The sequence below is a fragment of the Amycolatopsis saalfeldensis genome (assembly GCF_900110575.1).
GTDB classification, from domain to species: Bacteria; Actinomycetota; Actinomycetes; order Mycobacteriales; family Pseudonocardiaceae; genus Amycolatopsis; species Amycolatopsis saalfeldensis.
Window position 1 is genome coordinate 629,420 of the sequence record NZ_FOEF01000002.1, and the last position, 113,640, is coordinate 743,059.

At 72.4% G+C, this 113,640-nt stretch carries 105 protein-coding genes (2 of these 105 only partly in view); 50 read left to right on the top strand and 55 right to left on the bottom strand.

All coding sequences use genetic code 11. The features are described 5' to 3' along the window. The 3 genes in view from BMY97_RS07040 to BMY97_RS07050 are tightly spaced (at most 18 nt apart) and all read right to left on the bottom strand, a layout consistent with a single transcriptional unit that may run on beyond the window. Positions 1-1,112: the 5' portion of an ABC transporter substrate-binding protein gene (locus tag BMY97_RS07040; RefSeq protein WP_091614173.1), read on the bottom strand. It extends 580 nt beyond the left edge of the window; the window shows 1,112 of its 1,692 coding nt (coding positions 1-1,112); its start codon is at positions 1,110-1,112; its stop codon lies beyond the left edge, outside the window. Positions 1,113-1,130: 18 nt separating this feature from the next. Continuing rightward, positions 1,131-2,129, bottom strand: a complete 999-nt coding sequence (locus BMY97_RS07045) for an ABC transporter permease (protein WP_245787189.1) — start codon at positions 2,127-2,129, stop codon at positions 1,131-1,133. Further along, positions 2,126-3,061 (bottom strand): ABC transporter permease, encoded by a 936-nt coding sequence (locus BMY97_RS07050; RefSeq protein ID WP_091614175.1) that lies wholly within the window; start codon positions 3,059-3,061, stop codon positions 2,126-2,128. Before BMY97_RS07050 ends, BMY97_RS07045 begins: the two co-directional genes overlap by 4 nt. Before the next feature lie 231 nt (positions 3,062-3,292). Between BMY97_RS07050 and BMY97_RS07055 the strand changes: the two genes are divergently transcribed. Next, positions 3,293-4,381 carry a mandelate racemase/muconate lactonizing enzyme family protein gene (locus tag BMY97_RS07055; protein WP_091614178.1) on the top strand — a complete coding sequence of 363 codons (1,089 nt, stop codon included), beginning with the start codon at positions 3,293-3,295 and terminating at the stop codon, positions 4,379-4,381. A gap of 405 nt (positions 4,382-4,786) precedes the next feature. Here the strand turns inward: BMY97_RS07055 and BMY97_RS45825 are convergent, their stop codons facing one another. Beyond that, positions 4,787-4,999, bottom strand: a complete 213-nt coding sequence (locus tag BMY97_RS45825; protein ID WP_143086139.1) for a DUF6372 family protein — start codon at positions 4,997-4,999, stop codon at positions 4,787-4,789. Positions 5,000-5,111: 112 nt separating this feature from the next. Then, positions 5,112-7,385, bottom strand: a complete 2,274-nt coding sequence (locus tag BMY97_RS07060) for an FUSC family protein (protein WP_245787190.1) — start codon at positions 7,383-7,385, stop codon at positions 5,112-5,114. Between the two features lie 88 nt (positions 7,386-7,473). Here BMY97_RS07060 and BMY97_RS07065 point away from each other — a divergent pair, with 88 nt between their 5' ends. Then, positions 7,474-7,971 (top strand): MarR family winged helix-turn-helix transcriptional regulator, encoded by a 498-nt coding sequence (locus BMY97_RS07065; protein WP_091614181.1) that lies wholly within the window; start codon positions 7,474-7,476, stop codon positions 7,969-7,971. 13 nt (positions 7,972-7,984) lie between these two features. Then, positions 7,985-8,689, top strand: a complete 705-nt coding sequence (locus BMY97_RS07070; protein WP_091614185.1) for a DinB family protein — start codon at positions 7,985-7,987, stop codon at positions 8,687-8,689. 4 nt (positions 8,690-8,693) lie between these two features. Here the strand turns inward: BMY97_RS07070 and BMY97_RS07075 are convergent, their stop codons facing one another. After that, positions 8,694-10,289 (bottom strand): acyl-CoA synthetase, encoded by a 1,596-nt coding sequence (locus tag BMY97_RS07075; RefSeq protein ID WP_091614674.1) that lies wholly within the window; start codon positions 10,287-10,289, stop codon positions 8,694-8,696. 94 nt (positions 10,290-10,383) lie between these two features. Here BMY97_RS07075 and BMY97_RS07080 point away from each other — a divergent pair, with 94 nt between their 5' ends. Then, a complete protein-coding gene (locus tag BMY97_RS07080; RefSeq protein ID WP_091614188.1) occupies positions 10,384-12,624 on the top strand; it encodes a serine/threonine-protein kinase in 2,241 nt (746 codons plus the stop codon). 5 nt (positions 12,625-12,629) lie between these two features. Here the strand turns inward: BMY97_RS07080 and BMY97_RS07085 are convergent, their stop codons facing one another. After that, the gene (locus tag BMY97_RS07085) at positions 12,630-13,103 is read right to left on the bottom strand and encodes a hypothetical protein (protein ID WP_143086140.1); all 474 of its coding nucleotides are present in this window, start codon (positions 13,101-13,103) and stop codon (positions 12,630-12,632) included. A 55-nt stretch (positions 13,104-13,158) separates the two neighbouring features. Between BMY97_RS07085 and BMY97_RS07090 the strand changes: the two genes are divergently transcribed. Further along, a complete protein-coding gene (locus tag BMY97_RS07090; RefSeq protein WP_091614192.1) occupies positions 13,159-13,935 on the top strand; it encodes a hypothetical protein in 777 nt (258 codons plus the stop codon). 533 nt (positions 13,936-14,468) lie between these two features. Here the strand turns inward: BMY97_RS07090 and BMY97_RS07095 are convergent. Next, positions 14,469-14,834, bottom strand: a complete 366-nt coding sequence (locus BMY97_RS07095) for a DUF2568 domain-containing protein (protein ID WP_091614195.1) — start codon at positions 14,832-14,834, stop codon at positions 14,469-14,471. Between the two features lie 533 nt (positions 14,835-15,367). Here BMY97_RS07095 and BMY97_RS07100 point away from each other — a divergent pair. The 6 genes from BMY97_RS07100 (at position 15,368) to BMY97_RS07125 (ending at position 22,550) form a co-directional block, all read left to right on the top strand. Beyond that, positions 15,368-16,144, top strand: coding sequence for an SH3 domain-containing protein (locus tag BMY97_RS07100; protein ID WP_091614197.1), 777 nt, complete (start codon positions 15,368-15,370; stop codon positions 16,142-16,144). A gap of 179 nt (positions 16,145-16,323) precedes the next feature. Further along, on the top strand, positions 16,324-17,667 hold the full coding sequence (gene gdhA, locus BMY97_RS07105; RefSeq protein ID WP_091614677.1) for an NADP-specific glutamate dehydrogenase: 1,344 nt from the start codon (positions 16,324-16,326) through the stop codon (positions 17,665-17,667). Positions 17,668-18,003: 336 nt separating this feature from the next. After that, entirely contained in the window at positions 18,004-19,296 is a 1,293-nt protein-coding gene (locus tag BMY97_RS07110) for a sugar ABC transporter substrate-binding protein (protein ID WP_091614200.1), read from the top strand. Next, positions 19,293-20,279, top strand: a complete 987-nt coding sequence (locus BMY97_RS07115; RefSeq protein ID WP_091614203.1) for a carbohydrate ABC transporter permease — start codon at positions 19,293-19,295, stop codon at positions 20,277-20,279. Before BMY97_RS07110 ends, BMY97_RS07115 begins: the two co-directional genes overlap by 4 nt. Beyond that, complete coding sequence (locus tag BMY97_RS07120) at positions 20,276-21,106, top strand: carbohydrate ABC transporter permease (protein WP_091614204.1); 831 nt, start codon at positions 20,276-20,278, stop codon at positions 21,104-21,106. The genes BMY97_RS07115 and BMY97_RS07120 overlap by 4 nt, the downstream gene beginning before the upstream one ends. A 4-nt stretch (positions 21,107-21,110) precedes the next feature. Next, a complete protein-coding gene (locus tag BMY97_RS07125) occupies positions 21,111-22,550 on the top strand; it encodes a glycoside hydrolase family 3 protein (RefSeq protein ID WP_091614207.1) in 1,440 nt (479 codons plus the stop codon). A gap of 49 nt (positions 22,551-22,599) precedes the next feature. On the opposite strand, the gene BMY97_RS07130 is transcribed toward BMY97_RS07125, so the two are convergent. From BMY97_RS07130 to glyA, 10 genes are all read right to left on the bottom strand, one after another. After that, positions 22,600-23,598, bottom strand: a complete 999-nt coding sequence (locus BMY97_RS07130; RefSeq protein WP_091614210.1) for a zinc-dependent alcohol dehydrogenase — start codon at positions 23,596-23,598, stop codon at positions 22,600-22,602. 70 nt (positions 23,599-23,668) lie between these two features. Beyond that, positions 23,669-24,502 carry an oxidoreductase gene (locus tag BMY97_RS07135; RefSeq protein ID WP_091614213.1) on the bottom strand — a complete coding sequence of 278 codons (834 nt, stop codon included), beginning with the start codon at positions 24,500-24,502 and terminating at the stop codon, positions 23,669-23,671. 83 nt (positions 24,503-24,585) lie between these two features. Further along, positions 24,586-25,200, bottom strand: coding sequence for a hypothetical protein (locus BMY97_RS07140; protein WP_091614215.1), 615 nt, complete (start codon positions 25,198-25,200; stop codon positions 24,586-24,588). A gap of 38 nt (positions 25,201-25,238) precedes the next feature. Then, positions 25,239-27,683 (bottom strand): GcvT family protein, encoded by a 2,445-nt coding sequence (locus tag BMY97_RS07145; RefSeq protein ID WP_091614218.1) that lies wholly within the window; start codon positions 27,681-27,683, stop codon positions 25,239-25,241. A 17-nt stretch (positions 27,684-27,700) separates the two neighbouring features. Beyond that, positions 27,701-28,546 (bottom strand): formyltetrahydrofolate deformylase, encoded by an 846-nt coding sequence (gene purU / locus BMY97_RS07150; RefSeq protein ID WP_091614221.1) that lies wholly within the window; start codon positions 28,544-28,546, stop codon positions 27,701-27,703. Continuing rightward, complete coding sequence (locus tag BMY97_RS07155) at positions 28,543-29,115, bottom strand: sarcosine oxidase subunit gamma (protein WP_091614224.1); 573 nt, start codon at positions 29,113-29,115, stop codon at positions 28,543-28,545. Before BMY97_RS07155 ends, purU begins: the two co-directional genes overlap by 4 nt. Beyond that, positions 29,105-31,954 carry an FAD-dependent oxidoreductase gene (locus BMY97_RS07160; RefSeq protein ID WP_218156705.1) on the bottom strand — a complete coding sequence of 950 codons (2,850 nt, stop codon included), beginning with the start codon at positions 31,952-31,954 and terminating at the stop codon, positions 29,105-29,107. Before BMY97_RS07160 ends, BMY97_RS07155 begins: the two co-directional genes overlap by 11 nt. Then, positions 31,951-32,229 carry a sarcosine oxidase subunit delta gene (locus tag BMY97_RS07165; RefSeq protein ID WP_091614226.1) on the bottom strand — a complete coding sequence of 93 codons (279 nt, stop codon included), beginning with the start codon at positions 32,227-32,229 and terminating at the stop codon, positions 31,951-31,953. Before BMY97_RS07165 ends, BMY97_RS07160 begins: the two co-directional genes overlap by 4 nt. An 8-nt stretch (positions 32,230-32,237) precedes the next feature. Next, positions 32,238-33,467 (bottom strand): sarcosine oxidase subunit beta family protein, encoded by a 1,230-nt coding sequence (locus tag BMY97_RS07170; protein WP_091614229.1) that lies wholly within the window; start codon positions 33,465-33,467, stop codon positions 32,238-32,240. Then, entirely contained in the window at positions 33,464-34,762 is a 1,299-nt protein-coding gene (gene glyA / locus BMY97_RS07175; protein ID WP_091614232.1) for a serine hydroxymethyltransferase, read from the bottom strand. Before glyA ends, BMY97_RS07170 begins: the two co-directional genes overlap by 4 nt. 107 nt (positions 34,763-34,869) lie before the next feature. Between glyA and BMY97_RS07180 the strand changes: the two genes are divergently transcribed. Then, positions 34,870-35,508: a GntR family transcriptional regulator gene (locus tag BMY97_RS07180; protein WP_091614683.1), complete on the top strand. Its 639-nt coding sequence runs from the start codon at positions 34,870-34,872 to the stop codon at positions 35,506-35,508. Here BMY97_RS07180 and BMY97_RS07185 read toward each other — a convergent pair. Continuing rightward, entirely contained in the window at positions 35,505-36,626 is a 1,122-nt protein-coding gene (locus BMY97_RS07185) for an aromatic ring-hydroxylating oxygenase subunit alpha (RefSeq protein WP_091614235.1), read from the bottom strand. The genes BMY97_RS07180 and BMY97_RS07185 overlap by 4 nt on opposite strands. A gap of 263 nt (positions 36,627-36,889) precedes the next feature. Continuing rightward, on the bottom strand, positions 36,890-37,468 hold the full coding sequence (locus BMY97_RS07190) for a TetR/AcrR family transcriptional regulator (RefSeq protein WP_091614237.1): 579 nt from the start codon (positions 37,466-37,468) through the stop codon (positions 36,890-36,892). A gap of 147 nt (positions 37,469-37,615) precedes the next feature. Here BMY97_RS07190 and BMY97_RS07195 point away from each other — a divergent pair, with 147 nt between their 5' ends. The 6 genes from BMY97_RS07195 (at position 37,616) to BMY97_RS07220 (ending at position 44,935) form a co-directional block, all read left to right on the top strand. After that, positions 37,616-39,076: an aldehyde dehydrogenase family protein gene (locus tag BMY97_RS07195; RefSeq protein WP_091614240.1), complete on the top strand. Its 1,461-nt coding sequence runs from the start codon at positions 37,616-37,618 to the stop codon at positions 39,074-39,076. Between the two features lie 37 nt (positions 39,077-39,113). Continuing rightward, positions 39,114-40,676 carry an amino acid permease gene (locus BMY97_RS07200; protein WP_091614242.1) on the top strand — a complete coding sequence of 521 codons (1,563 nt, stop codon included), beginning with the start codon at positions 39,114-39,116 and terminating at the stop codon, positions 40,674-40,676. Positions 40,677-40,688: 12 nt separating this feature from the next. Continuing rightward, positions 40,689-42,347 (top strand): choline dehydrogenase, encoded by a 1,659-nt coding sequence (gene betA / locus BMY97_RS07205; RefSeq protein ID WP_091614244.1) that lies wholly within the window; start codon positions 40,689-40,691, stop codon positions 42,345-42,347. A 219-nt stretch (positions 42,348-42,566) separates the two neighbouring features. Continuing rightward, entirely contained in the window at positions 42,567-42,884 is a 318-nt protein-coding gene (locus BMY97_RS07210; protein WP_091614247.1) for a bifunctional 3-phenylpropionate/cinnamic acid dioxygenase ferredoxin subunit, read from the top strand. Then, on the top strand, positions 42,881-44,050 hold the full coding sequence (locus BMY97_RS07215; RefSeq protein ID WP_091614249.1) for an NAD(P)/FAD-dependent oxidoreductase: 1,170 nt from the start codon (positions 42,881-42,883) through the stop codon (positions 44,048-44,050). Before BMY97_RS07210 ends, BMY97_RS07215 begins: the two co-directional genes overlap by 4 nt. A 15-nt stretch (positions 44,051-44,065) precedes the next feature. Then, positions 44,066-44,935 (top strand): LysR family transcriptional regulator, encoded by an 870-nt coding sequence (locus BMY97_RS07220; protein ID WP_091614252.1) that lies wholly within the window; start codon positions 44,066-44,068, stop codon positions 44,933-44,935. Between the two features lie 9 nt (positions 44,936-44,944). Here the strand turns inward: BMY97_RS07220 and BMY97_RS07225 are convergent, their stop codons facing one another. Together BMY97_RS07225 and BMY97_RS07230 are read right to left on the bottom strand one after the other, a co-directional pair. Continuing rightward, a complete protein-coding gene (locus tag BMY97_RS07225) occupies positions 44,945-45,295 on the bottom strand; it encodes a nitroreductase family deazaflavin-dependent oxidoreductase (protein ID WP_091614255.1) in 351 nt (116 codons plus the stop codon). Further along, positions 45,292-46,071, bottom strand: coding sequence for a glucose 1-dehydrogenase (locus BMY97_RS07230; RefSeq protein ID WP_091614258.1), 780 nt, complete (start codon positions 46,069-46,071; stop codon positions 45,292-45,294). Before BMY97_RS07230 ends, BMY97_RS07225 begins: the two co-directional genes overlap by 4 nt. 144 nt (positions 46,072-46,215) lie before the next feature. Between BMY97_RS07230 and BMY97_RS07235 the strand changes: the two genes are divergently transcribed. Then, positions 46,216-46,851: a TetR/AcrR family transcriptional regulator gene (locus tag BMY97_RS07235; protein ID WP_091614260.1), complete on the top strand. Its 636-nt coding sequence runs from the start codon at positions 46,216-46,218 to the stop codon at positions 46,849-46,851. Here the strand turns inward: BMY97_RS07235 and BMY97_RS07240 are convergent. Together BMY97_RS07240 and BMY97_RS07245 are read right to left on the bottom strand one after the other, a co-directional pair. After that, the gene (locus BMY97_RS07240; protein WP_091614263.1) at positions 46,833-47,432 is read right to left on the bottom strand and encodes a dihydrofolate reductase family protein; all 600 of its coding nucleotides are present in this window, start codon (positions 47,430-47,432) and stop codon (positions 46,833-46,835) included. The two genes, BMY97_RS07235 and BMY97_RS07240, sit on opposite strands and share 19 nt — an antisense overlap. Further along, entirely contained in the window at positions 47,429-48,265 is an 837-nt protein-coding gene (locus BMY97_RS07245) for a metalloregulator ArsR/SmtB family transcription factor (protein WP_091614266.1), read from the bottom strand. The genes BMY97_RS07240 and BMY97_RS07245 overlap by 4 nt, the downstream gene beginning before the upstream one ends. 227 nt (positions 48,266-48,492) lie before the next feature. Between BMY97_RS07245 and BMY97_RS07250 the strand changes: the two genes are divergently transcribed. Next, positions 48,493-50,841 carry an arylsulfatase gene (locus BMY97_RS07250; protein WP_091614268.1) on the top strand — a complete coding sequence of 783 codons (2,349 nt, stop codon included), beginning with the start codon at positions 48,493-48,495 and terminating at the stop codon, positions 50,839-50,841. 3 nt (positions 50,842-50,844) lie between these two features. Here the strand turns inward: BMY97_RS07250 and BMY97_RS07255 are convergent, their stop codons facing one another. From BMY97_RS07255 to BMY97_RS07275, 5 genes are read right to left on the bottom strand one after another with little or no spacing between them, the layout of a single operon-like run. Beyond that, the gene (locus BMY97_RS07255) at positions 50,845-51,384 is read right to left on the bottom strand and encodes an AAA family ATPase (RefSeq protein WP_091614271.1); all 540 of its coding nucleotides are present in this window, start codon (positions 51,382-51,384) and stop codon (positions 50,845-50,847) included. 39 nt (positions 51,385-51,423) lie between these two features. Continuing rightward, on the bottom strand, positions 51,424-51,924 hold the full coding sequence (gene tsaA, locus BMY97_RS07260) for a tRNA (N6-threonylcarbamoyladenosine(37)-N6)-methyltransferase TrmO (protein ID WP_091614274.1): 501 nt from the start codon (positions 51,922-51,924) through the stop codon (positions 51,424-51,426). Next, entirely contained in the window at positions 51,908-52,693 is a 786-nt protein-coding gene (locus BMY97_RS07265; RefSeq protein ID WP_091614278.1) for an alpha/beta hydrolase, read from the bottom strand. The genes tsaA and BMY97_RS07265 overlap by 17 nt, the downstream gene beginning before the upstream one ends. Before the next feature lie 23 nt (positions 52,694-52,716). Further along, positions 52,717-53,601, bottom strand: a complete 885-nt coding sequence (locus tag BMY97_RS07270; RefSeq protein WP_091614280.1) for a pyridoxamine 5'-phosphate oxidase family protein — start codon at positions 53,599-53,601, stop codon at positions 52,717-52,719. Beyond that, positions 53,601-54,062: a VOC family protein gene (locus BMY97_RS07275; protein ID WP_091614282.1), complete on the bottom strand. Its 462-nt coding sequence runs from the start codon at positions 54,060-54,062 to the stop codon at positions 53,601-53,603. The genes BMY97_RS07270 and BMY97_RS07275 overlap by 1 nt, the downstream gene beginning before the upstream one ends. A 92-nt stretch (positions 54,063-54,154) precedes the next feature. Here BMY97_RS07275 and BMY97_RS07280 point away from each other — a divergent pair, with 92 nt between their 5' ends. Continuing rightward, positions 54,155-54,682, top strand: coding sequence for a CGNR zinc finger domain-containing protein (locus tag BMY97_RS07280; protein ID WP_091614284.1), 528 nt, complete (start codon positions 54,155-54,157; stop codon positions 54,680-54,682). A gap of 8 nt (positions 54,683-54,690) precedes the next feature. Here the strand turns inward: BMY97_RS07280 and BMY97_RS07285 are convergent, their stop codons facing one another. Both BMY97_RS07285 and BMY97_RS07290 read right to left on the bottom strand, forming a co-directional pair. Then, positions 54,691-55,125: a L,D-transpeptidase gene (locus BMY97_RS07285; protein ID WP_091614285.1), complete on the bottom strand. Its 435-nt coding sequence runs from the start codon at positions 55,123-55,125 to the stop codon at positions 54,691-54,693. An 83-nt stretch (positions 55,126-55,208) separates the two neighbouring features. Next, positions 55,209-55,772, bottom strand: coding sequence for an HD domain-containing protein (locus tag BMY97_RS07290; RefSeq protein ID WP_091614288.1), 564 nt, complete (start codon positions 55,770-55,772; stop codon positions 55,209-55,211). A gap of 130 nt (positions 55,773-55,902) precedes the next feature. Between BMY97_RS07290 and BMY97_RS07295 the strand changes: the two genes are divergently transcribed. Together BMY97_RS07295 and BMY97_RS07300 are read left to right on the top strand one after the other, a co-directional pair. Continuing rightward, positions 55,903-56,682: a cyclase family protein gene (locus BMY97_RS07295; protein ID WP_091614290.1), complete on the top strand. Its 780-nt coding sequence runs from the start codon at positions 55,903-55,905 to the stop codon at positions 56,680-56,682. Next, positions 56,679-58,313, top strand: a complete 1,635-nt coding sequence (locus tag BMY97_RS07300; protein ID WP_091614291.1) for a thiamine pyrophosphate-binding protein — start codon at positions 56,679-56,681, stop codon at positions 58,311-58,313. The genes BMY97_RS07295 and BMY97_RS07300 overlap by 4 nt, the downstream gene beginning before the upstream one ends. Positions 58,314-58,333: 20 nt before the next feature. On the opposite strand, the gene BMY97_RS07305 is transcribed toward BMY97_RS07300, so the two are convergent. Next, a complete protein-coding gene (locus BMY97_RS07305) occupies positions 58,334-58,888 on the bottom strand; it encodes a TetR/AcrR family transcriptional regulator (RefSeq protein WP_091614293.1) in 555 nt (184 codons plus the stop codon). A gap of 77 nt (positions 58,889-58,965) precedes the next feature. On the opposite strand from BMY97_RS07305, the gene BMY97_RS07310 reads away from it, so the two are divergent. Next, positions 58,966-59,742, top strand: coding sequence for a crotonase/enoyl-CoA hydratase family protein (locus BMY97_RS07310; protein WP_091614295.1), 777 nt, complete (start codon positions 58,966-58,968; stop codon positions 59,740-59,742). A gap of 53 nt (positions 59,743-59,795) precedes the next feature. Next, complete coding sequence (lepB, locus tag BMY97_RS07315) at positions 59,796-60,719, top strand: signal peptidase I (RefSeq protein WP_091614298.1); 924 nt, start codon at positions 59,796-59,798, stop codon at positions 60,717-60,719. Between the two features lie 19 nt (positions 60,720-60,738). Here the strand turns inward: lepB and BMY97_RS07320 are convergent, their stop codons facing one another. The 4 genes from BMY97_RS07320 to BMY97_RS07335 all read right to left on the bottom strand — a co-directional run bounded on the left by BMY97_RS07320 (position 60,739) and on the right by BMY97_RS07335 (position 62,992). After that, positions 60,739-61,179 (bottom strand): nuclear transport factor 2 family protein, encoded by a 441-nt coding sequence (locus BMY97_RS07320; protein ID WP_091614300.1) that lies wholly within the window; start codon positions 61,177-61,179, stop codon positions 60,739-60,741. A gap of 250 nt (positions 61,180-61,429) precedes the next feature. Beyond that, complete coding sequence (locus BMY97_RS07325; protein ID WP_245787191.1) at positions 61,430-61,666, bottom strand: hypothetical protein; 237 nt, start codon at positions 61,664-61,666, stop codon at positions 61,430-61,432. Between the two features lie 118 nt (positions 61,667-61,784). Continuing rightward, positions 61,785-62,483, bottom strand: coding sequence for a hypothetical protein (locus BMY97_RS07330; RefSeq protein ID WP_143086141.1), 699 nt, complete (start codon positions 62,481-62,483; stop codon positions 61,785-61,787). Continuing rightward, complete coding sequence (locus tag BMY97_RS07335; RefSeq protein WP_091614307.1) at positions 62,480-62,992, bottom strand: SigE family RNA polymerase sigma factor; 513 nt, start codon at positions 62,990-62,992, stop codon at positions 62,480-62,482. Before BMY97_RS07335 ends, BMY97_RS07330 begins: the two co-directional genes overlap by 4 nt. An 874-nt stretch (positions 62,993-63,866) precedes the next feature. Here BMY97_RS07335 and BMY97_RS07340 point away from each other — a divergent pair. Continuing rightward, entirely contained in the window at positions 63,867-64,367 is a 501-nt protein-coding gene (locus BMY97_RS07340; protein ID WP_091614309.1) for a histidine kinase, read from the top strand. A 356-nt stretch (positions 64,368-64,723) separates the two neighbouring features. On the opposite strand, the gene BMY97_RS07350 is transcribed toward BMY97_RS07340, so the two are convergent. Further along, a complete protein-coding gene (locus BMY97_RS07350; RefSeq protein WP_091614315.1) occupies positions 64,724-65,350 on the bottom strand; it encodes a DsbA family oxidoreductase in 627 nt (208 codons plus the stop codon). Between the two features lie 44 nt (positions 65,351-65,394). Next, positions 65,395-66,018 (bottom strand): TetR/AcrR family transcriptional regulator, encoded by a 624-nt coding sequence (locus BMY97_RS07355; RefSeq protein ID WP_091614318.1) that lies wholly within the window; start codon positions 66,016-66,018, stop codon positions 65,395-65,397. 82 nt (positions 66,019-66,100) lie between these two features. Here BMY97_RS07355 and BMY97_RS07360 point away from each other — a divergent pair, with 82 nt between their 5' ends. Further along, positions 66,101-67,654 carry an FAD-dependent monooxygenase gene (locus tag BMY97_RS07360; protein WP_091614686.1) on the top strand — a complete coding sequence of 518 codons (1,554 nt, stop codon included), beginning with the start codon at positions 66,101-66,103 and terminating at the stop codon, positions 67,652-67,654. Here the strand turns inward: BMY97_RS07360 and BMY97_RS07365 are convergent. Further along, on the bottom strand, positions 67,622-68,500 hold the full coding sequence (locus BMY97_RS07365) for an EamA family transporter (protein ID WP_245787192.1): 879 nt from the start codon (positions 68,498-68,500) through the stop codon (positions 67,622-67,624). The genes BMY97_RS07360 and BMY97_RS07365 overlap by 33 nt on opposite strands. Positions 68,501-68,583: 83 nt before the next feature. Here BMY97_RS07365 and BMY97_RS07370 point away from each other — a divergent pair, with 83 nt between their 5' ends. After that, positions 68,584-69,453, top strand: coding sequence for a LysR family transcriptional regulator (locus BMY97_RS07370; protein ID WP_091614321.1), 870 nt, complete (start codon positions 68,584-68,586; stop codon positions 69,451-69,453). Positions 69,454-69,739: 286 nt separating this feature from the next. On the opposite strand, the gene BMY97_RS45830 is transcribed toward BMY97_RS07370, so the two are convergent. The 4 genes from BMY97_RS45830 to BMY97_RS07385 form a co-directional block, all read right to left on the bottom strand. Continuing rightward, positions 69,740-70,294 carry a hypothetical protein gene (locus BMY97_RS45830; protein WP_143086142.1) on the bottom strand — a complete coding sequence of 185 codons (555 nt, stop codon included), beginning with the start codon at positions 70,292-70,294 and terminating at the stop codon, positions 69,740-69,742. 121 nt (positions 70,295-70,415) lie between these two features. Then, positions 70,416-71,636 carry a hypothetical protein gene (locus tag BMY97_RS07375; protein WP_091614324.1) on the bottom strand — a complete coding sequence of 407 codons (1,221 nt, stop codon included), beginning with the start codon at positions 71,634-71,636 and terminating at the stop codon, positions 70,416-70,418. A 13-nt stretch (positions 71,637-71,649) separates the two neighbouring features. Then, the gene (locus BMY97_RS07380) at positions 71,650-71,952 is read right to left on the bottom strand and encodes a hypothetical protein (protein ID WP_091614327.1); all 303 of its coding nucleotides are present in this window, start codon (positions 71,950-71,952) and stop codon (positions 71,650-71,652) included. Between the two features lie 17 nt (positions 71,953-71,969). Next, entirely contained in the window at positions 71,970-72,593 is a 624-nt protein-coding gene (locus tag BMY97_RS07385) for an SAV_915 family protein (RefSeq protein ID WP_143086143.1), read from the bottom strand. A gap of 258 nt (positions 72,594-72,851) precedes the next feature. Here BMY97_RS07385 and BMY97_RS07390 point away from each other — a divergent pair, with 258 nt between their 5' ends. Next, positions 72,852-73,286 (top strand): HD domain-containing protein, encoded by a 435-nt coding sequence (locus BMY97_RS07390; protein ID WP_425425236.1) that lies wholly within the window; start codon positions 72,852-72,854, stop codon positions 73,284-73,286. 210 nt (positions 73,287-73,496) lie between these two features. Here BMY97_RS07390 and BMY97_RS07395 read toward each other — a convergent pair whose 3' ends face one another. Next, the gene (locus BMY97_RS07395; protein ID WP_091614332.1) at positions 73,497-73,937 is read right to left on the bottom strand and encodes a hypothetical protein; all 441 of its coding nucleotides are present in this window, start codon (positions 73,935-73,937) and stop codon (positions 73,497-73,499) included. Positions 73,938-74,232: 295 nt separating this feature from the next. Between BMY97_RS07395 and BMY97_RS07400 the strand changes: the two genes are divergently transcribed. The 4 genes from BMY97_RS07400 to BMY97_RS07415 are packed head-to-tail and all read left to right on the top strand — an operon-like array spanning position 74,233 to position 79,268. Then, positions 74,233-75,858: an ABC transporter substrate-binding protein gene (locus tag BMY97_RS07400; RefSeq protein WP_091614334.1), complete on the top strand. Its 1,626-nt coding sequence runs from the start codon at positions 74,233-74,235 to the stop codon at positions 75,856-75,858. Then, positions 75,855-76,817, top strand: a complete 963-nt coding sequence (locus BMY97_RS07405) for an ABC transporter permease (RefSeq protein ID WP_091614691.1) — start codon at positions 75,855-75,857, stop codon at positions 76,815-76,817. The genes BMY97_RS07400 and BMY97_RS07405 overlap by 4 nt, the downstream gene beginning before the upstream one ends. Next, positions 76,810-77,646, top strand: coding sequence for an ABC transporter permease (locus BMY97_RS07410; protein WP_091614337.1), 837 nt, complete (start codon positions 76,810-76,812; stop codon positions 77,644-77,646). Before BMY97_RS07405 ends, BMY97_RS07410 begins: the two co-directional genes overlap by 8 nt. Further along, complete coding sequence (locus BMY97_RS07415; protein ID WP_091614340.1) at positions 77,643-79,268, top strand: dipeptide ABC transporter ATP-binding protein; 1,626 nt, start codon at positions 77,643-77,645, stop codon at positions 79,266-79,268. Before BMY97_RS07410 ends, BMY97_RS07415 begins: the two co-directional genes overlap by 4 nt. A gap of 4 nt (positions 79,269-79,272) precedes the next feature. Here the strand turns inward: BMY97_RS07415 and BMY97_RS07420 are convergent, their stop codons facing one another. The 6 genes from BMY97_RS07420 to BMY97_RS07445 are packed head-to-tail and all read right to left on the bottom strand — an operon-like array spanning position 79,273 to position 84,498. Next, on the bottom strand, positions 79,273-80,283 hold the full coding sequence (locus tag BMY97_RS07420) for a pyridoxal phosphate-dependent aminotransferase (RefSeq protein ID WP_091614342.1): 1,011 nt from the start codon (positions 80,281-80,283) through the stop codon (positions 79,273-79,275). A 4-nt stretch (positions 80,284-80,287) separates the two neighbouring features. Further along, entirely contained in the window at positions 80,288-80,716 is a 429-nt protein-coding gene (locus BMY97_RS07425; protein ID WP_177231217.1) for an ester cyclase, read from the bottom strand. A gap of 43 nt (positions 80,717-80,759) precedes the next feature. After that, positions 80,760-81,998 carry an acyl-CoA dehydrogenase family protein gene (locus BMY97_RS07430; protein ID WP_177231218.1) on the bottom strand — a complete coding sequence of 413 codons (1,239 nt, stop codon included), beginning with the start codon at positions 81,996-81,998 and terminating at the stop codon, positions 80,760-80,762. Positions 81,999-82,014: 16 nt separating this feature from the next. Next, a complete protein-coding gene (locus BMY97_RS07435) occupies positions 82,015-82,851 on the bottom strand; it encodes an SAM-dependent methyltransferase (RefSeq protein WP_177231219.1) in 837 nt (278 codons plus the stop codon). After that, positions 82,848-83,411 (bottom strand): DUF2867 domain-containing protein, encoded by a 564-nt coding sequence (locus tag BMY97_RS07440; RefSeq protein ID WP_091614353.1) that lies wholly within the window; start codon positions 83,409-83,411, stop codon positions 82,848-82,850. The genes BMY97_RS07435 and BMY97_RS07440 overlap by 4 nt, the downstream gene beginning before the upstream one ends. A 43-nt stretch (positions 83,412-83,454) precedes the next feature. Beyond that, positions 83,455-84,498 carry an alpha/beta hydrolase gene (locus BMY97_RS07445; protein WP_177231220.1) on the bottom strand — a complete coding sequence of 348 codons (1,044 nt, stop codon included), beginning with the start codon at positions 84,496-84,498 and terminating at the stop codon, positions 83,455-83,457. A gap of 561 nt (positions 84,499-85,059) precedes the next feature. On the opposite strand from BMY97_RS07445, the gene BMY97_RS07450 reads away from it, so the two are divergent. The 17 genes from BMY97_RS07450 (at position 85,060) to BMY97_RS07530 (ending at position 107,924) form a co-directional block, all read left to right on the top strand. Continuing rightward, entirely contained in the window at positions 85,060-85,245 is a 186-nt protein-coding gene (locus BMY97_RS07450; RefSeq protein ID WP_091614358.1) for a thiocillin/thiostrepton family thiazolyl peptide, read from the top strand. 119 nt (positions 85,246-85,364) lie between these two features. Beyond that, entirely contained in the window at positions 85,365-86,156 is a 792-nt protein-coding gene (locus tag BMY97_RS07455) for an alpha/beta fold hydrolase (RefSeq protein ID WP_143086144.1), read from the top strand. Next, complete coding sequence (locus BMY97_RS07460; RefSeq protein ID WP_091614364.1) at positions 86,153-88,807, top strand: lantibiotic dehydratase; 2,655 nt, start codon at positions 86,153-86,155, stop codon at positions 88,805-88,807. Before BMY97_RS07455 ends, BMY97_RS07460 begins: the two co-directional genes overlap by 4 nt. Next, complete coding sequence (locus BMY97_RS07465; RefSeq protein WP_091614367.1) at positions 88,804-89,805, top strand: lantibiotic dehydratase C-terminal domain-containing protein; 1,002 nt, start codon at positions 88,804-88,806, stop codon at positions 89,803-89,805. Before BMY97_RS07460 ends, BMY97_RS07465 begins: the two co-directional genes overlap by 4 nt. A gap of 5 nt (positions 89,806-89,810) precedes the next feature. Then, positions 89,811-90,914, top strand: coding sequence for a lantibiotic dehydratase C-terminal domain-containing protein (locus BMY97_RS07470; protein ID WP_177231221.1), 1,104 nt, complete (start codon positions 89,811-89,813; stop codon positions 90,912-90,914). Next, positions 90,911-92,530 (top strand): nitroreductase family protein, encoded by a 1,620-nt coding sequence (locus tag BMY97_RS07475; RefSeq protein ID WP_091614372.1) that lies wholly within the window; start codon positions 90,911-90,913, stop codon positions 92,528-92,530. The genes BMY97_RS07470 and BMY97_RS07475 overlap by 4 nt, the downstream gene beginning before the upstream one ends. After that, the gene (locus tag BMY97_RS07480) at positions 92,527-94,173 is read left to right on the top strand and encodes a hypothetical protein (protein WP_091614375.1); all 1,647 of its coding nucleotides are present in this window, start codon (positions 92,527-92,529) and stop codon (positions 94,171-94,173) included. The genes BMY97_RS07475 and BMY97_RS07480 overlap by 4 nt, the downstream gene beginning before the upstream one ends. After that, the gene (locus BMY97_RS07485) at positions 94,170-96,098 is read left to right on the top strand and encodes a TOMM precursor leader peptide-binding protein (RefSeq protein WP_177231222.1); all 1,929 of its coding nucleotides are present in this window, start codon (positions 94,170-94,172) and stop codon (positions 96,096-96,098) included. Before BMY97_RS07480 ends, BMY97_RS07485 begins: the two co-directional genes overlap by 4 nt. Then, on the top strand, positions 96,076-97,404 hold the full coding sequence (locus BMY97_RS07490; RefSeq protein WP_143086145.1) for a cytochrome P450: 1,329 nt from the start codon (positions 96,076-96,078) through the stop codon (positions 97,402-97,404). Before BMY97_RS07485 ends, BMY97_RS07490 begins: the two co-directional genes overlap by 23 nt. Further along, entirely contained in the window at positions 97,380-98,675 is a 1,296-nt protein-coding gene (locus BMY97_RS07495) for an AMP-binding protein (RefSeq protein ID WP_091614382.1), read from the top strand. Before BMY97_RS07490 ends, BMY97_RS07495 begins: the two co-directional genes overlap by 25 nt. Continuing rightward, positions 98,672-99,853 (top strand): cytochrome P450 family protein, encoded by a 1,182-nt coding sequence (locus BMY97_RS07500; RefSeq protein ID WP_091614385.1) that lies wholly within the window; start codon positions 98,672-98,674, stop codon positions 99,851-99,853. The genes BMY97_RS07495 and BMY97_RS07500 overlap by 4 nt, the downstream gene beginning before the upstream one ends. Beyond that, positions 99,841-102,321 (top strand): lantibiotic dehydratase, encoded by a 2,481-nt coding sequence (locus BMY97_RS46895; RefSeq protein ID WP_091614387.1) that lies wholly within the window; start codon positions 99,841-99,843, stop codon positions 102,319-102,321. Before BMY97_RS07500 ends, BMY97_RS46895 begins: the two co-directional genes overlap by 13 nt. After that, complete coding sequence (locus BMY97_RS46900; RefSeq protein ID WP_177231223.1) at positions 102,318-102,845, top strand: pyridoxamine 5'-phosphate oxidase family protein; 528 nt, start codon at positions 102,318-102,320, stop codon at positions 102,843-102,845. The genes BMY97_RS46895 and BMY97_RS46900 overlap by 4 nt, the downstream gene beginning before the upstream one ends. Then, entirely contained in the window at positions 102,845-104,035 is a 1,191-nt protein-coding gene (locus BMY97_RS07515) for a YcaO-like family protein (RefSeq protein ID WP_091614389.1), read from the top strand. Before BMY97_RS46900 ends, BMY97_RS07515 begins: the two co-directional genes overlap by 1 nt. Positions 104,036-104,041: 6 nt before the next feature. After that, positions 104,042-105,406 (top strand): TfuA-like protein, encoded by a 1,365-nt coding sequence (locus BMY97_RS07520; protein WP_091614392.1) that lies wholly within the window; start codon positions 104,042-104,044, stop codon positions 105,404-105,406. Next, a complete protein-coding gene (tsrT, locus tag BMY97_RS07525) occupies positions 105,403-107,124 on the top strand; it encodes a tryptophan 2-C-methyltransferase (RefSeq protein WP_091614395.1) in 1,722 nt (573 codons plus the stop codon). Before BMY97_RS07520 ends, tsrT begins: the two co-directional genes overlap by 4 nt. Next, a complete protein-coding gene (locus BMY97_RS07530) occupies positions 107,121-107,924 on the top strand; it encodes an SDR family NAD(P)-dependent oxidoreductase (RefSeq protein ID WP_091614398.1) in 804 nt (267 codons plus the stop codon). Before tsrT ends, BMY97_RS07530 begins: the two co-directional genes overlap by 4 nt. Positions 107,925-108,145: 221 nt before the next feature. Here the strand turns inward: BMY97_RS07530 and BMY97_RS07535 are convergent, their stop codons facing one another. From BMY97_RS07535 to BMY97_RS07555, 5 genes are all read right to left on the bottom strand, one after another. Next, on the bottom strand, positions 108,146-109,144 hold the full coding sequence (locus BMY97_RS07535) for a glycoside hydrolase family 64 protein (protein ID WP_091614400.1): 999 nt from the start codon (positions 109,142-109,144) through the stop codon (positions 108,146-108,148). 293 nt (positions 109,145-109,437) lie between these two features. Then, a complete protein-coding gene (locus BMY97_RS07540) occupies positions 109,438-109,767 on the bottom strand; it encodes an MmyB family transcriptional regulator (RefSeq protein ID WP_143086147.1) in 330 nt (109 codons plus the stop codon). Between the two features lie 225 nt (positions 109,768-109,992). Then, a complete protein-coding gene (locus BMY97_RS07545; RefSeq protein ID WP_091614405.1) occupies positions 109,993-110,973 on the bottom strand; it encodes a quinone oxidoreductase family protein in 981 nt (326 codons plus the stop codon). A gap of 59 nt (positions 110,974-111,032) precedes the next feature. Then, positions 111,033-112,661 (bottom strand): APC family permease, encoded by a 1,629-nt coding sequence (locus BMY97_RS07550; protein WP_245787194.1) that lies wholly within the window; start codon positions 112,659-112,661, stop codon positions 111,033-111,035. A gap of 299 nt (positions 112,662-112,960) precedes the next feature. Further along, positions 112,961-113,640, bottom strand: the 3' portion of a protein-coding gene (locus tag BMY97_RS07555) for an LLM class flavin-dependent oxidoreductase (protein ID WP_091614408.1). The gene runs 346 nt beyond the window's last position; only the last 680 of its 1,026 coding nucleotides appear in the window; the start codon falls outside the window, past its right edge — the gene reads right to left on this strand; its stop codon occupies positions 112,961-112,963.

Genomic DNA, 113,640 nt, shown 5'->3' on the forward strand with positions numbered 1-113,640 from the left:
ACCTCGCGCCCGGCGATGCCCTCGGTGATCAGCGTGGTGGCGATCGGGCCGGCCAGATCGGCGCTGCCCGCGCTGGCGATCTGGTACGCGGTCTTGTCCACCGCGTACTGGAACGCCTGGCGCACCTTGGGGTTCGCCAGCGGCCCGCGCTTCGTGTTGAGCGCGAGGTAGGCCAGCGCGCCGGACTTCGAGGTGACCAGCTGGGTCTTCGCCGCCGGGTTGCTCCGGACCTGCGCGAGCTGCGCGGGGTTCACGAAAGACGAGCCGAACGCGGTGGCGTCGTTGCCGGAGCCGGCCAGCAGCCGCTGGGCGACCACGCCGGTTTCCTGGCCCAGCTGGATCACCACCGAGTCGGGCAGGCCGCTGCGCGCCGGGTCGGACTTGGCGTCCCAGTTCGGGTTGCGGGTGAGCCGGATGGACACGCCCTTGGTGTAGGCGGCCACCTGGTACGGGCCCGAGCAGACCGGGGTGGAGTCGTAACTCGCGTCCGTGCCCTTGCCCTTCGGCACCGGCGCGAACGCGGGCATGCTGACGATCCACGGCCAGTCGCCGTACGGCCGGGCCAGGTGGAACACGATCGTCTTCGGGTCCGGCGTCTCGATCGAGGCGAGGTCGCCGCCCTTGAACGGGCCGGTGTAGGAGGAACCGCCCTCCAGCAACGTCTTGTGGTAGCCGAGGCCGCCGGAGAACGCGGCGTCGAACGAGCGCTCGATGCCGTACTTGATCTCCGCGCTGGTGATCGGCGTGCCGTCGGCCAGCTTCTGGCCGTCCTTGAGGGTGAACGTCCAGGTCTTGCCGTCGGCGCTCGCGCGGCCGGTGTCGGTGGCGAGGTCCGGCACCACGGTGGCCGGGCCGTCGGCGGAGGTCTTCCACGCGGTCAGCTTCCGGTGGATCAGGCCGATGGTGGTGATCGCCAGGTTCTGGCTCTTCGCCGGGTCCAGGTGCTGCGAGGTCTGGTCGGTGAGGATGTACAGCGTGCCGCCGGCCGAGACGGCGACGGACTGCCCGCCGCTGCCGGGCTGCTCGTTCGCGTTGCACGCGACGAGGAACGCCGCGGCCCCCGACACGCCGGCCGTCAGGCCCACTGCCCTCAGGAAGTCTCTGCGGTCCATGGTGTTTCCCTTTCTTGCCTACGTGAGCCGGGCGCGGGGGTCGAGCACTCCGTAGAGCACGTCCACCACGAAGTTGGCGAGGATGACGAAAAAGGCGGCGAACAGCGTCACGCCCATCAGCACCGGCAGGTCCACCTGGTGCACGGCGTCGACCATCAGGCCGCCGAGGCCGGGCAGCGCGAACACGCGCTCGGTGATCACCGCGCCGCCGAGCAGTGCGCCGAGGTCCACCGCGAACACCGTGATCACCGGCAGCAGCACGTTGCGCAGCGCGTATTTGCCGATCACGGTCCGCTCGGGCAGCCCGACGGCGCGCGCGGTGCGGATGAAGTCCTCGCCGAGGATCTCCAGCATCTGCCCGCGGGAGAGCCGGCCATACACCGCGGCGTTGATGAACGCCAGCACCAGCCACGGCAGCACCAGGTGCCAGGCCCAGCCGACCGGGCTCTGCGCGAACGCGACGTACCCGCTGACCGGCACCACGTCGAGGGTGAAGCCGAACAGCAGGATCCCCAGCAGCCCCACCAGGTACGCCGGGGCCGAGACCCCGGCCAGCGTGACGGTCATCGCCACCCGGTCCGAGGCCTTTCCCCGCCGCAGCGCGGAAAACACCCCGGTGGCGACGCCGGCGACCAGCCAGATGAGCGAAGCGCCGATGGCGAGCGAGACCGTGACCGGCAGCCGGTCGCCGATCAGCGACAGCACCGGCTCGTTCTGCTGGAACGAGTAGCCGAAGCACGGCGCGCCGCAGACGATCGCCGTCGCGCCGGTGCCGAAGGTGCGGCCGCCGAAGATGCCGCCGAGGAAGCCCAGGTACTGCTGGATCCACGGCTTGTCGAAGCCCATGAACTGACGCGCGACCGCCAGGTTCTCCGGCGTGCACGGCTTGCCGCAGGACATCCGCGCCGGGTCCGTGGGCAGCAGGTAGAACACGGCGAACGTGGCGAAGCTGACCACCAGCAGCACCACGAGCATGCCGCCGAGCCGGCCGCCGAGGAAGCGGAGCGCGCGGTTCACCGCCGCACCGCCGTCTTCGGGTCGAGCGCGTCCCGCAGGCCGTCGCCGAGCATGTTGAACGCGAGCGTCGCGAGGAACAGCGCGGCGCCGGGGAAGATCAGGAACATCGGGTCGGACTGCACCCAGTTGATCGCGTCGCTGATGGACCGGCCCCAGCTCGGCGTGGGCGGCGGGATGCCGACGCCGAGGAACGACAGCGCGGCCTCGAACCCGATGTTCGCCGGGATCGTCACCGTGCCCAGCACGATGATCGGCGCCCACAGGTTCGGCAGCAGCTCGCGGCGGAACACGTGCGCCCCGCCCGCGCCGAGCGCCCGGGCCGCGCGGACGAAGTCGCGCCCGCGCAGGCTGAGCGTCTGCGCGCGGACCACCCGGGCCACCCGCGGCCAGCCGAACAGCCCGATCACGGTGATCAGCAGCAGCGGCCGCGGGATGGCGGCCGGGGCCACGGCGCCGAGCGAGATCATGAAGATCAGCTGCGGGAAGCCGAGCAGCACGTCGGTCACCCGGCTGACCACCGAATCCCACCAGCCGCCGACGTAACCGGCGCTCGCGCCGAGCAGCACCCCGAGGACGACCGAGACCGCGGTGGCGGCGACGCCGATCAGGAACGACGTGCGCGCGCCGTAGGTGACGATCGCGAACAGGTCGCGGCCGGTCAGCGGCTCGACGCCGAACCAGTGGCTGCCGCTGATCCCGCCGAGCGCGCCGGCCCCGGCGCCGTTCGAGGGATTCAGCAGTTCGGTGTGGTACGTGTACGGGTCCTGCCCCTCGATGAGCGCCAGCAGCGGCGCGGCGACGGCGGCCACCACGATCAGCACGATGATCACGGCACTGGCCTGCGCCCAGCGATCGCGGCGCAACGCGTGCCAGAGGGTGCGGGAAGCCGCGGCGGGCACGGGCGGACCACCCGGCGACAGGATGTCGGACACGGTTCCTCAGCGGCTCAATGGATCTTGACGACGGAACTCTAAAGAACACGAAGGGAATTCACCATGTTGGCCTAGTGCCTCCCACATGGTGGACAAAGTACTGCCGCCCGGCCCCGATCGCACCAGGACACTCAAAACCGGCAAAAGGCCACCGCGGTTGACAGCCGGTCACCTCGACCGCAAGAATCCTATAGGATTTTGCGCTTACTGTGGTTCAGCGAGGGAGGACCGGTGGCTGCCGTCACGAAGGCCGAGGCGTTTCTCGTCGACCTGAAAGTGGAGCAAACCCGCACCGACGCGGTGCAGGCGTTCCTCAAGCAGGAGACACTCTTCGTCGAGCTGACCACCGCCGACGGCGCGACCGGCCTCGGCTACTCCTATACGATCGGCACCGGCGGCACCGCCGTGCTCGCGCTGCTGCGGGACCACCTGCTCCCCCGGCTCGTCGGGCAGGACTCGCGACTGGTCGAGGGCATCTGGCGGGACCTGTTCGCCTCGACGCGGGCGACCACCGTCGGCGCGATCACCTCGCTCGCGCTGGCCGCCGTCGACACCGCGCTGTGGGACCTCAAATGCCGGCGCGCGGGCGAGCCGCTCTGGCGGGTCGCGGGCGGGTCCGGCCCCCGGGTTCCCTTGTACGACACCGAAGGCGGCTGGCTGCACCTGAGCACCGACGAGCTGGTGGCCGGGGCGGCGAAGTCCGCGGCCGCGGGCTGGGGCGGCGTCAAGGTCAAGGTCGGGAAGCCGACCGCCCGCGAGGACCTGGAGCGGCTCACCGCCGTGCGCGAGGCCGTCGGCCCCCGGTTCGACCTGATGGTGGACGCCAACCAGTCGATGACCGCCGCCGAGGCGATTCGCCGCGCGAAAGCGTTCGAGCCGGTGGACCTGTTCTGGCTGGAGGAGCCCCTGCCGGCCGACGACGTCTCCGGCCACGCACGGCTAGCCGCGGCCACCTCGATCCCGATCGCCGTCGGCGAATCGATGTACTCGCTCGCCCAGTTCCGCGACTACCTCCACCGCGGCGCGGCGTCGATCGTCCAGGTGGACGTCGCGCGCGTCGGCGGGATCACGCCGTGGCTGAAGGTGGCGCACCTGGCGGAGGCGTACCACGTGGAGGTCTGCCCGCACTTCCTGATGGAGCTGCACGTGAGCCTGACGGCGGCCATCCCGAACGGCCGGTACGTCGAGCACATCCCGCAACTACGCGCGATCACCACCGCGGAGATGACGATCGAGGACGGCCATGCGGTCGCGCCGGAGACCCCGGGGCTGGGCATCGCCTGGGACCACGACGCGATGGACAACCGCCGGGTCGCCTGAGCCGGGCCCGTTCCACCGTGTCCGCGCCCGAGCGGCCGACTCCCCCACAGCGGCAAGGCACCCGGCTCCACCAGGACAGCAACGTCGCGTTCTCCGGCCAGGCGCCCGATCCGCCACCGCCGCAGCAGCACCCAGGCGGCCGGCTCGGCCACGCCCGGCCAGGCAACTGGTCCCGGCAGCGTGCGCGACTCCACCACAACAGCCACACCCGACCAGCCAACCGGCCCCGGCAGCGTGCGCGACTGCCCCACAACAGCCACACCCGGGCCACACCCGGGCAGCCAACCGGCCCCGGCTGCGTGCGCGACTCCACCACAACAGCCACACCCGGCCAGCCAACCGGTGCGCCCCGGGCGGCCGATTCCGCCACCGTGCCCGCGCGGCCGTTCCCGAGCAGAGCGCGGACTACCCCCGCAGCCCCGTGATCCCCGCCCGGGCCGGGACTCGCGCGGCCGTATGGCAGCCGAGGCAGGCGGGCACCGCTCGCGCGCCCGGGGGCGCCGGCATGGCGACGACCGCGCCGGGGGCCGCGATCTCGTCGCAGACCTCGTGGTGGTGGCCGAGCACCGCGCACACGCATTGGCACAGCCGGACCTGGTTCCGTGTTCCCGCAGGCATCCTTGCCTCCTCACCGGTGAGCCCCAGCACCACCAGGAAACCGCGACCGGCCGTCGGCGGCCGCGGTTTCGGCGGGCGGGAGGGCGTTCCGGGCAAGAGGTGTGCGCGGAGGTCAGCCTTCCCCGGCCTGCGGCAACGCCGCCCTGGACTCGGGCAGGCCGGCCCGCACCTGGCGGTAGAGCCGCGGCACGGTCGTGGTGGGCAACGACGGGGCGGCGCGCAGGTCGACCGGGCCGGTGGCGGTGAGGTCGCGCAGCACGTGGTACATGTGGCTCAACGCCCGCAGCACCGGGTCCTTCGCCCGCTCGCCCGGGGCGGCCGGGGTGTAGGCGAACAGCGCGACGTCGGCCTGGGCCAGCGGGTGCGCCGCCGTCGGCTGGGGGCCGCCCGGGGGCGCGGCGGCCAGCTCCCCCACCGCCGCGGCCAGGGCCGTGCACGCCGCGACCGGGCCGTCCGGGTGCGCGGCGCAGGTGCTCGAAGGCCAGCGCACCGCGACGGCCAGCGCGCGGCCGTGGGTGGCCAGCGCGGCGTACAGCGAAATCCGGTGCCGCAGCCGCGGTGAGTTCGTGCCGCCGAGGATCGGGCGCTTCAGCGGCCGGGCGACGAGTGCGAGCTGGTAGAAACGGTGGTCGAGGGCGCGGGCGAGCGCGTCGAAGTCCGCGGCGGGCGCGCTCCGCTTGCGGTCCAGCCGTTCCGCGGCGGCGGTGAGCAGCTCCCCCAGCGCGGTCAGCAGGTTGTCCCGAGCGGTGCGCACAGTGTCGCGTGTGGACAGTGGCGTGACGAGCAGCGCGACCACCAGCCCGACCGCCGCGCCCGCCGCCGTCTCCTCCAGGCGGAGCACCAGCAGGCCCGCGGAGAACTCGTGCAGCACGGTGTAGAGCTGGCCGATCATGATCGTCATGAAGAAGATCATGTAGGCGTAGGAAAGGCGCAGCAGGTAGAAGCCGCAGAACATGGCGCCGCAGATGGTGATCAGCACCGCGGCGGTGTTGCCCGCGGTCAGCTCGGCGAAGCCGATCGACGCGAGCAGGCCGACCAGCGTGCCCAGCACCCGGTTGAAGCCCTTGATGAACGTCTCGGTCCGCGTCGCCGTGCCGGTGAACATGATGAACGCCGCGAGCACGGCCCAGTAGTACCGCGCCGAGGACAGCTCCTTGCCGACCAGGATCGCCAGCCCGCCCGCGATCGCGCCCTGAATCGCCTGGCGGCTGACGAAGTCCAGGCGCGCCAACGGGTTCCAGCCGCGGTGCCGGGCCGGCACGTCACCGGCCATGGCCGCCGAGCCGGGCAGGTTGCCGAAGGCGAGCCCGACCGCGGGCTCGAACTCGTCGGCCACGTCGGCTCCCCGGTCCTCCGGCCGGGGCGCGTCGTTCAGCACCGTGACGATCTCGAGCGCCGCCGCGGCGAAGTGCCGGGCCGGCCACCAGCCGCCCGCCGTGCCGCCCGCGCGCTCGGCCAGGCTCGCCAGCCGGTACGCGACCTCGCTCGCGCCCCGGTCGTCGCGGCGGGCCAGGCGGTCCGCGACCTCCGCCGCGAGCACGCTGAGGCCCGAACCGCTGCGTACCAGCGCGTCCGCGGCCGTGGCGAGCTGGTCCAGCAGGTGGTGGGCGTCGACCATCGACCGCCGCAGCGCCCCGGGCGAGCGGCCCGCGGGCAACGCGCCGGGCTGGGCCGACCAGCCCTCCACCATCAACGCCGCCTCGGCGAGCCGGGCCTGCCGCGCCTGGAGCCGCCGGCGCAGGCGCCGCTCCCGCTTCGGCTCGGTGTTCGCCAGCAGGTCGGCGCAGGTCCGGGCCAGCTCGCGGCCGCGGGCGTCGAAGGCGCGCAGCACCCGGCGCAGGGTCCGGGTCGAGTTCGTGCGCAGGACCGTGACCGAGAGCAGCAGCACCCACGCCGTGCCGAGCGCGATCGCGATCAGCAGCCCGGGCAGCATCGGGAGCGTCGCGTGCAGGAACGACGCGAAGAAGTACCCCATCCAGCCCATGAAGCCGTAGAAGAAGAACGCCGGGCCGAAGCGGCGCACGAACACCGCCACGAACATGACCACGACGAACACCCCGAGCATCAGGTCGGCATTCGTCCCGACCGCGACCCCGAGCAGCATGCCGAGGCCGAGCGCCACGGGGAAGAACACCGCCGTGCGGGCCTTCACCCACACGCTGCTGCCGTCGCCCAGCGCCATCGAACCCATCATCGCGACGATGGCCCCGAGCAGCATCGAGATGATCGTGCCCATCGAATCGGCGCCGCTGGCCTTGGCGAACGCGTACTCGACGCCGAGCGCGCTCCCCATCGCCACCGTCGCCGAACCAGCCGAGCGCAACCGGCTCAGCCCCGGGTCCGAAGCGATGACCCGATCCCAGATTTCGGTCCCTCTGGGCAGCACAAAACCCACCTTTCCCGGCGAAATGAGTGATCCTCGGTATGATACCGGTAATTATCGGTGTCATACAGGTGTTTCGGAGGACTCGTCCATGGAGCGGACCTTCCACGCCGGCGAGCTGGCCGATCGGCTGGCCGAGACCGGCGACGCGCTGGACGTGCTGGAGCTGGCCACGGCCGTGCTCGTGCGCAACTTCGAGCTGCTGCGGCGGCGCACCGGCGTCTACGCCGAGCTGGACCAGTCGGAGTACCTGCTGCTGCGCACGCTCGACGAGCTGGGCTCGGCGGACATCGGCACCCTGGCCGGCGCGCTGGGCCTGGACCCGTCCACCGCGGGACGGCAGGCCTCGGCGATGCTGGGCAAGGGGCTGGTCGAACGCGGGCCGGCCGCCTCGGACCGCCGCCGCACCATCATCACCCCGACCGGGGAGGGCCGCCGCCTGATGGACGCCACCCGCACCCGGCGCCGGGACACCACCGCCGCCCTGCTCGGCGACTGGACGCCCGACGACCTGCGCACCTTCGCGCACCTGCTGAACCGGCACAACAGCGCCGTGGCCCAGCGGTATCTCGTTTCGGCAGCGGACTGACTAGCCTGTCCACATGCGACGCTTCGACGACGAGGACCTCACCGGCGCGGAGTTCCGCGAGTGCGACCTGAGCCGGGCACGGCTGGTCGGCGTGGTCATGCAGGACGCCGAGATCGACGGCCTGATCAGCGGCCTGGTGGTCAACGGGGTCGAGGTCGGCCCGTACGTCGAGGCCGAACTCGACCGCAGGCACCCGGTGCGGCTGCTGATCCGCTCCGACGAGCCGGCCGATCTGCGGGAGGCCTGGCGGCAGCTGCGGGACGGCTGGGCCGCGACCGCCGAGCGGGTCCGGTCCATGCCCGAGGGCAGCGAGCACCGCGGGGTCGACGGCGAATGGTCGATGGTCGAGACCCTGCGTCACCTCGTGTTCGTGCACGACTCGTGGTTCCGGCGTTGCGTGCTCGGGCTGACCGAGCCGTTCACGGCCATGGGGCTGGGTCCGCCGTACGTCGCCGCCCCGGAGCTGGACCGATCGGCCCGCCCGGCCCTCGACGAGGTGCTCGCCGTGCGCGCCGAGCAGGCCGCAGGGATCGAGGAGTGGCTGGCGCAGGTCACGCCCGAGCAGCTCGCGAGGACCGCGCCGGTGCCCGAAGACGAGCGATGGCCCCCGTACGCGAAGGGCCGGCGGGTGCGGCAGTGCCTGGGCACCGTGCTCAACGAAGAGCGGGAGCACCACGGGTTCTGCGTGCGGGACCTCGACAAGCTGGCGGCCCGCTGACCCGTCAGCCCGCCGTCTCGGCCAGGCCCGCGTGCCGGGTGCGCAGCTCGCGCTTCACGATCTTGCCGCTCGGGTTCTTCGGCAGCGCATCGGTGAACACGACGTACTTCGGGCACTTGTACCCGGCGAGCCGCGTGCGCGCGTGGGCGATCACCGCCTCGGGCGTCAGCGTCACGCCCGGCAGCGGGACGACGGCCGCCGTCACCGCCTCGATCCAGTGCGGGTGGGCGACGCCGAAGACGGCCACCTCCGCGACTCCGTCAAGCTGGTAAAGGACTTCCTCCACCTCCCGGCTGGCCACGTTCTCGCCGCCGGTCTTGATCATGTCCTTCTTGCGGTCGACGACCGACAGGTAACCGTCCTCGTCCAGCACGCCGAGATCGCCGGAGTGGAACCAGCCGCCGTCGAACGCGGCCGCGGTCTTGGCCTCGTCCTCGTAGTAGCCGAGGGTCGTGTGCGGGCTGCGGTGCACGATCTCGCCGACCTCGCCCGGCGGCACCGGCCGGCCCTGGCTGTCGACGATCCGCGTCTCGACGTTCAGCGACGCGCGCCCGGCCGAACCCGCCTTCGGCAGCTGATCGTGCGGGCGCAGGATGGTGGCCAGCGGCGCCATCTCGGTCTGGCCGTAGAAGTTCCAGAACTCGACGTCCGGCAGCCGCCGGGCCAGCTCCCGCAGCACCTCGACCGGCATCGGCGACGCGCCGTAGTAGCCCTTGCGGAGGCTGGACAGGTCCGTGGTGCCGAACGCCTCGTGCCGCAGCAGGGAGATCCAGACGGTCGGCGGCGCGAACAGCTTCGTCGCGCGCTCGCGCTCCACCGCCGCCAGCAGCGCCGCCGGGTCCGGCCCCGGCAGGATCACGCTCGTCGCGCCGAGGTACACGTCGACGGAGAAGAAGCAGTCCAGCTGCGCGCAGTGGTACAGCGGCAGGGAATGGACCTCGACGTCGTCACCGCTCATCGATCCGTCGATCGCGCACGAGGTGTATTGCGCGATCAGCGAACGGCTCGACAGCATCACGCCCTTCGGCCGCGACTCCGTGCCGGAGGTGTACATCAGCCGCAGCGGGTCGTCGTCGGCGACGAGGACGTCCGGGGCGCTTTCGTCGCCGGGCCCGTCGATCCAGGCGTCGACGTCGTCCCAGTCTTCGGCCGTCCCGCCGATCCGGCCCCGCACCACGTCGCCGAGCCCGGCGCGGTCCAGCGCCTCACGCGCCACCGTGAGCAGCGCGTCCTCGGCGATGAGGCCGGACGCGCCGGCGTGGCCCAGGATGAACGCGATCTCGTCCGCGCCGAGCATGAAGTTCACCGGCACCAGCACCACGCCGAGCTTCGCCGTGGCGAACACCAGCACCGCGTACGGCCAGGAGTTGTGGCTCAGCAACGCCAGGCGGTCGCCCTTGGCCAGCCCGCGCGCGGCCAGCCGGTGGGCGCAGCGGTTCACCGCCGCGTCGAACTCCGCGTAACCCACCCGGCGCTCACCCGCCACCACGGCGAGCTTGTCCGGATGGCGCAACGCCGTCCGGCGGAGCAGGTCCCCCACGGAGTGCTGGCGGGCGCGCTGGATCGCTTCCCCGGTTTCGGCGCTGAACGGGCTCGGCATAGCGGGAGTCTCGGCCAAGCGACCGGCGCGCGCAAGCCATCGGTGCGGCCGTTCGGCCCAGTCGGTAAACTCCGGGCGCACCTCGGGGGAGATCGTGGACGACAGCAGCAGCACCGACGCGCCGGAGTCGCCGGACCGGCCGGACCTCACCGCCCGGCTGCCGCGGTTCCGCCTGGTCCGGCGGCTGTCCCGGACGAACATGAGCGAGGTCTTCCACGCGCTCGACCTGCGGCACGGGCGCCCGGTGGCGCTCAAGGTCGTCGGCCGCGAGTTCCTGGCCGCGCCCGGCGCGCGGGCCCGGTTCGAGCGGGAGACGCGGATCGCGCTGGGGCTCGACCACCCGAACATCGTGCCCGCCTACGACGCCGGCCATTCCGCGGACGGCGAGCTCGGCTACCTCGCGATGCGCTTCGTCGAGGGCACCGACCTGGGCAAGGTGCTCGACCAGCGCCGGCTGCCGTTCGCGCGGACGGTGGAGATCGGCCGCGCGGTCGCCGCCGCGCTCGACACCGCCCACGCCCAGGGCCTGGTGCACCGCGACGTCAAGCCGGGCAACATCCTGCTGGAAAACGGCACGGGCCGGGTCTACCTGTGCGACTTCGGCATCGCCCGCGCCCTCGACCCCGCGCTGACCCGGGTCACGGCCACCGGGGGCTTCCTCGGCACGCGGTACTACGCGGCCCCGGAGCAGGAGAACGGGCGCGAGGTCGGACCGGCCGCCGACGTCTACGCGCTGGCCTGCGTGCTCTACCACTGCCTGGCCGGGCACCCGCCCGGCGCGCACTCGGACTTCGCGCATCCCGGCCTGCCGGCCCTGCGGCGCGCGCTCGACCAGGACCCGGCCGCGCGGCCCGCGACCTGCCAGGCGCTGGTCGACGACCTCGTCCGCACCACCCAGGAGGCGGAGCGGGCCGCGCGGCGTAAACGACGCCTGCGCCTGATCGGCCTGCCCGCCGCCGCGCTGGTGGTGGTCGCGCTGCTGGTGGCCTGGTTCGCCACCCAAGGACCGCCCGCCGCGGACAGCCCGGCACTGGCCGGCGTCCCGGCGGCGCTGCGTGCCGACTGCGCGACGGCCGACCACCCGGTCGCCGGCGCCGCTTCCGCCGTCACCTGCCGGGATCCGTCCGGCCAATCCGCCACGACGAGCACTTTCACGGACTCGAAACAGGCCGAAAGCGCGTACGCCGCCGCGCTCGCCGACTCCGGCGTCGCCCCGCGCCAAGGCGACTGCACCACGGCGACGGGCGGCGAACACCGTTACCCCGCAACAGGTCCAGCGCGTGGCCGCGCGCTCTGCTACACGCGAGACGGAACGTCCACTGTGGTCTGGACCGACGAGGCAGCCCACTCGGTCAGCCGCGCGGAGGCACCCGACGACGCCGCCTTGCGGAAGGCATGGACCGGCTGGGTCGGCAACCCCGCCTTCCCGACGCGGGACGAGAGCGCGCTCGTCGACGTCGCCGCGGGCACCGGCTGCGCCCGCGCGGCCGCGGCGGACCTCGACGCCTACCCCGGCGCCGTCGCCGGCATCACCTGCACCCCGGCGGGCACCGGCGCCCGGTCGGTCTCCTACTACCGCTTCGCCGGGCTGCCCGCCCTGCGCACGGCCTTCACCGGGCTGGTCACCGCGGCGAAGGCGCCGAGCGGCAGCCCGTGCCCGGGCACGCCGTTCGTCGGCACCACCCGGTTCGACTGGCTCAGCGTCGACCTCGGCCAGGTCCTCTGCCGCCCCGGCCCGGACGGCACGGTCGCGATGGACTGGAGCCTCGAGGCGTTCTCGATGATCGGGCACGTCACGGCCGCCTCCCCGGACGCGGCCGGCGGCTGGTGGACGCAGTGGCACATCGCGCCGTTGAGCCGGATCGTCGACGCCGTCAACACCAGTGCCTCGCCCGCCTTCCCGGCCCCGGCCGAGCAGACGCTGCTCGGCCACGTGCCGGCGCAGTCACGGCTGAACTGCGTGCGCCCGTCACCGGACCAGAAGTGGCAGGACCTCGGCGCGGTCGCCCCCGTCGCGGCGGTCGCTTGTGGACGGACGAGCGGCGCCGGGCTGGTCGTCTACTACCAGCTGCCCGACGCCGCCACGATGGGCCAGGTGTTCAACAGCACCGGCGACTCCAAGGACCCCTGCACCAGCCTGCCCAAGGACTTCGCGGGCGACCAGCCCTACACCCGTGACGGCCGGACCGGCCGCCTCGCCTGCGGCACCTACGAAACCGGCGAGCGGTATCTCAAGTGGACGGACGACCGGACCCGCATCGAGGCGGTCGCCCACCGCGGCAGCGAGCCGTTTGTCCTGATCGACTGGTGGACCCACGACGCGGGGCCGGCGTGAGCGGCTCAGCCGTTGACCGCGCCGCCCACCGAAGCGCTGCCGCTGACGTGCGTGCCCGGTGTCCCGGCCGACCCGCCGTGGGTGCTGCCGAAGGGCTTGCCGTCGAACACCGCGAACATGTCGATCCCGCCCTGGCCGGTGCCGGAGTAGTCGATCTCGAGCGTCCACTGGTGCGGCTTGCCGTCGGCGGCCACGGTCAGCGACTCGCGCCACGGCAGCTTCACCGCGCCGGTCTGCTTCTCGACGCCGTCGAGGGAGTATTTGATCGTGGTGATGTCGCCGCTGCCGGTGGCGTTCAGGACCAGCGTGTGCGGCTCGCGGTCCGGCACCTTCGGCGAGGTCGGGGCCGCGGACGGCTTCGGTGGCGCTGGGCTGCTCGGGGCGGCGGGGGCCGGGGCGCTGCCGCAGGCGGCGAGCACCACCGGCAGCACGGCGAAGGCGGCTGAAACGGCGAGAACCCGCCTGGTACGAAGAAGCATGCGCGTACGGTATCGGCCCGGCACGGGACCGGTCCCCGATTCGAGAGGACCCGAGTTGACCATCTTCCGCGCGGAAGGCCCCACCCCGGCGAAGCCGCCGTGGACGAACCCCGGCGCCATCGTCGTCCGCGGGCTCACGGGCACGGCCGGCCTGCTGCCCGAGGAGTTCGCCCGGCTGCCGTTCGGCCGGAGCCCGGGCCCGGACGGCGTGGTCGCGGGCGAGGACGACCAGCGGGTCAGCCGTGAGCACGGCGCGCTGGTCCACCGGCAGGGCTGGTGGTGGCTGAGCAACAGCGGGCACACGCCGATCGAGTTCTCCCCCACCCGCCAGCTGCACGCCGACGACGACCCGGTGCCGCTGCCGCCGGGCTACACGACGTTGCTGGTGGTCGGCTCCGGCGGGCGCAAGCACCCGCTCGAGGTGCACGTGAACACCCCCGAGCACCACCGCCCGCTGCCGGTCGCGGGCCCGACCCTGACCGGGCACGTCTGGGACCTCGACGCGGACGAGCGGCTGGTCCTGGCCGTGCTGGGCCAGCAGTACCTGCGCCGGGAGCCGCACCCGCAGCCCATGGGGCGGGCCCACGTCACGGAACTGGTGGCCGAGCTGCGAAAGCTCGACGCCCTCGAACCATGGGACGTCAAGCAGGTCGACCGCGTGATCGCCCGCGTCCGGGACCGCCTGTCGGCCCGCGGCGTGCGTGGGCTCAAGCGCAGTGAGGTCCCCGAGCCGATCGGCAACTCGCTCAACCACAACCTGCTGACCGAACTGACCCGCACCACGAACACCCTGACCCGCGCCGATTTGGCACCACTCGACCGGCTGGATTGAGCCCCTTCGGGGTGGGCTGAGCCGATCCTGGCTGACCCGATCCGGCTGGACTGGGCCAGGCAAGCTGAGCCGAATGAGCCGAGCCGATCCGGCTGGACTCGACCAGGCAAGCTGAGCCGAATGAGCCGAGTCGATCCGGCTGGACTGGACTGTTCGAGCCGGAATGTTGGGGCTGGACTGTTCAGGGCTGGACTGTCGCGATCCAGCCGAACCAACCGGGCCGAGCCAATGCGACCGGACTATTCCCGCTGGGCGGTTCCTGCCCAGCCGAACCAACCCGGCCGAGCCAATGCGACCGGACTATTCCCGCTGGGCGGTTCCTGCCCAGCCGAACCAACTCGGCCGAGCCAAGGTAACTGGACTGTTCCGCAGGGCGGGTTCTGATCCCGGCTGGACTGTTCCGGCCGGACTGAGCCGCTCCGGCATACCGGCTCCCGGCAACCGGCCGAGCCGGGAGGTTCCAGCTCCATGCGACAGGCCGCGCGCTCGGGCAACCGAGGTGACTGCGCACCGCGTCCGGGCTAGCGCCCCGCTCAGCTGTCCTTGGCGAAGACGCGCACGGCGATCGCCGTCGCGACGCCGAAGGCCGCCAGCACGATGCCGACCAGGAGCAGACCGGCGGCGTTCAGCGCGAGGGCCGCCGTGGCGAAGAGTGCGAATTCGAGGATGAAGCGCGTCGGCTCGGGGGCGCGCCGTTTGGCCCGCGGCGCGACGACCAGTGCCCAGATCACCGCCGCCAGTGCGGGCCACAGCACCGCGCCCACGATGTCGAACAGCACGCCGCCGCCGAGGCGCGCACCCGCCACGGCGAGCCCCGCGAGCAGCGCCAGCTCCGTGAGGAACCGGACGACGAGCACGAAGCCCGCGAAGCCGCGCAGAACGGGAGTCGAGGTGGTCATGCCCCGCAGCGTAGCGGCCTGTCGGAGGCCGCGAGGCAAGACCGCCCGACCTCGCCGCCGGGGAGACGTCCCGGCGGAGCGGGCCGCCCGACCTCGCCGCCGGGCAGACGTACCGGCGGAGCGGGCCGCCCGACCTCGCCGCGGGTAAGACGTTCCTGCTGCCATGGCCGTGCCACGTCGCCGCTAAGCAGACATTCCCGCTGTCACGGGCCGCCCGACCTCGCCGCCGGGGAGACGTTCCTGCGGCGCGGGCCGCCCCGCCTCGCCGCTGGGGAGCGTTCTCGATTCGAGGTGCTGCTGGAGCGCGCGCGAGGTGGCTCGCACCGCGCTGACCGCCACCCTCTCCCCCGGCAACTTCACCGGCGTAAGGCTCAGCGCCCGAGGTGCTTACCGACGCCCTCCTGCCGGGCGGCGTCGAGCGGCGTGTCCGCTTTGTCCGGCATAACAGAGCGCCCGCGCCATTTTGTACGGCGCGTGTACCGGCTCCGGCCAGTCTGTCCCCACACCCACTGGGGACGATGGAGGAACCGAAGATGAGAATCGCGAAACGCTCGCTGGGCATCGCGGCCTTCGCCGCGGCGATCGCGCTGAGCGGGATGGCGCCGGCGATGGCGGCTGCCTCGAACGGCACCGTGCACACCGACTCCGGCGCGCCGCTGACCGTGCGCTCCGCCCCCGGCACCGGCGCGAGCTCGGTCGGCACCATCGCCGACGGCACCGCGATCGTGATCGACTGCCAGACCACCGGCGACAGCGTGACCGGCAAGTACGGCACCAGCACCATCTGGGACCACGTGCCGGCCAGCAACGGCTACATCACCGACACCTACGTCTACACCGGCTCCGACGGCCGCATCGCGCCGGACTGCACGAACGTGCCGAACCCGCCGGCGAACACCTGCTCCACCACCGGACTCGGCGACGGGAAGACCTGCGCACAGGCCGTCGCGTACGCCAAGACCCGCGTGCACACCAACAACATCGACTCCTACAACGGCTGGTGCGACCGCATCAACGCGCAGAACTACGGCTTCTCGGCGAGCGGCTCCACCACCGCGTACGTGCACTGGACGCAGATCCCGGCCGCGTACAAGCACGCGGGCGACCAGAACGTGCCGGCGGGCGGGCTGGCGTTCTTCTCCAACGGCGGCTCGGGCCACACGATGATCTCGATCGGCGGCGGCCAGTTCCTGTCGAACGACATCCACGGCGCGGGCAGCTACACCCAGACCACCATCTCCGAGATCAAGAGCAAGTGGGGCCAGACCTACCTCGGCTGGTCGCAGCCGTGGTTCAAGGTCAACCACTGACCTGAAACCGGCAGCCGAGGGCCTCGTCCGGGAAGAACCCGGCGGGGCCTTCGCTGTCCCCGGAGCCGGCCGTCCGCGCTGTCAACCCCTTCCGAACAGCCGTTTTCCGCGGTTTTCCCGGTCCGGGAAGGCGTGTCATGGTCAACGACACGACTTCACCGGCGAAGGGAAACCCCGCGATGACTCTGGACGCTGCCTCCTCGGCCCTGCTCGCGGACGTCATGCGCCGGAACCCGGCCGAGGACGAGTTCCACCAGGCCGTGTCCGAGGTGCTCGAAGCCATCCAGCCCGCGCTGCGCCGTGACCCCGGCCTGCGCGACGCCGCGCTGCTCGAGCGGCTGTGCGAGCCCGAGCGGCAGGTCCTGTTCCGGGTGGTCTGGACCGACGACGAGGGCCGGGCGCACGTCAACCGCGGCTTCCGCGTCGGCTTCAGCTCCGCGCTCGGCCCGTACAAGGGCGGCCTGCGGTTCCACCGCAGCGTCCGCCTCGGCACGGTCAAGTTCCTCGCCTTCGAGCAGGTCTTCAAGAACGCGCTCACCGGCCTCGGCATCGGCGCGGGCAAGGGCGGCTCGGACTTCGACCCGGCCGGGCGGTCCGACGCCGAGGTGATGCGGTTCTGCCAGGCGTTCATGACCGAGCTGCACCGCCACATCGGCCCGCGCACCGACGTGCCCGCGGGTGACATCGGCGTCGGCGGGCGCGAGATCGGCTACCTGTTCGGCCAGTACAAGCGGCTCACCAACCGGTTCGACGCGGGCGCCATCACCGGCAAGGACCCGCTCATCGGCGGCAGCCTCGCGCGGCCCGAGGCGACCGGCTACGGCACGGTCTACTTCCTCGACGCCGCCCTCACCACGCGCGGCGAGCGCCTCGACGGCCGGACCGCCGTGGTCTCCGGCTCCGGCAACGTCGCCTTCCACGCCATGGCGAAGCTGCGTGAACTCGGCGCGACCACCGTCGCCTGCTCCGACTCCGGCGGCTATCTGCACGACCCGGCCGGCCTCGACCTCGACGTGCTGCACGAGGTCAAAACCGTGCAGCGGCAACGGCTTTCGGCCTACCTCGAGCACGTGCCGTCGGCGCGCTTCTTCCCCGGCGAGACGCCGTGGGAGGTGCCCTGCGACGTCGCGGTGCCGTCGGCCACGCAGAACGAGCTGGACGAGCCGGCCGCGATCTCGCTGGTGAAGAACGGCGTGCTCGGCATGGCCGAGGGCGCCAACATGCCATGCACCCCCGCCGCGGTCCAGGTGTTCCGCGAGGCCGGTGTAGTGTTCGCGCCCGGCAAGGCGGCGAACGCGGGCGGCGTGGCCACCTCGGCGCTCGAGATGCAGCAGAACGCCTCGCGCGAGCGCTGGACGTTCGAGGAGACCGACCGGCGGCTCAAGGCGACCATGACCGCGATCCACGCCCAGTGCCTCGCCACCGCCGACGAGCACGGCGCCCCGGGCGACTACGTGACCGGCGCGAACATCGCCGGGTTCCGCACCGCGGCCGCCGCGATGTCCACTCTCGGCCTGATCTGATTTCCGGGCGGGGCACCCTACTGCGGACCACTCAGTACCACTGGACCGGGTCCGGCGCGGCGAAACCGGGCCGGACCCGGCGAAGCCGCGAACCCTTCACCGGATGCACCCCTGCTGCGCGAGCTGGTGGCCAGCAGGGGTTTTCCGCGTCCACGCGCAAGTCCGCGCGGCACGCCGGTAACCGGGCGTACACACAGAGTCAAACTGGCTGTCGTGTTTACAACGTCTTGGCAACCGGCTTGACACCGGCTGTGGTCCGGACCACGCTGCTCCACATTGGTCTACACCATTTGTCACCGACCGGCCTGGGGGCCGGGCACCGAAAGGACGAGACAAGTGAAGCGCTGGCTCAAGCTGGTGGCGGGCGCCGCCGCCATCACCCTCGCGACAGCCGGCTGTGCCGGCTCGGGCGGCGGTGACAACGCCTCCGGCTCGGGGGGCACAGGCACGGGGACGCTGACGGTCTGGCTGATGACCGGCTCCGCGCCGGACAGCCTGACGGGCGCGCTGAACAAGGAGTTCGAGGCCGCGCACGCCGGGGTCAAGGTCGATTACCAGATCCAGCAGTGGAACGGGATCCAGCAGAAGCTCACCACCGCGCTGGCCGGCGACAACCCGCCGGACGTGATCGAGGTCGGCAACACGCAGACCCCGGCGTTCGCCGCGCAGGGCGTGCTGGAGGACCTGACCTCCTCGGTCAACGACCTCAACGGCGCGCAGTGGCTCGCCGGGCTCAAGGCCTCGGGCGAGTACGACGGCAAGACCTACGGCGTGCCGTTCTACGCCGCCAACCGGGAGGTGCTCTACCGCAAGGACATGTTCCAGCAGGCCGGCATCACCGCGCCGCCGACCTCGAACGCGGAGTGGCTCGACGACATCACCAAGCTGAAGGCGAAGTTCGGCAGCGACCCGCAGTTCCAGCCGCTCTACCTGCCGGGCCAGTACTGGTACTCGCTGCTGTCGTTCATCTGGGACAACGGCGGTGACGTCGCGAAGGCCGACGGCAAGTCCTTCAAGTCCACGCTGGACAGCGCCGGCTCGAAGGCCGGCCTGGAGTTCTACAAGCAGCTCGTGGACGCGTCGGCCACCACCGCGCCGAAGGACAACGACGAGGCGAACCCGCAGCAGGCGGGCATTTACGGCGGCGGCAAGGTCGCGATGTTCATCGGCACCCCGGGCGAGGTGGCCACCGCCGCCAAGACCGACCCGAGCATCACGGACAAGACCGGCGCGTTCGCGATCCCGGGCAAGACCGCGGGCCGGCCGGCCCCGGTGTTCCTCGGCGGCTCGAACCTCGTCGTCCCGGTCAACAGCAAGAACAAGGACCTGGCGAAGGAGTACCTGAAGCTGCTCTCGGGCGACAAGTACATGACCCAGATGGCCGCGGCCGGCTACGTGCCGGGCACCTCGTCCGACGTCAGCGCGCTGGCCAAGGACCCGCTGGGCGCGGTCATGGCCGCCGCCTCGAAGAACGGCCGCGCGGTGCCCACCAGCCCGAAGTGGGGCGAGGTCGAGTCCGGCCAGAACCCGTTGAAGGACATGCTGACCGCGTACCTCACCGGTAAGAAGACCGTCGACCAGGCCACGGCCGACGCGAACGCCGCGCTCGACAAGATCATCGGCGGATGACGGCGACCAAGGAGATGCCGACGCCGGCGGGGGCCACCCCGCCGGCGTCGGCGCGCGTCAGTCCACCGAAACCGCGGCGCCAGGGCGGGTTCGGCGAGCGGCTGACGCCCTACCTGCTGATCCTGCCCGCCCTCGTCGCCGTGCTGGTGCTGCTCGGCTGGCCCACCATCCAGATGCTCCTGATCAGCCTGCGCCGGCTGGACCTGCGCGAGCTGGTGACCGGGAAACTGGTCTGGGTCGGGCTCTCGAACTACACGGACACCTTGTCGGACCCCGAGTTCTGGTCGGTGACGATCCGGACCGTCCTGTTCACCGCGGCGCTGGTCGCGGCGACGCTGCTGGTGGCGCTGCTCATCGCGGTGCTGATGCGCCACCTCAACCCGGTGATCCGCATCTGCGTGCAGGTCGCGCTGGTGCTCGCCTGGGCCGTGCCGGTGATCGCCACGACCACGGTGTTCCAGTGGATCTTCGACCAGCAGTACGGAATCCTGAACAAGACGCTCGACAAGCTGGGCTTCCACTCGTTCATCGGCTACTCCTGGTTCTCCACCGGGGGCAGCACGCTGGCCGTGATCGGGCTGCTGGTCCTCTGGCAGGCCGTGCCGTTCGTGGCGTTCACGCTGTACGCGGGCCTGATCGGCGTGCCGCGCGAGCAGTACGAGGCGGCGGGCATCGACGGCGCCGGGCCGTTCCAGACGTTCCGCGCGGTCAGCTGGCCGGCGATCCGGCCGATCCTGACCATGGTGACGTTCCTGTCGGTGCTGTGGGACTTCAACATGTTCGGCCAGGTCTGGGCGATCCGCCAGGGCGGGCCGGACGGGCAGAGCACCACGCTCGCCATCCTGCAGTACCTCAAGGGCATCGCCGGCAGCCACTTCGGCAGCGCCGCGGCGATCGCGACCATCATGCTGGTGCTCCTGCTCGCCGTCACCGCCCGCTACGTGCAGCTGCTGGTCCGGACCAAGGACGGTGAGATCGCGTGAAGAAGTCCCTGACCCAGCGGGTCACGCTCTCGGTCATCGGCATCCTCGTCGCGCTGGTGTTCTTCTTCCCGACGTACTGGATGTTCACCACGTCGCTGAAGACGCCCGGCGACGTGCTTTCGCCGAAGTACGACCTGATCCCGACCTCGGCGACGCTGTCGAACTTCGCGTCGGCGCTGACCAAGCCGGGATTCGTCACCTATCTGGGCAACAGCCTGATCGTCACGCTCGGCGCGGTGATCGCCGCGCTGGTGGTGGGCGTGCTCGCGGCGATCCCGCTGGCGCGGTTCCGGTTCCGCGGGCGCAAGGGCTTCCTGCTGCTGATCCTGATGGCGCAGCTGGCCCCGCTCTCGGCGCTGTTCATCCCGATGTACCTGCTGATGCGGGACCTCGGGCTGCTCAACACCCTGCCGTCGCTGCTGCTGGTGTACTTCGCCACGTCTCTGCCGTTCACGGTCTGGATGCTCTACGGCTTCGTCAACGGCATCCCGTACGACCTCGAAGAGGCCGCGATGATCGATGGCTGCAGCCGGACCGGCGCGTTCCGCCGGGTCACGCTGCCCTTGCTGGGCCCCGGCCTGGTGACGACGTCGGTGTTCAGCTTCATCACCGCGTGGAACGAGTTCCTGTTCGCCCTGGTGTTCATGAGGGACCAGTCCAAGCAGACGCTGCCGGTGTGGCTCTCGTCGTTCCGGACCGCGTTCTCGGTGGACTGGGGCGGGGTGATGGCGGCTTCGGTGGTCTACGCGATCCCGGCGCTGGTGTTCTTCCTGATCGTGCAGCGCAAGCTGGTGTCCGGCATGACGGCCGGCGCGGTGAAGGGGTAGGGCCTTGGCTGATTCTCGAAAGCTCGCGGAAGCCGTGCTGCTGCCCGGTTTCGCGGGCACGACCGCGCCGGACTGGCTGCGGCGGCGCCTGGGCGAGGGCCTGGGCGGCGTGGTCCTGTTCGGCCGCAACGTGGTCGACGACGAGCAGGTGGCGGCGCTGACCGCGGCCCTGCGCGCCGAGCGGGACGACGTCGTGGTCGGGATCGACGAAGAGGGCGGTGACGTCACGCGGCTCGACGTCGCCACCGGGTCGTTCGTGCCCGGGCCGCTCGCCCTCGGCGCGGCCGACGACCCGGAGCTGACCACGGCCGTCGCGGCGGCCCTCGGTGAGCGGCTGGCCGCGTGCGGCGTCACGGTGAACCTGGCGCCGTGCGCGGACCTGACCCTGGCGGCGGAGGATCCGATCATCGGGGTCCGGGCGTTCGGATCGGACCCGGCCAAGGCCTCGCCGCACGTCGCGGCTTATGTGACGGGGCTGCAGAAGTACGGCGTCGCCGCGTGTGCGAAGCACTTCCCCGGACACGGCGCGGCGACCGAGGACTCGCACGTGGCCCTGCCCGTGCTCCCCCGGACCCCGGCGGAGCTGCGGGAGATCGAGCTGGTCCCGTTCGCCGCCGCGATCGGGGCCGGGGTGCGCGCGATCATGTCCGGTCACCTCGTGGTGCGGGCGTGGGGCGACGAGCCGGCGACGCTCAACCGCGTGGCGCTGACCGACGTGCTGCGCGGCGAGCTGGGCTTCACCGGCGCGGTGATCACCGACGCGCTGGAGATGGGCGCGGTCTCCGGCTCGTACGGCCGTCACGACGGCCTGGGCACGGCGGCCGTGCGGTCGCTCGCCGCGGGCGCCGACGCGTTGTGCATCGGCGGCGCGGCCTTCGACGCCGAAACGCTCGACCGCATCACGGCGACGATCGTGGCCGCGGTCGAGGACGGCACGCTGGCGCTGGAACGGCTCGCCGACGCGGCGGCCCGGACCGCCTCGCTGGGCACGTCACCCTCGCCGGCGTCGATCCGCCCGGTGGACCGCACCCTGGGCCTGGAGGCGGCGCGCGCCGCGCTGCGGATCCAGGGCGAGCCGCGGCTGTCCGGGGTGCCGCTGGTGGTCGACGTCCGGACCGACCCGACCATCGCGGCCGGGCCGATGCCGTGGGGGCTCGGCCCGCACCTGGCCGAGCTGGTGCCGGGGACCCGGGTGCTGAACGTGGGCCCGGACGACGCCGGGCTGGTGCGCGCGGCTGCTCGTGAGGCCGGTTCCGTGGTCGTGGTGACCCGCGAGGCGCACCGTCATCCGGCGGTGCGGGCGTTCCTGGGTGAACTGTCCGATGTGGACCACATCCGCGTCGAGACCGGTGTGCCCGGGCCGGATTCCGGCAGCGGGGCCCGGATCGACACGTTCAGCGGCTCGTACGTCAGCCTGCGCGCGGCCGCGGAGTACCTCGCCTGACCCCCGGTCCGTGGGTGCGGACCCCGACCCGCGCCCACGGACCGGACCTTCAGCCCCGGTGCGGGTCGACCAGGATCTTGGGGCCCGCGAGCGCGCCGGGCGGCCGTTCGCCCGCGAGCACCGCGGCCACCCCGTCCAGCCCGACCGTCGCCGCCACCAGCGGGCGCGGGTCGACGTCGCCGCGGGCGTACGCTTCGACTGCGTCGGCCAAACCCGGTGACGCACTGAGGATCCCGACCGCGGTGACGTCCTTGAACACCAGCGACCGGGCGTCGAGCCGGCTCGGGGTCCCGGCCAGGCCGATGCAGACCAGCCGGCCGCCCGGCTCCACCAGCTCCAGCGCCCGCGCCGGAGAGGCCGGGTCGTTCGTGGCGTCCACCACCGCGTCGAACGGCGGCTCCGGCAGCCCCGCCGTCGCCGGGAAACCCAATGAGCGCGCGAATTCCAGCGAAGCCGGGGTGGTGCCGACCAGGTGCACCTCGGCGCCGGCCGCGCGGGTGAACAGTGCCGTCAGCAGCCCGATCGTGCCCGGCCCGAGGACCAGGACCCGCTCGCCGGCGGCGGCCCGCGCGGCCCGTACCGCGTTGCCGCCCGGCTCGACCAGCGCGCCGAGCGGTCCGTCGAGGCCGCTCGGCAGCTCGTGCAGCGAAGTCACCGGAACCGCGACGCGTTCGGCCAGCGCCCCGGCGCGGCCGCCGCGGATGCCGACCTCCTCGCGGTCCGCGCAGGTGTGCTGGCGCCCGCCGCGGCAACGACGGCACCGCCCGCAGCCGAGCATCGTGTCGCCGACCGCGCGACGCCCGACCCAGGCGGGGTGCACGCCCTCGCCGGCGCGCACGACCGTGCCGCACCACTCGTGGCCGAGCCGCATCGGGTACCGCGCGTGGCCCTCGGCGAGGTACTCCATCTCGCCGGTGAAGAACTCGACGTCGGTGCCGCACACCCCGGCCCGCTCGACCTCGACCACCACCTCGCCGACGCCGGGCTCCGGCTCGGCGACTTCGGCCACCCCGGCTTCCCCGGGCCCGTGCACGACAAACGCCTTCATGCCCCGATGCTAGTAGGACTCGTGAGTGGCTGTGCCGGTCAGAACCGACGGTTCTCACCGTCACGAACACTCACGAGTCCGGGAAGTCCGCCGCCCGGCTGACCTCGGCCCACTGCTGGGCCTCCGCGGCCCGCCCGGCCGAGGATTTCGCGGCCAGCTCGACGGCCGAAGCACCCAGCAGCAGCCGCAGCGGCGGCTCGGGATGGGCGACGACGTCGAGGATGATCTTCGCCGCGCGGGCCGGGTCACCGGGCCAGGTCGCCGAGCCCGCACGCGCCCGGTTCATGGCGCCGACGGTCTCCTCGTAGTCCGGGCCGACGGGCGCGATCGCCATCGACGAGCCCGCCCAGTCCGTCCGGAACGGCCCCGGCTCGACGATCAGCACCTTGACCCCGAACGGCTTCACCTCGTTGTTCAGCACCTCGGAGAAACCCTCGACGGCGAACTTCGCGGCCTGGTACGCGCCCATCCCGGGCGAGCCGCCGACGCGCCCGCCGATCGAGGAGAACTGCACGATGTGCCCTGAGCGCTGCTGCCGCAGCACGGGCAACGCCGCCTTGGTGACGTTGACGACGCCGTACAGGTTCGCGTCGATCTGCGCGCGGAAGTCCCCGTCGGACATCTCTTCGATGGGCGCGGAATCGGCGTAACCGGCGTTGTTGACCACCACGTCGAGCGAGCCGAACTCCGCCACCGCGGTCCGGACCGCGGCCCGCGCCGCCTCCGCGTCGGTGACGTCGAGGGCGACCGCGCGCACGCTTTCGCCGTACTTGCGGACGAGGTCGTCGAGCTGCTCGGGCCGCCGCGCGGTGGCGACCAGGCGGTCGCCGCTTTCGAGGACCGCCTGCGCCAGCTCGCGGCCGAAGCCGCGGGAACTGCCGGTGATGAGCCACGTCTTGGGCATGGGTGCCTTCCCTGATGGAGATTTCTCTTCGCTCCTCCATCAGACACCCGGCGCGCACTCGCGTCAACCAACTGGTTAGTTACTTAGCCCACTCGTGCCGCCTCGGGCGACCGCGCCGGAGCGTTCGCGGCCCGGACGGCAGCGGTGACCCACGCGGCCCGCTCGGCGAGCCCGTCGACACCCGCGACCGCGGCCCGTAGCGCGTCGGCGGCTTCGTCGGGCACCGCACCGAGCCGGCTCTCGATCGCGACCCGCGCGGTCATCGCCGACGCCCGCGCGATCTCCGCCACGGCCGCGACGTCCGGCGATAGCTCCCCGGACTGGACCGCAGTCGACGGCACCGCACTCGACGGTCCGGCTCCCGGCAGCAGCCGCTCGGCCAGCGCCACCACCTCGCCGGCCGCCGCGATCACGTCGGCCGCGGGCAGGCAGGCAGCGACCGCCTCCGGGCCACCAGAAGGCACACGACCACCGGCGGCGGCGAACCGGCCGACAGCGTGAGCATCCTTCTCCGCCAAGCGAAGAGCGTGCATCCACAGCAGTTCGGCTTCACCCCGCAGTTCGCGGTCGGCGCCGGCCGCTCGGGCGAGCAAAGCCGCCGCCTGGGCCACTCCCAACGCCGCCACGGCTCCGCCGCTCGGGGCCGGTCCCGGGGCCGCCAGGTTCTTCAGGAAGTCGCTCATGATCTGGTCACGCACGCCAAGTCACTCCTCTCACTGCCGGGCCGGAGCCGGGATCAGCGCCGGATCCGTTCCATGCCGGGGTCGACGAGGGGCTCGGCGGCCACCGTCGCCGGGACGCGGCGGCCGAAGTACTCGATCTCGACGCCGTCGCCTATGTCCACAGTGGCCGGGAGCCAGGCGTAGGCGATCGGCCGCCCGATCGTGTAGCCGTAGGCCGCGCTGGTCACGTATCCGGCTGGGGCGCCGTCGACGAAAACCGGTTCCTTGCCGAGCACCACGGTCCGGCCGTCGTCCACGGTCAGGCAGCGCAGCCGTCGCGACGCGGTCTCCTCGCTGCATCCGTCGATCGCTTCCCGGCCGGCAAAAGCGCCCTTCGCGGGCCGGACCGCGAAGCCGACCCCGGCCTCGTACGGGTCGTGCTCCGTGGTCATGTCCGTGCCCCACAGCCGGTAGCCCTTCTCCAGCCGCAGGCTGTTGAACGCCGCGCGCCCGGCCGCGATCACGCCCAGCTCGCGCCCGGCGGCCCACAGCGCGTCCCACAGCCGTTGCCCGTTGTCGGCCTCGGTGTAGACCTCCCAGCCGAGTTCGCCCACATAGGACAGCCGCATCGCGGTCACCGGGACGCCGGCGATCCGGGCCTTGCGCGCGCGGAAGTACTTCAACCCGGTGTGCGAGAAGTCCTCTCGCGACAGGGGCTGCACCAGGTCCCGCGCGAGCGGGCCCCAGACGCCGATGCAACAGGTCGCGCCCGTGATGTCGCGGACGCGGACGTCCCCGGGCGGCAGCGAGCGGAAGTAGGCGAGGTCGATGTTCCCGTTGATGCCCACCTGGAACACGTCCGGCTCCAGCCGGGCCACGGTGACGTCGCTGCGCACGCCGCCCGCGTCGTCGAGCATCAACGTGTACGTGACCGAGCCGACGGACTTGTCGAGCTGGTTCGTCGTGAGCCGCTGCAGGAACTCCAGCGCCCCCGGCCCGCTGACCTCCACCCGTTTGAGCGGGGTCATGTCGTACAGCGCGACGCCGTTACGCGTGTGCCAGGCCTCGGCCGCCACGATCGGCGAGTGGAACTGCGCGGCCCAGCTGTCCCGCGCGGGCGGCAGGTAGTCGTGCGGGAGCTGCTTCAGCAGGGGCGCGTTGGCCTCGAACCAGTGCGGCCGCTCCCAGCCGCCCGCCTCCAGGAACACCGCGCCCAGCTCGCGCTGCCGGGCGTGGAACGGGCTCACCCGCAGGTTCCGCGGGGAGAGCTTGGGCTGCAACGGGTGCAGCACGTCGTAGATCTCCACGAAGTTCTGCTGCGAAGTCTCGCTCACGTACTCCGGCGCGAGCTGCACGTCCTCGAACCGGTGCACGTTCAGCTCGTGCAGGTCGGTCTCGGACTGTCCGTGCACCAGATGCTCGGCGACGGCCTTGGCGATGCCCGCCGAGTGCGTCACCCAGATCGCCTCGGCGATCCAGAAGCCGCGGACCTCGGCGGACTCCCCCACCAGCGACTGGCCGTCCGGGGTGAAGGAGAAGATCCCGTTGAAGCCCTCCTCGACCTTCGTCTGGTGCAGCACCGGCAGCAGCAGCCGGCTCTCCTCCCACGACGGCGCGAAATCCTCCTCGGTGAACGGGAGCATCGACGGCATCGAAGACTCCGTCACCTCTTCCGAAGCCGCGAGCGGCGAGACCGGCATCGGCCGGTGCGCGTACGAGCCGATGCCGATCCGGTCCACGTGCTCGCGGAAGTACAGGTCCTGGTCCTGGTGCCGCAGGATCGGCAGGCTCGCCTCGCCCGCCTCGGTGTTGCGCCCGATCAGCTCCTCGACCTGCCCGGTCTTCGCGTACTGATGCGCGAGCGGCAGCAGCGGCACGTCCATGCCCACCATGGCGCCGATCTCCCGGCCCCAGAACCCGGCGCACGAGACGACGATGTCCGCGGCGAAGTCACCCTGGTCGGTCTCGACCCCGATGACGCGCCCGCCCGACTGCCGGACGCCGGTCACCCGCGTCGAGCCGACGAACCGCGCGCCCCGCGACTCCGCCCGCCGCGCCAGCGCGACCACCGCGCGGGACGCCTTGGCCAGCCCGTCGGTCGGCACGTACAGCGCGCCGAAAACCGCCGAGCCGTCGAGCAGGGGCCACCGTTCGACGCATTCGGCCGGGTCGATCAGCCGCGCCTCGACCCCCCACGACGTCGCCCAGCCCTGCTTGCGCTTGAGGTCCTGCCACCGCGCCGGGGTGGTCGCCACCTCCATCCCGCCGACCTGGTTGAAACACGGCAGCCCGCCGGCCTCGAGCCCGCGGAGCTTCTGGACGGTGTAGGCCGCGAACTCCGTCATCGATTTCGAAGCGTTGGTCTGGAAGACGAGGCCGGGCGCGTGCGAGGTCGAGCCGCCGGTGAGCGGCAGCGGGCCCTGGTCGAGCACGGTGACGTCGATCCAGCCGCGGGCGGTCAGCTCGTCGGCGAGGTTGGCGCCCACGATGCCGGCGCCGATGATCACGACACGGGTCATGAGAACTCCTTGGTGGGTCAGCGGAAGACGACGGTGCTGTTGCCGTTGAGCAGGACGCGGCGCTCGCAGTGCCAGCGCACAGCGCGCGAGAGCGCCAGCGCCTCCGCGTCGCGGCCGACGGTGACCAGGGCGCGGGGCGAGTGCGTGTGGTCCACGCGCTGCACCTCCTGCTCGATGATCGGGCCCTCGTCCAGCGCCGGGGTGACGTAGTGGGCGGTGGCCCCGACGTACTTGACGCCGCGGTCGTAGGCCTGGTGGTACGGCTTGGCGCCCTTGAAGCCGGGCAGGAACGAGTGGTGGATGTTGATCGCGCGGCCCTGCAGCTTGGCGCACAGCTCGTCGGAGAGGACCTGCATGTAGCGGGCCAGCACCACCAGGTCGATCGAGTACTCGCCGACCAGGTCCAGCAGCCGCTGCTCGGCCTCGGCCTTCGTCCCGGGCGTGACCGGCACGTGCACGAACGGCACCCCGGCGGCCTCGGCCATCGGGCGCAGGTCCTCGTGGTTGGACACCACCAGCGCGATCTCCGCGCCGAGGCTGCCCGCGCGCCAGCGGAACAGCAGGTCGTTCAGGCAGTGCCCGAACTTCGAGACCATCACCAGCAGCCGGTCCGGTTCGGCGCCGGAGAACTGGAACTCCATGCCGAATTCGCCCGCCACCGGGGCGAAGGCGCGATTCAGGTCGTCCACAGTGGACTTCTCGCAGCTGAACGCCGTGCGCAGGAACAGCGAGCCGCGCACGTCGTCGTCGAACTGCTGGTGCTCGACGATGTCACAGCCGCGGCCGACGAGGAACGTGGTGACGGCGTGCACGATGCCCGAGCGTTCCGGGCAGCGCAGGGTCAGGGTGAAGTGCTCGGTCATGCCTGCTCCCGGTATTCCAGCGCCGCGTCGGCCAGCCAGGCGGCGAAGTAGGACGCGAAGGACTGCCGCACCAGGACCGTGTACTCGTCGTAGTCGTCGTCCCCGCGGACCAGGAGGATGACGCCGGTCCGCGCGAGCAGGGTCTGCACGCAGGTGCCGGGCGGCGCCGCCCTCGGGTGCAGGTCGATCGAGCAGCCGTGGGCCAGCACATCTCGCACCGCCGGGCCGGAGAGGGCGACGGCAGTGCGCTGCGCCGAGGTGTCGGTCACCGCGCCGACCGCGATCGCCTCCCGGATAGCCGGTTCCAGCCCCGCCACACCGGGAGCGGCGAGCACCAAGTACTCATCCGGGCCCAGCCACAGCACGTCGACCGCGCCGAACCCCCCGGTCCCGGAGGCGAAAGTGCACGGCACCGACGGCAGCGGAACACCGAGCACGGCGCCCACCGCCTCGTGGCCCTCACGCACTCGCAGCGTGAGCTGGGTCAGGAACGGTCGCTCCTCGGCGCCGAGCACCGCGGGCAGCGCCCAGCGCCCGAGTGGCGCGCGGCGCAGGATTTCAGCCGTCACGGCGGGTTCCCTCCTGGTCGAAGAGCACGGATCCGGTCACGGTCACCGGCACCACCTGATCGCCGACGGGCACGTACAGCGTCTCGCCGACCCGCTCGTGCCCGGATCGCACCAGCGCCAGCGCGAAGGTCCGTTCCAGCGCGGCACTGCGGTAGCTGGACGTCACATGGCCCAGCATCCGCACCGGTGGCTCGGGCACGTGGCCGGTCTCGATCAGCTGCGCGCCCTCGGGCAGCCGCACCGCCGGGTCCACCGGCAGCAGGCCGACGAGCTGCTTGCGGTCGGGCCGGTTGTTCTCCGCCCGCGCGAACGAGCGCTTGCCCAGGAAGTCGGCCTTCTTCTTGGACACCGCCCAGGACATCCCGAGGTCCTGCGGGGTGACCGTGGCGTCGGTCTCCTGGCCGATGATCGGGTAGCCCTTCTCGGCGCGCAGCACGTGCATGGTCTCGGTGCCGTACGGCGTGATGCCGTACTCGGCGCCGGCGTCCAGCAGCGACTCCCACAGCGCGATCCCGTACCAGGACGGCACATTGACCTCGTAGGCCAGCTCGCCGGAGAAGCTGATCCGGCAGACCCGCGCCGGGATCCCGGCCACCTCGGCGTCGTGCCAGGTCATGAAGCCGAACGCCTCGTTGCTCACGTCGAGGCCCGGGGCGAGCGCGCCGAGCACGTCCCGCGAGCGCGGCCCGACCAGCGGGATCGTCGCCCAGTGCTCGGTCACCGAAGTCGCGAACACCCGCAGGTGCGGCCACTCGGTCTGGAGCCACTCCTCCATCCACTCCAGCACCATCGCCGCGTTGCCGGTGGTCGTGGTGACCAGGAACCGGTCCTCGCCGACGCGGATGACGGTGCCGTCGTCGATCACCATCCCGTCCACACCGCACATCACGCCGTAGCGGATCCGGCCGGCCTTCAGCGTGCTCATCATGTTGGTGTAGAGCAGGTCCAGGAACGCGGCGGCGTCCGGGCCCTGCACGTCGATCTTGCCGAGGGTGGAGCCGTCCATCATGGCCACGCCGGTGCGCGCCGCCCGGCACTCCCGCAGCACGGCGGCTTCCAGGTCTTCACCCGGGCGCGGGTAGTACCACGGGCGCTTCCACTGGCCGACGTTCTCGAACTCCGCCCCGTGCGCGACGTGCCACGCGTGCAGCGCGGTGACGCGGACGGGATCGTGCAGCTCACCGCGGTGCCGCCCGGCCAGCGCCGCGAACGCCACCGAGGTGTAAGGCGGGCGGTAGGTCGTCGGCCGCTGTTCGGCGAGGTCCAGGCCGAGCGCGTCCGCGGTGATGCCGGCGGCGAGCAGACCGGAGGTCTTGCCCTGGTCGTGCGCGGTGCCGATGGTGGTGTAGCGCTTGATGTGCTCCAGCGACCGCAGCCCGGCCCCGGTCGCCCGCAGCACGTCCGACACCGTGGCGTCGCGCTGCAGGTCGACGAAGCGGGTGTCCACTTCGGACTCCGGTCCGGGCACGAGCCACAGCACCGCGGGCGGCAGCTCCGGCGGCCGCGCGTCCGACGTCGGCGGCGGCAGTTCCCCGGGCGGCGAGAACCCGGCCGCCGTCAACGCGGCGGCCCCGGCCGCACGGCCTTCGCGGACGCAGCCCGCGAAGTCCGGCGCGCCGGTCGCCGAGCCCGCGACCCGGGCGGACGGCAGGTCACCGTCGGGCACGTACGCGCCCAGCTCGGCGGCGTAACGCAGCTTCCCGCGCACTTGGCTGAACAGGTGCACCGCGGGATTCCAGCCGCCGGAAACCAGCAGCACGTCACAAGCCACCACCTCCTTGGACGGCGCGGCCCCGGACGGTCCGACAACTGCCGCCGACACGCGATCCGTGCCCTCGGTTCCGGTGACCACACTGCCGGTGCGGATCTCGACGCCCCGCTCGGCACACGCGGCGGCCCAGCCCGCCGGGGCCTCGGGCCGCGCATCGACGATCAGCGCGATCTCGACCCCGGCGTCGGCCAGATCAACAGCGGCGGCGTACGCGCTGTCGTCGGTGGTGAACAGCACCGCACGACGGCCCGGCAGCACGCCGTAGCGGTGCAGGTACGTGCGGGCTGACGCGGCGAGCAGGATGCCGGGCCGGTCATTGTCCGCGAAGACCACCGGGCGCTCGTGCGCGCCGGTCGCGAACACCGTCTGCTTCGCCCGGATCCGCCAAACCCGTTGCCGCGCCACGTTTTCCGGCGCCGCCGTCCCGAGGTGGTCGGTGCGGCGCTGCAACGCGAGCACGAACCCGTCGTCGTACGCGCCGAAGGCGGTCGTGCGCTCCAGCACCAGCACGTCGGGCGTGTCGCGCAGCTCGCCGGCGACCGCGCGAGCCCATTCCACAGCGGGCTTCAGCCCGATGAACTCGCCGGAGCCCAGCAGCGAGCCGCCCGGCTCCGGCTGGTCGTCCACGAGCACCACCCGTGCCCCGGACCGCGCCGCCGTCTGCGCGGCGGTCAGCCCGGCCGGGCCGGCGCCGACCACGAGCACATCGCAGTGGACGTGCTTGGCGTCGTAGCGAGCCGGGTCGGCGTCGGCCGCGAGACGGCCCTGTCCCGGCAGCCCGCGCGCGACGAGGCCGTCGAACAGTTCCACTGTGGTCGCCGTCAGCATCGGCTCGGGGAACGGTTCTTCCAGCTGTACCACCGCATTCGCGTCCTCGACGCCCGCGGCCATGATGCCGCGCGGGCGGCCGTGGGTGATGCTCGTGGCGACCTGGTGGACGCCGTTCGCGAGCAGCGCCGAAGCGAGCGTGTCGCCGGGGTGGCCGGTGAGCGCCCGGCCGTCGAAGGTGAAGTGCAGGGTCGTGTCACGGTCGAGGTGACCGCCCGCGGGGAGTCGGAAATCGTTCACGGCGTCACCGGCCGGGGCTCGTCGAGGCGGTAGACCGCCAGCAGGTCGTGGGTACGGGTGTCGCGGACGGCGTTGAACCAGCGGCGGCAGCCCGCGCTGTGGCTCCACCGCTCGGCGAACGGACCGCTCGGGTTGGCGCGGAAGAACACGAACTTCGCCCATTCCTCGTCCGAAAGCGCCGAAGGCTCCGCGGGATAGGCGACGTGGGCCTGGCCGCCGTAGTGGAACTCGGCCTCTTCACGCGGCCCGCACCACGGGCAGGGGATGAGTTGCATCAAGACTCCTAATGCGCGACGGCGGCGGCGCCGTGCTCGTCGACGAGGGCGCCGGTGGTGAACCGGTCGAGGGTGAACGGCTCGGCGTACGGGTGCGGCTTGCCCTTCGCGACGGTGTGCGCGAAGCAGTCGCCGACACCGGGCGTGGCCTTGAAGCCGCCGGTGCCCCAGCCGCAGTTGAGGAACAGGTTCTCCACCGGCGTCAGCCCGACGATCGGCGACGCGTCCGGCGTGACGTCCACGATGCCGGCCCAGGTGCGCAGCAGGTGCGCCCGCGCGAACACGGGGAACAGCTCCAGCGCGGCGGCCATCTGCTCCTCGATGATGTGGAACGACCCGCGCTGGCCGTACCCGGAGTAGCTGTCGATGCCCGCGCCCATCACCAGTTCGCCCTTGTGCGCCTGGGAAACGTAGACGTGCACGGCGTTCGACATCACCACGGTCGGGTGCACGGGCTCCAGCAGCTCGGACACCAGCGCCTGCAACGGGTGCGACACCAGCGGCAGGTCGATCCCGGCCATTTTCGCCAGCACCGACGAGTGCCCGGCGGCGCACAGCGCGACCTTGCCCGCGGCGATCCGGCCGCGGCTGGTCTCGACTGCCGTCACCCGCCCGCCGCGCTGCTCGATCCCGGTGACCTCGCAGTTCTGGATCAGGTCGACGCCCATCGCGGCCGCCGCGCGGGCGAAGCCCCAGGCGACGTAGTCGTGCTTGGCGATGCCGGCCCGCGGCTGGAAGGTCGCACCGAGCACCGGGTACCGGACGTCGGGCGAGGTGTTCACGATCGGGCAGATCTCCTTGACCCGCGCGGCGTCCACCCACTCGGCGTCGATGCCGTTGAGCTTGTTGGCCTCGACGCGGCGCACGCTGTCACGCACGTCCTGCAGGCTGTGCGCGAGGTTGAGCACGCCGCGCTGGCTGAACAGGATCGGGTAGCCCAGGTCCTCTTCGAGGCCCTCCCACAGCTTGAGCGAGTGCTCGTAGATGCCGGAACTCTCGTCCCACAGGTAGTTGGAGCGGATGATCGTGGTGTTGCGGGCCATGTTGCCGCCCGCGAGCCAGCCCTTCTCCAGCACGGCCACGTTCGTGATGCCGTGCACCTTCGCCAGGTAGTACGCGGTGGCCAGGCCGTGCCCGCCGCCGCCGACCACCACCACGTCGTAGGCGCGCTTCGGGTCCGGGTTGTCCCAGAGGAAGTCCGGGTGCTCCGGCAGATCGGCGCCGGGGGTGCGGGTCATCGGGCGGCTCCCAGGTGCGGGTACAGCGGGAAACGGTCGGTCAGCGCGGCGACGCGGTCGCGCAGTTCTTGCGCTGTGGCTTCGGGCAGCAACGCGGTGGCGACGATGTCGGCGACCTCGCGGAACTCCTCGTCGCCGAAGCCGCGGGTGGCCAGCGCCGGGGTGCCGATCCGGATGCCGGACGTGACCATCGGCGGGCGCGGGTCGAACGGGACGGCGTTGCGGTTCACCGTGATACCGACCTCGTGCAGCCGGTCCTCGGCCTGCTTGCCGTCCAGCTCGGAGTCGCGCAGGTCGGCGAGCACGAGGTGGACGTCCGTGCCGCCGGTCAGCACCGAAACGCCCGCCGCCGCGGTGTCCTCGGCCAGCAGCCGCCCGGCCAGGATCTTCGCGCCGCGCAAGGTGCGCCGCTGGCGCTCGGCGAACTCGGGCTCGGCCGCCATCTTGAACGCCACCGCCTTGGCCGCGATCACGTGCTCCAGCGGGCCGCCCTGCTGGCCGGGGAACACCGCGGAGTTCACCTTCTTGGCCAGCGCCGGGTCGTTCGTCAGGATCACCCCGCCGCGCGGGCCGCCGAGGGTCTTGTGCGTGGTGGTGGTCGTGACGTGCGCGTGCGGCACCGGCGAGGGGTGCAGCCCGGCCGCGACCAGCCCGGCGAAGTGGGCCATGTCGACCAGCAGGTACGCGCCCACCTCGTCGGCGATCTCGCGGAACCGCGCGAAGTCGAGCTGACGCGGGTAGGCCGACCAGCCGGCGATGACCAGCTTCGGCCGGTGCTCCCGCGCCAGCCGGGCGACCTCGTCCATGTCCACCCGGAAGTCCTTTTCGGACACTTCGTAGGCGGCGACTTCGTAGAGCAGGCCGGAGAAGTTGATCCGCATGCCGTGGGTGAGGTGCCCGCCGTGGGCGAGCGAGAGGCCGAGGATCTTGTCGCCCGGCTTGATCAGCGCGGCCATGGCGGCGGCGTTGGCCTGCGCGCCCGAATGCGGCTGCACGTTGGCGAACTGCGCGCCGAACAGCGCCTTGGCCCGGCCGAGCGCCAGCGTCTCCAGCACGTCGACGTGCTCGCAGCCGCCGTAGTAACGACGGCCGGGATAACCCTCGGCGTACTTGTTGGTGAGCACCGAGCCCTGGGCCTGGAGGACCGCCGCGGGCGCGAAGTTCTCGCTGGCGATCATCTCCAGCGTCGAGCGCTGGCGGTCCAGCTCGGCGCCGATCGCGGCGGCCACGGCCGGGTCGAAGTCCTGCAGGGAACGCTCGAGCCCGGCGCCCGTTCCCTCGATCGTCGCGGTCATTCCTGCCTGCTTCCCTGACGGCTTCCTTGACTGACAGACTGGTCGACTACTGATATATCAATCTTCGCTGTAGGGTAGGCGGCGTGAGCACACAGGTCAACACACCGATGCCGGCCGCCGGGCCGTCCCTCGCGGAGCAGGCGTACCTGTTCGTCCGCGACCGCCTCGTCATGCTCGACATCAAGCCGGGTGAGCCGATCAACGAGGAGTGGCTGGGCGGTTCACTCGGCATGGGCCGCACGCCGATCCGCGAAGCGCTCAAACGCCTGGAGTCCGAGCGGCTGGTCGTCGCCTACCCGCGCCGGGGCACGTTCGCCACCGACGTCAACATCTCCGACCTCGCGCACATCTCCGAGGTCCGCCGCACGCTGGAGCCGGCCGCCACCGCGGCGGCGGCCGAGCGCGCGACCGACGAGGACCGCGAGCGCCTCACCGCGCTGCGAGAGCGGCTGGACACCGGGCAGCCCGCCGGGAACACCGAACTGCTGCGGGTCGACCTCGAGCTGCACCGGGCCGTGTACGCCTGCGTGCACAACCCGTTCCTCGAAGACACGCTGATCCACTACGACAACCTCGCCACCCGTATCTGGTGCGTGTTCCTGCCGCGCCTGCGCGGGATGGCCGGCCACGTGAACGAGCACGCCCCGCTGCTCACCGCCATCATCGACGGCGACGCGAAGAAGGCCGCGGAGCTGACGCTCGGGCACGTGACCGGCTTCGAACAGGCGATCCGCGCATTGATCTAGCCTTCCGTCCGCGCGCGGACCCAGTCGTGGAACGCGCCGATGTGGTGCTCGCTCGGCACCAGCACGCCGCCGCGGGCGTACGAGCGGGAGCCCATCGCGAGCTGACAGCGTTCGCACGCCTCGAAGTCCTGCTGGTTCACGCGGTGGAACAGCTCGACCGACCGCGTCAGGTCCACTCCGGACTCCACCACCCCGGGCAGGTACAGCCAGTCGCAGCGGACGATCGTGCGGTCCGGCGCCAGCGGGAACATCCGGTGCAGGATCACGTGGTCGGGCACCAGGTTCACGAACACCTGCGGCCGCACGGTGATCGCGTAGTACCGGCGGTCCTGGTGCTCCCCCACGCCGGGCAGCCGCTCGACGCCCTCGCTCCCGTCCACCGTGAACCCGGCGACCTCCTCGCCGAACTCGGCGCCGTGGCCCACGAAGTACTGCGCGGCGTAGCCGTCGGCGAACTCCGGCAGCACCTCCGTCAGCTCCGGGTGGATCGTCGCGCAGTGGTAGCACTCCATGAAGTTCTCGATGATCTGCTTCCAGTTCGCCTTCACGTCGTACTCGATGCGCTTGCCCAGCGCCAGGTCCTCGATCCCGTACGCGTCCAGCTCCTGCAGGCCCCCGAGCCGGTCGGCGACGTCGGCCATCACCGTGCCCTCGAAGGACGGCGGCTCCCCGGCCAGGCTGACCCAGGCGTAGCCGAGCCATTCCCGCAGGTGCACCCTGGTCAGGCCGTACTCGGTGCGGTCGACGTCGGGCATGCCGGTGAGGTTGGGCGCGGCGATCAGCTTGCCGTCGAGGCCGTAGGTCCAGGCGTGGTACATGCATTGGAACGCCCGCTTGACCTGGCCCCGGTCCTCGGTGCACAGCCGGGCGCCGCGGTGGCGGCAGACGTTGAGGAAGGCACCCAGCTTCCCGTCGCGCGCCCGCGCGACGATCACGCTCTCCCGTCCGATTTGGACGGTTTCGAAGGCGCCCGCCGCGGGCAGGTCCGCGCTGCGCACGGCGCAGAACCAGTCGGTCTCGAAGATCTTCTCCTGTTCCCGCGCGAAGACCGCCGGGTCCGTGTAGTACCGGCCGGACAACGTGGGCAGCAGGCTCTGCGGCAGGTCGGTGGTGGTCACCGGCGATGCTCCTCTCAGCGGCCTCGACAGGCTCAGCGGGATCAAGAGCGATGCAGTTGCGTATTACGCGCCGGGTTGCTCTCTACGGAACAGAGTGCGGGCGGGCCGGGGCAGGTGTCAAGAACGGATTTCCGCGTCACCCGATTACCAGCCGGTAGGGGAACCTGTTGCGCGATCACGGTTTCCGGGCCGTGAACGCGAGGTGGCCGCCCACGTCGCGGCGACGCGGGCGGACGGGCGGGCCGATCAGGAGGCAGGCCCGGTCAGGCGGCGGGCCCCTCGATGGCCCGGCGGAACAGCGCCTCGATCTCGGTGTCGTCCGGCTGCGGCTCGGCCAGTGCCGCCTGCATGAGCAGGCCGCAGAAGAGCCCGGCGAGCAGCCGTCCGGTCAGCGGGTCGGTGCGGGAGCGGAACAGCTCGATCAGCGCGTCGTCCCAGGCCGCGCTCGCCGGGCGCAGCCGCGGCCGGTGCATGGCCGCGACGTACAGGTCGTATTCGACGACGGTGTGCGGGTACTGCTCGTGGATGTAGCCCATCACCAGCTCGGCCAGCGCCGCGGCGAAATCGGCGTCCGGCGCGAGGCCCTGCTCCCACTCCCGCAGCTCGCGCACGTTGTTCTCGGCTGCCTCGTGCAACGCGACTTCGAGCAGGTCGTCGAGGGTCGCGAAGTGGTAGGTGGTCGACCCGAGCGGCACGTCGGCCGCGGCCGCGACGGCGCGGTGGGTCAAGCCCTCGATGCCCCGCTCCGCGACCACCTCGATGGCGGCCTTCGCGATCCGCGCGCGCCGCTCCGGGTCGTTCGGACCCCGCAGCCGGCGCCCCGCCGGCTCCCTCGTCGCCATCGCCCCGCAGCTCCTTCGCTCACCGCCGCCTCGAGTTACCAGCAGGAAAACCTCAGGAACCCGTTGTGGACATGTGTACATGCTTCGCGTACAAATGTACGCACTCGAAGTGCCCCGCGTCACCCTCCGCACGAACGGGAAGGCCTGATGAAGGACCTCCACATCGACGGGATCTGGACCGAAGCGTCCGACGGAGCGCGAGCCGAAGTGCTCAACCCAGCTGATGGCGAAGTGCTGCAGACCGTGGCCGTCGCCGGGCCGGCCGAGGTCGGCGCCGCCGTCACCGCCGCCCGCCGCGCGTTCGACAGCGGGCCCTGGCGCCGAACCACCACGAGCGAGCGGGCTGATCTGCTGACCCGCATCGCCGCCCTGCTGCAGCGCGACCGCGAAGACCTCGCCCGCACCGAAAGCCTCGACACCGGCAAAACGCTGGCCGAGGGCCGCATCGACGTGGACGACGTCACCGCCGTCTTCCGTTATTACGCGAGCCTCACCGACGCCGGGCGCGTCGTGGACACCGGGAACCCGAAGGCGATCAGCCGGATCGTGCACGAGCCGGTGGGCGTGTGCGCGCTGATCGCGCCGTGGAACTACCCGCTGCTGCAGATGTCCTGGAAGGTCGCGCCGGCGCTGGCCGCGGGCAACACCGTGGTGCTCAAGCCGAGTGAGGTCACCCCGCTGACCACCGTCGCGCTGGTGGCGCTGGCCGAGGAGGCCGGGGTGCCCGCGGGCGTGGTGAACCTGCTGCTCGGACCCGGCCCGGTGGGCGCCGCGCTGGTCGAGCACCCGGGGGTGGACCTGGTGTCGTTCACCGGCGGGCTGGCCACCGGCGAGAAGATCATGGCCGCCGCCGCGCGCGGGGTCCGCCGGGTGGCGCTGGAGCTGGGCGGCAAGAACCCCAACGTGATCTTCGACGACGCCGATTTCGGCACCGCGCTCGACTACGCCCTCGCCGCCGCGTTCGTCCACTCCGGACAGGTCTGCTCGGCCGGCGCGCGGCTGATCGTCCAGGACGGGGTGCACGACCGGTTCGTCGACGAGCTGGCCGCGCGGGCCGACCGGATCCGGCTCGGCCGCGGCCTCGACCCGGGCACCGAAGCGGGGCCGCTCGTGTCGGCCGCGCACCGCGCGAAAGTCGAGGGCTACATCGCCGGCGCGATCGAGGCCGGCGCGACGCTGCGAGCGGGTGGCGCACGGCCGGCCGAAGAACACCTGCGTCACGGATTCTTCTTGCGCCCCACGGTGTTTTCCGGCTGCACCCGGGAGATGGCAGTGGTGCGGGAGGAGGTGTTCGGGCCGGTCGTCACGGTCGAGCGGTTCGCCGGTGAAGCCGAGGCGATCGAGCTGGCCAACGACACGGACTACGGGCTCGCCGGCGCCGTCTGGACCTCGGACGCCGGCCGCGCCCAGCGTGTCGCCGGAGCCCTGCGCCACGGCACCGTGTGGATCAACGACTACCACCCGTACCTGCCCCAGGCCGAATGGGGAGGCTTCGGCAAATCCGGCATCGGGCGTGAGCTCGGCCCTTCGGGGCTGGACGAGTACCGCGAGGCCAAGCACGTCTACCACAACATCGACCCCGCGCCCCAGCGCTGGTTCAAGGGCTGAACCCTGCTCCCCCACCCCCACCCGCGAGGACAAAACGATGACCACACGATCCAAGCCGGCCGGTGAGGGATCCGCCGGGTCCGACAGCTCCGAACTCGCGAAGTTCGGCTACCGCCAGGAACTCGAACGCTCCCTCGGCTCCTTCTCCAGCTTCGCCGCCGGTTTCAGCTACATCTCGATCATGACCGGCGTGTTCCAGCTGTTCTTCTTCGGGTTCGGCTCCGGCGGCCCGGCCTTCATCTGGACCTGGCCGCTGGTGTTCGTCGGCCAGCTCGCCGTGGCGCTGTGCTTCGCCGAACTGGCCGGCCAGTTCCCGCTCGCGGGCTCGGTCTACCAGTGGGCCAAGCAGATCGCGAAGCCGGTGACCTCGTGGCTGGCCGGCTGGATCATGATCATCGGCGCGATCGTGACCGCCGCGGCCGTCGCGGTGGCCTACCAGATCATCCTGCCGCAGGTGTCCACGGCGTTCGAGATCGTCGGCAGCGACGCCGACGCCGGGCTGACCTCGACGCCCGGCGGCGCGCAGAACGCGATCATCCTCGCGCTCGTGCTGGTGGTGTTCGCGACCGTCGTGAACATCATCGGCGTCAAGCTGATGGCGAAGATCAACAACTTCGGCGTGGCGGTCGAGCTGATCGCGAGCGTGCTGCTGATCATCGCGCTGGCCGTGCACATCAAACGCGGGCCGGGGCTGGTGTTCGACACCCACGGCACCGGGGCCGGCCAGCCGCTCGGCTACCTCGGCGCGTTCCTGGTGGCGTCCCTGATGAGCGCGTACGTGTTCTACGGCTTCGACACCGCGGGCTCGCTCGCCGAGGAGACCACCCAGCCGCGCCGGCACGCGCCGCGCGCCATCCTCCGGGCGCTCACCGCGGCGTTCCTGGTCGGCGGGCTGATGATGCTCGTCGGCATGATGGCGGTCGGCGACCTCAACGCCAATGAGCTGAGCACGTCCGGCATGCCGTACCTGCTCAAGAGCACGCTGGGCACCGGGCTCGGCGACGCGTTCCTGATCTGCTCGGCGATCGCGATCACCGTGTGCTGCCTGGCCGTGCAGACCGCGGCCATCCGGATGACGTTCGCGATGGCCCGTGACGGACGGCTGCCGTTCAGCAAATCGCTCTCGAAGGTGTCCCCGCGGTCGAAGACGCCGGTGGTGCCGGCCCTGATCACCGGCGGGCTCACCGTGGTGGTGCTGCTGATCAACCTCGGCAACCAGCGCGCGTTCTTCGTGCTCACCTCGACGGCGATCGTCCTGTTCTACATCCCCTACCTGATGGTCACCGCCCCGATGCTGCTGCGCCGCCTGCGCGGGCAGTGGCCGCGGCCCGGGCACGGCCCGTACTTCAAGCTCGGCCGCTGGGGCACGCTGGTGAACCTGGTCGCCGTGCTCTACGGGGCCGGCATGACCGTCAACCTGCTCTGGCCGCGGCCCGAGGTCTACGGCAGCGACCACTGGTACTTCCAGTGGGGCGCGGTGCTGATCACCGCGCTGATCGCCGTGGCCGGCGGCGTCATGCTGCTGATCCGGCGCAAGCGCTGGGCAGCCGGGCATTCGGGCACTGGACCCTCGGAAGCCCCCGAAGCCGTGACCGGATAGCGAAGGAGAACCATGAGCGGCGAAAGCTACGACTTCGTCATCGTCGGCGGCGGCTCGGCGGGCTGCGCGCTCGCGAACCGGCTGTCGGCCGACCCGGCCACCAAGGTGCTGGTGCTCGAGGCCGGTCGCGCCGACGCCAAGTGGGACGTGTTCATCCACATGCCCGCGGCGCTGACCTTCCCGATCGGCAGCCGGTTCTACGACTGGGGCTACCGCAGCGAGCCCGAGCCGCACATGAACCGGCGGCGGATCTACCACGCCCGCGGCAAGGTGCTCGGCGGGTCCAGCAGCATCAACGGGATGATCTTCCAGCGCGGCAACCCGCTCGACTACGAGCGCTGGGCCGGCGACCCCGGAATGTCCACTTGGGACTACGCGCACTGCCTGCCCTACTTCCAGCGCATGGAGAACTGCCTCGCCGACGCGCCGGACGGGCAGTGGCGAGGACACAGCGGCCCGCTGGAGCTGGAGCGCGGGCCGGCGACCAACCCCCTGTTCCAGGCGTTCTTCGACGCCGCCGTCCAAGCCGGCTACCCGCGCACCGACGACGTCAACGGCTACCGGCAGGAGGGCTTCGCGGCCTTCGACCGCAACGTGCGCAAGGGCCGCCGCCTCTCGGCCGCCCGCGCGTACCTGCACCCGGTGCTGCACCGGCCGAACCTGACGGTCAAGACGCACGCCTTCGTCTCGCAGGTCCTCTTCGACGGCACGCGCGCGATCGGCGTCGAGTACTCGCAGGGCCGCGGCGCGCCGGGCGAGGTGTACGGCAAGGAGATCATCCTGTGCGGCGGCGCGGTCAACACGCCGCAGCTGCTGCAGCTGTCGGGCGTCGGCAACGCGGCCGAGCTGGAGCGCCTCGGCATCGACGTCGTGCGCGACCTGCCCGGCGTCGGCGAGAACCTGCAGGACCACCTCGAGGTGTACATCCAGTACGCCTGCAAGCAGCCGGTGTCCATGCAGCCTTCGCTGGCGAAGTGGAAGCGGCCCTACATCGGCGCACAGTGGCTGTTCCTGCGCTCCGGCCCGGCCGCGACCAACCACTTCGAGGGCGGCGGTTTCGTCCGCAGCAACGAAGAAGTCGCGTACCCGAACCTGATGTTCCACTTCCTGCCGGTGGCCATCCGCTACGACGGCTCGGTGCCGGCCGGCGGCCACGGCTACCAAGTGCACGTCGGCCCGATGTACGCCGACACCCGCGGCACGGTCAAGATCACCTCGACCGACCCGCGCCGGCACCCGGCGCTGAAGTTCAACTACCTGTCCACCGAGAACGACCGCCGTGAGTGGGTGGAGGCGGTGCGGGTGGCGCGCGGGATCCTCAACCAGTCCGCGCTCGACCCGTACAACGGCGGCGAGATCTCGCCCGGGCCCGAGGTGGAGACCGACGAGCAGATCCTCGACTGGGTCGCGAAAGACGCCGAGACCGCGCTGCACCCTTCCTGCACCGCCAAGATGGGCGTGGACGAGCAGTCCGTGGTGGACCCCGCCACCATGCGGGTCCACGGCACCGAGGGGCTGCGGGTGGTCGACGCGTCGGTGATGCCCTACATCCCCAACGGCAACATCTACGCCCCGGTGATGATGACCGCCGAGAAGTCCGCAGACCTGATCCTCGGCAACACCCCGCTCGCCCCGATCAAGCAGCCCTTCCACCGCCACCTCCCCGCGTAACCCACCTCGCCTCACGGACACCCGGGCCCGCACCCGCGCCCGGGTGTCCGTCATGCCCGGGTCAGGGGCGCCGGGAGCCGTTGCGGGCCCGGAAAATCCCGCCGGATCTACCGGTTCGTAACCCTTGACGGAGCCCGGTAGCCGATTCAGACTTGTTGCGTATCGCGTCTCGCGTTCCTTAATACGCAACTCCCTTACGGCTCTTCTCGGAGGCTCTCGATGCAACGCGCGTGCACAGTGGACGAACTGCCGCCCGGCGAATCCGTCCGGATCGCGGGCCCCGAGCCGATCGCGGTGTTCAACGCCGACGGCGAGCTCTACGCGATCGACGACACCTGCAGCCACCAGGACGCGTCGCTGTCCGAGGGCTGGCTGGAGGGCTGCTTCGTCGAGTGCCCGCTGCACGCGGCGCTGTTCGACCTGCGGACCGGGATGCCCTCGTGCCTGCCCGCGAAGAAGCCCGTGCGCACGTACCCGGTACTGGTGGACGAAGGCGTCGTCTACGTGCAGTCCGACGCCCGGGAGCACGCGGCGTGAAGAGCGTCGCGATCATCGGCGCCTCGCTGGCCGGGGCCCGCGCCGCGCAGGAGCTGCGGGCGCAGGGGTTCGACGGGCGGGTCGTGCTGGTCGGCGAAGAGCCGCACCCGCCCTACGACCGGCCGCCCCTGTCGAAGGCCTTCCTCGCCGGCACGGCGTCGCGCGAGTCGCTGGACCTGCTCGACGCCGACGACACGGCGTCGCTCGAACTGCGGCTGGGCACCCGCGCGGAGCGGCTCGACCCGGCCGCCGGAAGGGTGGTGCTCTCCGACGGTGAGCTGGCCGTCGACGGAGTCGTGCTCGCCACCGGCGGGCGTGCCCGGACGCTGCCGGGGACCGAGGGCATCGCGGGCGTCCACGTGCTGCGCACGCTCGAGGATTCCTTGGCACTGCGGGAAGAACTCGTGCCCGGGGCGCGGGTGGTGATCGTCGGCGCGGGGTTCGTCGGCGCCGAGGTCGCGTCCACCGCGCGGACGCTGGGCCTCGACGTCACGGTGCTGGAAGCGCTGGAAACGCCGCTCGCCCGGGTGCTCGGCCCGCGGCTCGCGCAAGCCTGCGCGGGCCTGCACGCCCGGCACGGCACGACGTTGCGCTGCGGCGCCGCCGTCGAAACCCTGCTGACCACCGGCGGTCGGGTCACCGGGGTCCGGCTGGACGGCGGCGAGGAGCTGCCCGCGGACGTGGTGGTCGTCGGCATCGGCATGGTCCCGGCCACGGAGTGGCTCACCGGCTCCGGCCTCGAGGTCGGCAACGGCGTGCACACCTCCAGCGGCCTGGTCACGAAGCTGCCGAACGTCGTCGCGGTCGGCGACGTCGCGGCGTACGCCCACGCGGAAACCGGCGTCCGGCACCGGCACGAGCACTGGACGAACGCGAGCGAACAGGCGCCGGTGGCCGTCGCGAACCTGCTGGCCGGGCACGTGACGAGGCAGTACGCCCCGAGCGGGTACGTCTGGTCCGACCAGTACTCCGGTATGCTCCAGCTCGCCGGGCACCCCGAGCCCGGCGACGAGGTGGTGTTCGTGGAGGGTACGGCCGAGGACGGCGCGTTTGTCGCGACGTATCAGCGAGACGGCGCCACCGTCGGGGTGTTCGCGCTCAACAGCGCCAAGCAGTTCACGCGCTTGCGCCGCCAGGCCCTGCGGCGGCCGGCCTCCGTGGCCTGACCCCGGCCGCCGGGGATGGAGCGCCGCCAGCTGGAGTACTTCCTCGCCGTGGTCGACCACGGCGGGTTCACCAACGCGGCGCGGCGGCTGCACGTCGCCCAGCCCTCGTTGTCCCACGCGGTGCGCACGCTGGAGAAACAGCTGGGCGGCCTCCTGTTCCACCGCCTGCCGCACGGCGCCGAGCTGACCGCGGCGGGCACCGCGCTGGTCGCCCCGGCCCGTCAGATCCTGCGTGACCTCAGCACCGCGGACGCGGCCGTGCGCGAGGTGCTCGGGCTCGGCGGCGGGACGCTGGACATCGCTTCGCAGACCACCCTGGCCGTCGACCCGCTGGCCGCGATGCTGGGCCGGTTCCGCGCCGCGCATCCCAAGGTGCGGGTGCGCGTCCGGGCGCCGGAGACCGGGTCCGACGTGCTCAACCGCGTCCGCGACGGGCAGAGCGAGGTCGGGCTCGTCGAGTCCGGTTCGGACCCGGCCGGGCTGGCCGGGGTGGACCTGGCCGAGCAGGAGGTGTTCGCGGTGCTGCCCGCGGCCTCCCCGCGCACCGCGGCCCTGCCGCAGGCCGACCTGGCCGAACTGGACCTGGTCACCACCCCGCCGGGCACCGCCACCCGCTGGCTCGTCGAGGACGCGCTGCGCGGCTCCGGCCGTGAACCGCGCATCGTCGTCGAGACCGAGCACCGGGCGATGATGGTCCCGCTGGTCCTCGCCGGCGCCGGCGCGGCACTGCTCCCCCGCGCCATGGCCGAGGACGCCCGCCGCCAGGGCGCGGTGATCGTGCCGCTGCTCCCCCGCCTCGTGCGGCGCGGCCGGCTGGTCTGGCGCGCGGGCCCGCTTTCCCCGGCCGCGGAGGAATTCGTCGCGCTGGTCCCGAAAGACTCGTGAGGCCCGCGGTCACGGCCGATGGGGGGAGCTGATGCGCATCAGCCGGCTGTCGGCCCAGTCTTCGAGCCGGGTCGGCCGGATGGTGCCGGGGTCGTGGGGCTGATCGAGATCCGCGACGATCTCCGCCAGCACGGCCGCGCGTTCGGCCGAGTCGGTGACCGGCGTGGCCCGCGCGGGCAGATCCGCGCGGATCCCGTTCTCGAGGTGGAAGGTGAAGGTGGGATCGGCGAGCAGGTTCGCGGCGCCGCCCGTGCGGCCCAGCGTCGTGATGTCGATGGCCCGCCGGATCGGATCGGGCAGGCGCGACGAAGACGCGTCCCGCGCGGGGTCGCTCCATCCGGTCGGGTCCGGAGTGCTCATGCGGTCTCGGCTTGGAGGGCGGGGCCGAGGAGGAGTCCCCCGTCGATGACGTACTCCGAGCCCGTGATGAACGAGGCGTCCGAGGACGTGAGGAACAGGAGAAGCCGGGTGACGTCGGCCGGTTCGCCGAGCCGGGGGACGGCGAACGGCCGGGGTGAGTAGAACTCGGCGATGGCCGCGGTGGCGCCGGCCGCCGGTTCGTGGATGAAGGCGGTCGAGATCACGCCGGGGTGGATGGTGTTCACCCGGATGTCGTCGCGGCCGAGTTCGAGCGCTGCCGTTTGAGTGAGTCCTCGTAGGGCCCACTTGCTGGCGACGTACGGCGCGTAGTGCGCAGTGCCGCCCAGGCCCATCGTCGAGGCGATGTTGACGATGGCTCCCCCGGCGGCACGGCGCAGAGCGGGGGCTGCGGCCTTGATGCCGAGGAAGGTCCCGGTGAGGTTGACGTCGAGGATGCGCGACCAGGTGGCCTGGTCGGTGTTTTCGATTGTCGCCGGCGGGTTCTGCACGCCCGCGTTGTTGACGAGCACGTTCAGGGCGCCGAACGCGCTCTCGGCGGCCAGCACGGCGGCGGACCACGAGCTCTCGTCGGTGACGTCCAGGCGGGCGAAGCGGGCGCGGGGCCCGAGCTCGTCGGCGAGAGCGGCGCCGCGTTCGGCGTCGATGCCGCCGATCACCACGTTCGCTCCCTCCGCGTGAAAGGCGCGCACGTGGCTCGAGCCCTGGCCGCCGGTTCCACCGGTCACGAGCACGGTCTGGTTGTCGAAGCGGGGCAACAGCTGTTCCTTCGGTATGGGGGCAACCGGCCGGGACCATCGGTGATGAACGGCGGCCGATAGTGAGCCGGTCGACTCACCACTGCCCCGACGCTAGGCCGCCGGCAGTGGTGAGTCAAGCCACTCACCTCGTATGCTCGGCCCATGAGCAAGGTTGTGACGACGTATCACCAGCGTGTCGCCCAGGAGAAGCGCGCGCTGATCGTGACGGCCGCGACCGCGCTGTTTCTCGAGCTGGGCTACGACCGGACGTCACTGGCGCGGATCGCCGAGCGCTCGGGCGTTTCGCGGGCCACCTTGTTCAAGCAGTTCCCGACCAAAGCCGCCCTGTTCGACGCCATCGTGACCGAGTCATGGTCGACCGCCGACGAGGAGGATCCCCCGCCGGCCGGCAACGTCGTCGACGGGCTCGGCTTCCTCGGCCGCCGTTACGCCGGGCTGCTGGGCCGCGCCCGGATGGCCGACCTGTTCCGGATCGTCATCGCCGAGCTGCCCCGGTTCCCCGAGCTGGCCCATGCGCAGTTCTCCCAGGGGAAGATGCCCTACTTCGAGTCCGTGCGCGGCTACCTCCTGGCCGAGCATGAGGCGGGAACGGTGCGGGTCGAGGACGTGGACCTCGCCGCCACCCAGTTCCTGGGCATGATCTCCAACTACGTCTTCTGGCCCGCGCTCCTGGTGCCGGGCTGGGAGGTGAGCGCGGACCGCGTCGCCGAGGTAGTCGACGAAGCTGTCCGCACCACCGCCGCCCGCTACGCCGTTGATCAGCGAACGCGGTCGTAGACCACGGCCGTCTCGCCCAGTTCGCCGACCTCGTGGTGGGTGAGCTTCCAGCGCGAAGCCGGCAGGCCGTCGTCGAACAGCCGCGGGCCGCCGCCGGCGATCTCGGGGCAGATCATCAGGTACAGCCGGTCGATCATGTCGGCGGCGAGCAGCGGCTTGATCACGCTCGCGCTGCTGTTGACCAGGATGTCGCCCTCGCCGGCGGCCTTGAGCTCGGTGACGACGTCCACCGCCGGGGCGTTCGCCACCCGGGTGCGCGCCCACGGCGCAGTGTCCAAAGTGCTCGACAGGACCACCTTTTCGGCGTCGACGAGCCACTTCGCGTAACCGCGGTCGCGCGGGTCGGCGTCCTCGTTGTCCACGATCGTCGGCCAGAAGCCCAGGAAGCCCTCGGCGTTGAGGCGGCCGAGCAGGGCCGTCGTCGCGGTCTCGTGGATGCGGTCGAGGTGGTTACGGGCGGCTTCGGTGGCCGCGTACGAGACGATCGCGCCCATGTCGCCGGGCCCGGCCGGTCCGTGGTAGCGCCCGTCGAGGGTGAGGTTCAGGTTGGCGGTGACTCTGCGTCCGGTGGTGCTGGTCATGACTGGTGGCCCTTTCGCTTGGTGTGCTTGGTGTGCATGGAATTGCCGAGGATCTCGGCGAGATTGTCGAGCACCTGGCCCCAGCCGGTTTCGATCCCGGCGATGAAGGGGACGGCCTCGACGGTCGTTTCGGTGATGCCCAGGTCGAGCCGGAGCCGGGTGCCGCCGGGCACGCTGGTGAGCGCCAGGTCGTAGTGCCCGGTGAACGAGACGGCGCCCGCCGCGTCCAGCACCGACAGGTCGAACACGAGGTGCTGCGCCCGTTTCGCGGCGCGGACCCGCCCCTGCGAGCGGTACCGATGTCCTTCCCCGTCGCGGTATTCGAGGACGACGCGGCCCCCGGGCTCCGGCTCGAGGACGCAGTCCGTCGCGACCATCGGGGCCGGGGCCCACCAGGAAGCGAGCAGCTCCGGGTCGGTCCAGTGCCGCCAGACCGCTTCCCGCGGCGCGGCCAGCACCCGGTCGAACGAGAAGGTGCGCCCGTCCGCCCACTGGTCCCGGTCCGCGACCGCCGTGTCCGCCTCGATGGCGGCGCGGTAGCGGGCGATCACGTCCCGCTCGCCCTCGTGCTCCCGCGCGGCCTCGGCCAGCTCCTCCAGCCGCTTCGCGAGTCCCGTCAGCGGACCGGTTTCGACCGCGTAGACCCGCCGCTGTCCCAGCGGGTAGACGGTGACCAGGCCGGCGCGGGCCAGGGTCTGCAGGTGCTTGGTCGTCTGCGGCTGACGGGAGCCGGTCAGCTCGGCCAGCTCCCCGACCGAACGCGGCCCCTGCGCCAGCAGCTCCACGATGCGCCACCTCGTGGCGTCCCCCAGTGCTGAAACGATCGCGTCCATGCCCTGAAGTATTCACCTACCAGAATATTCATGTCAAGGAATATCTTGGGCGAGTTTCCGACCAGCCCCGATAGTGATCGTCTACCGGCCGCATCCACTTCCGGTCTCGGTCCGCCCGCCACCGGTGTTGCCCGGCGGAGCCACGCCGTGTGAAGCTGCGCCCATCGAGGAAACCCCCGGCCGGTCAAGGGGTTCCGTCCGTCCACTTCGGAAGGATCTCCATCGCCATGCCCGCCTTTCCCGCCGGTCGCCACGTGCTGCCCCGCCCGGACGCCGCCGAATCCGCGGCGGCCGCGCTCGACGCGCGCGAGCAGCGGGAGGCGTTCACCCCGGCCGGTCCGGTGCCGCCGCCGCGAGGCGCGCCGAACGTGGTGATCGTGCTGGTGGACGACCTCGGGTTCGGCACGTCCAGCGCGTTCGGCGGCCCGTGTGCGATGCCCGCGGCCGACCGGCTCGCCGCCGACGGCCTGCGGTACACCCGCTTCCACGTCACCGCGCTCTGCTCGCCGACCCGCCAGGCCCTGATGACCGGGCGCAACCACCACTCGGTCGGCATGGGCGGCACCACCGAGATGGCCACCGCCGCACCCGGGTACAACGGCTTCCGGCCGCGAAGCGCGGCCACGCTCGCGCAGATCTTGCAGGGGAACGGTTACAGCACCGCCGCGTTCGGCAAGTGGCACCAGACGCCGCCGCGGGAGATCAGCGCCGTCGGCCCGTTCGACCGCTGGCCCACCGGCGAGGGCTTCGACACCTTCTACGGCTTCATGGGCGCCGAAATGAACCACTGGTACCCGCTGCTGTACGAGGGCACCACGCCGGTCGAGCCCACGCGACGGCCGGAGGAGGGCTACCACCTCACCGAGGACCTGGTGGACCACGCCGTCGACTGGGTGCGCACGCAGCACACGCTGACCCCGGACCGCCCGTTCTTCACCTACCTGGCGCTCGGGGCCGCGCACGCGCCGCTGCACGTCGGGCCCGAGTGGCGCGACCGGTACCGCGGCCGCTTCGACGACGGCTGGGACCAGCAGCGCGAGCGGACTTTGGCGCGGCAGAAGGAACTCGGCGTCGTCCCGCCGGACACCGAGCTGGCCCCGTGGGCCGAGGGCGTGCCGCACTGGGACGAGCTGACCGACACCCAGCGCAAGCTCGGCGCCCGCTTCATGGAGACCTTCGCCGGCTTCACCGAGCACGCCGACACCCAGGTCGGCCGGTTCGCCGACGCGCTCGACGAGCTGGGCGTGCTCGACGACACGCTGTTCCTGTACCTGCTGGGCGACAACGGCGCGTCCGGCGAGGGCGGCATCGAGGGCAGCACCGTCGAGCACCGGCTGGGCCACGGAATCGTCGACGATCCCGAGGAGATGATCACCCACCTCGACGAGATCGGCGGCCCGTCGACCTACCCGATCGCGCCCGCCGGCTGGGCGCTGGCGCTCAACACCCCGTACCAGTGGACGAAACAGGTCGCCTCGCACCTCGGCGGCACCCGCGACGGGCTGATCGTGCGCTGGCCGGCCGGCGGCGCGAGCGGCGGCGGGCTGCGCCACCAGTACGGGCACGTGATCGACGTGCTGCCGACCGTGCTGGACTGCGCCGGCATCCCCGCGCCGTTCAGCGTCGACGGCGTCACCCAGCAGCCGATCGAGGGCACCAGCCTGCGCGCCACCCTCACCGGCGCCGCCGCCCCGGAAACCCATCACACGCAGTACTTCGAGATGTGCGGCAACCGCGGGATCTACCACGAGGGCTGGACGGCGGTGACCCGCCACGGCGTCCCGTGGGAGATGGTGCCCACCGGGCGGCGGCCGTTCACCGCCGACGTCTGGGAGCTCTACGACCTGACCACCGACTGGAGCCAGGCGCACGACCTCGCCGCGCGGTACCCGGAACGGCTGCGCGCACTCCAGGACCTGTTCCTCGTCGAAGCCGCGAAACACCGGGTCTTCCCGCTCGACGACCGGGTGACCGAACGCGAGAACCCGCGGCTGGCCGGGCGGATCGACCTGCTCGGCGACCGCACTTCGGTGACCTACCGCGGCGGGATGCGGCGGTTCACCGAGGAGACGACGCCGAACGTCAAGAACCGCTCGCACGCCGTCACGGCCGACCTCGAAGTGCCCGACGAACCCGCGAGCGGCGTTGTAATCGCACAGGGCGGCCGGTTCGGCGGCTGGGCGCTCTACTTCACGGACGGCTGCCCGGCGTACGTCTACAACTACTTCGGGCTGGAGCTGTTCACCGTCGCCGCCACCGCGGTGCTTCCCCCCGGACGGCACCAGGTACGGCTGGACTTCGACTACGACGGCGGCGGGCTCGGCCGCGGCGGCACCGCCGTGCTCACCGTCGACGGCGAGAAGCAGGCGACCGGCCGGGTCGAGCGGACCATCCCGTACTACTTCTCCTTCGACGAGACCCTGGACGTCGGCGTCGACCTCGGCACCCCGGTGACCGACGACTACCCGGCGCTGGACAACGCGTTCACCGGCGTGATCCGCACCGTCCGCGTCGACCTGGCCGCGGCGGCCGAGCTGGACGGCGGGCTGCACCAGCGGGTGCTGCGCTCGCAATGACGCTCAACCGAACACCAGCACGGCCCGGCGCGCGGCCGGTCGCCCGAGGACGTGGACGCTGTGCCAGCCCGGCGGCTGCGCACCGGCGGCCAGCGCGTCACGCATCCGCGCCGCGCGGGCCGCGTGCCGGGCGAACGACCGGGCGCGCACCAGCCGGCCCCGGCTGTGCTGGCCGGCCAGCGCCTCCTCGGCGGTGACGTCCAGCCACAGCAGCCGCGCCGGGCGCCCGGTGACCGCCGCGACGGCCACGAGCCAGCGGCGGGTCGAAGCGCGCGTGGCCGGTTCGTGCACCACCAGCGGCCCGCGGCGACCCGCCGCCCGCGCCACGATCCGGGTGCGGTGGCACAGGTGCACCAGCGGCCGGTACCAGCGGTACGGCACGGCGGCGGGGAGCAGGTCCGCCAGCCGCACGCGGACCTGGTCCGAGTCCAGGACCGGCAGCGCGCCGGCCGCGCGGCGGAGCATCGTCGTCTTGCCCGCCCCGGGCATCCCGGCCACCACCAGCAGGTCGCGGCGGCCCAGCTCGATCACCGTCGGCTCCATGGGAGGCCAACGAACCGGCGAAAGTAATGGTTCCTTTACTCAGGCCAGGTCCTCCGGGGTGACCCCCTCGGGCACCACGACACCGTCGAACCAGCCGCACCGCGGCTCCCCCGGCGGCCGGTCGAACTTCGTCACGTACGGCTTGAGGTCGAGCACCGGCGTGCCGTCCAGCAGGTCCACGCCCGCGAAGCGCACCGTGCGGCCCGAGACCTCCAGCAGCCGGACCAGGCTCAGCCCGATCGGGTTCACCCGGCGCGGCCCGCGCGTGGCGAAGATGCCCATCCGGCGCCGTTCGCGGCGCAGCAGGTACGGCACCTGTGTCAGCTCGGCGCCCGGCCGGTCCGGGCGGTCGAGCCAGCTGAGCAGCCAGGCGTAGTCGAACCCGGCCAGCCCGGCGAGGCCCTCGGCGTACTCCGGCTCGATCTCCAGCACGCCCTCCTCGCCGCGGTTGGCCGACGCCTGGACGGGCGTGCGCTCCAGCTCCGTCCGCGCGGTGCGGACGAAGCCGATCGCGGGCAGCCGCTCAGACGAGCCGGACACGCCGCTCCTGCGCCAGCCGCCCCACCGCGTCTACAATGGACGTCCACGCGAGACCGCCGGGCGCGGTGATGTCGAAGTGCCCGGCGCCCGGCACGGTCACCAGCTCGGCGCCGCTCGCTTCGGCGTACATCCGCGAGAGCACCGGCGGCACGGCCGTGTCGCGGTCGCCGTGGACCACCACCACCGGCACCCCGGGCGGGCCGAGCGTCAGGGGATCCACTGCGGCATAACGTTCCGGCACGTCTTCGGGACCGCCGCCGAGCACCCCGGTGACGGCGGCGAACCCACCCGCGTAACGCAAGGCCTCGGTGAGCGCGGCGACCGGCGCCGCCGCCACGACGCCGGCGATCGGCACCGGTCCGGGCCGCCGTCCCGGAGCGCCGTCGGGAAGCCGGTCGCGCACCGCCGCCCAGAGCGCGAGCTGACCGCCCGCGGAGTGACCGAAGAGCACGACCCGCGAGGCGTCGACGAGACCCGGCCGCTGCTGCTCGATCAGCGCGGGCAGGGTGTCGACCGCGAGCGCGACGTCGGTGAACGTCGTGGGCCAGCCACCGCCCGCGCCGACGCGCCGGTACTCCACATTCGCCACCACGTAACCGTTCGAGGCCAGCGCCCGGGCCTCCGGCTCGAGGTAACCCCGGTCGTTCTCCACCCGCCAGGACCCGCCGTGCAGCACCAGGACCAGCGGTGCGGGCGAGCCGGCGGCCGGCGGGAGGACGACGTCGGCGACCTGGTCGGCCTCCGGTCCGTAGCGCACGGCGAAATCCATGCCGCCAGCCTAGCGGGCGGCGATCAGGTGACGGCCGGGTTGAAGCGCGACAGCTCCGGCTCACCCCAGCGCAACGGGCTCGCCCCGGCTGTCCGGCGCACCTGTTCGACGGTGAAGCGGGTCTCGCGCGACGCTCCGCTCCAGTCGACGGCCGCGGTGCCGGTGAGCTGCAGCGTGATCCCGCTCGACCAGCCGACGAACAGCAGCCCCGCGCGCCGGTTCTGCTCCAGATTGCCCAGCGTCATCATCATCGTGTTGCCCGGGTAGTCCGGCCAGCTCAGCGTGCGCTCGTCGTGGACGCGGACGAAGCCCGGGTCACCGCCCCGATGGGAGGTGTCGCAGTCACCGTCCGCCGACGACGTGGCGAGGAAAAACGTGTCGGCGCTGCCCACCAGAACCGCGCCCGCGGTGTCCAATGTGGACGTCACCGTGGTTTCGGCCCGTTCCGACTCGCGCACCGCGAGCAGGTCACGGCGCTGGATGTACTTGGGGCAGTTGGAATACACCTGGTCCGCGACGATGCGCAGGCCGCGCGGCCCCGGCCCGGCGACGCCGTTGATCCGCATCCGCCGCCGGGTGCCCGGGTCGACCGTGATGGCGCCGGCCTTGCCGCCCCGGCGCAGGGTCGCCGAAAGCGGATCGCCCGCGACCGGCTCGGCGGCGACGTCGATCACGTCCCCGCCGCCCTCGGCGCGCAGGAACCCGGGCGGCCCAGTGAGCAGCGAGGCCCACATCCGACCTTCCTCATCCGCCGCGCCGACGACCAGCATCGGCCGCTCGGCCAGGAACGCGGCCGCCGCGGCCGGCACGGTGGCGCGGACGATGGCACCGACCCGCGCCGCCTCCGCGCTCACCCCGGCTTTGGCCTGCGCGGCCAGCTCACCCGCGTGGTAGACGCCCGCGGTCATCAGAAGAAGCCGCAGGCCGGGGCCTCGCCGGCGGCCGCGGTCCCGGCCAGCCCGCTCGGCGCGTACACCTCGAGGCGGATGCCGTCGGGGTCGGTGAAGAACACGCCGCCCGAGTCGGCGCCCTCGGCGTGCGGGACCACGTCGCCGTAATGCAGCTCGGCTCCGAGCGCGAGCAGTCCTTCCCGCACCGCGCGGACCTCGTCGAGCGAGCCGACCTGGAACGAGAGGTGGTGCAGGCCCGGCAACGCGGTGGCGAAGCGGCCCTCGGACTGGCGCCACAACGTGATCATCAGCTGCCCGTCCCGGCCGAGGAACGCCCACTCCCGGTCGCCGTCGCGGCCGTCCTGCAGGACTTGCAGGCCGAGGACCCGTTCGTAGAAGGCCGTCGAGCGGGCCAGGTCGGTGACGTTCAAGCCGATGTGCCCGGTTTTCACCGCAGTGGGGGCGACAGACGTGGTCACGAGGTCTCCTTCGCTCTACCTAACCAGTAGAACTACTATGACCAGTTATAGACAAACCTGTCAATGCTCCGTCATGGGTTAGGATGCACGGTATGGAACGGCCCCTTCTCGGCGAGCCCCTCGGCCTCGACCTGCTCAACACCACGTGGATCGACCGCAGCGGGCCCGCCGACCTGCTCAGCGACATCGGCGGGATGCGGATCTGGCTGGAGCAGAACGACCTGGACCTGCCCGTCACCGCCGCCGCCCGCGCCGCCCTGGTCACCGCCCGCAAGGCGATCCGCGCGCACACCATGGCGTCCGAGGCGGAATCCGGCCCGGCGCGCGACGGGCTGAACACCGTGCTCGCCTGGGGACGGCACCGCCCGGTGCTCGGCCCGTCCGGCCCGGAGACGGTCGCCGACGTGGCCGAGCCGGACCGGCGCGCGGGCTGGCTCGCCGCGGTGGACTACCTGGAGCTGCTGGCCGCCGACCCCTCGCGCGTCCGCCACTGCGCACACCCCGAGTGCGTCCTGTACTTCTACGACACCAGCCCGAAACGCAGCCGCCGCTGGTGCTCCATGGCCACCTGCGGCAACCGCGCCAAGGCCGCGCGGCACTACGCGCGCAGCCGGGATTGAGCCACCGGCTACTTGACGACCTGGACGACGTCGCCGGGGTGCAGTGCGTTGTAGAACACCACGGCGTCGGCGTGCGAAAGGTGCACGCACCCGTGGGACTGCACCTTCAGGCTGCCCTGGTGGAACGCGACGCCGGTGGTGGTGAAGAAGACCGAGTAGGGCATCGGCCCGTGGAACTGCTTGCTGTAGTGGTCGATGTCCTTGTACTGCACGCGGAACGTGCCCGAGGGCGTCGGGAACGCGGCCTTGCCGACGGTGACCGGCACCCCGCCCCGCACCACGCTGCCGTGGTCCATCAGCCACGCCGTGTTGGTGTGCAGCTGCACGCAGGCCTTCGCCTGGGCGCCGCACGGCGGGCCCGCCGCTTCCGCGCTCCCCGTGAACCCGATGGTCGCCGCCACCGCGGCCGCACTGGCCAGTACCGCTGTGATTCCCCGCTTCATCGTGCTGCGCCTCCCCTGTAGTCCGGCTGTACTCGAGAATTCCCCGGGGCGTGGGTTTCCAACCGGTTCAAGATCCGAACGGGTTAACGGCCGGTGCGCCAGGACAGCGGCGTGAGTCCCAGCGCGGCGGCCGCGAGGGCACGGGCGGTGCGGGTGAACAGGTCCTGCTGCGCCGAGGCCAGCCATTCGTCCACGGAGGACGCTCCGAGGTCCCGGTACTCCAGTGCCTGCAGGAGCATCTCCAGCTTGTCCGCGTCCTTCGCGCAGCGCGACTCCGGGGATTCCCGGTCCTCGTACTCGCCGACCGCGTCCCGCACGGCGGCCTGGGCGGCGCCGGGCAGCGCGGCGGTCTGGTCCTCGGTGATGGCGCGCGGGTCCGGCTTGGCCAGGTACGGCGCGGCGGTGTGCGGCAGGTCGCCGGTGCGGGTCTCCTGGGTGTCGTGCCAGAGGGCGAGGAACGCCGCGCGCTCCGGCGACGCGCCCTCCTCCGCGGCGATCAGCGCGGCCAGCTGCGCGGCACGCATCGTGTGCTCGGCCACCGACTCCGGATCGCGGACGCCGACCTGCCACCAGCCCGTGCGGCGCACGCGTTTGAGCACGCCCAGCTCGAACCCGAAGGCGGCGAGCGCGGCGGAGGCTTCGAGCATGGTGACTCCCGGTGAGACGTGGTGGCGGACGTCCAGCCTAGGGCCACGCGCTCCGCGGGCCCGTAGCCCCGGCGGCCCGCTGCGCCTAGGGTCTCCCCAGGCACTCCCGCCCGACACTGGAGGACATCGCATGTCGTTGCTGGCCCAGCTGAGCGCGGCGATCACCGGCGGCGGGATCGAGGTCGTGGACCTCACCGCGCCGCTCACGCCGGACACCCCGATCCTGCAGCTGCCCGAGCCGTTCGCGAACACCGTCCCGTTCCGGCTGGAGGAGATCAGCCGGTACGACGAGCGCGGGCCGCGCTGGTACTGGAACGACATCCACACCGGCGAGCACACCGGCACCCACCTCGACGCCCCCGTGCACTGGGTGTCCGGAAAGGACGGTGCCGATGTTTCGCAGGTGCCGCTGAAGACGCTCGTCGCGCCCGCCGTGGTCCTCGACGCGTCCGGCAAGGCGGCGGGCAACCCGGACTTCCTGCTGTCGATCGAGGACATCCGCGAATGGGAGGCCGAACACGGCGCCCTGCCCGACGGCGGGTGGCTGCTCTACCGCACCGGCTGGGACGTGCACGCGAGCGACCAGGAGCGCTTCCTCAACGCCGACGCGTCCGGCTCGCACACCCCCGGCGTCGCGCCCGAGTGCGCGCGGTGGCTGGCCGAGGAGACGGCCATCGCGGGGCTCGGGGTGGAGACCGTCGGCACCGACGCGGGCCAGGCGCCCGGCCTCGACCCGGCCTTCCCGTGCCACGAACTGCTGCTGGGCGCCGGGAAGTTCGGCCTGACGCAGCTGCGGAACCTCGCCGCGCTGCCGGCCACCGGGACGTTGCTGGTGGTCGGCCCGCTGCCGATCGTCGGTGGGTCCGGCAGCCCGGCCCGGGTGCTCGCGCTGGTGGAACGGTCCGCATGAAGGTCGCCGAGCTGGTCGGCCGGACTCTCGTCGAGCTGGGCGCCGGGCTCGTCTTCGGCGTGGTCGGCAGCGGCAACTTCGAGGTGACCAACGCGCTGCGGGCGGCGGGCGTCCGGTTCGTCGCCGCCCGCCACGAGGGCGGCGCCGCGAGCATGGCCGACGCGTACGCCCGGCTCAGCGGCGAGGTCTCCGTGCTCAGCGTGCACCAGGGCTGCGGCCTGACCAACGCCGTCACCGGCATCGCCGAGGCGGCCAAGAGCCGCACGCCGATGATCGTGCTCGCCGCGGACACCGCCGGGGCCGCCGTGCTGTCGAACTTCGCCGTCGACCAGGACGCCCTCGCCGTCGCGGTCGGCGCGCGGTCCGAACGCGTCCACTCCGCCGCGAGCGCGCGGGCCGACACGATCCGCGCGTACCGGACCGCCTGGCAGCAAAGCCGGACGGTGCTGCTCAACCTGCCGCTGGACGTCCAGGCGCAAGAAGCTCCCGAACCCGCGCCGCTGCCGGAAGTCCCCGGCCCGGCCGCGATCCGCCCGGAGACCGGCGCGGCCGACGCGCTGGCCGCGCTGATCGAAGAAGCCGAGCGCCCGGTCTTCATCGCCGGCCGCGGCGCGCGCGGACAGGCCACGGTGCTGCGTGCGCTGGCGGACGTTTCGGGCGCGCTGCTGGCGACGTCCGCCGTCGCGCACGGGCTCTTCCACGACGACCCGTGGGCGCTCGGGATCAGCGGCGGGTTCGCGTCCCCGCTCGCCGCCGAGCTGATCACCGGCGCGGACCTGGTGATCGGCTGGGGCTGCGCGCTGAACCAGTGGACCACCCGCCACGGCAAGCTGCTGGGCCCGCGGGCGCGGCTGGCTCAGGTCGACCGCGAGCAGCCCGCGCTCGGCGCGCACCGGCCGATCGACCTCGGCGTGGCCGGTGACGTCGCGGCCACCGCCGTGGATGTGTTGGAGCTACTGGAATCCCGGGGCCACCACGCGTCCGGCTACCGCTCCCCCGAGGTCGCGGCGCGGCTCGCCGGGGGCGTGCGGTGGAACGACGTCGCGCACGAGGACCGCTCCGGCGGCGGCCGCATCGACCCGCGTACGCTCAGCGCGCGGCTCGACGAGCTGCTGCCCGCCCACCGCGTCGTCTCGATCGACTCGGGCAACTTCATGGGCTACCCGAGCGCGTACCTCTCGGTGCCGGACGAGAACGGGTTCTGCTTCACCCAGGCGTACCAGAGCATCGGGCTCGGGCTGGGCACCGCGATCGGCGCCGCGCTCGCGCGCCCGGACCGGCTGCCGGTGCTCGGCGTCGGCGACGGCGGCTTCCACATGGCGATCTCCGAGCTGGAGACCGCCGTACGGCTCGGGCTTCCGCTGGTGGTGATCGTCTACCACGACGCGGCGTACGGCGCGGAGGTCCACCACTTCACCGGCGACGACCTGGAAACGGTGCAGTTCCCGGACACCGACGCCGCCGCGATCGCCCGCGGCTTCGGCTGCGCCGGGATCACCGTGCGCGAGCCCTCGGACCTCGCGGGCGTGACCGCCTGGCTCGACGGGCCGCGCGGTGCCCCGCTGGTGATCGACGCGAAAGTCGCCGATGACGGCGGTTCTTGGTGGCTCGCGGAGGCATTCGGGCACTGAGCCCGTTCAGCTGTGCCCGGTCAGCTGTGCCCGGCCAGCCACTGCGCCACGATCGCGTCCGCGCCGGCGTCGTCCTCGCGCAGCACGCCGGTGAGCGCGAGGCCGCGCAACAACATCAGCAGGGAGTCGAGGGCGATCCGACCCTCCTTTTCGGACAGTGGCGACACCTTGCCGAACGCGGCCCGCAGCTCGCGGCCCAGCTCGCGCTCGGCCGGCACCAGCGACGCGTGCAGCGCCGGATCGGTGCGCGCGCCCATCCACAGCTCCAGCCCGGCGAGGTACAGCGGCCCGGACATCGACGCGCGCAGGGCGGTGACCAGCCCGCGTAACGAATCCGCCGGCCCTTCCTCGCGAAGGCGGGCCAGCCGTCCCTCGGCGACGTGGTGGATCGCGGCGACGAACAGCTCCTGCTTCGAGCCGAAATGGTGCAGCAGCGCCCCGCGTGACACCCCGGCCCGCTCCTGGACCCGCTGCGTGGTGGTACCGGCGTAGCCGAATTCGACGAGGCAGCCCACGGTCGCGTCCAGCAGGTTCTGGTGCGTCCGCGCGTGCTGCTCCTGGCGGGTGGAGGTCACCGGCCGACCCTACCGGCCGTCCTTGACAGTCCGGACGGACTGTGAAAATCTCGCCCGACGCTGGGGAAAGGTGCCTTATGACCGTGCTCGTCGATCACCGCGGGCCGGTGACCACCATCGGCATCAACCGCCCCGAACGCCGCAACGCCGTCGACCGGGCCACGGCCGAGGCACTCGCGGACGCGTTCCGCGCCTTCGACGACGACCCGGCCAGCTCCGTCGCGGTGCTGTACGGGGCCGGCGGCACCTTCTGCGCGGGCGCGGACCTGAAGGCGATCAGCGCGGGTGCGGGCAACCGTGCCGAGCCCGGCGGCGACGGGCCGATGGGGCCCACCCGGCTGAAGCTGGCGAAGCCGGTCATCGCCGCGATCAGCGGCCACGCCGTGGCGGGCGGGCTCGAACTGGCGATCTGGGCGGACCTGCGAGTGGCCGAGGAGACCGCGGTCTTCGGCGTGTTCTGCCGCCGCTGGGGCGTCCCGCTGATCGACGGCGGCACGGTCCGGCTGCCCCGGCTGATCGGCCGCAGCCACGCGCTGGACCTGATCCTCACCGGCCGCCCGGTCGACGCGGCCGAGGCGCTGCGCATCGGGCTGGCCAACCGCGTCGTCCCGGACGGCGGCGCGCTGGAGGCCGCGGTCGAGCTGGGCCACGAACTGGCCGCGTTCCCGCAGACCTGCCTGCGCGAGGACCGCGCCTCCGTGCTGGAGCAGGACGGACTGGACGAAGAAACCGCGCTGGCCAACGAGTTCCGGCACGGACAGGTGTCGCTCGCGAGCGACACCCTCGCCGGCGCGACCCGCTTCGCCACGCGGCACGACCCGTCCGGAACTGAGCCGCGCCCGCGACACCCCTGATCGTGATCGGCGCGCTGCGGCGGGCATCCGGCCCGCACCGGTAGCCTGGCTCGGTGGCCGACCCCATTCCCCGTGAATACGCCGGAAGTGACCCCGAACGTCCGGATCCGGACGACCCGGGCGAGTCCTCCGGTTCCGCCGGCCGCGGCCGCAAGCCGCGCAAGAAACGCCCGTTCTGGCAGGAACTCCCGATCCTGATCGTGATCGCGCTGGTGCTCACGATCCTGATCCAGCAGTTCGTGGGCAAGGTCTTCATGATCCCGTCCCAGTCGATGGAGGCCACGCTGCACGGCTGCACCGGCTGCTTCGGCGACCGGGTGCTGGTCGACCGCGTCACCTACGACTTCACCGATCCCGGCCCCGGCGACGTCATCGTGTTCAGCGGCCCGCAGTCGTGGTCCGAGAACGAGATCGCGCCGCAGGAGCCGAGCAACTTCTTCGCCAAGGCGGTGCGCGAAGTGGGCTCGCTGGTCGGCTTCGCGCCGCCGGACGAGCGCGACTTCGTCAAGCGCGTGATCGCCGTCGGCGGCCAGACCGTGCAGTGCTGCGACCCGCAGGGCCGGGTGCTGGTGGACGGCAAGCCGCTCACCGAGCCCTACATCCACTGGGAGGACCCGAACAACCCGGTGCAGCAGCCGTTCACCCCGGTCAAGGTCCCCGAGGGCACCCTCTGGGTGATGGGCGACAACCGCAACGACTCCTGCGACTCCCGCTGCCAGGGCGGCGGCGGGGCCAAGGCGGCGGTGCCGGTGGGCAACGTGATCGGCAAGGCGCGCCTGATCGTGCTGCCGCCGTCGCGCTGGGGCGGGGTCAGCGACTACAACGCCCAGACGAACGCGAACGCGGTCGCCCTCGGCGCGCCCGGGTGGCAGCAGGGCCTCCCGCTCGGCGCCGGCGCGGCCCTGTCCGTGCCGGCCCTGTTCCTCGGCCGCCGGATGCGGGAAAGCCTGGGACAGCGGAAAAAGCGGCGCCGCTAGGCCGGTCGGCGCTGTCCGATCAGGACAGTTCGCGCGGTTTCAGGTGGTAGGCCAGGTTTCCCGCCAGGTCGACCGACGGGCGCCGCTCGGTGAAACGCCACTGCCCGGTACGGCGGGCGAAGCGGTCGTCGTAGTGGCCGGAGGCGATCGGCTGCAGCGGGAGGTCCGCCACGGCCTGCAACGCGGTCCAGTAGCTGTGCGCGGTCGCGGTGCCGGCGGCCTCGTCCACGTCGATGCGCAGGTTCGTGGTCAGGTGCCGGGTCCGGGGCGTGCCGTCGGCGTAGACGATCAGCGTGTCACGGAAATACCGCTCCACCGCCTCGCGACCGGTCGCGGCGGTGCCGCCGCCGGCGAACACACCCTCGGCGAACAATTCGCCGACACCGGCGAAGTCGCCTGCGTCGACACACGCCGCGTACGTCAGGATCAGGTTCTCGATCGCCCGGGCGGACTCCGGCATCAAGCACTCCAGCGCTCAGGGGCAGGACGGCTCCGCCCGGCTGTGCCGAGGCTACCCCCGGCGGCCGGGCCGGGGCGAACCCGTTGCCCCGCAGAGCTTTTACCCTGGTTCCGGGACCGCCGGCCCCGGACCGGGTCTCAGTCCTCGGCCGCTGCCCCGGCCGTCGGCTCCGGCTGCGGGGCCGTCTCCGCCCGGCGGCCGATCTCCGAGACCACGGTGTCGAAGATCGGGGTGGCGGTGTCGCCGGCCGTCACGCGCCGGCCCGCACTTCGATGATGTTCTCGGCGCGCACCCATTCCGGCTCGGTGTCCAGGGCCCGCCCGTCCACCCGGACCGGGACCCAGGTGATGTCGGTGTACTCGTCGAAGACCGCTCCCCCGGCGACCACGCCCTGCCGGCACCGCAGCCGGGCGCCGGCCCGGCACGCGCCCGGCCGGTAGGTCACCTGACGGCCCGTCGCGATCGGCCCGGAAAACTCGTCGTGCACCCTCGGCTCCCCTCCGTGTAGGGCCACCATGCCCCGGGACGCGCGGACACTGAAGCCCCGTCCCACGGGCGGGCGACCCCCGCCAGGGGTACCCCGGCGATCCCGGCCGCGCCGGGCCTCACGGAATCAGGCGCCCGCCCTGGCCGTCGTAGGCGTTCATCGGCAGGGCCGGCAGGGCGGCCAGCGGCTTGGTGTCCTTGCGGGGGAACCAGAAAACGGTCACGCCCGCCTGGTCGACCACCGCCGTCTCCGCGGTGTAGATCAGCCCGCCGGCCTCGGCGGTGACGCGCCGCGCGGGGCCGGCGTAATAACCGTAGAACGGGACGTCGCGGCCGGGGCGGCCCGCGGTCAGCGCGCGAAAGCCCGGCACGCCCGCGGGCGAACCGGCCACCACCTCCGCCGTGACGCCCTTAGGCGTCCGATGCCCGAGCACGAGCTCGTACGGCCGCACCTCGGGGGCGGGCAGGTACCGGTCCGGCTCGAACGCGCGCAGGTACAGCACCACCTCGCCGTCGGCGTCCACGGCGCCGGTGCCGATCACGGCGCCGATCTGCCGGCTGTCGGACGTCGTAGGCGGCGTCGGCAGGACGGCGGGCGGCGCCCCGATCGCCGGCGGCGCGGGCGCGCGCCACTGCTGGACGCCGGCGAGCAGACCGGCCACCGCCGCCACGGCGGCCAGTGCCGCCGCCCCGCTGGCCAACCGGCGGTAGCGGCGTCGGCGGCGGCCCAACCGCATCACCCGCGCCACGTCGACGGCGGCAAACGCCTCGGCAGGCGGTTCGGCGAGAGCGGCGCGCAGGCCGTCGAGATCCGTCACGAAGCCCTCCCCGCCGCGCATTCGAGCAGCCCCGGCCCGGCCGCGACGCGCATCTTCGCCAGCGCCCGGGAGTTCGTGCTCTTCACCGTCCCCAGCGAAACCTTCAGCTCGGCCGCGACGTCCGCCTCGGACAGGTCGCAGAAGTGCCGCAGCACCACGACCGCCCGTTCCCGCGCGCTGAGCTCGGCCAGCTCGCGCATCAGCCACTCCTGCGTGACGACCCCGTCGGTGAAGTCCCGCACGACGGTCCGCTCGGGCAGCTCCTCGGTGGCGTCCTCGCGGAACGGGCGGCGCCACCGGTCGATCACGTGGTTCGCGAGCACCCGGCGCGTATAGGCGAACGGATCCTGCCGCCGAATCCGCCCCCACGAGGCGAACGTCTTGACCAGCGCGGTCTGGACGTCGTCCTCGGCCTGGTGACGATCGCCGGTCAGCAGGTACGCGGCCCGCAACAGCCGCGCCGAGCTCACCCGGACGAACTCCGCGAACTCGACGTCACCCCGCGCCATGGCGGTCCCCGTGCACACCCACACCGCTTTCTACGGGCGGCGGCGGCAAAAGGTTGAGCCCTTGCCCGGCTGGCATCGCCTGCCGCCGGTCCCCCGGCCCCGGCTTCCCCTGCCGCCAGTCCCGCGGCCCCGGCTTCCCTGCCGCCGGTCCCCCGGCCCCGGCTTCCCTTCGGCCGCCGGCCTCCCCCGCGGCCCCGGCTTCTCCCGGCCCCGGCTTCTCCCGGCCCCGGTTCCACTCCAGACCCGGCTCGCCGCAGCCCCGGCTCCCCCTGCCGCCGGCTTCCCCGGGGATGGCCCCCGTTTCCCCCCGCCCCGGCGTCACCCCCAGACCCGGCTCGCCGCCGCCGGTTCCCCTCGGCCGCCGGTTTCCCCAGACCCGGCCTCGGTTCCCCGGCCCCGGCCTCACCCCAAGCCCCGCTCGCCCCAAGCCCCGCTCGCCCCAGCCCCGGCTCCCCCGCCGCCGGCTTCCCCGGCCCCGGCCTCACCCCAAGCCCCGCTCGCCCCAGCCCCGACTGCCCCGCCGCCGGCTTCCCCGGACCCGGCCCCGGCTTCCCCCGGCCCCGGCCTCACCCCGGCCCCGGCCTCACCCAGGCCCCGCTCGCCCCAGCCCCGGCTCCCCCGCCGCCGGTTTCCCCGGGGCGGCCGGGAGTCTTTTGGCCCTACTTCGGCGTCCGCACGGGCACCGGCCGGTCCGCGAGGTGGTCCAGACCTGCACCACGAGGCTCTGACCTGCGACGTTTCCGAAGGGGTTTCCCCAGCCCCAGGCCCAGGACACGCCCACCGCGGTCCGCTCGAACACCGGCGTGGCGGCGATGGCATGATGCCCGCACGGTCCCGCTCGGCCGGGCCCGGGAGCCGATGAGGAAGGTGAGGCTTGAGCGCGCGCATCACCCAGGTGGACGATCTCCGACTGGTGGCGCAGCCCAGTGCAGTTCCGTGCACCGAGCTGTTCGTCCGCCTGCTCCTGAGCGACTGGTCCCTGCTGCCCATGGTGGAACAGGTCACCGCCACGACCGGCCGCCTCGTCGGCGACGTCGTGGACCAGAGCCGTCCTTCGGCCCCCGCGTTCGTGACCGTGCGGCTGCAGCTGCGCGGTGACGTGCTGGTCGTCGAGGTCGAGGACGACCTGCCCGACCCCAGACCGCCGAGGCCGGCACCCGGCGAGCGGATGGGCGTCGAGCCCCGCGGAGCCGCGGGCCGCACCACCTGGTGCGAGCTGCCGCTGCCCGGCGGTCTCTCCGCGGGCCAGGTCCGGCTCCCCCGCCGCCAGGAGCGGCGCACCCTGGTGGACGAACCGGTCTCCGGCGCCCCCGTGGCCGCCGACCCCGAGGTGCTGGAACGCCTGCTCAACCGGCTCAGCGGCTGGTCCGGCTAAACCAGTCCACTGTGGACACCCAGGCGAGCGGTCTCCGCCACGGAACCACCCGCAGGCCGCCAGCTCCGGAGCGACCGCCGAACCGAGCGCACACGCCCGACGGAGTCGTGCGCCGTGGACGCCGCCTGTCTGACGTACGCCCGCAGCGCCTCGTCCGACAGTGTCTGGAGGCCGGGCACGATCTCCCTGTCCCGCAACGCTTCCGGCAGCACCGATCGCCCGCGCCGAATGGCTCCCGCCGGCCAACCGGCCCGGATCCGCTCCCAGCAAAGCCGGAGGTCAGCCGTCACCCCGGCCGCGGCTAAACCCGGCGAACGCGAGCAGCAGGTCCGGCGCCAGGACGGTCCGGCATCGGCTCAGGCGGCGCGCTGCCCCCAGGCCTGCTCGAGCGCCCGCGCGAAAACCTCCACCGACTGCCCGCCGGCGACGCCGAGCCGGCGGTCCAGCACGAAAAACGGCACGCCCGTGGCACCGAGGCGCGCGGCTTCCTGCTCCTCTTCGCGAACGGCGTCGGCGTAGGCCGCGGGATCGGCCAGCACGCGCTCCGCCGCCGCTCGGTCGAGGCCCGCCCCGGCCGCGACTTCGAGCAGGGTGCCACCGGTGAACAACGGCCGCGCCTCGGCGAAGTTGGCCGTGAACAGGGCGTTCACCAGTTCGTTCTCCACGCCCTGCTCGCGCGCGAGGTGCAGCAGGCGGTGCGCGTCGAAGGTGTTGCCGACCTCGCGGTCGACTCGGTAGCCGAGCCCTTCGGCGGCCGCGAGCCCGGTCATCCGCTCCTCCATCTGCACGGCGTCGGGCCCGTATCGAGCGGCCAGCATCCGCTGCAGCGGCTCCACGCCTTCGCGCGACGGGTCCAGCTCGAACGACCGGAACGTCACCGTCACCTCGTCCCGGTGCTCGAACGAGCCCAGTGCCGCCTCGAACCGCGCCTTGCCGAGGTAGCACCACGGGCAGATGATGTCGCTCCAGATTTCCACGTGCATGGGCGCCAGCCTAAGGAAAGCGGACGCGATCTTGAAGTACGCACTTACGGGTAAGGGCGGTGATAGGCGCGGAGGAAGGCGTCGACGCCGTCCACGAGCAAGGCGTCGATCTCGGCGTCTTCGGCCGGAGCGGCGCTGCTGACGTCGAGGGCCAGCATGAAGGTCAGCGCGACGAAGTGCTGCGCGGCCCGCACGGTGTTCGTCGCGCTGAGCACGCCCTGGCCGGCCAGCTCCTCGAACCGCTCGGCCAGCAGCGCCTCGGGCTGGTCCTCGAACCCGCCCAGGCTCCGGCGCGCCCGCCGGTCGGCCCGCATCAGCTGCCGCAGCTGGCGGTGCTCGGACGAGGAGATCGTCGCGCTGGCGATCCGGCGGGCGAACGCCAGCAACGCCTCACGCAGGTCACGGCCGTTCGTCAGTTCTTCCTCGACCGCCGCGCGCACCGCGTCGACGACCTCGGCGGCCGCGTCCGTGATCACCGCGTCGAACAGCCCGTCCTTGTCGCCGAAGTAGTCGTACACCGTGCGCTTGGAGATCCCGGCCCGGGCGGCGACGGCGTCGACGCTGGTCCGCTCGTAGCCCTCGCCGAGGAAGAGCGCGCGGCCGGCGGTGAGGACCGCGGCCCGTTTGCGCAGGCTGCTCGGCCGGGCGGCGGGTGCGTCATCAGGCATCGGCACAGTCTACTGGCAGATTCCACACTGCACAGTGTAGTGTGGAATCTAGAGCGACCGGCACCTCCAGGAGGCAGTGATCATGAGCAGCACCACCGAAAACGCCCTGTTCGACACCGATCTGTTCGACACCGACGTGCTCATCGTGGGCGCCGGCCCGACCGGGCTGACGCTCGCCTGCGAACTCGCCCGCCGCGGCGTGCGGCACCGGATCGTCGAACGGCTCGAGACACCGAGCCGCACGTCACGGGGCAAGGGCTTGCAGGCCCGGAGCCTCGAAGTGTTCGACGACCTCGGCATCGCGGCCGAGATCCTCACCACCGGCGAGGTGAAGCTCCCGGTCCGCCTCTACGACGTCGACGGCGGCTGGACCGACCGCGAACCGCTCACGACGCCGTCCGCCATCGCCACGCCGTACCCGGAAATGCTCTGGATCGCCGAGTTCGACGTCGAGCGGGTGCTGCGCGAGCGGCATGCCCAGTACGGCGGCGAAGTCCGGTTCGGCACGGCCGTCACCGGGCTCACGGAGGTCGAGAGCGGGGTGGAGGCCGGGCTTCGCGGCCCCGATGGGCCCGGCGTCCTGCGCGCCCGCTGGGTCGTCGGCGCCGACGGCGGCGGCAGCATCGTGCGCAAGACACTCGGCATCCCGTTCGAAGGCGTCACCCGGCCGACTTCCTACTACCTGGGCGACGTGCGCACTCTCGACCTGGACCGCGGGCGGATGCACATGTGGGCGTCCGAAACCGGGATGCTCGCGCTGACCCCGTTGCCCGGCACCGATCTCTGGCAGTTCCAGTGCGCCGTGCCCACCTCGGCCGGCGGCTACGAGGAGCCGTCGCTCGAGCTGTACCAGCGGATCATCGACGACCGCGCGGGCGCCGGGCGCGTCCGCTTCACCGACGTGTCCTGGCTTTCGCTCTACGGCGCGAACGTGCGCCTCGCCGAGCACTACCGCGAAGGCCGCGTGCTGATCGCCGGCGACGCCGCCCACAACCACACCCCGGCCGGGGGCCAGGGCATGAACATGGGCATCCAGGACGCCTACAACCTCGGCTGGAAGCTCGCGGCCGTGCTCCGCGGCGCCGACCCGGCGCTGCTGGACACCTACGAGCCCGAGCGGCGGCCGGTCGCCGAGATCGTGCTCGCCGCCAGCACCGCCAAATCGGACCGGGTCCAGGACAACGCCCACAACGACGCCACACACCTGTCCACCGCGCTGGTCGGCCTCACCGACGACTTCACCCCCGGGCTCACGATCGCCTACCCGCGGAGCGCGCTGACCCACGACGGCGCGGGCCGCCGGGTCCCGTACGTCACCGGCCTGCGCGGCCCGGGTTTCGCCGGGACCACGGCCGACCTCGTGCGCGGTCCACATTGGGCTGCGCTCGCCTTCGCCGACGACACGGACTTCGAACTCGGCGCCCTGCGCCACGACGAGATCCGCCTGCACCGCATCGGCAAGGGGGCGATCACCGACCCGCACGATGCCCTGCGGTCGGCGTTCGGCGTCGAGGACAACACACTGGTCCTGATCCGGCCCGACGGCCACATCGCCCTCACCACGCCACTGCACCCTGCCCCGGTGCTGCCCGAAGCCCTCGCGTCATTCCTGCCGAACGGCGCCCACTCCGGCTGAGACGACCGGCTCGCGCGCCCCGGTCCGCTCCGCGCCGATGCCCGCCACCACCACGAACGCCACGCCGGCGAGGGCTCCCGCGTCCGGGATCTGGTGCAGTACAAGCAATCCGATGATCAGGGCCAGCGCGGGCTCCACGCTCATCAGCGTGCCGAACGCGGACGTCGTCAGCCGGCGCAGGGCGAGCATCTCGAGGCTGAACGGGATCACCGGGACCAGCAGCGCCAGGCCGAGCCCGGCGAGTACGAGCGGCCAGGTCAGGTGCCCGAACGCCGCGGGGCCGGCGACGGCCGTGCCGACCAGGCCCGCCACCGGCATCGACACCGCCAGGCCGCGGACGCCCGCCACCTCGTCGCCGACCCGCTGGGTCAGCAGGATGTAGCCCGCCCAGCAGACCGCCGACGCCAGCGCGTAGCCGACGCCCACCAGGTCCACGCCGCCGCGCCAGGGTTCGGTCAGCAGCAGCACGCCGACGGCCGCGAGCACCGGCCACAGCCGTTTCCCGCCGCTCCCCCGCGCCACCGCGACGGTCAGCGGGCCGAGGAACTCCAGCGCGCTCGCCGTGCCCATCGGCAGCCGGGCGACGGCGGCCATGAACATCATCGTCATGCCCGCGGTGACCACGCCGAGCGCGGCGCAGGCGAACAGCGTCGAGCGGCTGAACGCCGAAAGCCGCGGCCGGACCAGCACGAGCAGCAACACCCCGGCCCAGGCCAGGCGGAGGAACGCCGCGCCGCCTGGGCCGATCTCGTCGAACAGCCCCACGGACACCGCGAGGCCGAGCTGGACGCAGAGCATGGAGGCGATGGCGAGCGAGGCACCGGTGCGGGCGGAGGAAGGGAGCACGCGTCCAGGTAAGCCCAGATCGACCGTTCGCGTCCACGTGCCGATCGTGGACGTACCGTTCAGCGATCGTGGACAATGGCGGGATGGAGACCCGTCGCCTGCAGTTCCTGCTCGAACTCTCCCGGCTCGGCTCGATGCACGCGGTCGCCGATGTGCTCGGAACCACCACGTCGACGGTTTCGCAGCAGATCGCCGCGCTGGCCCGGGAAACCGGCACCCCGCTGCTGGAGCCGGACGGCCGCCGGGTGCGGCTGACCCCGGCCGGCCGGCGCCTGGCCGAGCACGCCGTGTCGATCCTGGCCGCCGTCGAAGCCGCGCGCGCCGACCTCGACCCGGCCACGGAGCCGGCCGGCACCGTGCGCGTCGCCGGGTTCGCCACGGCCATCCGGCGCTCCCTGCTGCCGGTCGCCGACCGGCTGGCCGGGCGGTTCCCGCGGGTGCGGCTGGTGATCAGCGAGTACGAGCCGGCCGAGGCGCTGGCGCAGCTGATGACCGACGACGTCGACCTCGCCCTGACCTACGACTACGACCTGGCGCCGGGCACGGTCGACCGCGCGGTCGAGGTCGTTCCACTGTGGACGGCCCCGTGGGGCCTCGGCGTGCCCGCGCCGGCCGCCGACGGCGGCGACACGCTCACGGTGTTCCGCACCTTCCGCGACCACGACTGGATCGGCAACTCCCGCAACCGCGCCGACGAGGACGTGCTGCGCACGCTCGCGTCGATGGCCGGGTTCAGCCCGCGCGTGACCCACCGGGCCGACAGCCTGGACCTGGTCGAAGACCTGATCGTCGCGGGCCCCGGCGTCGGGCTGCTGCCGCTGGACCGGCCGACCCGGCCGGAAGTCGCGCTACTGCCACTGACCGGCCCGGACGTGCGGCTGCGGTCGTTCGCCTGCACCCGCCGCGGGCGCGCGGCCTGGCCGCCGCTGGCTCTGGTCCTCGGGCTGCTCTGAGGCGTCAAGGACTCCTTGGCCAAGTTCCAACTTCGGGGACCAGCTGGCCAAGCTGAATCCGTGCAGGCCAGGAGCTACATTCGATTGAAGGCCGCCGTCTCGGGTGGCCTGTTCTCCCCCCGTCGGGTCGTCGAGACCGTAGCCGAGTAAGCCCCGATCCTGACCACTTCGACCTCCGGCTCGGCCTCGATCTCCGGGGAGGGCGGGATGCGGGGCAATGCGTCGATGCCGACTTCCGCTTCCTCGAGCTGGAAGAGCTCCCGCCACCCAGTGGTCGAGCGACGGTCTAGCCATCTCTCGGCAGCTTGAGCGTGCCGCGAGCAAGTTGATTCGTTTCCGCACCGTTCTTGACAGCCGAGTGCAGGATTCCGTTGTAGGTCAGGTCCCAAATTTGACGATCACTTTGGAGGAGGGTGACGCTGACCTGCAACTTTCGTCCGCCGGCATCGATAAGATGCAGGTTCAGGTCATTGCTGTAAGTATATGCCTTGATTGATTTAAGCTCGTAGACCCGAACCCATGACTTTCCTTCCATTACCCACTCGACCCCTGCCGCGCAGTTGGCCGCTTTGGCACTGAAGTACATCAGCACGGCAAAGAAAACCAAGGCCACCCAAACCTGCCAATAAGGCAGCCAGTTGACTTGAAAACCTCGTGAAATAAACAGGAAGGCGACGACGAAAACAAACAGTCCTATCGCAAAGATGACCGCCTTGCGCTTACTGGCTCGATACCAGACAAGAGTCGGCCCCTGCCCTGCGGGCGGGCGTGGCTTCCGAGACTTCGCAGTGTCCCGCCCTCGGTCGTGCTCCGGTGTTCCCTTGTCTGCGTCTGCACGCATGTACCCCGGTGCGTGAGGCGGGAAGGGCTGGCCGGTCTCAGGGTCAGGCTTAGCCGGCAGCCAATGGTCTCCAAGAGGTTCACCCTGGCGCGGCTCAAGCGGACGAGGGGAGCTGGGATCTTCAGCCATTATCGTAGCTCGATTCCACAATTTTATCGGCGGCCATGCCGCCAATGATGCCCCCGACAACTGCGCCAACTACTGTGCCAGCTACGGGTACTTCGGAGCCCATCGCGGCGCCCACCAGAGCGCCTCCAGCCCACCCTCCGGCAATCTGCCCACCGGTGGACGCAATGGTCGACACGGCCACCTTTCCCAGATCTTCGCCCATCGCTACATCGGCAACGGCACCTGTGACGGTAACGGCAGTACCCACAAGTGGAAGTCCCTTCAGGACGACCTTGCCGCCCTTAGCGAAAACATTGGCAGACTCGCCAAGCAGTGATCCCGGATTTGTGACAATAAACTGTCGAGTTCCTTCGGGGATTTTGTTCATCCATTTGCCAATGCCATCGGCACGGGCAGCCATTGTGCCTGATTTGGCGTTGGAGTCGGCTTCCCAAGCGCTGAGCACCGTTTTATCGCTGTCGGTGAGGTATTTACCGTTGGCAATCTTGTTGAAAACCTCTGCCGAGTCGCTGAGCTCCACCGAGAGTCGGGTGAGGTCGTTAACCGCTTCTTGGGAGCCTTTGATGGCGTCAAGGCCGCCGCCGAGCACCAAGAGGCTGATCTTCTTGAGGTCCTTCACCCAGCCGTCGATGCCGGTGGAGAGCTTGTCGAGATCCTCGTGGGCAGTGCGTTCGAGTTCGCGCGCGTCGGCCACGAGGTCTCGACATTCGCTGTACACGGGAGCTTGTTTGTTCTCCCGGTCGAGGTCGGCCTTGTACTGGGTCATTGCCGCGTTGTGCTCGATCGCCATCTGCTGCGCGTCGGCAGGAGACTGGGGTGAGCGTCCGCTGTCCATCGGCGGGCCTGGAGGTGCGGGTGCGGGTGGGTAGATCTCGCCCGGGGTGACCTTGAGGCCGACGGCGGTGGCCTTGCCGCGAGCGTCATTCAGTTTGCCGCGCACGGTGTCGAGGCGGTCGGCGAACGTGAGCAATCCTCGCCGGTACTCCTCGCTCCGGTCGAGCAGCGTGTCACCACCTTGCGTGGTTTCGGAGAGATCGTGGCGCATGATGTCCCCGGCCGGCCCTTCCCAGACGGCGAGAGAATGAGCCCGGACGTTGTTGCAAGCGGTGACGGCCTCGTGTTCGGCACCAATGAGGCGGCCGAGCCAGTCCGCAGTCGCCCGCACTGTCGCCGAGTCGCCCTTGAGTTGCGTGTCGAGGATCAAACTCCCCATGTTCCCCTCCTCACTACTGGGGGCCGTGCATGCCCTTGTCGAGCCTGTTCGCGGCTACATTCTCGACGGTGCCGTAACTGCCGTTGGAGCGGTGGATCTTGTCCGCGGTCTGCACCAGGACTCCACCGAGCCCAGCGCTCGACCCGACTAGCTTCGCCAACGCCTTGCCGACCAGTTCGGTGCTCGCCCCGCAGTCCGGCGTCACCGGTGCCTGGTTGGCCAGGCCGTTGAACGCGTCCGCGCCGCTGTGCAATTCACGCACCAAGCCATCGAGCCCGCCCGGGTCGACGCGATAGCCGCCGCGAGGTCCGGTCATGGCACATCCCCTCCTTGCTACGGTTTGTGGTCGAAGACCACGATGTCAGCGCCCAACTGGTAGCACGTCTCCTCCACCGTATCGGGAGGGATCGAAACCCATGGCTGCTTCGCACCACGGCACGCGCGCAACTGCTGAGGCGACGAGTACGCCAGCAGGGCGATCTCACCCGTTTCGAGTTCAAACAGCTTGATGTCGGCCTGGCTCGCACCCAGGCTGTGTGGTCGGGACGGCAGATACACCAAGCCCGAGGTCAATGAGTCGTCGGCGACGACCTCCGGCAACGGTCCATCCTGCGCGTGCTCTGGCAGCCCCTGGTCCAGCACGACACAGCTGAAACCCACCACGTGGCGGAGCCGCTTCAAGTCCGCGGCCGGGATCGTGACGAACAGCTGGCCCGAACCGCACCCGGCCACCAGCGCTTCGGCCGAGGAGAAGGCCACCAACGCCAGGCCATTGGACGCGGTCTCGCGCAGCTCCAAGGCGACTTCCGTAGCGCCCTCAGCCGGTGGCCGGATCGGCACCCACACCTCCGGCGGCAGGTAATCCACCTCATCGGCATCCAAAACCGCCGGCACGCGCCGTTTCCGCGCGCTCCTGTCCACCCGGTACCCCCTCCCAAAGCGGCCGGTGTCAGCCACGCACGTTACCGTGAGCGTCCGGCTGCCGAGTGTAACCTCCAGGCGGCTCACCAGGCAGTATTCCGGACAGTGATACGACTGTCACCCAAAAGGAGTACTCGAAACTGCCGCCGACTGTCCGGCTGCGCCGTCGCGAGGTGCCGATCCACCCTCAATGCGCTACGGCCCAGCCTTACTCGTCACCCCAGGCACTCGCCGCGTTCGGCTACGAACTCGGATTGCTCAAGCGCATCCGCCGGGCGGGGTGGTGGCACGCTGGTGTCCGGGGACCCGGAATCGGTCGATGAACACAGCTTGCGCGCTGCTCAGGTCGCGGCCTTCTCGCTGCGGAGGAAGGTGCCATCGCAGGAGACCCGCACCGGCGACATCCCGCACACCGCGGCGAAGCACATGAGCAAGCCCGAGCCCCGCGAGATCACCAACGATCAGACGGCCGCCCTGCCGGAGGCATCCCGGGGTCTGGTCCGGGCAGCGGTGGACGAGTACGAGACCCGGCAGACCCCCGAGTCTCGGTGCGCGAAGGACGCGGACAAGCTCGAAATGCTGCTCCGAGCCGTCGAATACCGAGACATCGGAGTCGAGCGCGTTGCCGGGTGGATCGACTCTGCTCGCAAGGGGCTCACGACCGAGATTGCCCGACGTATCGCCGAAGTCGCCGTCACCGTGTCCCCACCGGCCTGGCGGGACCGCTGAGCACGCACCGTGGCGGCGGCGCGGCATTGAAATCGCGGCTCAGTCCGGCCTGCACTTCGCACGCGCCCGAAGATTTAGGCCAGCGCCGCCGCAAGCGTGATGTACCTGCCGCCGCCGAACATGATCCCGACCCTGGCGCCGCTGGTCATCAGCTACCCTGAGTTGAAAGGCAGCTAAGGAGTCCTTGACGGCACGCGAGTGCGAGCCGGCTCAGCGGCGCCCGGCAGTCAGCACCACGAGGAACTGCCCGCCGCCCGGTTCGATCCCGGCGGTCACCGGCAGTCCCGGCACCAGCCGGGAGAAGCGGTCCACCAGCCAGTCCGCCGCTTCCTGGGCGTCGTCGCGGGTTGGGCACCGGGCCACTGTCTCGCGGCCGCCCTTGCGCTCCAGCCGGCCGGCGACGGCGATCAGTGGCGCGGGGTCGACCACGTACAGCCGCTCTGGCCAGGCGATGACCACCTTGACCGCGCCCTTGCGGGTGTTGCACCCGCGGTGCGCCAGCCGCTCGGCGACCTTGGCCTTCCGATCCGCGGTCCGGCTGTCGACGCTGGGGCCCCGCGGATCGTTCACCGACATTCCGGGGTCGACCGGCTCGTCGCACACCCAGCAGCGCCAGCCGTCACGCTCGGCCACATCATCGAGGAGACTCACCCGGGCAAACTAGCCTGCCCGCCCGCCGCGGCCGTCACCGCACCCGGGCAGGCCGCACCGGCCGCCGGGCGGGTGTTCCCGCGGAGTGGACGGGCTGGACGTACAAAACCCGTTCCTGCTCACGGTTCCCGTCCCGGCACCGCACGATTTCCCTTGCCTGTCAACGAGATGTTCGCCGGCGGCCGCGATCTGGGAATCCTGCCCACATCCTGGAAAGGGGTTCAGCTCGCCCCCGGGGCGGTGTGAGCTGGCGGCGGCGCGAAGCCTGCGCCGTCCCCACCACAGGAGGATCTCCGTGCCCGGCCACTCCCCGTACCGTCTCCTGCGCGCCGCCGCGACGGCACTTCCGCTCCTGCTGCTCGCCGCCTGCGCGTCCGCGGGCGGGGCCGGCGCGGGCGACGCCGGGCCGCCGCGCCCGGGCGGCACCCTCCGTCTCGGCCTTTCGTCCAATCCGGACTGCCTCGACCCGCAGCAGGTGAGCACCAACGCCGCGCTCAACGTCGGGCGCCAGCTCGTGGACTCGCTCACCGACCAGGACCCGAAGACCGGCGCGATCACCCCGTGGCTCGCCGACAAGTGGACGGTGAACGCCGATTCCACCAGCTTCACCTTCCACCTCAAGCCCGGCGCGACGTTCTCCGACGGCACCCCGGTCGACGCGAGCGCCGTGAAGACCAGCTTCGACGGCATCAAGGCGCTCGGCGCGAAGGCCCTGCTCGGCGCGAGCTACCTGGCCACCTACCGAAGCTCCACGGTGGTCGACCCGGCCACCGTGCGGATCGACTTCACCGCGCCCAGCGCGCAGTTCCTCCAGGCCACCTCCACGATGTCGCTCGGCGTGCTGGCTCCCGCGGCGTACCGGAAGACCGCGGAACAGCGTTGCCAGGGCGAAGGGCTGCTCGGCTCCGGCCCGTTCGTCTTCACCAGCTTCAAGCCCAACCAGGAAGTCGTGCTCGCCAAGCGCACCGGTTACCACTGGGGGTCCCCGCTCTGGGCGCACCAGGGCGAGGCGTACCTGGACAAGGTCGACTACAAGATCGTGCCCGAACCCGGGGTGCGGACCGGCAGCCTCGCCTCCGGCCAGCTCGACGCGATCACCGACGTCCAGCCCGTCGACGAGCCCCAGTTCGCCGCGGGCGGCGGCTTCACCGAGCCGGTGCGGCCGAACCCGGGCATCGTGTTCGACCTGCACGCCAACGTCACGCGCGGGGTGCTCGCCGACGTGAAGGTCCGCCAGGCGGTGTCGAAGGGCATCGACCGGCCCGAGGTGACCAACACCGTGCTGACGAAGAACTACAAGCCGGCCACCAGCATCCTCGGCTCGGCCACCCCGCTCTACACCGATCTGTCCAAGGAGCTCGCCTACGACCCGGCCGGCGCCGAGGCGCTGCTGCAGGCCGACGGCTGGATCCCGGGCGCCGACGGCATCCGCGTGAAGAACGGGCAGCGCCTGAGCGCGTCGGTGATCTTCTCCGCGGTCTTCAACCAGAACCAGAGCGTGCTGGAGCTGATCCAGCAGCAGCTGCGCAAGATCGGCTTCGACCTGCAGATCCAGCTGCACACCAACGCCGAGACCACGCAGCTGCAGCAGTCCGGGAACTACGACTTCCTCTGGTACAACGTCACCCGCGCCGACCCGGACATCCTGCGCCAGCAGTTCTCCACCAAGACCGGCAACCGCAGCAAGCTGGCCCCGGGCAACCCGCTCGACGCCGTGCTCGACCGGCAGTCCTCGACCGTCGACCCGGCCGCCCGCAAGCCCGCCGCCGAACAGGCGCAGCGGCTGATCGTCGAGCAGGCGTACGCGATCCCGGTGTTCGAGCTGACGCAGGTGCTCGCGCTCGGGCCGAACGCGCACGGCGTCGGATTCGAGGCCTCGTCGCGGCTTCAGCTGTTCGACGCGTGGGTGTCGGCCGCATGAGGGTGCACCCGGTCGTCCGCCGGCTGCTGCAGGCGGTGATCGTGCTGTGGGCGGCGTTCACGCTCTCGTTCGTGATCCTTTACCTGCTGCCCGGCGACGCCGTGCTCACCAAGCTCGGCGGCGCCGACGGCGGGGTCACCGCTTCGCCGCAGCAGATCGCGGAGGCCCGCGCGCAGTACGGCCTCGACGAACCGGTCCTGGTGCAGTACGGGAAACGCCTGGCCGACGCGCTGCACGGCGACTTCGGCACGTCGGTGTCGACCGGCGACGACGCCACGCACATGGTGCTCACCGCCCTGCCGCCGACGCTCGCCGTCACCGGCCTCGCGCTGGTGCTCGCCGTGGTGCTCGGCGGCGGGACCGCGATTCTCGGGACGTACACCCGGGTCCGCGCGGTGCGCCGGTTCCTGCTGTCGCTGCCGCCGCTGGGCACCTCGCTGCCGACGTTCTGGGTGGGGCTGCTGCTGATCCAGCTGTTCTCCTTTCGGCTGCGGCTGTTCCCCGCGCTGGGGGCGAACGGGTTCGCCTCGCTGGTGCTGCCCGCGATCACGCTCGCCCTGCCGACCGGCGCGATCATCGCCCAGGTGCTCGCGAAGAGCCTCCGCACGCAGCTCGCCGAGCCGTACATCGAGATCACCCGCGCGAAGGGCGCCAGCCGCCGTCGTGTCCACTTCGGACACGCGCTGCGCAACGCCGGGCTGCCCGCGCTGACCCTGGTCGGCGTCGTCGCGGGCAACCTGCTCGCCGGGTCCGTGGTGACCGAGACGGTGTTCTCCCGCGACGGCCTCGGCCGGGTCACCGCTTCGGCCGTCACGGCGCAGGACATCCCGGTGGTGCAGGCGGTGATCGTGCTGTCCGCGCTGTTCTTCGTGCTGCTCAACCTGGTCGTCGACCTGCTGTACCCGCTGCTCGACCCCCGGGTGGCCGTCGTCCGCGAGAAGGTGAGCGCTGATGGCTGACCTCGCCCTCCGCCAGAACGGCCGGCTCCTGGTGCGCCGCCCGGGGCTGGTGCTCTCGGTGCTGGTCCTCGCCGCGGTACTGCTGGCCGCCTTCGCCCCGGCGCTGTTCACCTCCTACGACCCGATCGCGGGCGTCCCGGCCGAACGGCTCCAAGGCCCGTCGGCCGCGCACCTCTTCGGCACCGACGAGACCGGCCGTGACGTCTTCGCGCGCGTGGTGCACGGCGCGTCGCTTTCCTTGCGCGCCACCGTGCTCGCGGTCCTGGTGGCGTTGATCGCGGGCGCCGCGCTGGGCCTGCTGGCCGGCTTCCGCGGCGGCTGGGCCGACGCGCTGGTGATGCGGGTGGTCGACGTGCTGCAGGCCGTGCCCGCGATCCTGCTTTCGCTCGCGCTGGTGACCGGGCTCGGGTTCGGCACCACGAACGTGGCGATCGCCGTGGGCGTGGCCAACCTGGCCGCGTTCGCCCGGCTGATGCGGGCCGAGGTGCTGCGGGTCCGCACCGGGGTGTTCGTGGAGGCCGCCCGCGCCGGCGGAGTGCGCTGGACCGGGGTGCTGACCCGGCACGTGCTGCCCCACGCGCTCGGCCCGGTGCTGGTGCTCGCCACGATCACGTTCGGCACCGCGGTGCTGGAGGTCTCGGCGCTGAGCTTCCTCGGTTTCGGCGCGACCCCGCCCACCCCGGAGTGGGGCGCGCTCGTGGCGGGCGGGCGCAACTTCCTGGCCACCGCGTGGTGGATGACCACCTTCCCCGGGCTGACCGTCGCCGCGGTGGTGCTGGCCGCCAACCGGCTTTCCCGGGCCTTCGACGGCGAACGGAGCGGACGATGAGCCTGCTGGAGATCACGGACCTGGGGGTGGCCTACCACACCCGGTCCGGTGTGGTGCCCGCCGTGCACGGCGTCAGCCTGAGTGTCGACGCCGGCGAGATCGTCGCTGTGGTCGGCGAATCCGGCTCCGGCAAGAGCACCACCGCGCACGCGGTGATCGGCCTGCTCCCGGCCGGCGGCCGGGTCACCGCCGGCGGGATCACCTTCGCCGGGCGCGACCTGACCCGATTGTCCGAAAAGGACTGGCAGGCGGTCCGGGGCACGGAGATCGCGCTGGTGCCGCAGGATCCGACGGTGTCGCTCGACCCGGTCCGCCGGATCGGCGACCAGGTCGCCGAGGTGCTGCTGATCCACCGGCTCGCCCCGCGCCGGGCCGCCGGGGCCCGGGCCGTCGAGCTGTTGCGCCGCGCCGGGATCGACCGGGCCGAGGTGCGCGCGAGACAGTACCCGCACGAGCTGTCCGGCGGGCTGCGGCAACGGGTGCTGATCGCGATCGCGCTGGCCGGGGACCCGAAGCTGATCATCGCGGACGAGCCCACCAGCGCGCTGGACGTGACCGTGCAGCGGGAGATCCTCGATCACCTCGAGGCGCTCGCCGCCGAGTCCGGCACCGCCGTGCTGCTGATCACCCACGACCTCGGCGTGGCGGCCGACCGGGCCGCGCGGATCGCGGTGATGTCGCAGGGCGGCCTCGTCGAGCAGGGCCCGGCGCGGGAGATCCTGGCCTCGCCCGCCGAGCCGTACACCCGGCGGCTGCTGGCCGCGGCGCCCAGCCTGACGCGCGAGCCGCTGCGCCCGCGCCGTGACGAAGGCCCGGACGTGCTGCTGTCCGTCGACGGCCTGGTGAAGACTTTCGCCTTGCCCCGCAACGGTTCCGCGCCGCGTTCGGTGCGCGCTGTCGACGGGGTGTCCTTTCGGCTCACGCGCGGCCGCACGCTCGCGTTGGTCGGCGAATCGGGCTCCGGCAAGACCACCACCGCTCGGATGGCGGTGGGACTGGAGACGCCGAGCGCCGGCACCGTCACCTTCGACGGCCAGGACGTGACCCGGCTGCCCGCCGCGGAGCTGAGACGGCTGCGACGGCGGTTCCAGCTCGTCTACCAGAACCCGTACGCGTCACTGAACCCGCGCTTCGACCTCGAGGAGGTGGTCGGGGAACCGTTGCGCGCCTTCGGCATCGGCTCCCGCGCCGAGCGGCGGGCCCGGGTCGCGCAGCTGCTGGACCAGGTCGCGCTGCCCGCCTCCGCACTGCGCCGCCGTCCCGCCGAGCTCTCCGGCGGCCAGCGCCAGCGCGCGGCGATCGCCCGGGCCCTGGCGCTCAACCCGGACCTGGTGGTGCTGGACGAACCGGTGTCGGCACTCGACGTGTCGGTGCAGGCGCAGATCCTCCGGCTGCTGGTGGACCTGCAGGACGAACTGGGCCTGACGTACCTGTTCATCACCCACGACCTCGCGGTGGTCCGCGAGATGGCCGATCACGTCGGCGTCCTGCGGGCCGGCCGCCTGCTCGAACTCGGCCCCGCCGACGAGGTGCTGGGCACCCCCCGGGAGGACTACACCCGCGACCTGCTGGCCGCCATCCCGGGCGGCGCCCACCAGGATTCCGCGGCGCGCCTGGCGTAAGGAGTCAGCCGGTGCGGGCCGGATGGCTCGGACGGCGGTATTCCCGGGCCGCCTCCAGCACCCTGACGCTGTCGGCTCGGGTGCCCACGGTGATCCGCGTGCCGACCGCGGAAGTGCTCACCGTGACACCACCTTCGCGCAGGTGCTCCGCGAAGCCGGGCTCACCGGGGATCAGCACGAAGTTCGCGGCACTGTCCACCACAGCCAGGCCGCGGGACCGCAGCCCGGCGGTCAGCCAGGCCCGTTCGGCCCGCAGCTCGGTCATCCGCGCCTCGTGCTGCCCGGTGTCGCGCAATGTCTCGATCGCCGCCGCGCAGGCCAGGTCGGACACGGTGAACGGCATCGAGCAGGCGTTGAGCTCGGCGACCAGCCGCGGCCCGGCGATCGCGTAGCCGATCCGCAGCCCGGCCAGGCCGTGGGCCTTGGAGAACGTCCGGGTGACCACCACGTTCGGCCGCGACGTCGCCAATTCGGCCGACGATCGGGGCTCGGCGTTCTCGTCGAACTCCTGGTACGCCTCGTCGATCACGACGACGACCTCTTCCGGCACCCGGGCGACGAACTCCGCGAGCTCGTCCGGTCCGACCGGGCGCCCGCTGGGGCTGTGCGGGTTGATCACCGCGAGCAGGGCCGGCCGCTCGGCGACGGCGATCTCGGCCAGCCGGGCCAAGTCCGTGCCCAGTTCGGCGGTCAGCGGAACCTCGACCGGCACCCCGCGCTGCTGGCGGGTGTAGATCGGGTACATCTCGAATCCTGGCACGGCGTACGCGACCTTCGCACCCGGCGCCACCGCCGCGCGCCAGATCAGGTCCAGCACGCGGGAGCTGCCCGCGCCGAGGACGACGTCGACGGGCCGGCAGCCGTTGCGCTCGGCGACCAGCTCGGTGAGCCGGGCCTGCCAAGCCCCGGAGGGGTACCGGTTCACCTGCCGGAGGAGCTCTTCCCACGGCCCGAGAAGCACCGCGTCGGGCGGGAACGGGAGTTCGTTGCGGTCGAGGCGGGGCGAGGGTGTCACCGCGTCAGCTCCCGGCCGGCGCCGCGACGGGCTCGGGCAGCGCCCCCAGCTGGCGGTGCAGACCGAGCAGGTCCATCTCGTCCCAGTGCTGCGCGAGCAGGCCGTCCTCCACCAGGAAGATGTCGATCAGGCCGACCGAGAACGCGCGGCCGGTGGGCGCGATGCCGAGCATCTCCCCCACCTGCCGGCCGCTGAAGGTCATCCGCGCCACGATCTTGTCGCCCTCGACGACCAGGTCCCGCACCGCGAGCTCGAGGTCTGCCACGGCCGAGCACCACCGGCCGACCACCGCCTTGAACGCGGTCCGGTCCGGCACCGCGGGATTGGGGTGCCGGTAGCCCGCGGCGAGGCAGCGGTCGAGCAGCTCCGGATTCCCGGTGTTGTAGGCACTCACGAAGTCGCCGACCAGACGCTCGGCGGTCGCTCGGTCCATGGTCTCCCTGCTTCCTGGTTCGAAACCCATGTTTTCGCCGGGCTCAGCGCGCCGCGCCGGCCACGGTGCCCGCCCGGGTGGCCAGCTCGGCCGAGCGCGGCGGGTTGACCGGCGCGACCGGCAGACCGAGCTCGGTCGAGGCGATCAGCTCGCAGGCGTCGGCATTGCTGTACGGGTGCACGGTGCCCGCCCGGACGTCGCGCAGCGCGCGGTCGTAGACCGAACCGGGCTTCAGCGCCGGGGAACCGGCCAGCTGCACCACCCGGTCGACGACGGCCACCGCGTTGTTCGTGCCGGCCAGCTTGGCCATCAGCACGCGGGACATGCCCTCCTGGACGCCCAGCTCCGTCCACAGGCTGTTGCCCATGACCTCCTCGGCGGTCCGCGAGATCAGCGCGCGGGCGCTCTCGACGAGCAGCTCGCACTCCGCGATCGTGGTCTGGGCGAACGCGCGGTGCTCCCAGCCGCGTTTGCGCAGGTCGCGGACGCACTGCTCGAGCGCGCCGACCGCGATGCCGAGGTAGACCGCGCCGAACGACGGCATCGCCCAGCCCCACAGCGTCTGCAGCAGGGTGCCGTCCAGGTGACCTTCCGGGAAGCTCAGCGCGACCGCGGAATCGGGCACCTCCACGTCGTGCAGCTCGACGTTGTCGCTACACGTCGCGCGCATCCCGGAGCTGCGCCAGGTACCGGTCTTGACCTTCAGGCCGGGTGCGTCGGCGGGAACCCGGAAGACGAGGACCGTCGGCCCGGCCGGATCGTCCTCGCACACCGCCATGGAGGTCAGGTGGGTGGCGGCCGCGGTGCCCGTGCCGAAAGTCTTGGAGCCGGTCACCAGGTAACCGCCGTCGACGCGCACCGCCTTGGCACCGGTGGAGCGCACCAGCGCGTGGCCCGGCTCCGCGGTCGCCCCGGCGAGGAAGACGGTTCCGCGGGCGGCGCCGCGCAGCATCTCGGCCGCCGGCTCGCTGCCGGTGCCGCGCCAGGCCCGGGCCAGCTGCCCGGTCATCGACAGGTGCATGTTGACCACGAGCGCGGTGGAGCCGCAGCCGGCCGCGAGCCGGTCCTGCGCGACGACCATGTCCGTCAGGTCGCCGCCGAGGCCGCCCAGCTCTTCGGGCACCGTCAGCCCGAGGTAGCCGCTCTCCCGCAGCTCGTCGATGTTGCGGTGCGGGAACTCGCCGCTCTCGTCGAAGCCCGCCGCCCGCTCGCGGAACCGGTCCGCCAGCTCCTCGGCGAGCGCCGCGAACCGGCCGCTCCGCACCCCGGTGTTGATCTTCATCCGCGCTGCCTCGCTTTCACTGCTGTGCACCGAGTTCGGCGGTGACCAGCCACGTGCGGGCCACTCCCGGCACGCTCCGGGCCGGGGTGCGGGGCACGCGCCTGCCGACCGAGCTGTCCACATCGGACGGTTCCACGACGGCGGCCCGCCAGCCGTGCCCGGCCAGCCACTGCTCCGGCTCGGCGACGCCGGACTGCCACGGCCGCCCCTCGGCGCGCATCGTCGCCAGCCAGTCCCGCATCCACGGCGCCCGGTAGGTGTCCGTGTTCACCTGCTCGAGCCCGAGCCGGCTGCCCGGCGCGGACAGCCCGCTCAGCTCCCGCACCACTGCGTCGGCCTCGGCCTCGGTCAGGTAGTACAGCAAGCCCTCGACGAGCCAGACCGTCGGCGTGCCGGGATCGAAACCGGCTTCGCGCAACGCGGCGGCCCAGTCGTCCCGCAGATCCGCCGGGACCACCCGGCGCACGCAGGACGGCTCTCCGAAGCCCTCGTCCCGCAGGAGCTCTTCCTTTGCCTCCAGCAATTCCGGCAGGTCCAGCTCGAACACCCGCGTGCCGGGGGGCCAGTCCAGCCGGAACGCCCGGCTGTCCAGCCCGGCGGCCAGCAGGACCACCTGCCGCGACCCGCCCGGCCCGGTCGCGGTGGCCAGGTAGTCGTCGAAGAACCTCGTGCGCACCGCGAGCACGTCGAACCGCGGGGTCGGCGCGGAGCGGAACAGTTCGAGCAGCGGCGCGTTGCTGCGCTCGGTGAAGGCGACCGCGAGCCGGTCGGTGAACAGCCCGCCCGCGCGGACCGTTTCGGCGGCCCGCGCGTGCGCGATCCACTCGGCGGTGGCGCCGACCCCGGCGGTCACCGCGCCTCGTCGGCGATGGGTGCCTCCGGCGCCTCGGCCGCCACGGTCTGCAGGCCGCGCTCCAGGGCGTCGCGCAGCATCCGCTGCTGCATCCGGCGCATCATCCGGTAGTAGATCTCGCCCGGCTTGTTGCGCGCGCGCAGCACGACGCCGAGGCGCGCGATGGACCCGGTCACCAGGAACGAAACCCGGTAGTCCCACAGCGGGTCGGTGTCGCCCATCACGACTTCGCCGTCCTCGACGCTGTAGACCTGCCACGGGCCGAAGCGGTTGCCGGTGGCCAGCTCGGGCATGGCGCGCTTGCGGTGGCTGGTGTTCGGCTCCAGGCCGAACGGCTTGAACAGCACGCCCTGCACGCGGGTCAGCGCGTCGGCGACCGGCTGGAGCCGCTCCGGCACCAGGTTGGGCCGGGCCAGCGCGGCCCGCGCCAGGTCCGGCGCGGTCACGGCCACGCCCGCGGGCAGGTCGACCTCGACGGCCGAGGAGTTCAGGTAAGGGGACCCGTCCCGGAAAGTCGCGAGCCCGGTCCCCTCGGGCACGGCGCAGTCTCGGAATCGCATGCGATCACTCCCTACGAGGGCGATTTGGGGTGTTGTCCGTCGGCTATGCCGGGAAATGCCGGTTCAGCCACCCGTTCGCCGCAGTGAACCACTGCGTCGAGTTGTCGTGCAGATTGAGCACGTGCCCAGCGCCGGGCAATACATATCCCTCAAGCTGGGCGGCGGGTGAATAAAAGGATTGTTCATTCCGGATAATGGCGCCGGAATCGGTGCACGGGAACGAGAGCGGACCGCCGCAGAAAAGCTGGTCGTTTTCCCCGACCGCGGCCAGAACCGGCACCGAAACCGCTTTCGAAACCGCCGGGTCCGCGGCCGCGGGTATAGTGCTCTCCTCACCCGTGGTCACCGTGGACTTCGTCGCCTCGTCCACGCCGATCACGAGCGGTGACGAATCGGCGGCGTCGTAGAAATACCCCGCCCGCACTCCGGGCACCGTGGTCAGGTAGCCGGGCGGTTCGGTCGCACCGGCGAACCGCGGATCGTCGGCGGCCGGGTGCATGTCGCCGAACAGCGTGCCCAGCCTGGGGCCGTAAGAATGCAGGAAACCGCTGGCCACGACGCCGTCGACGTCGTGGTGGGCCGCCGCCTCGACCAGCGCGACACTGGTGCCCACGGAGTGCCCGACCAGCACTATCCGGCCGAACCGCCCACCGGGAACCGCACCCGACCGCAACTGGCCGACGACCTGGTGCACCGCGTCCGCCTCACTCGTCATGGTCAGCAGGTCCGCCGCGGGCCGGCCGCTCGCGCCGGTGCCCGGGCGGTCGACCGCCAGCACCGGCTGCCCGTGCGCGAGCATCCAGCCGACGTAGGAAGGCTTGCCGGGCGCGGAAGGCAGCAGCCAGTACCGGCTGTCGTAGGTGGCGCCGGACAGCAGCACCTGCAACGGCCGGCCCCGATCGCCCGCGGGCCGGCAGAGCAGGCCGCTGACCTGCGCCGATGCGTCGCCGACCAGCGTCACCGGAAACCGGGCCCGGCTGCAGGCAGCGCCCGGGACGGCCGGGGAGCCACCGGCCGGGGAGCCGGCCGAGACCACGGCCAGGCAGCCGGACAGCACCGCCAGCACTGTGACGGCTCGCGCCGCCACCACCGAAAACCGGCGAAAAAGACCAGGAAAAAGCACGGGATCTCGTCCCCCAAGACTGCGTAGTCCTCGGACAGCAGCGTGCACGCACACGTCGGACCGGCCGGCGCCGAAGGACGCCGGCACCGTGGCGGTACCGCTGAAAGCTCGATTCCCAGAGCGTCCCCATTACGCTCTGCTATCAGAAAACATGGCTAGCACGAAACATGGTGGTCAAGAAAGAAAACGGGTCCCCAGTTCAGCCTGCTCCGGACGATCGCCGCGGTGAAGCGGCGTCCCTGCCAGTACGTCCGACCCAGTGGCCTCATTCAACCCCGACCCCTACGGGGTGTCAAGGGTCAACCGACTACAGCCACTGTTGGTCGTACCGATTCGAATTCCCATGGCGCCACCGGATCGGCAGTAGACAGATCTGTATCGGTATGGTTCCGTGAATCAGCCCCCGCTTGGCGGGCGAGTACGTACGCGGATCATTATCGAGTGCGCGGCCGAGATGCTGGGGGCATCCACATAATGCAGCGGCGGTCTGCCGTCTGCTTATCCTGGTAATGGAAGGGTGATTACATGAGCGCACCGACCTCAATTCAGGCGAACGTGGGCGTTGCGGGCCTCACCGGCCTCGACACCGACACGCTGGAGATCAGCGACTACCTGGACGAGACGCTGCTCGACTCGCACGACCTGACCGAGACGATGGCCAGCTCGTCGTCGTGCACGACCTGCATCTGCACCTGCAGCTGCAGCTCCTGAGCTAGGTAGCGCACACCACCGAGGACCGCTCCCGTCGCCGGCACGGGGCGGGAGCGGCCCTCGGCCGCCCGGGGTTCCCGGGCGAACCGGTGTGAGCGGCACAGAAAGGACTCCGGCAGGTGCGACCAGTGATTCTCGTGCACGGCCTGATGGGCACCGCGGCCGCGCACTACGGACCGTGCGAAAGCCTGTGGACCCACCCGGTCGTCACCGTCGGCCTGCCCGGCCACGGGACGGACCGGGAGCTGCCGGAGCATCCGGCGCCGGTCGCCATCGACCGGGTCCGCGCGGCGATCCGGGAGCAGCCCGAGCCACCGCTGGTGGTGGGGCTGTCCTACCTCGGCGCGGCCGTGGCGCTGCACGCGGCCGCGGCCGAAGGCGCCGAAGCGGTGCACGGTGTCGTGTTGTCGGGTTATTCGCTGATCGTGCGGCCGAGCACGCTCGGCCGCTGGCTCGCCGCGTTCATCGGCATGGCCGCCGACCAGCAGCGGACGCGCGACCACTTCGCCGAGACCCACGGCCCCGCCTGGGAACACCTGCTCACCACGACCACCGCCGAACTGGACGACGGCTGCCTGCGGCTGCCCCAGGCCGCCGACATCACCAGCCTCGGCCTGCCGGTACTGCTGATCAACGGCGCCCTGCTGGAAAACGAACGCCTCGCGGTCCAGGCCGCCGCCGAAGCCGGCGCGGACGTCGCCGTGGTCGCCGGGGCGGGACACCTGGTTCCGCCGGACAGCCCGCGCACCTTCGTCGCCTCGGTCGAGGAGTTCGGGGACCGGATCACCAAGCAGCGCACCACATTCCACGAACGCCGCCGGGTCGCCGCGCGGACCGCCGCGGCGCGCGAGGCGTCCCGGCCGGCCGAACGCGACGAACCCGTTCCCGCGACGCACGGAGGTGCCGCGTGAACCCCCGGCCGGAACCGCAAGTCCGCCTCAGCCCGCACGGTGTGGTCCGTGTCTGCGGCATCCCGGCGTCGGTGCTGGGCGAGCTCAGCTCGGCGAAGGTCGCCGGGCTCGCGGACGAGCTGAGCCGGGCCGACCAGGACTGGGCCGCGTGCGCGCCCGCCGTCGCCGAGGCGCTGACCGCCGTGGTGCCGCTGGTGGCCGACCGCGCGCGCCGCAGCAAAGTGCTGGCCCTGCGGCGGATCCTGCACCAGGCGGGCGAGCTGACCGAGGCTCAGCTGCGGCCGGTCACCACGCTGCCCGAGGCGGCGCAGGTGCCCGGGCTCGCCGGGCTCGGCACGCTCGCCGCCACCCGGACCGACCTCGCCGAGCGCCTCGTGGCCGAGTACGACCAGGCCTGGACCACCGAGCAGCGGGTGCTGTCCGAGGTCGCCCGCCGCGGGGAGCTGCGCACCACCGCCCAGCTCACCTCCGACGGCATGCTGCACAACCTCGACCGGTTCGCCGCGGACGTCGACCGGGGCGAGGCGCGCGGCAAACGCGCCCGCACCACCGAAGCGACGCTGGTGAACCTGGTCAGCCGCGGGGCGTTGAAGCCGTCACCGTTCGGGCAGCTGGTCTACACGAGGCCGCTGTCGATCAGCGGCGAACCCGGCACCAGAAGCACCGAACCCGATGCCCGGCAATCGGTTTGCCGCCTGCCGCGGCAGCTCGTGAACTGGGTGGAGCGCACGCTGGCCGACCACCTGGCCGGGCAGCCCGGGTTCGACGGCACCGTCGTCCTGCGTCGCGCGCCGTACGCGGCGGCCTCGGCGAAGGGCGTCGTGTTCATCGTCCGGGGGCGGGACGGCACGCACACCGCCGCGGGGGCCGAGCGGATCGTGCGGATCCAGCCGTCGCCGGTGCTCGGCATTGTCCTCGAGCTTCCCGCCGATGAGCCGATCACGGTGCAGGAACTACGAAAGCGCTGCGCCGAGCTGTCCGAAGCGGACAGTGCACTCGCGGATCTGATCGACCAGGGCGTGCTGGCCAGGGACCTCGATCTCGGCGAGCAGGAACCCGACCCCCTCACCCGGATCACCGAAATCCTGCGCGACGCCGACGCCGACCAGCGGCTGCGAGCCTGCGTCGACGTCCTGGGCGAAGTGGAAGCCACCTTCGGCGCCGCGGACACCGATCGGCGTACCGAACTGCTCGACCGCGCCCGCACCGCCGTCGCCGAACTGGCCGGATTCTGCGCGGTCCCGCCCCCGCCACTGGACACCGCGCGGACTCTCGTCTACGAGGACTCCGTCATCACCACCGCGCAGCAGGAATCGGCCGCCCACTGGCAGCGGCACCTGCGCGCACTGTCCACAATGCACCGCCTGATCCCGCTCTTCGACGACGACGCCCACGTGCGGGCGATCGTCGCGCAGGTCGTGGTCGAGACCTTCGGGCCGGGGCCGCACCGGCTGCTCACCCTGTACTCGGCCATGTCGACCCCCAAGCTGCGGGCCCTGCTCACCGCACGCCTGGTGGACGTCACCGCGCCGGTCCCGAGCGAGCTGCGACGGCTCCAGGACGAGATCCTGCACCAGCCCGAGAGTGACCCAGGACAGCCGGAAGCCCGGCTCGACGGCGACCGGCTGGCCGCGATCACCGAGCGCACGCCCAGCTGGGTCTCGCGCTGGCCGCGGGTGCATTGGCAGGTCCAGCGCCAGGGGGCCGGGCCGGACGAGCTGCTGGTCGTCAACGGCGGGGCCACCGGCTACGGCCGGGCGATCTCACGGTTCGCCACGGCCTACGCGCTCGCGCCGCGACCCGCCACCGGGTTCACCGAAGCGGTCCGCGCCGACATCGCCCTCGACGACGATCCGGCCGCCCCGCTCACCGACCTGTCCGCGGTGCTCGGCATCAACGCCAACGTCCATCCCCCGCTGCTGGGCACCCACCTGCGCTACCCGTGCGGCACCCCGAAGGACTGGGGCGGCCCCGGCATCTCGCTCGAGGACTGCTGGGCCGAGGTCGAGCCGTCGACCGGGAAGCTGGTGCTGCGCCACGGAAAACAGGGACCGCCGCTGCGGCTGGTGACGCTGAACTTCCTGCTGAACGACCTCGCGCCCCAGCTGTACCGGTTCCTGAACTTCTTCGGCATCGGCAGCCTGGGCAACCTCGCCTGGTGGGACCGCGTCGACCAGCGCGCCGGCCAGGGCACCGAGGTCCGGCGCTATCCGCGGCTGCGCCTGGACGACGTCGTGCTGGCCCGCCGGACCTGGAAGATCCCGCCGGCCGCGCTGCCCGATCCGGCCACTTCGGACGGTGCGGCGGGCTACCGCGAGGTGCGGGCCTGGCAGCGCGCGCTCGGGCTGCCGGACCAGGTGTTCTGGCGCGGCTTCACCGTGCCCGACCCCCTGGTCGCGGTCTCCGACGAGGAACGGGCCCGGCTGACCCGGACCCTGGTGAGCTTCCCCAGCGCGGCCGAGCGCAAGCCGGCGTTCCTCGACTTCACCAGCGTGACCAGCGTCCGCACCTGGCAACGGGCGCTGCGCCGGGCCCCCGGCGAGCTGACCGTGCAGGAGTGCCTGCCCGCGCCCGGCGGCGACGGCGCCGGGGCGGTCGATCCGCTGTCCACCCGCGAGTTCACCATCGAGACGTCAGGACGGGTTCGATGACCGGTACCGAGCCGACCTGGCTGTCGGCCCACATCTTCTACCACGGCAACAGCGACGAGCTGATCACCGGCGCGGTGCTGCCGCTGTTCGACGAGCTGTTCGCGGACGGCCTGCTCCGGCGGCGGTTCTTCCTGCGGCACTGGGAACGCGGACCGCACGTCCGGGTCCGGCTCCAGGTCGAAGCCGGGCAAGCCGAAGCCGTGCGCGCCCGGGTGGCGGAGCGGATCACCGGCCACCTCGCCGAGCACCCGGGCCCGGCCGACGCCGACCCCGAGCGGCTGCGGGCGTCGCTGCAGAAGCTCAGCCTGCTTGAACACGGCTTCGACGCCGACCCCGAGCTGCGCGCCGCGGAACCGGCCAACACCCTGCGCTGGATCGACTACGTGCCCGAGCTGGCCAAGTACGGCGGCCCCGCGGGCCTGGCGGTCGCCGAGGACGTGTTCGACGTGAGCAGCCTGCTCGCCGGGCAGGTGCTCCGGCAGGTCGGCAGCGACAACGCCCGGCTGGGCATCGCGCTGCAGCTGCTGCTGATCGCCAGCCGCTCACTCGGCCTCGACGACGCCGGGCGCGCCGTTTTCCTGCGCTCCTACCAGGAACGCTGGCAGGGCTACCTGCCGGACGCGGACGCGATGCTCGCCGCGTGGGCCGGGCAGTACGAGCACCAGCGGGAGCGGTACCGGTCGCTGGTGGCCGACCTCGCCGAGGGGCGCCCGATCGGCAAGGGCCTCGGCGGGCACTGGGAACGCACCCTGGACACCGCGGTCGCCCGATTGCGGCCGCCGGTCGAGGACGGGAGCGTCTGGCCGTCCGATGTGGACCGTGCCGCGCCGCCGTTCGTCGCCATCGCGGCGCTGCTCTGCCAGTACCTGCACACCACCAACAACCGGATGAACGTCCGGCCGCAGGGCGAGTGCTTCATCGCCTACCTCGCCCACCGCGCGGTCACCGAGCAGATGTCCCGTCCCCATGCGCTGGCGGACGCGGCGGGGAAGGAATGACGAGCATGCCCACCGACAACCGTGGAGACCTGACCGTGAACGTGCCGTGGTCGGTGCAGGAGGACATCCTGCTCGACGTCGCGGCCCCGACCCTGGACCACTCGGTCGAGGTCGGCGAGACCCGGAGCTGGTTCTACCTCCGGGAAAGCTTCGAGGGCCGCCCGTACCTGCGGCTGCGCATCGACTCCGACAGCCCCTCGGTGTCCCGGCGGCTGTCCGCCCGGATCAGCGAGAGCGTCGGCGCGGCGGCCCGGGAGGACCTGTTCGACCACCGGCCCTACAACCGGGAGCACGACTGGCTCGGCGGCCCGGCCGGGGTCGGCCTGGCGGAGTCGTTCTGGGCCGAGACCACCCCGCTCGCGCTCGAGGCGCTCCGGCTGACCCGCGGGGACCGCGCGCTGCGCATGGCCATGACCTTCGACCTCCTGGTGTGCAGCGGCGCGCTGCTGGCCAGCCGGCTGCCGCCCAGCGTCGGCAAACACGGCTTCAAGGCCGGGTACCTCTCCTACCTGGCCACCTTCGAGGGCTACCTGCTGCTGATCCGCGACCCGGAGGCCACCCGGGCCCGGCACGCGAAGCGCTACGAGGCCAACCGGGACAAGCTGCGGCCGAGGCTGCGCTCCCTGGTCGACGGCATGCACGACCCGGACGGCGAGCTGGCCGACCTGCCGCCGCTGGCCGCCCGGTGGGTGAGCACGCTGCGCGGTTACCTGCCCGCCATCCAGCAGGGCTTCGACGAGGGCCGGTTTTTCCTCTACGCCACCCCGAAAACCAACGAGCTGGCCAAGCTCACCGCGTCACCGGACGGGCTGTACCGGCGGCCGAAGGTGCCCTGGCTGGCCGACCTGCCCGAGCCGCCCGTGGCCGGCATCCACCGGGCCATCGCCGACAACCAGTACTACCAGGGCATGATCCGCGAGGACCGGCGCTTCCTGGCCTCGCGGCTGGCCCAGGCGTACGTGAACTGGCACCTGTTCCGGCTGGGCTTCCAGCTGGCCGACCGGTACTCGCTGTTCTACCTGGTGGCGCGGTCCTTCGAGGAGGAGTACGACCTCGACGCGGCCGAGCTGATCCGCTCCGTGCGGCCCGAGGCCGAGGTCGCCGGATGACGACCACGCCCTTCGCCGCCGCGACGGCGTCCGGTACGGCACCGCTGGACGCTGCGGGCGTCGACGGCTTCGTCCGCCGGCTGCGGGGCACCTTCGCGGAGATCTACCCGGCGAACTGGCAGATCGACTGGCAGAACGTGCCGAGCCCGTTCCGCTGGTACGACGAGCTGCCGCGGATCGACCTGCCCCCGGTGCCGCGCAAGCTGATCCGGGGCGACGGGGCCGCCGCCGCGCGCGTTTTCGGCCGCGGGACGGCGGAGTGGCTCGGCGCCCTGCTGCACGCGGGGTACGGGCTGACCGGGGTGCGCTGGTATCCGGAGGGCATCGCGAAGAGCAGTCCCGAGGAACCCACGCCGGTGCACCGCGACCCGCATTACCAGCTGCGGCGCACGGTCCCGTCCGGCGGCGTGACTTTCCCGGCCGAGTGCTACCTGGGCGTCTCCGCCGGCGACGCCGAAGTTCCCGCCGGCGTCTACCACTACGACGCGACCCGGCACGCGCTGGTCCGGCTAGCCGAGGGCCCGCCGCCCTCGGGGGCCGGGCGCGCCGACGGCGGCCTGCGCCTGACGCTGACCGTGCCGCTGTGGAAGAACCACTTCAAGTACGGCGACTTCTCCTACCGGCTGGCCGCGATGGACACCGGCGCGGTCGTCGGCCAGTTCGCCGTGGCCGCCCGGCAGTGGGGCCTGCGCTGCCGGGTCTCGTTCGCCGTCGACGAACCGGAGTTGCTGGCCCAGCTCGGACTCGACGGCGGTGACGAGGCGGCACCGGTCGTGCTCGACATCGGCCCGGGCGCCGACGAAGCCATCGACCGGACCGCGGCCCGCGTCGGAACGCGGGCCTGGCGTGGCCGCGGCCGGGTCGATCCCGCCGCGGGCGCCCGCCGCATGCACGCCGCCTGCCTGCTCGCCGCCCGGCCGGGCGCGCCGCTGGACCTGCCGCCGATCCCCGTCGGCGACCTGGCGATCGGCGACACGGCGCTGCCCGAGGTCGCCGACGAGCCGGCCACGGTCGGCGACGCGCTCTCGCGCACCGCGCTCGGCGAGCAGTTCCGCAGCGAACCCGTGGCCGCGCGCGAAGTCGCCCGGTGGATGGCGCAGGTGGCCGCTCCGCTGGACTGCGACGTCCCGGGCGCGGGGGACGGCCTCGCCCACCCGCGCTGCCTGCTGCTGGCCGGCTCCGTGACCGGCCTCGCGCCAGGCGCCTACTTCCCGCTGCCCGGCGGCCGCCTGGCCGAGCTGGCCACCGGCGCGTTCGGCGGGCTGGTGCAGGAAAGCCTGTTCGGCTCGTACATGAACTTCGGCCAGGCACCCCTGATCGCGGTGCTGGTCGGCACGGCCGATCCGCAGCACGGGCCGAACGGGCCGGTCGGCTACCGGGGGCAGCACCTGCTCGCCGGGGTGCTCGCGCAACGGCTGGCGGTCGCCGTGGCCCGGGACGGCTGCTCGGCGCACCCGGTGCTCGGGTTCGTCAGCAAGGACCTCGACGGGCCGCTCGGCCTGGCCGAGCGCGGGCTCACCGCCCTGCTGGTGATCGGGATCGGGCGCTACCGCCGGGCGCTCTACCTGGAAAGCGGGTTGAACCCGGCCGCCGGTGTGACAGGGGACAGGGCATGACCGAGACACTGCTGCGGCTTCGCGCCGACACCTACTACATGCCGGTTCGCGACGGCGTGTGGATCCGCACCACGGCGGGCTCCTTCACCCTGCGCGGCGCCAACGCGGCCGCCTGGGTGCAGCAGCTCGCCCCGCTGCTGGACCAGGGCGTGGAGCCGGACCGGCTCTACGCGTCGCTGCGCCCGGAGCAGGTCGGCTACGTGCGCAAGCTGATCGGCGCGCTGGAATCGCGCCAGGTGCTGCGGCGGGAGCCGGACTCCGAGGATCCGGTGCTGGCCGGGGCCTTCCCGCAGCAGATGGAGTTCCTGCGGCACTTCACCCCGGACGCGCAGGCCGCGCTGGCGCGGGTCCGGCGCACTCCCGTGGCCGTCGCCGGGACCGCGCGCCGCGCGAACCTGCTCGCCGCCACGCTGGCCGAGACCGGGTTCGCCGACATCGCGCTGCTCGGCTGCGAGCCCGACGAGGACTTGGCTGAGCTGGCCGAAGAGTACGCGGCGCACGGCACCCCGGTCCGGTTCACCACGACCTCCGACGCGGAGGATCGCTTGGTGGTCGGCGTCTTCGCGACCGGCGAGGAAGACCTGGGCTTCGCGCTGGCTGATCGCGCGGCCGCCGCGGGGACCGGCGCGTGGCTCGGCCTGGTCCGCGGCCAGGCCATGCTGCTCAAGGGACAGCGGCCCGGCTCCGGCACCGCCTGCGTACGCTGCGCCTGGCGCCGGCTGGTGCACGCCGTGGTGGCGCTGCCGCCGTCCGAAGGGCTCGGGCACACCCAGGTCTCGGTGGCCGGCGCGGTCCTCGGCCAGGAGCTGTTCCAGCACGTCGCCACCGGCCGGGCCGACCGGCTGGCCGAGGGTGTGGTGGTCGACCTGACCCGGCTGAGCATCTGGCGGACCGCGATCGACCCGGACCCGGGCTGCCCGGCCGCCGACGTCCACCGCGACGACCCGGAACCCGAAGCGCGCCAAGGGAAGTTCCCGGACGTGGTGTTCGGGGCCCGGTGCTTCGGGCCCCTGGTGAGCTGCTCCCCCAAGCAGTACCGGCAGCTGCCGCTCGCCGTCGTCCGGCTGCAGGCCAACCCGCTCGGCCGGACCGAACCGGCCGCGCCGGGCGACGGACCGCTGATCGTCGCCGAGACCATGGCCGCGGCCCGGCACGAAGCCGTGCTGCTGGCGGTGCGCGAAACCGTGTCCGGCCAAGGCATCGCCCCCGGCACGCCGGTCGAGGTCGGCCTCGACCCGGCCGAAGCGCTGGGCCGGGCGCTGGTGCGCCACGCCGAAACCCACCTGGCCGAAGGCTGGGCTCCGGCCGAGCCCGCTCCGGAACGCCATGCTCGGGCCCGGCTGGCCAGCCTTGCCGGGGAGGTGCCGGCGGTGACGGTCGAGTCGCATCCGTCCGGGCTGTGGCGCGCGACCGTCGGCGGGCACCGGCCGCTCGCCGGACTGGACGCCGAGCACGCGGAGGAACGGGCCCTGCTCTCGGTTCTCGGTGCCACGCAACTCGGCGACGAGGAGACCGCGCCGGTTCCCGCGGCCGGGCGCGCTGCGGCCGATCCGGACCGGATCTGCTCGGCGCTCGGGCTGTCCCCGCGTCCGGTTGTCCTGCCGGCGCTGGTTTCCGGGCACCTGGCCGGAGTCGCGCTGTGACGGCGGTGGTGACCGCGCCGGACGCCGGGGTGCTCCGGCTGCTGAGCCGGTACGCCGGTCCGCGGGCAGTGGTGACCGGTGAAGCGGCGGAGCTGCCCGCCGATCGGCTCGGCGTCCTCGTCGACCTCCGCTGGGACGCCGAACTCCCGGACTCGCCGGTCGCCGGCGCGCCGTTCCTGCCGGTCCACGGCGTGCGCGGCCGGCTCACGCTGGGCCCGCTCGTCGAACCCGGGGTCGCCGGCTGCCCGCGCTGCCTCGCGTTGCGGGTGCACGCGATCGACCGGCCGGCGGGAGCCGCGGCCGGCGCCGGACTGCACCGGTTGTCCGGACGGCCGGACGCCAACTGGTGGCCACCGGCCGGCCCGCACCTGCTGGCCGCGGTGCTGGCCGCCGAAATCGACCGGCTGGCCGCGGGCGAACGCCCCCGCAGCAGCGGCGCGGCCTACGTGGTCGACAGCAGCGGGGCCGGTGGCGACTGGCACCCGGTCGTTCCGCACACGCTCTGCCGATCGGCGCACTGCGTCACGACCAGCGGCCCCATTCCCCCGCCCCGTCCGGAACTCGACCGCCCGATCCCGGCGCTGGGCGTCGGCCGGACGAGGCGCTTCGACGCGACGGCGTTCGGGGAGCGGCTGGAGGAGGAGTACCTGGACCCGTGGTCCGGCCTGGCCACCGCGCCCGCGCTGGCCGGCAACGCCGCGCTGCCCTCGGTGCAGGCGGACGTGCCGACCGCGTGGGGATTCGCGGAAATCGCCATCGGCCGCGCCGACGACTACGCGACCGCCCGCACCAGCGCGGTGCTGGAGGGGCTCGAACGGTACGCCGGCTGGCACAACGGCGGCCGCGACCCGGTGTGCACGGCCGCCTTCGCGGACCTCGAGCACGCAGTCGACCCGCGTGACCTCGGCCTGCACGAGGAAGCGGCGTACCGCACCGAGGGATTCGAATACACCCCGTTCACCCCTGAGACCCCGACCGGCTGGGCCTTCGCGTACTCGGTGCGCACCGGAAGGGAAACACTGCTGCCGTTCCACATCGCCTACTACGGCGCCAGTCAGCGGACCGACACCGGCCCGGCGTTCGTCTACGAGAACTCCAACGGCTGCGCGCTCGGCGCGGGCGTCGAGGAGGCGCTGCTCGCCGGGCTGCTGGAGGTCGCCGAGCGGGACGCGTTCCTGTGCGCGTGGTACTCCGGCACGCCGTTGCCCGAGCTCGACCTCACCGGCCTGCCGGACGAGCGGACGGCCGCGGCGATCCGCCTGCTGCGCCACCACACCGGCCGGGCGGTGCGGGCGTTCCGCGCGCTGGGCGAGTTCGGCGTGCCGGTGGTCGTCCTGGTGTCCACTTCGGACGATCCGGCCGAGCCGGCGACGCTGAGCACGGCGGGCTGCGCGCTGACCGTCTCCGGCGCGCTGCTGGGCGCGGCGCAGGAGATGGCCGCCGCGGCCCCGGCGATCTCGGTCAACTACCGCGCGCGGGACCGCGCCGAGCTGATCCGCGCGTTCGAACGGCCCGAGCTGGTCCGGCACATGACCGACCACGCGCTGGTCGCGGCCCTCCCGCAGGCCCGCGACCGGTTCGCCTTCCTGCTCGATCAGGAAACCAAGCCGGTGCCCGTCGGTGCGGCCCCCGGAACGCTGGTCCCGCAAGGAGACATCGCGGCCGACCTCGCGGCCATGCTGGCGGCCGGGGAACGCGCGGGCCGCGAGGTGATCGTGGTCGACCACACCACCACGGAGCTGTACCGGCTCGGCCTGCGCTGCGTCAAGGCGGTGGTGCCGGGCACCGCGCCGATGACCTTCGGGCACCTGCACCGCCGGCTGCCCGGCGCCGCCGCGCTCCGGGAGTTCCGGGTGCGCAACGGGATCGGCCCGGCACCGGCATCGATCAGGGAGGTCCGGCATGAGCCCCACCCGTTCCCTTGAGCAGGCCCCGCCGCCGGGAGTGGCCGCGCTGCCCGGCGGCCTCGGCTGGACGGTCACGGACCGGTCGATCGCGGTCCGGCTGCTCGGCGACGACCGGCTCGGCGTGGTCGAGTCCGGCCCGGTGATGGCCGCGCTGTCCGGCCGCCTGCCGGCCGGGGTGCGCCCGCTGGCCGCCGAGCTGACCGGGTTCGCCGAGCGGATCATGCTGCAGGCCGCGCCGCAGCGCCACGCCGAGCTGCGCAAGGCGTTCGGCCGGTTCTTCACCGCCGACGCGGTCGCCGCGCAGGTGCCGGCGATGCGGGGGCTGGCCGAGCGGATCATCACCCGGCTGGCCGGAAACGGCGGCTGCGAGTTCATGACCGAGGTCGCGTTCCGCTACGCCATCGACGTCGGCGCGCACCTGGTGGGCGTGGCGCCGGCCGAGTTCAGCCGGCTGCACAAGACCAGCCAGCGGCTCGCGCTGGTCGCCTACGCGTCCCGGCTGCCCGACCCGGCCCAGGCGGTGCGGGAGGGGCACGAGGCGCTGGTGTCCATTCGCGACGCCATCCAGGCGGCCAAGGCGGACGCCCCGGCCGGATCCGTGCTCGGCGCGTGGCGCAGCGGCGAGATCGGCGATCTGTCCGAAGTGGACTTCGAGGCCAACGCGGTGATGCTCGTCCAGGCCTCGCTGGAGACCGTGGCCGGCATGCTCGGCAACACGGCCGCCCGGTTGCTCACCGCCCCGGGCGCACTCGCCGACCCCGCGCGGCGCGACGAGCTGATCGACGAGGCGCTGCGGGCCGAGCCGCCGCTGAAGACCCTGGAGCGCATGGTCCGGGAGCCGGTCGAGCTGGACGGCTTCCGGTTCGAAGCGGGCCAGGTGATCTCGGTGCGGGTGGCCGAGGCGAACCGGCTCGGCCACGCGGGCGACGCCGTCGCCGGCCGCGCCGTGCTGTCCTTCGGCTGGGGCGCCTACCGGTGCCTGGGCGCGCGGCTGGCCCGGCACCAGGCGCAGGAGCTGTTCGCCGCGCTGCACCGGATCGTGCCCGGCTGCGCGGTCACCGGCACCGACGTCGAACGGGTCCGGCACCTGCGTTTCGACATGCCGCGCAAGCTGCCGGTGAGCTGGGCCGTCCCCCCCGCCGGCCTCGAAGCAGCGCTCACCGACGCGCTCGCCGAACACGACCTCGACCGGCCGCTCAGCTCGGTCGAGCGGGTCGTGGCCGCGACGGTGCTGACCGAGTTCGGGTGCCCGCCGCCCGAGCCGACCGATTCTCCGCACACCATCCGGGAGTGGGTGACATGGGCGAACCTCAACCATGGCTGAGTGGCGCCGCCGAGGCACTGGCGGCCAGCCGGGCCGGGCTGCTCACCGAGCACGGCCGCTACGGCTGGCCGGAACTGCTGGCGCAGGCGCGCGTCCTGGCCGCGGACCTGCCGCCGGCCCCGCACGGCTGGGTCGTCCCCTCGGACGGCTCGGTGCGTTCGGTGATCGGCCTGCTCGCCGTCGGCCTGGCCGACCCCGCGCCCCGCTGGGTCCTCGGCGACCCGGGGCGGTGGGGCGCGGGGCCGGCGCTCGACGAGACGCTCTGGCCCGCGGCGGCGTCCTGTGTGCCACCGGATCCGGTGCGGGGACCGACTTACGCCACGGCGACCTCCGGCACGACCGGTGAGCCGCGGCTGCTGTTCGGCGATCCCGCGGCGCTTCCCGAGGCCGTGCGCCTGTACACCGGCGGAATGCCGGAATACGCCGGCGCCGAGGTCTTCGCCGCGTGCTCGGCACTGGACTTCGCCGCCGCGTTCTACATGACCGTCATTCCCGCCGTCCTGCTCGCCCGCGACCTCGTGCTGTTCGCCCCGCACCGCTGGGACCTGGCGGCGGGGGCGCTCGACGGCCGGCCGGGCATCTGCCTCGCCGCCCCGGTGCTGGCCGCGCTCGGCGGCCGGGCGGCGGGCGGCGGCGACTACCGCAGTCTGTCCGTCGTGCCCGCGGGCGGCGGGCTGACCGCGGCCCGGGCCGAGCGGATCAGCTCCGGGTTCACCGGCTGCTCGTTCCTGTCCATGCTCGGCTCGACCGAGACCGGCCTGCTCACCGTCGGCCGCGAGGTTCGCGAGGACGGCCACGTCGGCAGCCCGCTGCCGGGCAAACCGGTGTGGCTGGCCGACCTCGGCGGCGACGGGGTGGGCACGCTCTGGACCCAGGGCCCGGACACCCGGCTCGCGGCGAGCGACGGACGGCTCCTCCGCGACGCCGACGGCGCCGTCAGCACCGGCGACCTCGCCCACCTCGACGCCGCGGGAACCGGCTACTTCCTCGACGGCCGCAGTGACGACCTGATCAAAGTGGACGGTGTGAGCGTCTACCCGAACTCGGTCGCCGCCGCGGTGCGCGCGCTGCCCGGGGTGCTCGACGCCGCCGTGTCGGTCGACCGGGACGGCCCGGCCGACCGGATCGTGGTCAAGGTGGTCGGTGAGACCACCGAAGACCGGGTCCGTGCGGCGTGTGGTGCGCTGCCACATCCCGTGGTGCCCCACCGCGTCACGATCACCGCCGGCGAGGCGGCCGCGTACAGCGAGCGCGGCAAGGTGCTGCTGTGACCACGGACGCCGCCGCACGCGAGCGTGTCACGGCGACCCTGCTGCGCCGCCCGGCCGCACTGTACGAGCAACTGCTCCGGCGCGGGCCGGTGCAGTGGAGCGAGCCGGGCCGGACCTGGCTGGTCGTCGGCTACGCCGCGGCCCGGACCGTGTTGCGGGACAAGCGGTTCCGCATGCCCGGCCCGGGTGCGGACAGCAACTGGGGTGAGGGCGGCGAGCACGGCGAGTTCGTGCGCAGCCTGCTGCTGGAGGCCGAAGGCGCCCATCACGACCGGTTGCGCCGCGCGCTGGGCCCGGCGTTCACCCCGCGCTCGATCAGGGAGCGGGAGACCCGCATCGTGGCGGAGCTGCACACCCTGCTCGACGAGCTGGGCGCGGCGGCCGAATTCGACGGCGTCGCCGCGATCAGCTCCCGGCTGCCGGTCTCGGTGGTCGGCGACCTGGTCGGCGTGCCGGCCGAGGCGCGCGCCCAGGTCTCGGCGCTGTGCCGGGTGATCAGCACCGGCGGTGGCCTCGCCACCGGTGCCGCCGAGCAGGACGCCGTGCGCAGCTCGGTCGCCGCGCTCGACGACCTCACCGGGCTCGTCGACGGCTGGCTGGCCGCGCCGGACCGGCTGCCGGCCGGCTCGGTGCTGGCGACCACGGCCGGCGAGGGCGTGCTGAGCCGGATCGAAACCGTGGCCACGGTTTTCAGCCTCTACCTCGCCGGTCACGACACCTCACGCAACATGCTCAGCGCGCTGCTGCTGAAGCTGGCCACGCAGGACGGGTTGCTCGCCCGGCTCGCCGACGGCGGCACCGCCCCGGGGCACGAGGTCGACCAGGTGCTGCTCGGCGAGTCGCCGCTGACCTTCACCGCCCGGGTCGCGCTGGCCGACGTGCGGGTCGAGGGCGAGCTGATCGCCGAGGGCGACCGGGTCCGGGTCATGCTCGGCGCCGCCAACCACGAGCTGCTGGCCACCGGCCGCTCCCCCGGCCCGCTCGCCGGGGTCAGCTTCGGCGAGGGCCGGCACGTCTGCCTCGGCGCGCACGTCGCCCGGCTGGAGGGCACCGTGCTGCTCACCACCGCCGCCCGGCGCTGGTCCGCGGCGGCGCTCGCCGGCGATCCACAGTGGACACCGCACTTCCTGCACCGCGGGCTGAGCGCCCTGCCGATGGGGGTGACGTGGCGCAGCTGACCGAACCCGGCGCACTCCGGCTCAGCCCGGTGGTGATCCGCCGGCGCTGCCGCGTCGCCGCTCCGGCCGTGCTGGCCGGCCTGGGCAGCGCCGAACTCTGGCTCGCCGCCCAGAAGTTCGACGAAGCGGCCGACCGCTGCCGACTGCTCGGCGGCGTGCTCGCGGACCGGATCGCCGAGCTGGTGCCCGCGGCGAGCGCGGACGAGCGCCGGCTGCTGTTGCGCGCCAAGCGGAACGCCTTCAACGCCCGGCCGCTGTCCGACACCCCGCCGGTCGACGGTGTCGCGGCCTACCGGCTCGCCGTCGCCGAGCGCGACCGGTGCGCCGAAGCGGTCGACCGGCACGCCGCCGAGCTGACCGCGGCGACGCCCGCGGCCCTGCGCTCGGCGCTCGCCGACCCCGACGTCGCCGCCTCCGTGGAGATGTCCGTGCCCGGCCTGGTGGCGGCGGCGCGGGACGGGCTGGGCACGACGCCGGCGCGGACCCGGCGGCGGACCCTCACCCTGCTGCGGCTGGTGCAGCGCGCCGCGACCAAACCGAGCCCGTTCGCCCGTCTCACCGATTCCACCGTGCTGCTGCCGGGGGCCGCGGACCGGCCGCCCCGCGGTCACGTCCGGGTCGACCGGCGCACCGTGGACTGGGTCCGCCGCTGGGTCCGCGCCTCGGGCCCGGCCGCCCTGCCCGGCGACCGGGTGCTGCTCACGACGAACCCCAGCGCGACCCCCGCCGACGGCCGCGTGAGCTGGCTGGCCGGCGGCGGCGTGCGCAGCGCCGGCTGCCCGGACGGGCTGGCCGCGATGCTGCTCCGGCTGCGCACCCCGACGCCGCTCGCCGGCCTCTCCCCGGACGGCGCCGTCCCGCCGGTCCTGCGGCAGCTGATCGACTGCGGGCTGATCGAGGCCGGGCCCAGCCTGCCCGGCTGGGGGCGCCGGACGCTCGCGACCGCCGCCGAAGCCGTCGGCGCCGGGACCGGAGCCGCCCGCGAAATCCGCGACGCCTTGCTTGCCCTGCAAGAGATCGAGGCCCATCCGGCCGCGCTCGTGACCGCGGCACACGCGCGCGACCGGGCGGACGCGGCCGGCACCGGCGTCCGGCGGCTGGCCGCGGCGTGCGGCTTGCAGGATGACGGCACGGATCGCCTGCTGCTCACCGAGGACCTGGTCGGCGTCGGGGCGTCCGGCGGGCCGCGGCCGACCCGCCGGATGCTGGCCGACCTGGCGCGGGTCCAGGCGATCGCGCCACTGCTCGGCGCCGAACTTCCTTTTCAGCTCGCCGCCGCCGTCTGTTTCCGGGACCGGTTCGGCGAAGCCCCGGTGCCGCTGCTGACGGCGTTCCGCTGGTTTGTGGAGAGCGGCCGGGAGTCCGCGGACCGGTTGGTCGCCGAGTCCACCGAACCGGTGCTGGCCGAGGTGCTCGGCCTGCGGTCCGAACTGACCGCCGGGCTGGCGAAGCTCGCCGCCGGCGCGAACGGCGCGGGCACCGTCGCCTGCGACGGCGACTGGCTGGCCGAACTCGCCGGCGCGCTGCCCGGCGCGGTGGCCGAGTGGACCAACGTGGCCTGGCCCGTGCAGTGGGCCGGCGAACTGCTGGTGCTCAACGGGATCAGCGTCGGTTTCGGCCGGTTCGCGGCCCGCATCGCCGGCACCCTCGACGAGGCCGAACTGACCCGGCTTCGCGAGGAGATCGCGGCCGCCACGCCACCGGACGTCGTGCCGGTGGACATCGCGGCCCGGTTCGGGGCCACCGCGAACGAGCACCCGCCGCTGCTGCCCGCGGCGCTGGCCTACCCCGGCAGCGCTCTGGAGTGCGAGCCCGCGACGCGCGTCGACCTGTCCACCATCACGCTGCGCGTGGAAGCAGGCCGGTTGCTCGCGAGCAGTACCGACTTCCCCGGCCGGACGCTGCTTCCGGTGCCGCACAACGCGACCCTGCCGAGCATCGCGCCGACCCTGTTCCGCTGGCTGAGCCGGCTCGGCCCGTCCCCAGGCAGCACGCTCGCGCTCTGGGACCTCGTCGACGCCGCGGCCACTCGCCCCGGAATCCGCCACTACCCTCGGCTGACCCTGGGCGAACTCGTGCTGTGCCGGCAGACCTGGAAGGTCCCCGACGCCGAGCTGCCCGCGGAAGACGACGTGCTGAGCTGGCGGCGGTGGGCCGAGCGCACCGGGGTCCCGCGGCGCTCGTTCGTCCGCGGCACGACCCTGCCGGAACCGTGGGATGTGCTGCGCGGCCTCGCTTCCGACCACCACGTGCAGGCGGCCCGGGCCCGGACCGGCGGCGCGGTGCGCAAGCCGGCGTACGTCGACCTGTCCCAGCCGCTCGGCCGGCCGCACCGGGGCACCGCTCCCGGCGAGACGCTGACGTTCACCGAGCCCCTGCCCGATCCGCCGGCCGCCACGGCCGGCGGGCACGTCGCCGAATACGTGCTCGAGACCGCACGACCGTTCCACCCGAGGAGGACACCGTGACCGCCGAAACCGCCTGGGCCCCCGTCCGGGCCAAGCTGGCCGAAGCCGCCGACTACTGGGTCTGCACCGTGCGCCCGGACGGCCGGCCGCACGCCGTCCCGGTCTGGGCCGTGTGGTGGCGCGGCGCCGTGGTGTTCTCCACCGTCGGCTTCAGCGTGAAGGTGGCGAACCTGCGCCACCAGCCGAAGGCGACCGTGCACCTGGGCAACGCGCAGGAAGTGGTGGTCCTGGACGGCGACGCGGCCGAGGTCACCGCCCCGGGGGAACTCGCGGAGATCGGCGCGCTGTTCGACACGAAGTACGCCGGCGGGGTCGTGAACACCTACGATCTGGTCACGTCACGAGCCTCCGGGATGGCGATCTTCGCGGTGCGCGCGAACCTCGTGCGGCACTGGCGCTCCGACGACATGTTCCGCTCGCAGCGCTTCACCTTCGAGGCCGACGGCCGGCCCGTGCTCACCGAATCCGCAGGCGTGCCCGACTTCCCGGCACCGGACGCGGCCGCCGACGAGGCGAAGGTCTGATGGTCACCGCGCAGCAGGAGGCGGTGAAGCGGTACTTCACCGGCACCCACCGCACCCGCGCCCCGGAGCAGACCTGGGCGCTGGCGACCGGGCTGTTCGACCGCTGCGGGATCAGCCGGGTCGCCGACGTCACCGGCCTCGACGTGCTCGGCATCCCCACGTGGGTCGCGGTCCGCCCGCTGGCCAGCACGCTGAGCGTGAGCCAGGGCAAGGGCGCGACCGACACGGCGGCGAAGGTCTCCGCGTGCATGGAGGCGATCGAACTCTGGTACGCGGAGAACCTGCCGGCCGCCGGCGAACCGGTCACCGCGAACGCGGCCGAGCTCGCGCTGCCGTACGACTTCACCGGCCTCCAGCGTGCCGCCCGCAGCCTGGTGACGGACCGCACCCCGTTGGAATGGCTGCCCGCCGGGGTCATCGGGGAGCCGCGGACGACGCTGGTGCCGCGGCCCTGCGTCGGGATCTCCTCCCTCGCGTCGCCGGCCTGGTCACCGCCACTGCTGCGGGTGTCGAGCAACGGCCTGGCCAGTGGCAACTGCATCGAAGAGGCCACGCTCCACGCCTTGTTCGAGCTGGTCGAGCGGGACGCCACCGCCGACCTGATCGACCGTCCCACCACGGTCCGCGACCACATCGCGCCGGAGACCGTCGACGATCCCGGGTGCGCCGACCTGATCGCGCGCATCGCGGACGCCGGTGCCTGGCTGGAGCTGGTCGACAACACCCGCGACCCGCACTTCCCTTGTTACGTCGCCTATCTCTGGTCCCCGGAGGACCCGTCGATCTACTCCGGCTCCGGCTGCCACACCGACCCGGCCGTCGCGCTGTCGCGGGCCATCACGGAGGCGGCCCAGAGCCGGCTCACCGTCATCAACGGCACCCGCGACGACGTGCACGGCTCGCTGTACCGCTCGCACCGATGGGACGCCGAGCAGCCCGAGACGCCCGCGGACCGGACCGGCAGCTGGGCCCGCGCGCTCGAGCGCGTCGACCGGGTCGAATGCGACTCGATGGACGAGGAGCTGGTCCGGTGCGCCCGGCTCGTCGGCGCCCGGACCGGCCAGCCGGTGCTGGCCGTGCCGCTGACCACTGTGGACGAACCGCTGGCCGTGGTCCGGGTCGTCGCGCCCGGATTGCGGTTCGGCGCGGGCGACGAGTGTCCCCGCCCGGTCCAGCCGAACAGGAGTTGAACCGCCATGACCGTGCACGTCTTCGCCGGGCCGACCGTCACCCCCGAGCGGATCACCGGCCTGCTGCCCGGCGCCGAGGTGCACCCGCCGGTGCAACACGGTGACCTGCTGCGGCTGCCGGCCTGCGGCGGGGACACGGTGCTGCTCGTGGACGGGTTCTTCCTCCAGGCACCCGCCGTGCGGCACAAGGAGATCCTGCACCTGATCCACTCCGGGGTCCGGGTGGCCGGGACCAGCAGCATGGGTGCGCTGCGCGCGGCCGAACTGCACCGCTTCGGCATGATCGGTCTCGGCCAGGTGTTCCGCTGGTACGCCGAGGGCACCGTGACCGCCGACGACGAGGTCGCGGTTTCGCACCTGACCGAGGAGGACGGCTACCGCCAGCTCTCCGACGCGCTGGTCGCCCTGCGCTACGGCCTGGAGCGCGCCACCGGCACCGCGATCACCGCCGCCGAGCGGGACGCGTTGCTCGCGGAGGTCGCCGCGCTGCCGTTCGCGCGGCGCAGCTGGCGGACGCTGTGGCGGATCACCGGGCACACTCCCCTCGCCGACGCCGCCGCCCGGGTCCGCGCGTACCTCGCCGACCACCCGCAGGACGCCGACGTCAAACTGCTGGACGCCGAGCTGGCCCTGCGCTGGGTGCTCGACAACCCCGTGCCACCAGCGTCCGCGGGCGAACGGCCGTCCACTTTGGACACGGTGTACCTCGCCGACTGGCGATGGGAGCACACCCCCGTGCCGGCCGGTGACCGCCGGACCAGCGATCACCTCGCGCTCGGCTTCCTGCAGCTGTTCCTGCCGGCCTACCCCCGGCTGAACCGGTACACCGCCCTCGCCCGCATCGGCGGCGACGCCGACGGCGCGCTCGCTGCGGCCCGGGCGGCCGGGCTGATCGGCGAAGAGGACGAGCCCAGCCCCGGTATGCGCGAGTGGCTGACCGACGAGGAATTGGCCACGACATCCGGCCGCGAGCTGGTGCTCACGGCGCTCGTGCGGTCGTTCCGCACCGAACCGGGTGTGCGGACCACCCACACGCTGCCGGACCTGGTCTCCTCCGCGGAGCCACTGCTGCGGCTGGCGAGGAAGTGCGCCGCCACCGCGGGGGCGATGAACGACGCCCGCCGGCAGCGGCACCCGGAGTTCCAGGTCGAGCACGTCCGGACGGATCTGGTCGAGCAGTTCTTCTCCGCGCGCTGGCAGTGCGCCGATCTGGAGACCGCCTGCTGGGACCGGGGACTGACCGGACTCGGGCAGCTGCACGAGCTCGGCCGGTACTACCTGTTGTTCGGGCGGTCGGGCCGGGCCCCGGAACAAGCACTCGCGGCGGTGACCGTCGGCGCCGCGACCGACCACGGCGAGGAGTCCCGATGAGCAGAGGCCTGATCACCCTGGTCAACCCGAACAAGGTGCACCCCCCGATCGCGCCCTACGCGCTCGACGTGCTCACCACCGCGCTGGAGCGGGCCGACTTCTCGGTCGAGGTGCTCGACCTGACGTTCCACCGGGACGACTGGGAGTCCTACCTCCGCGCCTACTTCACGAGCCGGGCCCCGCTGCTCGTCGGGGTCACCATCCGCAACACCGACACGGTCTACGCGTTCGAGCAGCGGCCGTTCGTGGGCGAGCACAAGGAGATCATCACCGAGATCCAGCGGCTGACGGCCGCGCCGATCGTCGGCGGCGGCATCGGCTTCTCCACCATGCCGTTCGCGCTCGTCGACTACTTCGGCATCGACTTCGGCGTGAAGGGCCCCGGCGAGGAGATCCTCGTCGACCTGGCCGACGCGCTGGTCACCGGCCGCTCCGCGAGCACCGTCCCCGGGCTGGTCCGCGCCACGCCCGGCGGCGTCACCCGCGTGCCGCCGCTGGTGCTCACCGCCCGGCCCCAGGCCCAGCCACTGCCGGGCACCGGGTACAACGAGGACCGGGTGTGGCAGGTGGACCAGGCCGGCACCTACATCCGCCGGACCGGGACGCCGTTCCGGGTGGACAATCTCGAGTACTACCGCCGCGGCGGCATGGCGGGCATCCTCACCAAGAACGGCTGCACCTACCGCTGCGCGCACTGCGTCGAGCCCGACGCCAAGGGCGTGCGGTTCGCCCGGCGCGACGCGGCGGCCGTCGTCGACGAGATGCAGTCGCTGGCCGCGCACGGCATCTTCGACCAGCACACCACCGACAGCGAGTTCAACCTTTCGGTGGCGCACAGCAAGAACGTGCTGCGCGAGATCGTCCGCCGCAAGCACTCGAGCCGCTTCAGCCCGCTGCACCAGCTGCGGCTGTGGGTGTACTGCCAGCCGGCGCCGTTCGACGCCGAACTGGCCGGGCTGCTCGCCGAAGCCGGCTGCGGCGGGGTCAACGTCGGCACCGACCACGTCCGCCCGGATCTGCTGCAGGGCTGGAAGACCACGGAGAAGGGCACCAGTTACTACACCTTCGCCGACACCGAGAACCTGGTCCGGCTGTGCCACGCCAACGGGATGCTGACCATGGTCGAGTCCCTGCTCGGCATGCCCGGGGAGACCGAGCAGACCATCCGCGAGTGCGTCGACGCGTTCATGGCCCTCGACGCGACGGTCGCCGCGTTCTCCTTGGGGCTGCGGCTGTTCCCGTACACGCCGATGGGCATCTCCATGGCCGAGCAGTGCGCCGGGGTGCGCACGCTGCCCGGGCTGCAGTCGAACACGGCGACCGGTCCGATCGTGCTGAAGCCGCTGTCCCTGTGCGACGGGCCGGTGGAGTACGAGCGGCAGTTCATGTTCGACGAGCGCGGCGAGTTCCGCCTGGTGTGCTACTTCTCGCCGGAGCTCACCGAGGACCCGGGCACCGTCACCGACCCGACCGGCCGCTGGTACCGCTCGGTCGACCTGCTGTGGAGCCTGATCGATCCGGCCGACCACTACCGCGTCATGCTGCCGACGGTGTCGGGCTCGAGCGAGCACGACAACAACTACGCGGACAACCCGTTCCTCACCAGCCTCACCGTGCTCGGGTACACCGGGGCGTTCTGGGCGCACTGGCGCGACCGGGAGGCGATCCTGCGCGAGGCCTCCGACGCGGGCATCGTCCAGCCGGTCGGCGCGCCGTGACCGGCGGGCGCGCGCTGATCACCGGAGCGGGTGGAGGCATCGGCAGCGCCATCGCCCGCGCGCTCGCCGAGGCGGGCCTTTCGGTCGCGTTGCTGGGGCGGCGGCCGGAGCCGCTGGCGCGGACCGCCCGTGCGTGCGCCCGGTTCGGCGTGCCCGTGGTGGAGCTGCAAGCCGACGTCACCGATCCCGCGCAGGTGCGCGCCGCGGTCGACGCCGCCGGTCCGGTCGACCTGCTGGTGAACAACGCGGGCGCGGTCGACCGGCACGAGGTCCCGCTCTGGGAGGCCGAACCCGGCCAGTGGTGGGACACCTACGAGACGAACGTGCGGGGCACCGTCAACCTGTGCCGCGCCGTGCTGCCCGGCATGATCGACCGGGGTGGCGGCCGGGTGGTCACCATCAACTCCGTCCTGGCCGTGCGGCACGACCCGCGCTACTCCGCGTACAGCGCGTCGAAGCTGGCGTTGCTGGGCTTGTCCGGGATGGTCGCGGAACCCTTGCGCCAGCACGGAATACTGGTGTTCGACCTCAGCCCCGGCATGGTCCGCACCGACCTGACCCTCGGCATGTCGGTGTGCGAGGGCCGCACCGATTGGACCCCGGTGGAGCGGATCACCGCCGCGCTGGTGCGGCTGGCCGCCGGCGAACTGGACCCCCTCGCCGGCCGGTTCCTCCACGTCGGCGTCGACGATCTCGATCGGCTGCTGGCCGACGCCGCGCGCCTGGCGGCCACCGGTGCCCGCACCCTCCGCCTCACCGGCTACGGGCCGGAGGACCCGCTCGTTCCCCTGCCGTCCTAGGCGGCGTCGGCACGGAAACCGCCCGGCTCGACGCCCACGAACGGGAACGCGGCCCGCCCGCCGACGCTGGAGAACTGGACCACGCTACTTCGGCTCCCACAAGGACCCTTGCCAATCAACGGAAACCCACCCCCGAACGCGTCGCGGGAGCGCTGGCCGAAACCTACGCCGAGGAAATGGCGGCCCCTCAACCGAGGAGCCACCATCCCACCTCCCAGCCGTCACCAGCCGACGGCGACCTCCAGCCATTGCGGGTCACCGTGCGAGACGAACGAGGACTGGCCCGCCACGTCGTCGTACGGGAAGCCGTACGCGAGCTTGTTGATCCCGTGGTCGTGCCAGAACTTCGCGTAGTAGTTCGCCGGGGCGGCCTGGTAGAAGTTCGCCGGGTCCTGCTGCTGGGCCTCGGGCAGCTGCGCGGTGTGCCGGTTCAGCGCCGCGCACAGGGCCGCGTTCTGGGCCAGCGAGCCGGCGCAGCCGGTGACGTTCGACGTCGGCTCGTTCACCCCGACCGACTGGGCGTAGGCGGTGAAGTAGTTCGCGTACTGGCCGCCGTCGCGGAAGTCCGGCGAGCTGCCCGGCGCCGGGATCCGGTACGGCGCGTCCACCGTGGCCAGCCCCTTGAACTCGGCCGGCACCTCCGCCTGGAATTTGGCGAACGTCGCCGAGCGGTCCTCCTGGAAGGTCTGGTAGTCGTCGCCCACCTGCGTGTCGTAGCCGTCGTGCGCGTGCAGCCGCATGGCCAGCTTCAGGCCGAACGCGTCCACCCGGGTGGTGTTGCCGTTGAACACGTCCGGGCCGACGGTGAACTCGATGAAGTCGGCGTACTGGCTGTTCGGGGCGCCGAGGTAGAAGTACATCCGGCCGGCCGAGTTGGCGGGCATGTCGATGTAGGGCTGCTCGGCGATCGAGTGGGTCTGGCCGCCGAAGCTCCAGAACACCTGGTCGTCCGGGTACTTGCCGTTGGTTTGGTTGAGCACCTTGACCATCAGCACGTTCTGCGCCGCCGGGATGCTGCCGGTGTCGCCCCAGAACGAGTCGGGCGGCTCGCCGGTGTTCGGCTCCGCCACCGCGGATTTTCCTTGCGGCGCAGGGGTGTCCGCCGCCTGCGCCGCGGGCACGGCGAAGCCGAGCGCGCCGACGGCGAGTGCCGCCGCCAGCGTCGCCAGCCGGGTACCGGGGCCGCCGCGGGCACGCCGCGGCAGAGCGTTCGTGGGCATGGTTCCTCCCTGGCCGGGAAAGTGGGACGGACTCGCCGCCGGTCAGGGGACGGCAACGTCCGGCTCGCCCCCTTCACCGCCGGGCCGGAGCGAGGCGACAAACGGCGGGGGACGTTCGGTAGAAAGGTTCATACCACCGGACCCGACCTGTCAAGCCTTGACAAACCCGGCGCCGGCGGGCGATATTCGGCAACCGTTGCACCTCTCCCTCTGCGTGGCGCCGCCACCCGCCCAGGGGCCGACTTCGACTGGAGTCCGCCATGCCCTGCGGCGCCGTTCGCCCCCGTGCCCGCTCAGCTGTCCACAAAGGACGCTTCGCTGAGCCGCCGCACCGCGGCCGCGGAGTCCGCACCCGGTTCGGCGGCGTAGAGCGTCAGGAACTGGTCCGCGTCGTCCAGCACGCCTCGCAGTTCGTACGCCAGGGTGAACTCGCCCGCCACCGGATGGCGGAACCCCTTGGCGCCGAAGGTGTGCTGGTGCACGTCGTGCTCGCCCCACCAGGCGCGGAAGCCCCCGTCGGCCGCCGAAGGGTCCGCGACCAGGTCCGCCGGCAGCGGGCCGGGCCGAGCGAGCGCGAACATGTGCGCCCGCTCCGTGGGGTTCAGCCGCAGTGCCCGCGCCACGGCGTCGACCACCTCATCCGACGAGTTGCCCGGCGGCCGCGTTCCAAGCGCACGACAGTTCCAGTAGCTGCCAAACCGGCCGGAAGCAAGCAGTTCGCGCGGTCCGTCGCCCTTACCGGTCGGCTCGCTTCCGGCCTATTTGCCATGGTCAACGTTCTCCCCGGCCAGCCGCGCGCGAGCGCAGGAACTCGCCCAGCTCCTCTTCCCGCTCCATGACTCCGACTCCTAGGGCGTGGTGAGCACCAGCCGCCCGGTGACCTCGCGGGCGTCCATCCGCCGGTGGGCCTCCCGCGCCTCGGCGAACGGCAGCGTCGTCACGGGCAGCTTGATCTTCCCCTCGGTGTACAGCGGCAGGATCGCCCGCGCCGCGGCCACGGCCGGCGTGGTGCCGGCGGCCAGGAAACCACCGACGTTGAACCCGACGACGCCGATGTTGCCGCCCCACACCGCGTTCGAGTCGATTGCCGCGCCCGGCCGGCCACCGGCGTTGCCGACCGCGAGCAGCCGGCCCATCGGGGCGAGCAGGCCGAGTGAGGCGAGCCGCAGGTCGCCGCCCACCGGGTCGACGATCACCGCGAAACGCTTGTCCCCCAACGCTTCGGTGATCTCGCTGGCGAGCACGACCCGGTCGAAGCCCAGCGCGAGCGCCGCGTCCACCTGCCCGGCGCGGCGCACGGTGCCGACCACCTCGGTCGCGCCGAGCAGCCGCGCGACCTCGGGGTACACCGACGACAGCCCGCCGAGCGCGCCGTGCACCAGCACCTCGCCCCCGGACGGCGGCCGCACCGCCTCGGTGAGGGAAAGGCAGGCCGTCACGGTGTTCGCGAACCCGGCCACGGCCTGTTCCCGGCTCACCCCGGTGCCCGCCAGCGGCACCACCAGATCGGCCGGCGCCACGGTGACCTCGGCGTATCCGCCCATGCCCGGCAACGTCAGCGTCGCCACCTCGTCGCCGACGGCGAACCGGTCGGCGCCCGGGCCGACGGCGCGCACGGTGCCCGCCACCTCGAGCCCGGGAACCAGCGGCGGCTTCGGCGCGTAGTCGTACTCGGCCAGCTCGCCGCGGCGGATGATCGCGTCGACCAGCCCGACGGCCGAGTGCGACACGGTGATGCTCACCGCGCCGGGGCCCGGGGCCGGCTCGGGCAGCTCCTGCTGCTCGAGGACCCCGGGCTCGCCGTACGCGGTGATGGAGATGGCCTTCATGGTGCGTTCCTCCCGGTGTGCCTTGCCACTGCACCACCGAGGTTAACGACGAGGCACGCTCACCGGGAGGTGACGCCACCCTCCTCGGCCGGCCCCTGCGCCAGTGCCAGCTCGAGCGCCTCGCGCTCCACCGCGGCCTTCACCTTGGTGCTGTCCATGGCGAGGCTGACCGCCCAGTAGAAGATGCCGAGGCTGAACACGATGACCACGAGCAGGTCGATCCACTCCGGCAGCACGTTCAGGTTGCCGGATTCGCCGTAGCGGCCGAGCCAGCCGACCACCACGAGGCCCGCCAGCCACGGGGCCACCCACGTGACGGCTTTCCAGTCCACCGGCGGACGGCTCAGCTTCGACGTGGTGGCGCGCGCGACGAGGAACAGCACGAAGCCGATCACGATGGCGATCATGATCTTCCAGGTGACGTCGAAGCCGCTCCAGTAGATGATCAGGTTCGCCGCGCAGAACCCGGCCGGCGCCAGCACGTTCGGCATCGGCGCGCGGTACGGGCGGGCGCGGTCCGGGTCGCGCTTGCGCAGCGCGATCATCGACACCGGCGCGAACGCGTACATCAACGCGGTCGCCGAGGTGATCACGCTGACCAGCGACTGCCAGCTCGGGAACGGCAGGAAGGCGATCTCGCCGACCACGAACGACAGCACGATCGACCACACTGGCACGCCGCGCACGTTCAGCTTGGCCAGGCCCTTCGGCAGGGCGCGCTCGCGGCCCATCGCGTAGGAGATGCGCGCCGACGTGCCGAGGTACAGCATGCCGGTGCCCGCGGGCGAGACGAACGCGTCCGCGTAGAGCACATAGGACAGCCAGCCCGCGCCGGCCAGGGTCGCGAGTGTCGCGTAAGGACCGAACGAGCCCTGCGTGATCGGGTCGGCCCAGCCCTTCAGCAGCGACGCCGGGTCGAGCGCGCCGATGAACGCGACCTCCAGCAGCAGGTACACGATCGTGCCGATGACCATCGCGACGATGATCGCGCGGGACAGGTCCTTCTGCGGGTCCTTCGCCTCACCACCGACTTGGACCGCCTGTTCGAAGCCCTGCAACGCGAACACCACCCCGACCGGCAGCGCGGCGAAGATGCCGTGCGCGCCGTACGGGGCGAAGCCGCCGCCGGCGGTGAAGTTGCCCGGGTGGAACCGAAGGGACAGCAGGACCACCACGGTCACCAGCGGCACCGCGACCTTCCAGACCACCGTCGCGCCGTTGCTCTCCGACAGCAGCTTGACGCCGACCAGGTTGATCATCGTGAAGATCGCCATCAGCAGCGTCGCCCAGCCGAAGCCGCTCGCGGTGAGCGTGCCGCCGGGGCTCAGCAGGTTCAGGTGCTCCTTGACCCAGGCGATGTTGTCCAGGTACTCCAGGCTCGCCTCGACCTCGACGGGCGCCAGCGCGACCGCCTGCAGCCAGGCCACCCAGCCGCCGAAGAACCCGCCGAGCACGCCGTAGGCCAGCGCGGGGTAGCGCGCCGTGCCGCCCGCGACCGGGTAGGCGGCGCCGAGCTCGGCGTGCACCAGGGCGAGGGTGGCCATGATGATGGCCGTCAGCACCCACGAAACCAGCGACGCCGGGCCCGCCACCTTGGCGGCCTTCAACGCGCCGAGCAGCCAGCCCGAGCCGATGATCGAGCCGAGCGAAACGAACATCAGGCCGTAGAAGCCCACGGATCTGCGCATCCGCGGTGAGGACGCGTCCGAAGTGGCCGTCTGGACCGGTTTAACCATTAAACGCCTCGATCCCGAACTCAGGGAATTTTGTCCGATTGATTTGCGCGAATACCCGTTTACCCGGCCATCAGGCAAGCGCCTGAACGAGTTATTGGCGTAATCACAACGCGTCATCATGGGGCACCGGCCCGGAAATCGGAACCGCCACGCTGTTACAGGTGAGTTTCATTCAGCGAAAACGGATGACCGGTGAAAAACCGACATAATCGGCTTTTGGTTCGCGTGCGGACAGACCCCTCGGGCCGGGCTCAGCCGGCCGGGCGCCAGCCGAGGGCCGGGCCGAGTTTCGTCGCGATGTCGGTGAGGATCTGCACGTAGTCCTCGTGGTCGAAGGTGAACGGCAGCGCGAAGGCGACCTCGTGGATCTCCCGGAACGCCACGTGCGCGTACAGCCGTTCGGCGATCTCCGCCGACGTGCCCACCAGGTCGGGCGCGAACAGCATCCGCGCCGGCCCCTGCGGCGCGCGGGTGCGCGGGGTGCGCTGCGCGGCGTATGCCTCGTATTTCGCGCGCTGCGCGGGTGTCGCGCTGTCGGTCGGAATCACCACGAGTCCCTGAGAAACCCGCGCGTTCCCGCCTTCGGGATGATGGGCGCGGAAGGCGCGCACGAGCGAAAGCTGGATTTCCGCGAAGTCGGCGGTGTCCCCGGATTCCGCGCGCACGACACTGCTGGTCAGGAAGTTCATCCCCTGCTCGCCGGCCCACTGCGCCGAACGCAGGCTCGCGCCGCCGTACCACAGCCGGCCGCCGAGCCCGGGCGAAAACGGCTGGACGTGGTCGGAGTACACCTCGATCCCCTCGACCCCGCTGAAATCGGTGGCCGGCTTGCCGCGCACGTGGTCCAGCAACCGCACGACGCGCCCGTAGCCGAAGTCCTCCGCGTCGGCGGTGTCCGGGTACAGCGCGTCCTTGAGCTGGTCGTAGTGCC

Bases quoted from the DNA above. Each gene is read 5' to 3' on its own strand.
- BMY97_RS45825 (WP_143086139.1), bottom strand. From the start codon at position 4,999: ATGCCTGCGGGAACACGGAACCAGGTCCGGCTGTGCCAATGCGTGTGC.
- BMY97_RS07065 (WP_091614181.1), top strand. From the start codon at position 7,474: ATGGAGCGGACCTTCCACGCCGGCGAGCTGGCCGATCGGCTGGCCGAG.
- BMY97_RS07070 (WP_091614185.1), top strand. From the start codon at position 7,985: ATGCGACGCTTCGACGACGAGGACCTCACCGGCGCGGAGTTCCGCGAG.
- BMY97_RS07075 (WP_091614674.1), bottom strand. From the start codon at position 10,289: ATGCCGAGCCCGTTCAGCGCCGAAACCGGGGAAGCGATCCAGCGCGCC.
- BMY97_RS07085 (WP_143086140.1), bottom strand. From the start codon at position 13,103: ATGCTTCTTCGTACCAGGCGGGTTCTCGCCGTTTCAGCCGCCTTCGCC.
- BMY97_RS07095 (WP_091614195.1), bottom strand. From the start codon at position 14,834: ATGACCACCTCGACTCCCGTTCTGCGCGGCTTCGCGGGCTTCGTGCTC.
- BMY97_RS07100 (WP_091614197.1), top strand. From the start codon at position 15,368: ATGAGAATCGCGAAACGCTCGCTGGGCATCGCGGCCTTCGCCGCGGCG.
- gdhA (WP_091614677.1), top strand. From the start codon at position 16,324: ATGACTCTGGACGCTGCCTCCTCGGCCCTGCTCGCGGACGTCATGCGC.
- BMY97_RS07115 (WP_091614203.1), top strand. From the start codon at position 19,293: ATGACGGCGACCAAGGAGATGCCGACGCCGGCGGGGGCCACCCCGCCG.
- BMY97_RS07130 (WP_091614210.1), bottom strand. From the start codon at position 23,598: ATGAAGGCGTTTGTCGTGCACGGGCCCGGGGAAGCCGGGGTGGCCGAA.
- BMY97_RS07135 (WP_091614213.1), bottom strand. From the start codon at position 24,502: ATGCCCAAGACGTGGCTCATCACCGGCAGTTCCCGCGGCTTCGGCCGC.
- BMY97_RS07145 (WP_091614218.1), bottom strand. From the start codon at position 27,683: ATGACCCGTGTCGTGATCATCGGCGCCGGCATCGTGGGCGCCAACCTC.
- purU (WP_091614221.1), bottom strand. From the start codon at position 28,546: ATGACCGAGCACTTCACCCTGACCCTGCGCTGCCCGGAACGCTCGGGC.
- BMY97_RS07165 (WP_091614226.1), bottom strand. From the start codon at position 32,229: ATGCAACTCATCCCCTGCCCGTGGTGCGGGCCGCGTGAAGAGGCCGAG.
- BMY97_RS07170 (WP_091614229.1), bottom strand. From the start codon at position 33,467: ATGACCCGCACCCCCGGCGCCGATCTGCCGGAGCACCCGGACTTCCTC.
- glyA (WP_091614232.1), bottom strand. From the start codon at position 34,762: ATGACCGCGACGATCGAGGGAACGGGCGCCGGGCTCGAGCGTTCCCTG.
- BMY97_RS07180 (WP_091614683.1), top strand. From the start codon at position 34,870: ATGCCGGCCGCCGGGCCGTCCCTCGCGGAGCAGGCGTACCTGTTCGTC.
- BMY97_RS07190 (WP_091614237.1), bottom strand. From the start codon at position 37,468: ATGGCGACGAGGGAGCCGGCGGGGCGCCGGCTGCGGGGTCCGAACGAC.
- BMY97_RS07195 (WP_091614240.1), top strand. From the start codon at position 37,616: ATGAAGGACCTCCACATCGACGGGATCTGGACCGAAGCGTCCGACGGA.
- BMY97_RS07200 (WP_091614242.1), top strand. From the start codon at position 39,114: ATGACCACACGATCCAAGCCGGCCGGTGAGGGATCCGCCGGGTCCGAC.
- betA (WP_091614244.1), top strand. From the start codon at position 40,689: ATGAGCGGCGAAAGCTACGACTTCGTCATCGTCGGCGGCGGCTCGGCG.
- BMY97_RS07210 (WP_091614247.1), top strand. From the start codon at position 42,567: ATGCAACGCGCGTGCACAGTGGACGAACTGCCGCCCGGCGAATCCGTC.
- BMY97_RS07220 (WP_091614252.1), top strand. From the start codon at position 44,066: ATGGAGCGCCGCCAGCTGGAGTACTTCCTCGCCGTGGTCGACCACGGC.
- BMY97_RS07225 (WP_091614255.1), bottom strand. From the start codon at position 45,295: ATGAGCACTCCGGACCCGACCGGATGGAGCGACCCCGCGCGGGACGCG.
- BMY97_RS07235 (WP_091614260.1), top strand. From the start codon at position 46,216: ATGAGCAAGGTTGTGACGACGTATCACCAGCGTGTCGCCCAGGAGAAG.
- BMY97_RS07240 (WP_091614263.1), bottom strand. From the start codon at position 47,432: ATGACCAGCACCACCGGACGCAGAGTCACCGCCAACCTGAACCTCACC.
- BMY97_RS07245 (WP_091614266.1), bottom strand. From the start codon at position 48,265: ATGGACGCGATCGTTTCAGCACTGGGGGACGCCACGAGGTGGCGCATC.
- BMY97_RS07250 (WP_091614268.1), top strand. From the start codon at position 48,493: ATGCCCGCCTTTCCCGCCGGTCGCCACGTGCTGCCCCGCCCGGACGCC.
- BMY97_RS07255 (WP_091614271.1), bottom strand. From the start codon at position 51,384: ATGGAGCCGACGGTGATCGAGCTGGGCCGCCGCGACCTGCTGGTGGTG.
- BMY97_RS07265 (WP_091614278.1), bottom strand. From the start codon at position 52,693: ATGGATTTCGCCGTGCGCTACGGACCGGAGGCCGACCAGGTCGCCGAC.
- BMY97_RS07270 (WP_091614280.1), bottom strand. From the start codon at position 53,601: ATGACCGCGGGCGTCTACCACGCGGGTGAGCTGGCCGCGCAGGCCAAA.
- BMY97_RS07280 (WP_091614284.1), top strand. From the start codon at position 54,155: ATGGAACGGCCCCTTCTCGGCGAGCCCCTCGGCCTCGACCTGCTCAAC.
- BMY97_RS07285 (WP_091614285.1), bottom strand. From the start codon at position 55,125: ATGAAGCGGGGAATCACAGCGGTACTGGCCAGTGCGGCCGCGGTGGCG.
- BMY97_RS07290 (WP_091614288.1), bottom strand. From the start codon at position 55,772: ATGCTCGAAGCCTCCGCCGCGCTCGCCGCCTTCGGGTTCGAGCTGGGC.
- BMY97_RS07295 (WP_091614290.1), top strand. From the start codon at position 55,903: ATGTCGTTGCTGGCCCAGCTGAGCGCGGCGATCACCGGCGGCGGGATC.
- BMY97_RS07300 (WP_091614291.1), top strand. From the start codon at position 56,679: ATGAAGGTCGCCGAGCTGGTCGGCCGGACTCTCGTCGAGCTGGGCGCC.
- BMY97_RS07310 (WP_091614295.1), top strand. From the start codon at position 58,966: ATGACCGTGCTCGTCGATCACCGCGGGCCGGTGACCACCATCGGCATC.
- BMY97_RS07320 (WP_091614300.1), bottom strand. From the start codon at position 61,179: ATGCCGGAGTCCGCCCGGGCGATCGAGAACCTGATCCTGACGTACGCG.
- BMY97_RS07335 (WP_091614307.1), bottom strand. From the start codon at position 62,992: ATGGCGCGGGGTGACGTCGAGTTCGCGGAGTTCGTCCGGGTGAGCTCG.
- BMY97_RS07350 (WP_091614315.1), bottom strand. From the start codon at position 65,350: ATGCACGTGGAAATCTGGAGCGACATCATCTGCCCGTGGTGCTACCTC.
- BMY97_RS07355 (WP_091614318.1), bottom strand. From the start codon at position 66,018: ATGCCTGATGACGCACCCGCCGCCCGGCCGAGCAGCCTGCGCAAACGG.
- BMY97_RS07360 (WP_091614686.1), top strand. From the start codon at position 66,101: ATGAGCAGCACCACCGAAAACGCCCTGTTCGACACCGATCTGTTCGAC.
- BMY97_RS07370 (WP_091614321.1), top strand. From the start codon at position 68,584: ATGGAGACCCGTCGCCTGCAGTTCCTGCTCGAACTCTCCCGGCTCGGC.
- BMY97_RS45830 (WP_143086142.1), bottom strand. From the start codon at position 70,294: ATGCGTGCAGACGCAGACAAGGGAACACCGGAGCACGACCGAGGGCGG.
- BMY97_RS07375 (WP_091614324.1), bottom strand. From the start codon at position 71,636: ATGGGGAGTTTGATCCTCGACACGCAACTCAAGGGCGACTCGGCGACA.
- BMY97_RS07380 (WP_091614327.1), bottom strand. From the start codon at position 71,952: ATGACCGGACCTCGCGGCGGCTATCGCGTCGACCCGGGCGGGCTCGAT.
- BMY97_RS07405 (WP_091614691.1), top strand. From the start codon at position 75,855: ATGAGGGTGCACCCGGTCGTCCGCCGGCTGCTGCAGGCGGTGATCGTG.
- BMY97_RS07410 (WP_091614337.1), top strand. From the start codon at position 76,810: ATGGCTGACCTCGCCCTCCGCCAGAACGGCCGGCTCCTGGTGCGCCGC.
- BMY97_RS07415 (WP_091614340.1), top strand. From the start codon at position 77,643: ATGAGCCTGCTGGAGATCACGGACCTGGGGGTGGCCTACCACACCCGG.
- BMY97_RS07425 (WP_177231217.1), bottom strand. From the start codon at position 80,716: ATGGACCGAGCGACCGCCGAGCGTCTGGTCGGCGACTTCGTGAGTGCC.
- BMY97_RS07430 (WP_177231218.1), bottom strand. From the start codon at position 81,998: ATGAAGATCAACACCGGGGTGCGGAGCGGCCGGTTCGCGGCGCTCGCC.
- BMY97_RS07440 (WP_091614353.1), bottom strand. From the start codon at position 83,411: ATGCGATTCCGAGACTGCGCCGTGCCCGAGGGGACCGGGCTCGCGACT.
- BMY97_RS07450 (WP_091614358.1), top strand. From the start codon at position 85,060: ATGAGCGCACCGACCTCAATTCAGGCGAACGTGGGCGTTGCGGGCCTC.
- BMY97_RS07465 (WP_091614367.1), top strand. From the start codon at position 88,804: ATGACCGGTACCGAGCCGACCTGGCTGTCGGCCCACATCTTCTACCAC.
- BMY97_RS07470 (WP_177231221.1), top strand. From the start codon at position 89,811: ATGCCCACCGACAACCGTGGAGACCTGACCGTGAACGTGCCGTGGTCG.
- BMY97_RS07475 (WP_091614372.1), top strand. From the start codon at position 90,911: ATGACGACCACGCCCTTCGCCGCCGCGACGGCGTCCGGTACGGCACCG.
- BMY97_RS07480 (WP_091614375.1), top strand. From the start codon at position 92,527: ATGACCGAGACACTGCTGCGGCTTCGCGCCGACACCTACTACATGCCG.
- BMY97_RS07490 (WP_143086145.1), top strand. From the start codon at position 96,076: ATGAGCCCCACCCGTTCCCTTGAGCAGGCCCCGCCGCCGGGAGTGGCC.
- BMY97_RS07495 (WP_091614382.1), top strand. From the start codon at position 97,380: ATGGGCGAACCTCAACCATGGCTGAGTGGCGCCGCCGAGGCACTGGCG.
- BMY97_RS07515 (WP_091614389.1), top strand. From the start codon at position 102,845: ATGGTCACCGCGCAGCAGGAGGCGGTGAAGCGGTACTTCACCGGCACC.
- BMY97_RS07520 (WP_091614392.1), top strand. From the start codon at position 104,042: ATGACCGTGCACGTCTTCGCCGGGCCGACCGTCACCCCCGAGCGGATC.
- tsrT (WP_091614395.1), top strand. From the start codon at position 105,403: ATGAGCAGAGGCCTGATCACCCTGGTCAACCCGAACAAGGTGCACCCC.
- BMY97_RS07535 (WP_091614400.1), bottom strand. From the start codon at position 109,144: ATGCCCACGAACGCTCTGCCGCGGCGTGCCCGCGGCGGCCCCGGTACC.
- BMY97_RS07545 (WP_091614405.1), bottom strand. From the start codon at position 110,973: ATGAAGGCCATCTCCATCACCGCGTACGGCGAGCCCGGGGTCCTCGAG.
- BMY97_RS07550 (WP_245787194.1), bottom strand. From the start codon at position 112,661: ATGCGCAGATCCGTGGGCTTCTACGGCCTGATGTTCGTTTCGCTCGGC.